Genomic DNA, 115,343 nt, shown 5'->3' with positions numbered 1-115,343 from the left:
TCCGATAGTTGTTACCCACGAGGGGCTGTGGGTAAACATTTAACAGCGGTTTGGGGCGAACGTCAATAAACGGAAATGCACAGTTTATTTCAGTGTATTCAATGCTTTATAGAGGCGCTTGGCGTTCATTTTCGTATGCCGCCATTTACGAAACCCTGACCGAAAGACAGAGGATCGCCTGGCTGCGCCTGATCCGCTCCGACAATGTCGGCCCAGCCACCTTTCGCGAGCTCATCAATCACTGCGGCACGGCCGAAACCGCGCTTGAGATGCTGCCCGAGCTTTCCCGCCGCGGCGGCTCAGCCCGCGCAATCCGCATCGCGACCGAATCCGACGCAGTCCGAGAACTGGAAGCAGCCGAGCGGTTTGGCGCCCGCTTCGTTGGTATCGGAGAGCCCGGCTATCCTTCGGCCCTTAGACAGATCGACGGCGCGCCGCCGCTCCTTGCCGCCAAGGGCGATCTATCCGCGGCGGCCCGTCCCGGCGTCGGCATCGTCGGCTCCCGCAACGCCTCGATCAGCGGCTGCAAGTTCGCGGCCATGATCGCGCGGGACTGCGGCAGGGCCGGCTATACCATCGTCTCCGGCCTTGCCCGCGGCATCGATACGGCAGCCCATCGCGCAAGCCTCGACACCGGCACGGTCGCGGCGATGGCAGGCGGGCTCGATCAGCCCTACCCTCCCGAAAACCTCGGACTGCTTTCCGAAATATGGAACGGCAACGGCCTTGCCGTCAGCGAGATGCCATTCGGCTGGGAACCGCGCGCCCGCGACTTTCCGCGGCGAAACCGCCTCATTGCCGGCATGGCCCTCGGCGTCGTGGTCGTGGAAGCGGCAACAAGGTCCGGTTCGCTCATCACCGCCCGACTTGCGGGTGAATTCGGAAGGCTTGTCTTTGCGGTGCCGGGCTCGCCGCTCGATCCGCGTTGTCAGGGCACCAACGGCCTGATCAGGGACGGCGCAACGATCGTCACCAGCCCACAGGATATTGCCGAGGCGCTGTCGCCCCTTTCCCAACTCGACCTCTTCTCCGCACCGATCGCGCAGGAGAGCGACGACGAGGATGGAAGGGCCAGCCTTGTGCCACCGGATGATTCAGACCGCGCTACGATCGCCGGCGCACTCGGCCCCACCGCGGTCGAGATCGACGACATCATCCGTCACACGGGCCTGCCTGCCCCGGTTGTCTATCTCGTTCTCCTGGAACTGGACATCGCCGGCCGCCTGCACCGTCACCCCGGTGGACTAGTTTCGCTTGCTATGGTTGATTGATATTGCCTTTTGACCCGATTGGATATCGCCCGCCTCGACATAGGCCATCTCGATCAGGTAGCAGAGGAGGTCTGCCTTCTGGCGCCTGGCGACATGCCGCAGTTCGCCCAGCATCTGCCGGACGTAGGCGATACTCTCTTTCATCTCGGAATCCGCATCGTCTGTTTCTGCAACCTTGGGCACCATGTGACGTCCCTGTCGAATCGCGGCCGGAAGCTCTCCCGGAGACTTCCTCTCTGCACCCTGAGAACGATAACGCAAATATCTTAAATTGCAATACGTATACAATCCCTCATTGGTTGCATCACGTTGCAGAGTGCAAAAATATGGTCGACCCCTTGACCGCAGCGATTTCACTGTCCATGTCGGAGGGCCGGGACCGAGCGAGTTCCGGGAAAACCTCGCCTGTCACTCCGGCGCGACCCTTGCTTAGAGAATCATTATGAATGTTGTAGTGGTGGAATCGCCTGCCAAGGCTAAGACGATCAACAAGTATCTGGGGCCCGGGTACAAGGTGCTCGCGTCGTTTGGCCATGTGCGCGATTTGCCCGCCAAGGATGGCTCGGTGCTTCCCGATCAGGACTTCGAGATGCTGTGGGAGGTGGATGGCGCCTCCTCAAAGCGCATGAAGGACATTGCCGACGCGGTGAAGTCCTCCGACGGCCTGTTTCTCGCAACCGACCCGGATCGCGAAGGCGAGGCCATTTCCTGGCACGTGCTCGACATGCTCAACAAGAAGCGTGTACTGGGCGGCAAGACGGTAAAGCGGGTTGTCTTCAACGCGATCACCAAGAAGGCCGTGCTCGACGCCATGGCCGATCCGCGTGATATCGACGTGCCGCTGGTCGACGCCTACCTCGCCCGCCGTGCGCTCGACTATCTTGTCGGTTTCAACCTCTCGCCGGTGCTGTGGCGCAAACTGCCGGGCGCCCGTTCCGCTGGGCGCGTGCAGTCGGTGGCCCTGCGGCTCGTCTGCGACCGCGAGACCGAAATCGAGCGCTTCGTCACCGAGGAATACTGGAATCTCTCGGCGCTCCTGAAGACGCCGCGCGGCGACGAGTTCGAGGCAAAGCTGGTTTCTGCGAACGGCAAGCGGCTGCAGCCGCGCTCGGTTGGAAACGGCGACGAGGCAGGCAGGCTCAAGGCGCTTCTCGAAGGCGCAAGCTATGTCGTGGACTCGGTCGAAGCCAAGCCGGTCAAGCGCAATCCCGGACCGCCCTTCACGACTTCGACGCTGCAGCAGGCCGCCTCCTCGAAGCTCGGCTTCTCAGCCTCGAGAACCATGCAGATCGCACAGAGGCTTTACGAGGGCGTCGATATCGGCGGAGAAACGGTCGGCCTCATCACCTATATGCGTACGGACGGCGTCCAGATGGCACCGGAAGCGATCGATGCCGCGCGCCTCGCTATCGGCGAACAGTTCGGCGCCCGCTACCTGCCCGAGAAGGCACGCTTCTATTCCACCAAGGCGAAGAACGCCCAGGAGGCCCACGAGGCGATCCGTCCTACCGACTTCAATCGTGTCCCCGACCAGGTACGCAAATTCCTCGATAACGACCAGCTACGCCTCTATGAGCTGATCTGGAAGCGCGGAATTGCCAGCCAGATGGCATCCGCCGAGATCGAGCGCACGACGGTCGAGATCCTCGCCGACGACGGCGGGCAGAAGGCAGGGCTGCGGGCCGTAGGCTCCGTGATCCGTTTCGACGGCTTCATCGCCGCCTATACGGACCAGAAGGAAGACGGCGAGCAGAGCGACGATGATGACGAGGATGGCCGCCTTCCCGAAATCAACGCGCGCGAAAACCTCGCGAAGCAGAAGATCAACGCGACGCAGCACTTCACCGAACCGCCGCCGCGCTATTCGGAAGCCTCGCTGATCAAGAAGATGGAAGAGCTCGGTATCGGCCGGCCATCCACCTATGCCGCGACGCTCGCGACGCTGCGCGACCGCGAATATGTGACGATCGACAAGCGCAAGCTCATCCCCGAGCCCAAGGGCCGGCTCGTGACCGCCTTCCTCGAGAGCTTCTTCACGAAGTACGTCGAGTATGACTTCACCGCCGATCTGGAAGAGAAGCTCGACCGCATCTCCGCCGGCGAGCTGAACTGGAAGGACGTACTGCGTGAATTCTGGACGGCCTTTTTCGCGCAGATCGAGGATACCAAGGAACTTCGTGTCACCAACGTTCTCGACGCGCTGAACGAGGCATTGGCCCCCCTTGTCTTCCCGAAGCGGGAGGATGGTGGCGACCCGCGAATATGCCAGGTGTGCGGCACCGGCCATCTCTCGTTGAAGCTCGGCAGGTACGGAGCTTTCGTCGGCTGCTCGAACTATCCCGAGTGCAACTACACCCGTCAGCTTTCGGCCGAAAACGGTGGCGAGGCGGAGGCTGCGGCGCTCAACGAGCCGAAGAACCTCGGAACCGACCCGGTGACGGGCGAGGATCTGACGCTGCGCAACGGTCGCTTTGGCCCCTATGTCCAGCGCGGCGAAGGCAAGGAGGCCAAGCGCGCCTCCCTGCCAAAGGGCTGGCGGGCGGAGGAAATCGATTACGAGAAGGCGATGGCGCTACTGTCGCTTCCCCGCGACATCGGCAAGCATCCTGAAACAGCCAAGATGATCTCGTCGGGCATCGGCCGCTACGGTCCGTTCCTGCTGCACGATGGCACCTATGCCAATCTCGAGAGCGTCGAGGACGTCTTCACCGTCGGCCTGAACCGCGCCGTGACGCTGCTTGCGGAAAGGCAGAGCAAGGCTTCCGGCGGCAGAAGCCGCGGAACTCCGGCCGCACTCAGGGATCTGGGCGAACATCCGGACGGCGGGTCGATGACCGTACGCGACGGCAAATATGGTCCCTATGTCAACTGGGGCAAGGTCAACGCCACATTGCCCAAGGGCAAGGATCCGCAGTCGGTAACCGTCGAGGAAGCGCTGGCGCTCATCGCGGCCAAAGCGGGCAGCGCCACCAAGAGCTCCGCCCGCGGCAAGTCCGGCGCAAAATCGAAAACTGCCGCGGCCGACGCCAAATCGACAAAGACGTCTGGCAAGACAAAGCCGAAGGCAAAGGCCCCTGCGAAGGCGAAGAAGAGTTCAGAGTGAAGAAAGACCCGCGTGACAGACTGGGCAGCCCGGACGGGCGTCACCGAAAGAGCGCCCACGCGGGAAAGGATCCGGTGGGCGTAGAGCCCCTGAATATCGTGCATGGCCTGCTGCCGCCGCGGGAAGTGATTTTGCGCTTCATCGCGGATCATCCGCAGAAGGCATCGAAGCGTGAACTTGCCAAGGCATTCGGACTGAAGGGCGAGCAGCGCGTCGAGCTCAAGAACCTGCTGCGTGACCTCGAACAAGACGGGATGCTGCAGAAGAACCGCAAGTCGCTGATCCGCCCGGGAGCATTGCCTCCGGTCACGGTCCTCGACATCACGACGCGCGACAAGGACGGCGAACTGATCGGACGACCGGCGGAATGGCCGGACGAGGCCGGCGTTGCGCCTGCAGTCGCCATACGCCAGTCATCCTCCGCTGCCGGCCGCAACGGCAAGGGCAAGGCACCCGTGGCCGGCCTCGGCGATCGCATTCTTGCCAAGATATTTCCGGCCGCGGACCGCGGCGGACCCGCATATACCGCCCGCATCATCAAGGTCATCGACAAGCGGCGCAATGCGCTGCTCGGCGTCTTCCGCGAGACGCCTGGCGGCGGCGGGCGACTGATGCCGATCGACCGTCGCGGCGAGGAGATGGTCGTCGATCCGGGCGATACCGGCGACGCAAGGGACGGCGATCTCATCGAGGTGGAAGTCGCAAGGACTGGACGCTTCGGGCTCCCCAAGTCGAAGGTGCTGTCCGTTATAGGATCCGTCGCCTCCGAGAAGGCGATCTCGATGATCGCGATCTATGCGCACGGCATCCCGCACATCTTCCCGCCCAGCGTGATTGCCGAGGCCGAGGCGGCCAGGCCCGCCACGATGTCGCATCGCGAAGACTGGCGCACGCTCCCGCTGGTCACCATCGACCCGCCCGACGCGAAGGATCACGACGATGCCGTCCACGCCGAGGCGGATCCGTCGCCGGACAATCCTGGCGGCGTGATCGTCACCGTGGCGATCGCCGACGTCTCCTGGTACGTCCGCCCGAACTCCACGCTCGACCGCGAGGCCCTCAAGCGCGGCAATTCGGTCTATTTTCCCGACCGCGTCGTGCCCATGCTTCCGGAGAAAATCTCCAACGATCTCTGCTCGCTGAGGGAAGGCGTCGACCGGCCCGCGCTCGCGGTTCGCATGGTCTTCTCGAAAGAGGGCCGTAAAGCCGGCCACACGTTCCATCGCATCATGATGAAGAGCGCGGCAAAGCTCTCCTATCAGCAGGCGCAGGCGGCAATCGATGGCAAGCCCGACGACAAGACGGGTCCATTGCTGGAACCGATCCTGAGGCCGCTCTGGGACGCCTACGAGAAAATGAAACGCGGCCGCGACCGGCGCCAGCCGCTCGAACTCGACATGCCCGAGCGCAAGATCCTGCTGAAGCCCGACGGTACCGTGGATCGCGTTGTCGTGCCGGCACGCCTCGATGCGCACAAGCTCATCGAGGAGATGATGATCCAGGCAAACGTTGCAGCCGCGGAGACGCTGGAGAAGAAGCGGCAGCCGCTGGTCTACCGCATTCACGACGGCCCGACGCTTGCCAAGCAGGAGATCCTGCGCGAATTCCTCGCCACGCTCGGCATTTCCCTGGCGAAGGGCGGAAACATGCGCGCCAACAATTTCAACGGCATCCTGGCCAAGGCTGAAGGCACGGCCCACCAGACCATGGTGAACGAGATGGTCCTGCGCTCGCAGAGCCAGGCGATCTACAGCCCCGAGAACATCGGACATTTCGGCCTGAACCTGATGAAGTACGCGCATTTCACGTCGCCGATCCGCCGCTATGCGGACCTCATCGTCCACCGCGCGCTGGTCGGCTCCCTCGGCTTCGGCGAGGGAGGAATCACGCCGGAGGAAGAGGCAGCGCTCGACGACGTCGCAGCGGAAATCTCCACCTTCGAGCGGCGCGCCATGGCCGCGGAGCGCGAGACGATCGACCGGCTGATCGCACACCATCTCAGCACCCGTGTCGGCGAGGAATTCGAGGGCCGCGTCTCGGGCGTCACCAAGTCGGGTCTTTTTGTCACCCTGCCGGACTATGGTGCGGACGGTTTCGTTCCTATATCTACGCTCGGCGCGGACTACTTCATCTACGACGAGGCCCACCAGGCCCTGACCGGAGAGAAGACCGGCCGCGGCTATCGTCTCGGAGACACCGTGACGGTCCGGCTGGTGGAAGCGGTGCCGCTCGCCGGCGCCCTGCGCTTCGAAGTCCTCAGCGAGGGACGCAACATGCCGGCCGCGACGCGCTCCTTCCACAAGTCGGGGCGCCGCGACCGCAGCCAGGCCCGCAAGAAGCCGGGCACGAGACCGCCGCGCGGACGCCACTGACAGGGCAGCCCCGGCAGGAAGGAAGCACGATGACGGGCAGTCGATCCGACCGGATCATCCAGTATGGACAGGCGGAGGGAGAACGGCCGATCGGGCGCTCGATCATGCGTGGTCTCGCCTGCAAGTGTCCGGCCTGCGGCGAGGGCCGCCTGTTCCGCGCTTTCCTGAAACCGGTTGACCACTGTGCCACCTGCGGCGAGGCGATGTTCCATCATCGCTCCGACGACCTGCCCCCATACCTCGTCATCCTCGTCCTCGGCCATGTGATCGTCGGCGGATATATGATGACCGACATGGTCTATCCGCTGCCGCTGTGGCTCACGCTCAGCATATGGGCGCCGATCACGGTCATCACCGCCCTTCTTTGCATCCAGCCTATAAAGGGCGGTGTCATCGGCCTGCAGTGGGCGATGCGGATGCACGGTTTCGGCGGACATGACGACAATCCCGAGGATTTCGACCACGGAAACGGCGCCGCGTGAGCGGAACGGTCTCCACCTCTCCCCGGCCGCAAGTCCAGGCAAGGCCACGGGATGCCGCGGCGCTGATCCTTGTCGACCGCTCCGGTAGCCACAACCGCGTCCTGCTCGGCCGCCGGGCCGCCGGTCATGTCTTCATGCCCGATCTCTATGTCTTCCCGGGAGGAAGGCGCGATCCGAGGGATCACGCCCTCGCCTTTTCGCGCGATCTTCACGCGAGCGTGGCCGGGAAGCTTGCAGCTTCGAGCCGCGCCGGCATCAACGTCCGCGCGCTCGCGCTCGCCGCCGTTCGGGAGCTCGAGGAGGAGACGAGCCTGGTCCTGGGCGGACAGGGGTGCAAGGGCGGCAACGCCGGGAATGCGGCAGACCTCAGCTGTCTGCGCTTCATTGCCCGGGCGATCACTCCACCCGGCCATGTCAGACGATACGACACTCGTTTTTTCCTCGCCTTCACCGACGAGGCGGGCGTCGATCCCTCCGATATCCGCGATTCAGAGGAACTCACCGACCTGCGATGGCTTGACATTGCCGACGTTTCTTGTCTGAACATCCCCGACATCACGCGGATCATACTGAACGACGTGGTCGGCCTGCTGGAGGTTGACCCGTCACTTAGATTTGACGTGCCCGTGCCCTTCTATGTTGTGCGCAACGGGCGATTCGTTCGCAATGTTCTCTAAGGATGAATGCATGACTCAGCCGAGCAACGGCACCACAGGCCACGTCGAGGAGATCCATTGGCCTTCGCTCGTTGCAGCCATATCCTCGATCTCGGCAGTGGGGATTGCCATTGGCCTTGGATTGCCGCTCCTCAGCATCATCCTGGAAAAGCGCGGCATCTCGTCGACGCTGATCGGCCTCAATACCGCGATGGCCGGCATTGCCGCCATGGCCGCGGCGCCGGTGACGACCTACCTCGCGCATAAATGGGGCGTCGCGCAGACGATGCTCTGGGCAGTGCTCATTTCCGCAGTGAGCGCATTGGGCTTTTATTATGCCGAGAATTTCTGGCTGTGGTTCCCGCTGCGCGTCGCCTTCCACGGCGCGACGACCACCCTCTTCATTCTCTCGGAATTCTGGATCAATGCCGCCTCGCCGCCATCCAAACGCGGCTTCGTGCTCGGCATCTATGCCACGGTGCTGTCGCTCGGCTTTGCGGCAGGCCCGTTGCTGTTCTCGATGCTCGGCAGCGACGGCATCTATCCGTTTCTGGTCGGTGCCGGGGCAATACTGATCGCGGCCGTCCCCATCTTCATTGCACGCGACGAAAGCCCGGTTCTCGACGAGAAGCCGGAGCTGCACTTCATGCGCTACGTCTTCCTAGTGCCGACGGCGACAGCCGCGGTGTTCATATTCGGCGCGGTGGAGGCCGGCGGACTTTCCCTCTTCCCGATCTATGCGACGCGCACCGGCTCGACCGAATCGCAGGCCGCCCTGCTCCTCACCGTGATGGGCATCGGCAACGTCGTCTTCCAGATACCGCTCGGCATGCTTTCCGACCGTCTCAAGGACAAGCGGCCATTGCTGACCATGATGGCGACCGTCGGCCTCATAGGATCGCTGATGCTGCCCTATCTCGCGGGCAACTGGGTCCTCATGGCCGCGGTCCTTCTCTTCTGGGGCGGCAGCGTTTCCGGGCTCTATACGGTCGGATTGAGCCATCTCGGCTCGCGGCTGACGGGCTCGGACCTTGCGGCCGCCAATGCCGCCTTCGTCTTCTGTTATGCGGTGGGAACGGTCGCGGGGCCGCAGGTCATCGGTGCGGCAATCGACGTCACCGGAAACAATGGTTTTGCCTGGGCAATTGCCTGTTTCTTCGGTGTTTATGTCGTTCTCTCGGGGATACGCCTGCTTTTCAGGCGAAATCGGGCTTGACTTTTCGGGCGCGATTTGTAGTTTCGCGCGAGAATTCGCCGTGGACCCGAACGGGCCGTCCACGGCTTCATTTTTCTTAAAGGCAGGACGACCATGGCCAAGGCTACAACAATCAAGATCAAGCTGCTGTCGACAGCCGACACCGGTTTCTTTTACGTCACGACGAAGAACAGCCGTACGATGACGGACAAGATGACGAAGACCAAGTACGACCCGATTGCCAAGAAGCATGTCGAGTTCAAGGAAACGAAGATCAAGTAATCTCGATCGATCCGTTTCACGGTAAAGCGCGCGCCTCGGCTGCGCGCTTTTTTGTTTTTGGGCATATTTGTTTTCGGGCATTGGAAAAGAAAAACGCCGCGTCTTCCCTTGGAAGAGCGGCGTTTCGATAAGGGGGTCGGCCAGCATGCAATGGCGGCACGAGGAGCCGCGTAGTTTGCCTACCAGCCGACCGACCCCACGACCCAGGAGATGCGGCGGACCTGAGCATCATGGGGTAGACCTGCCCTTACGGGACTTGTCTCTTTATGTGCCGATAATTTGCGCGAAACCGGAAGAAAATCAACAAATTCTTAATGATGAAAAATCCGATATCTCTCTATGGTTAAAATTCCCGCCTTGGCACAGAAATGGACGCGCTGAACTTCTTCAACAACAAAATTACGCCTAATCGATCCTGTTTTGCATGTAAAATAGAAAACAAACAACTCTCTGAGAAAAGCCTATATTGTTCACAGAATAAATCGGAATCTCCCTCACCTTGGGTGAGGGCATTCACGCAGCTAAACATAAATTTCACCCAGAAGTTGGCTGTTGTGCTGGAGAGTAATCAAAGTTTACACGATTGAAAGCGAAAATTTCTCTGATACGTTAAAATTCTCCAATGCACATACCGACGGTAGCGACGGACAAAGTATCCATGCGGAGCGGTTGCGGTCTACCCTCATCAAATAGGGGTAGGATGCGGTGAGCCTGTGGAAAATCGGGCCGGAAGGCGCGCACCACGGTATCGCGCGGGGTCAGGCGGCCGCGGCGACGACCCGGTTGCGACCCGTTTTCTTCGCCTCGTAGAGGGCGCGGTCGGCCTGCTTCATCAGTTGCTCCGGCGTCTCGATCGCGATCGCGCGCGAGGAAAGGCCGAAGGATGCGGTGAGATTGAGCGCCTGGCCCGAGCTGCGCAGCACGAAGGGCATGCTCTCCACTGAGCTTCTCAATCTCTCGGCAACGGATGCGGCGACGTCTTCCGGCGTATCGGGCATGACGATGACGAACTCCTCGCCGCCAAAGCGGCAGGCGAGATCGGCGCCGCGCACCGTCGAGCGGATGCGGCCGGCGAATTCGCGCAGCACTTCGTCGCCCGCATCGTGCCCGTAGGTATCGTTGACCAGCTTGAAGCGGTCGATATCCGTGATGAGGACGGAAAGCGGGCGGCCCCTGACCGTGGCGCGCTTGAACAGCGCCTTCAGGTGACTGTCCAGATAGCGACGGTTGTTGAGGCCGGTCAGCGCATCGGTTACCGCAAGCTCGATCGTTTCCTTGACGCTGGCCCGCAGGCGGTCGTTGTAGCGCTTGCGGCGGATCTGGGTGAGGCTGCGGGCAACGAGCTCGTTCGCATCGACCGGGCGGACGATATAGTCGTTCACGCCGAGGTCGAGCGCGCGCATGACCATCTCATCGGCCCCCTGCTCCGCGATCAGCAGGATCGGCAGGAAGCGCGTGCGGTCCAGTGAGCGCAGCTGCGAGCATAGGCGCAGCGGATCGTAGTCGTCGAAATTGGAATTTACGATGACGAGTTCGAAGGACCGTTCGGCCGCCTCGAACAGCGCGGCCTGTGGGTCTGACATGGCGGAGACCTCCGCGATCGGATTCAGTGCCCGGATGATCCGTTCCTGCGAGCTTGCACGCCCGTCGACCAGGAGAACCTTGCCCACATCGTCGCCCTTGCCCTCGGCGCGCAGGAGATCGTCCATGCCGATCGAATTCGCGGTCTCCATGCGCATGCGCAGTTCGTCGCTCAGCGTCTTCAGGCGCACGAGGCTCTTGACCCGCGAAATGAGCTGGAGGTCGTTGACGGGCTTCGTGAGGAAGTCGTCAGCGCCGGCCTTCAGGCCGCGCACGCGGTCGGTCGGCTGGTCGAGTGCCGTCACCATGACGACCGGGATGTGCGAGGTGCGCGGATTTTCCTTCAGCCGCTCGCAGACCTCGAAGCCATCCATGCCCGGCATCATGACGTCGAGCAGCACGATATCGACCTGATGGTGTTCGCAGACCGCAAGCGCCTCGAAGCCGTCTGCCGCCGACAGGACGTCGAAATACTCCGCCAGCAGCCTCGCCTCGAGAAGCTTCACGTTCGCGGGGACATCGTCCACCACCAGAATGCGTGCAGTCATAACCCCATTCCCGCCCGCCTGCCGTCCGGCATCAGGCATCCCCCAAATATGTCTTTATGGTCTCAATGAATTTTGGAACAGAAATCGGCTTCGACACATAAGCCTCGCAACCGCCCTGGCGGATGCGTTCCTCGTCGCCCTTCATCGCAAAAGCAGTCACCGCGATCACCGGAATGACATGGAGGTCACTGTCCTCCTTCAGCCACTTGGTGACCTCCAGGCCGGAAACCTCCGGAAGCTGGATGTCCATCAGGATCAGATCCGGGCGATGCTTGCGCGCAAGGTCCAGCGCCTCCATGCCGTTCCGCGTCTGGATGGTCGTGTAGCCCGATGCCTCGATCAGGTCACGAAAGAGCTTCATGTTGAGCTCGTTGTCCTCTACGATCATCACCTGTTTGGGCATGACATGCTGTCCCCGCGTCCGACCTTGCAACGGTGTATTAAATATATACATTCGCGAACAAGCCGGCTCCATGAATCCGAGAGCCTTACGCTACCGGTATTTGGTTGAAGAAAAGGTAATTTACCCAGCGAAATGCAAAGCAAATTCAAAACGGGAAAGGCATTTGCGGCCGACCCGCAGGAAACAGCGATCAAAGTTCTTGGATGGCTCGTGGGAGAGCCGGATCTATTCGGCCGTTTCCTTGCGCTTACCGGCGTTGAACCGGGCCAGGTGCGCGATGCGGTGAATGACCCGGGCTTCCTTGCCGGGATGCTCGATTTCCTGATGGGCCATGAGCCGACGCTGGTGGCCTTCTGCGAGGCAAGCGGAATTCCGCCCGAAACGGTCGTCAGCGCGTGGCAGCATTTTTCGCCGCAGGGACTGTCCTCCGGAGAGTATTGACCTTGACTGACGCCATCGAACTCGACGTCTCTCATGTCCGCCTTCAAGACCGACCGCTCGTCGTCTGCGATGTGGATGATGTGGTGCTGCAATTCATCGCCCCCTTCGAAGCCTTCCTGGAGAGCCAAGGTCATCAGTTCCTGCCCCGCTCCTTCCGGCTGCACGGCAACATCGTCTCGAGATCGAGCGGCATTGCGCTCGAGGACGCCGAGGTCACACGCCTGATCGGGGCCTTCTTCGAGGCGCAGGATCAATGGCAGACGCCGTTTGAACTGGTTACGCTAACGCTCGAGGCACTCTCCAAAGAGGCCGACATCATCTTCCTTACGGCCATGCCGCCGCGGTTCGTCGATCAGCGACGCCGACTGCTCGACCGGCTCGGGCTCACCTTCCCGCTGCTGGCGACCGAGCAACCCAAGGGTCCGGTCGTCCAAGCGCTTCACGGGGATCGATCCCTGCCGGTCGCATTCGTCGATGACATGGCCCGTAACCTGCATTCGGTCCGCGACCACGTCTCCGGCTGCCTGCTGCTGCATCTCATGCCCGACTCTGCCGTTCACCGCCTTGCGCCCGCCGCCGAAGCGGGAATCCAGCGGGCCGAAGACTGGCGCCACGCCGCCGCCCTGATCAGCGTCCACATCACACGCTGACGGCCAACCAGCCTTCAGAGCACCATTCGCATCAGCGGTCGGCCGTCTCTTCGCCTTGCAACCTCCGCAAAGCCTGCCGCCTTGAAGATGCGCAACGGCCCGACATAAAGCCCGACGGATTTCGACTGCTTGGTTCGCTCGATCGGACAGCCCTCCAGCAGCCGGGCGCCATTCCGCCTTGCAAAATCGATCGCCGCCGACAGCATCCCATGGCTATGGCCCTTTCCGCGAAATCTGGATGCCATGAAGAAGCAGCTTACCGCCCAGATGCCGGGATCTTCCGCGTCCCCCGCCTCGAGTGGTCTCGACGCGGTCCTCGGCGAATTCCAGCGCGGCAACTCCCCTCTCGGGCCCACCTGCACCCAGGCGAACGGTTCCTCCCCCATATAGCCGAGAAGACCCGGCGGCACCGTCCCGCGCGCGACGCGGGCCCTCATGGCGCCTTTGCGTGCCTCCCTGTCCAGGGCGCGGCGCTCCGGTGCGCTCATGCGAAAATAGGTGCACCAACAGTATTCGCAGCCGCCCTGCGGTCCGAAAAGCGTCTCGAAGTCACTCCACCTGTCCGGCGTCAACGGCCGGGCGTCAAAGTCGTTCGAGATCACCGGGAGACCCCTTCGCTACCTCTTGAGACTCAAAAGCATAGGACATAAAGTGGCGACGTTCAATCTTTGTTCCCATGATGACGAGCGCGCCCGACAAGACCTTAGGCTTCTGCCGAGACTGCCTCAGCGAGCAGCCGGGCGCCCGGCCGCGTTGTCGCGCCTGCGGAAGCCCGCGGCTCGTCTATCATAAGGAACTCTATGGGCTGACGCTCGCTCATATCGATTGCGACGCCTTCTACGCCTCTGTCGAGAAGCGTGACAATCCGGAACTTGCCGACAAGCCGGTCATCATCGGCGGCGGAAAACGCGGCGTGGTCTCGACCGCCTGCTATGTCGCGCGCATCCACGGCGTGCGCTCCGCAATGCCGATGTTCAAGGCGCTGGAGGCCTGCCCGCAGGCGATCGTCATCCGGCCGGACATGGAGAAATACGTGCGTGTCGGCCGCGAAGTCCGTGCCCTCATGCAGGAATTGACACCGCTGGTGCAGCCTCTCTCCATCGACGAGGCCTTCCTTGAGCTCGCCGGCACGGAGCGCCTGCATCATGATCCGCCAGCGCGGACCCTCGCCAAGTTCGCCAAGCGCGTCGAGAAGGAGATCGGCATCACGATCTCGATCGGCCTGTCATATTGCAAGTTCCTCGCCAAGGTCGCCTCCGACCTGCAGAAGCCACGCGGCTTCTCGGTGATCGGACGCGAGGAGGCTGTTTCCTTCCTCGCGCCACGCCCGGTCACGACCATATGGGGCGTCGGAAAGGCGCTGGCCGCAACCATGGAGGGGGATGGCATCCGCACGATCGGCCAGCTCCAGACCATGGAGGAAGGCGATCTCATGCGTCGCTACGGCGTCATGGGCCAGAGGCTCTACCGCCTGTCGCGCGGCGTCGACGACCGCGTGGTGCACCTCAACGACCCGGCCAAGAGCGTTTCCGCCGAGACTACATTCTTCGACGACATATCGCGCCATGATGATCTCGTGCCGATCCTGCGCAATCTCTCCGAAAAGGTGTCGTGGCGGCTGAAGAAGAGCGGCATTGCAGGGCAGACCGTGGTGTTGAAGCTGAAGACCGCCGACTTCAAGCTGCGCACGCGCAACCGGCGCCTCGAGGATCCCACCCAGCTCGCCGACCGGATATTCCGGACTGGTGTCGAACTGCTGGAGCGCGAAACGGGTGGCACGAAATTCCGCCTGATCGGCATCGGCGTCACGGACCTCAGCGACGCGGCCCGTGCCGATCCTCCTGACCTGATCGACCACCAGGCAACGCGCAGGGCGGCGGCCGAGGCGGCGATGGACAAGCTTCGGGACAAATTCGGCAAGGGGACGGTCGAGACCGGATACACATTCGAAGGCGGCAAGCGCGACAAGTAGCGCCGCGGGATCGGTTCACAAGGGCTAAGCCGGGGATGTCCGGGCCTGCTCCAGGATGGCCGCCCTCCCCTTCAAAGCCGCCTCGTAGTCCGGTCGCAGCGCGATGGCGCGTTCATAGCTCCCCAGCGCCTCGTCCAGTCGCCCGACGCGTCTCAGCGCATTGCCGCGATTGTGGAAGGCGATGGCATTGTCCGGCGCCAGCGCAACCGCCCGGTCGTAGCTTGAAATCGCGCGCACGAAGTCGCCGAGCCCGGCAAGCACGTTGCCGTAGTTGCAATGGGCCGATGCTGCGTCGGGCCTGATGCCGAGGGCATGGCGGATCTGTGTCTCCGCCGCCTTCGCATCGCCCTGCTGGAAGAGGACGACGCCCAGCTGGTGATTGGCCTCGAAGTGCCTCGGCTCGGCGGCGATCAGCGCACGATAGCCGGCCGCCGCCTTGGCGAGCTCGCCGGCGCGGTGATGCGCGAAGGTAGCCTCGAACGTGACGGCCTCGTGCAGAGGCGGAGGCGCTGTCTCGGCTGCGTTGATCCGGGCGGCAAGGCGCAGCGCGCCCGCGTGCGCCGGATCCGCCGCAAGGATCTGCCGGCATCCGCGTTGGGCATTCGCAAGTTCGCCGATTTCGAGGAAATGCTCGACCCTGCCCGCCGCGACCGATAGCGAGCGTGGGTCCAAGCGGTCGCCGATGTTGCGCCCCGTCGCGGTCGTTATCCGCATGCGTTCGACGCGGTGTTCCTCCGAGCCGAATATGTATTTGTAGGAATAGTCGCCCGTGCCGAGATCGTAGACGGAGAACCCGTTCTCGATCCCCCAGCGCATGTTGTAGGCGTGGAGCAGCAGCCCGGGCGACGGGTTCTTGAGCGCCGGGTCGCGGCTGCCGAGGAAGCAGATGATCGTTCTCCTTTGACGATCGAGGAGGTTGACGAAGACCGCGACCGGCGTATCGCCCTGCCACAGGATCGGCAGGAAAACGGAGCCGTCGCGAAAGCACCGCGCCAGCATGTGCCTTGAGCTATCGAGGATGGAATCGGCGTAGCGCCTGCTCTTGGCGCCCCATTGCGCCTCCCACATCCGGTAGAAGATCTCCAGGTCGCGTTCGATCGTCTCTTCGGTGGCGTGGGTCACGCGAAGCTCGTCGGCGCCGTCGAGCTTCCTGAGGTAGAGCCTGATGTTGCGCCTTGTCTTCGGCCCCACCTTCTCGGCGAGAAAGGTCTCAAAATCTGCAGGCAGGCGCACGTAGACATAGACGTCGTGATCGATGTCTTCGCCGCCGGAGGTCCTGTGGACCGGACGCGTCACCTTGCCGGTGACGAAATTGCCGGGCGGAAAGCGATCGAGGAAGAGGTCGAGGCGCTCCTGGGAAAGGTAGACGTCGTCGAGATGGAGGCTCGTCCAATTGAAGCCGCGAAGACAGTCCGCGAAGGCCGGGACGGCGCGATCCTCGCAGTCGGGCCTGCACAGCAAACCGGTATAGACGGCATAGTTCGAGGCGCCGGTCATGATCGTGTTGAAGAAACCGCGTTCGCCGTCGAACTCGGTACGCAGCCTCAGTGGAAAGAAGGCGACATACTTTTCGGCATCGGGCGTTTCCTTGGCAGCGAGCACGAACCAGCGTATCGGGCGTTCGAACCAGCTCGCTATCCAGATCCATGACAGGAAATAGTGCGCTTCGGGATCGGCCGCATAGACCTCATCCCAGTTCTCTTTCAGCTTTGCGAGATCCCCGGCCTTTTCAAGCACGTCAATATGCATTTCGGTCCCCCCAGACCGCAGCATATATAAGGATTGCATAAAGTATCGAGCTGAACAATAGTGGGAGGCAGAAGGAGAAGGCGGCCGTTCTCAAGCCTTCCTTAAACTTCGACTACTATTTTGCGGGCAAGTATTGCGTTTGGTTTGGCGTCATGATTTCGCGTTTCCTCTTCGGCCTGGGGCTGCTGTCGGCCACGGCACTGATGCATCCCGTGCTTGCCGCAGACGCACGCAAGCTGCAAATCGTCGTCTCAAAAAGCGAGCAGTCCGTCACGGTCTATGACGGCACCGAGGTTGTCGCCGCGTCCAAGGCTTCGACCGGCAAGCAGGGTCACTCGACGCCGAGCGGTATCTTCTCCGTGCTGGAGAAGGAGAAGTACCACGAATCCAACATCTATTCGAATTCGCCGATGCCCTACATGCAGCGCCTCACATGGTCCGGCATCGCGCTCCATGAATCGAGCTTCGTTCCCGGCTATCCTGCGTCGCATGGATGCGTGCGCCTGCCGAAGGCCTTTGCGCTCCAGCTCTACAAGATGACGAAGCGCGGCGTGCCGGTGATCATTGCCGACAAGGCGGTTGCACCCGAGCCCGTCGATCATCCATCACTCTTCCGTCCGGAAGCCGCTCAAGCGACGCTCGAATTGCTCTCCGACGCCGTGCTGCGGCCAAGCCTTCCGGACAAGGCCGGCCCGCCGGTACAGGTGGCGATGAACGAGCCGCCGAAAACACAGATAAGCGCCAGCACCACCATCGTACCGAGGGTCCAGAAGGAGGATGCTCCGATCCGCATCCTGATTACCCGGCGCGGGGCGCAGGAAACCGTGATCCACCTGCAGCGGATGCTCAATGCGTTGGGCTTTTCGGCCGGCGTCACCGACGGCATGCTCGGCCGCTCCACGATCCAGGCGATCAACACTTTCAAGCAGTTGCGTCCGCTGGAATTCGCGGGCGACCGCCAGCTCGTCTCGGATAAGCTCATCCACGCCGTCTACCAGGCTGCGGGCAGGGGCGAGCCGCCGAACGGGATCCTGATGGTCAGGCAGGACTTTGCGCCGCTGTTCGAGGCGCCGGTAACCATCACCGATCCCGAGGTCGCGCTCGGCACGCACTTCTACACCGTGCATTCCGTCGACCACGAGGAGGGCACGGCAGAATGGGTGGGCATGACGCTGGAGGACCGGCTGAGCAAGGCCGCAATGAAGCGTCTCGGCATCCGCTCCTACGAAAAGGCGGTCGTCTCCAACGTGCCGGTCGACGTGCTCGACCGCATCTCGATCCCGGAAGAGACGCGCCGCATGGTCGGCGACCTCCTGAGTTCCGGCTCGACGCTGACGATCACGGATTCAGGGCTCGGCACAGAGACCGGCAAGGGCACCGACTTCATCACCATCACCCGCGACGGCTCCGGCTGAAGCCTGCCGGGCGTCACACCAGTTCCACGTCGACCACGCCCGGCGCCGTGCGCAATGCGGCGGCAATTTCCGGCGTGATGCGGAACCTCTCCGAGAGAGCCACCTCGATTTCACGCCTCCCGTCCTCCTTGATCACGATGAAGGAGACGAGCCCATCGCCCTTGGCGTTGAGATGGGTGGCGACTGCCCTCAATGGCCCGGAATCGCGGACATAGACCCTCAGCGCCTTCTGCATCTGCAGCGACTTCTCTTCCAGCGACTGCGCCGTCTGCAGGCGCAGGCTGACGCCTTCCGGACGCTCGTCGGCCTGCGCGGTGATGACGAAGGATTTGCCGACTTCAAGCACATCCCGGTACTGGTTCAGCGTCTCCGAGAAGAGCACCGCCTCGAACTGCCCGGAAGAGTCCGAGAAGACGAAGATGCCCATCTTGTTGCCGGTACGGGTCTTGCGCTCCTGCTTCGAAATGACGGTGCCCGCGAGACGGGCGTTGGCTGCCCCCTGCTTCACGGCGATGGAGAAATCCGCAAAGGTCTGGACGCGCATCTTCTGCAGCATGGCGTTGTAGGTATCGAGCGGGTGGGCCGTGAGATAAAAGCCCAGCACCTGGAACTCCTTCAGAAGCCGCTCGGAGGCGAGCCAGGGCGTGAAGGTCGGGAAGGATATCCGCTCGGGTCCGGAGGCGCCTCCGCTGCCGAACATGTCGGACTGGCCACTGACCTTGTTTTCCTGGGCGCGCTGGGCATAGCCGGAGATGCGCTCGAGCCCTGCCACCAGTTGAGCACGGTCGATGCCGAAGCTATCGAACGCACCGGCATAGACAAGGCTTTCGAGAACACGGCGGTTGATCTGCTTCGGATCAATGCGCAGGCAGAAATCCTCGATGCTCGCAAAGGGCCGGTCGCCGCGCACCTCGACGACATGATCGACGGCAGATTCGCCGACGCCCTTGATCGCAGCGAGAGCATAATAGATGCGGTTGTCGCCGGTCTCGAAATGGCGGAACGAAGTCTGCACCGACGGCGCGATCACCTCGATGCCGAGCCGCTTGGCATCCTGGCGGAAGTCGTTGACCTTCTCGGTGTTCGACATGTCGAGGGTCATCGAGGCCGCCAGGAACTCCACCGGATAATGCGCCTTCATATAGGCTGTCTGGTAGGAGACGATCGCGTAGGCGGCGGCGTGGGACTTGTTGAAGCCGTAGTTCGCGAACTTGGCGAGGAGCTCGAAGATCGTATCGGCCTGCGGCTTCGACACGCCGTTCTTGACGGCGCCAACGACGAAGCGCTCGCGCTGCTGGTCCATCTCCGCCTTGATCTTCTTGCCCATGGCACGACGCAGCAGGTCGGCCTCGCCAAGCGAATAGCCGGAAAGGACCTGGGCGATCTGCATCACCTGTTCCTGATAGACGATGACGCCCTGCGTTTCCTTCAGGAGGTGGTCGATCATCGGGTGGATCGACGCGAGCTCCTCCTCGCCGTGCTTGCGAGCATTGTAGACCGGAATGTTCTCCATCGGCCCCGGTCGGTAGAGCGCAACCAGCGCGATGATATCCTCGATGCAGTCCGGCTTCATGCCGATCAGCGCCTTGCGCATGCCCGCACTTTCCACCTGGAACACGCCGACCGTCTCGCCGCGTGACAGCATGTCGTAGGTCTTCTTGTCATCCAGAGGGATGGAGGCAAGGTCGACGCTGATGCCGCGTTTCGCCACGAAATCGACGGCGACCTTCAGCACAGTCAACGTCTTCAGGCCGAGGAAGTCGAACTTGACGAGGCCCGCCTGCTCGACCCACTTCATGTTGAACTGCGTGACCGGCATGTCCGAGCGCGGATCGCGGTACATCGGCACGAGCTTGGAGAGCGGACGGTCGCCGATGACGATGCCGGCGGCGTGGGTCGAGGCGTGGCGATACAGGCCCTCGATCTTCTGGGCGATGTCGAGCAGACGCGCGACCACGGGCTCCTTCTCCGCCTCCTCCCTCAGCTTCGGCTCCTCCTCGATTGCCTTGGAGAGCGGCGTCGGATTGGCCGGGTTGTTCGGTACCAGCTTGCAGATCTTGTCGACCTGGCCATAGGGCATTTCCAGCACGCGGCCGACGTCGCGCAGCGCAGCACGCGCCTGCAGCGAACCGAAGGTTATGATCTGCGCCACCTGCTCGCGGCCGTATTTCTGCTGGACGTAGCGGATCACTTCTTCGCGGCGGTCCTGGCAGAAGTCGATGTCGAAGTCCGGCATCGACACGCGCTCGGGATTGAGGAAGCGTTCGAAGAGCAACGAAAAGCGCAGCGGATCGACATCGGTGATCGTCAATGCATAGGCGACGAGCGAGCCCGCGCCCGAGCCGCGGCCCGGGCCGACGGGAATGTCCTGCTGCTTGGCCCACTTGATGAAGTCGGCAACGATGAGGAAGTAGCCGGGAAACTTCATGCGCTCGATGACGCTGAGCTCGAATTCCAGCCGCTCGCGGTAATCCTTCTCCTCGTAGCCCGGCGACATGCCAAGCGTTGCGAGCCGCATGTCCAGGCCTTCGACGGCCTGGCGGCGCAGCTCGCCGGACTCGGCACGCTCTGCCTCCTCGGGATCGTCCGTGGCACCGGTAAAGCGCGGCAGGATCGGCTTGCGCGTCTGCAGCACGAAGGAGCAGCGTCGCGCGATCTCGACGGTATTTTCGAGAGCCTCCGGCAGATCGGCGAAGAGCTTGGCCATATCCGCCCTGCCCTTCAGATAGTGATCCTGCGTCAGGCGAAAGCGGCTGTCATCCGAGACGATGGCATTGTGCGCCACCGCCATCAGCGCGTCGTGCGCGTCGTAGTCTGCCCGTGTCGGGAAGAAGGCCTCGTTGGTGGCGACCAGCGGCAGCGCGTGCTGGTAGGCGAGCGCAACGATCCGGCGCTCATGGGCGCGGTCATAGGTGCCGTGACGCTGCAATTCGACATAGAGGCGGTCGCCGAACAGGCGCTTCAGTTCGAGGAGCCTTCTTTCCGCAGGCGCGCGATGACCATCCTTCAAGGCCGAATCGACCGGTCCGCCCAGAGCGCCCGTGAGAGCGATGAGGCCCTCCGTTCCGATTTCCGCGAGCCAGGACGCCCGTATGTGAGCCGCCTGGCTGCCCTCTCCCCCAAGATAGGCACGGCTGACGAGGTCCACGAGACGCTCATAGCCGGCGGCGGTCGCCGAGAGAAGGACGATCGAAGGCAGCTTCGCCAGCGCTTGCTGGCCCGCGCGCCTTTCTGTTTCCAGGCCGTCTTCCATGTCGATCGAGACCTGGCAGCCGATGATCGGCTGCAGCCCTTCGTCCATCGCCTTCTGCGCGAATTCGAGTGCGACGAAGAGGTTGTTGGTATCGGTAATGGCGATGGCCGGCTGATCGTCAGCAACGGCCTTCGCGAGCACCTTCTTGAGCGGCAAGGCGCCCTCGAGAAGCGAATAGGCGGAATGCACGCGCAGATGGACGAACTGGGGAGTATCCCCCACGTCCTTCGGTGCTGATTTCACATTCGCCGCATCTGCCATGTCCGCGCCCTATCCACTTCCTGAATCAGGTTATTTTCGGGCGCGGAGCAGTGAGAGTCCAGTTCGGATTTCCTCGTTCAACGGCTTTCGAACGAGCGGCCGGTCACATGGCCATGATGATGATGGAAAGGCTTGCCACGAAGGTGGCAATGGAAGCGAATGCGGCAATGTCACGAAAAATGTCAGTCATCGTTGTCTCCCGAATTCCTTTATGTTTTTATTTTGTTCACATTTCGTACCGGAGTCAACAGGAGAACAAAAAGAGAATCGTGGATTGGAGATTATGGTTAAGATCGGGCCTGTAACAAGACGGAGTGCGGCCTTGGCGATCGCGGTATTTTTCCTCGGGTGATCCTCGGGTCCAGCCAGAGGACGCTGATCGGCCGGGACACGTCGAGTGCCTCGTTTGCAATTTGATAGGTGACACGCGACGTGTCCCGTTCGGTGTTCTTTGCCACGCAATTCCGATCCCTCTGCGCGGATACCGGCACCTTTTCCAGGGAAGCGCTCGCGGCGATTTGCGCCGGACGCTCCGAAAGGTTCAAGCCTTCGGCAAGAACCAGTCGCCGGTCCAATCATGTGTGCGGCACACGCACGCCCCGCCATTTTTCAGGCGAGAGGGAGACCATTTTCTGCGCAGCCCCCAATGATCCGCCTGCATCACCAGCAGACCAGAAGGCACCGGCCCCGTCTCGCCGGCGATGCGTATCCGGTGCAGCCGAAACGGAACGAGGCGATTATAGGCACGAGTTGGAGGTGCGGGGATGAGACGTGTGCGAATTTGCGGAGTTATGGATCAAATGCCACCAACTGGCAGTGATGCAGGATTGACCGCTTTGCGCCAGTAGCGGACATTGCGGCAGTCGCAAAACTCCTTATTCTGGGACGTTGCAAAAGTCAGAAAAACAATTCTCGCTTTAATTGGGAATTCTGCGACAAAGAAAATTTTAGTCGCAAGAAACGGGTGGCCTATAGCTCCGTAGATCAGGCCATCTGTCCTCATGTATTGCACATGAGGACAAACGATGTTGAATTCCACCCAATCGGCTCCACTACCCCCCGCATTCAAACGCATAGGCTGGTCGAATCTCTTCGCACAGTTTTCCGAGCAGATAGCATTGGCAGCCGCTCCATTGGCGGCGGTTTTGTTGCTTGGTGCAGGGCCGGTTGAAACGGGATGGCTGCAAATGGCGCAAACCCTTCCGTTTTTGTTGCTGTCCATTCCCGCCGGACTTGCCGTTGATCGGGCCTCGCGCAAAACATTGATGGTGGGATCGGAGGTCCTACGCAGCTTTTCCCTTATCGTTATTGTATTGCTTTTAGTATCTGGACTGCTGAATGTGCCGCTACTCGCAGTTCTCGGCTTCATTGGAGCCGTCGGGACGGTTTGTTACAGCGTGGCCGCTCCTGCGATTATTCCCTCGATTGTACCCCGTGCACGACTTGGCGATGCGAACCGCTGGCTTGAATTGGTGCGCAGCGCCGCATTTGCCGCTGGCCCCGCTCTTGGTGGTGCATTGGTCGGTTGGACCGGCGCTTCTACTGCCTATGTCCTTGCAACCGTGCTTTCCATTCTGGCCGCGCTGTATCTAGCAAGCATTCCAAAAGACAATGTGACACCACGCCCCTTCAGCAACCCGCTACAAGACCTGAAGGCGGGAGCGACATTCGTTGCACATCATAAATTCCTGCTTCCGATCCTGTTCACCGCGATTTTCTTTAATACCGCGTGGGTGATTTTGATAGCAGTCTTTGTTGCCTACGCCGTCCAGAACCTCGGCATGAGTGCAACCCAGGTAGGCATTGCGTTGGGAGTTGATGGTGTCGGCATGATTGTAGGAGCCATGATCGTGCCCGTCCTCGCGCGGCGCTTTTCGGTTGGAACCATGATTGTTCTGGGGCCGCTCGGAGGATTTTGTGGAGCCTGCCTCATGTTGTTGACACTCTGGTTTCCTTCATTCTGGCTGGTATGCATCAGTTTCTTCGTGTTCGGCGTCGGGCCAATCCTTTGGAGCATCACGACGATGACGTTGCGTCAGGCGGTTACGCCAAACGTCATGCTTGGTCGAGTTTCGGCGCTGATAATGACCGCCACCTATGGTTCAAGGCCGCTCGGAGCTGCGCTCGGTGCTCTAGTCGCTGGCTATTTCGGCGTTGCAGCATGTCTATTCTTGGCAACAGGAGGATTCTTGGTCCAGTTTCTGATTATCCTCCTATCGCCTGTGCCGGGACTACGTGCCCTGCCGGTTGAACAAGAGACTGTCTTTGGGCAGGTTTAACGGCCAGTCGTCGCAAAAATCCTAGATTCCGCGACAGAAGCACTTAGATTGAACCTTCAGGGAAATCTTCGTCGCGAAACTCACTTGCAAAAGTCAGTGTCTTGCGACCGATATTTGCGACAACCAATGACCGGTTTGGGCCCAGAAGCGGTCGTTGGTGGCATTTGCTACACAGTTCCGCGAATTTGGCTGGGCCACGATCGTCGGAGGAGCGGCGGCACGGAAATCCGGAGCTGTTTCGCAAACGGCGCGAATGCGATTCGGCGTCACTGGAGTTCATGCGAGCGACGACTCCTGCCGTTCCTTCCATGAAGGAATTCAGTGCCCCTTGCTTGTGGCACTGAAACGCTTGTCGCAGGAGGCTGGCCGGTGTGGCGGCTCTGCCTAGAGCTGTGTCGGCCCGACCTTCACCGTCAGCTTGTCGAGCGTGCCGGTGAAGGGGAAAGGCACCTGGTAGTCCTTATCGTCAATCGGTAACCGGGTGTCGATACCGACGTCGAAAGATTCGTCGATTGTCGCAAGGAAGGGGATGGTATGCGGAATTGTCTGCTTGGCAATTTCGGCACCATCAACGCTCAAGACACCTGTCCCACCCTTGCCGAAACCGGGTCCATCATAGGTGAAATCGAAAACGACGGTGTGTTTGCCGGAGGCCAAGGCGTCCGCGCCCTCCCAGCGGAAGCGCTCCAGCCCCATCATGTTGTAGGTGAAGATCGGCTTGCCTTTCAGCAGGTAGAGACCATAGCCGCCGAAACGGCCGCCGAGCGTGTTGATCATGCCTTCGCCGCCGCCCTCGGGAACCTCGATTTCCGCGGTGATCGTGTAGGACCGGGTCAGTGGGCTGGGGGCAGAGGATGGCGGCAGGCCCGAGAGCGTGCCGGTATAAGTGAACGTGTCCCTGCCGGCGGTGGCGCTCGGCCGTGGCGCTATGAACCGCGTGGCGACCGAGTTGTCGAGCGGGAACACCTGGTACTTCGCGGCCTCTACCAGGAACAGCTCCTGCAGTTCCTTGAGCTTGGCCGGCTCCTTGGCGGCAACATCGTCGAACTGCGAGAAGTCCTTGGTAATATCGTAGAGTTCCCAGTTGTAGCCATCGAGTACATTGGGAAGCTTGCCGAGGCCGAGCAGCCAAGGCCCGGCGGGCGGCGTGGTCGAGGCGATCCAGCCGTCATGATAGATGGCGCGGTCGCCGAACATCTCGAAATACTGGGTCTGGCGGGCCGACGGCACGTCCTTTGCCCCCTTCGACCAGGTATAGGCCATGCTGACGCCCTCGATCGGCTTCTGGGCAATGCCATTCACCGTTTGTGGTGCCTGAATGCCGGTGGCCTCCAGAATCGTCGGCACGATATCGATCACATGGTGAAACTGGCTGCGAACGCCGCCGGTGTCGGTAATATGTCCCGGCCATGACATCGCGATGCCCTGACGCGTGCCGCCGAAATGCGACGCGATCTGCTTGGTCCATTTGAACGGCGTATCAAAGGCCCACGACCAGGCAACCGACATATGCGGCGTCGTCACGTCCGAACCCCAGGCGTCGTAATACTTCAGCTGATCCGCGACGGGCATGTTGATGCCCTGGATGGCTGCAAGGTCAAACGCGGTGCCGATGGTCGAGCCTTCGGCGCTGGTACCGTTATCGCCCTCGATGTAGATGATGAGCGTATTGTCGAGCTTGCCTTGTTTGCGAACCTCGTCGATCACCCGGCCGATCTCATTATCCGCATAGGCAACATAGGCAGCAAAAACCTCCGCCTGGCGGGCGAACATTTTCTTTTCATCCGCGCTCAGCGTATCCCACTGCGGCAGATCGTCGGGCCAGGGGGTGAGCTTGGCGTTCTCGGGGATCACGCCAAGCCGCTTCTGGTTGGCGAAGATCTGGTCGCGCATGGCATTCCAGCCCATGTCGAACTTGCCCTCGAATTTCTTGATCCATTCCTCGGTCGGATGGTGGGGTGCGTGGGTCGCGCCGGGCGCGTAGTAGAGGAAGAACGGCTTCTCCGGCGTCGCGGCATTGGTCTCGCGCAGGTAGTTGATGGCATCGTCGGCCATGCCGGTGATCAGGTTATATTTGGGATTTTCATTCCACGGAGAGATCTGGGTGTGGTTGCGGAACAGCCAGGGCACCCACTGGTTCGATTCTCCGCCCATGAAACCGTAGAAATAGTCGAAGCCCATGCCCGAGGGCCACTGATCGAACGGGCCCGAGGTCGAGTATGCGTTGGTAGGGGTATTGTGGTTCTTGCCAAACCACGAGGTGGCATAGCCATGGTTCTTGAGGATGTTGCCGATCGTGGCATTGTTCGGACCGATGATCGTATCGTAACCGGGAAAACCGGTGGCCTGTTCGGCGATCACGCCGAAGCCCGACGAATGGTGGTTCCGCCCGGTGATCAACGCGGCGCGCGTCGGCGAGCAGAGCGCGGTGGAGTGGAACTGGGTGTAGCGCAGCCCGGCCGCCGCCACGGCATCGAGCGTGGGCGTCGGGATGACGCCACCGAAGGTTCCCGAAACACCGTAGCCCGCATCGTCAGTGATGATCAGCAGGACGTTGGGCGCGCCCTTTGGCGGGACGACGCTGGGGGGCCACCAGGGCGTCGACTGCTGGGCGTCCAGGTTGATGGTCCCGCCGAACGCTGGCGGCGCGGCCGGCAGAGACTGGCCATCGATCGTCGAGGTGGCGCTGGGCGACCCTGGAGTGCCGGTGACTTGCTGGGCGGCAGCGGGAAAGACAGAAAAACAACTGGCGGCGAGCACCGCGAGGTAGAGACGCGTTTTCATCGTTCAATGCTCCCTGTTGGCTATTGCCAAGACGGGAAAGCGAGCGACACTTCCCGCTGTCAATGCACAGATGAAAGTCGATAATAGAACGACAGACGTATACAGCATGCGACGGCGGAAGTATTTTCGAGCGGAGGTAGGTTACGATAACATACAGTAACCTACCATGAGGGCTCTCCGGCTGGATTGCGGCGCAGGGCGCGAATGACTGGCAGCAAGGTTGGGCTATGTATGCAAGCCGGTCCAGCACCCGCGCCTCAACACGGGACACCATCGACCACCCGGCGCCTGATTTCAGAACTCGACGACCTTGCCGTCGTTGATCGTGACGCGGCGATCCATTCGCGCGGCAAGTTCATGGTTATGCGTCGCAATCAATGCGGCAAGCCCGGACTGGCGCACCAGCGCCTCCAGTGCATCGAAGACGTAGTGGGCCGTTTCGGGGTCGAGGTTGCCGGTCGGCTCGTCGGCCAAGAGCACCAGCGGAGCGTTGGCGACGGCGCGGGCAATCGCCACGCGCTGCTGCTCGCCGCCCGAGAGCTCGGCGGGGCGGTGGTCGCCGCGATGGCCGATGCGCATGTAGTCGAGGAGCTGGCTGGCGCGGGCGCGCGCTTCGGCCCAGGACAGGCCGGCTATGAGCTGCGGCATCATGATGTTCTCCAGCGCGGAGAATTCCGGCAGGAGGTGGTGGAACTGATAGACGAAGCCGATCTCGCTGCGGCGGATCGCGGTGCGCTTGTCGTCGGAAAGCCCATTGCTGGGGTGGCCGTTGACGCTCACCTCGCCGGCATCGGGATGTTCGAGCAGGCCCGCGATGTGGAGCAGCGTCGACTTGCCGGTACCGGACGGCGCCACCAGCGCGACGATCTCGCCGGTGTGCAGCGAAAAATCGGCGCCCCTGAGAATGGAGAGCAGCGTCTCGCCCTGCCCGTAGTGGCGCTCGACGCCCGAGAGCTCAAGTACGACCTTGCGTTTCATGGAAATTGCCATTCCTTACTCGTAGCGAAGCGCCTGGACGGGATCGAGGCGCGAGGCGCGCCAGGCCGGGATGATAGTCGCGATGAACGACAGGCCGAGCGCCATGACGACGACCGATAGCGTCTCGCCGAAATTCATCTCCGCCGGCAGCTGGCTGAGGAAATAGAGTTCGGGGTCGAAGAGCACCGTGCCCGACACCCAGGAGAAGAACTCGCGGATCGACTCGATGTTGACGCAGACCACGACGCCGAGCGCGACGCCTGCCAGGGTGCCGACGATGCCGATCGCGGCACCCGTCATGAAGAAGATGCGCATGATCGCGCCGGAGCTCGCGCCCATGGTACGCAGAATGGCGATGTCGCTGCCCTTGTCCTTCACCAGCATGATGAGGCCGGAGATGATGTTGAGCGCCGCGACGATGACGATCAGCGTCAGGATCATGAACATGACGTTGCGCTCGACCTGGAGGGCCGAGAAGAAGGTCTGGTTGCGCTGGCGCCAGTCGGTAAGGAAGATCTGGCGGCCTGCCGCCTCTTCGAGCTTCGGACGAAGATTGTCGATGTCGTCGGGGTTGTCGACGAAGAGCTCGATCGACTGCACGAGGCCGTCGGCATTGAAATAGAGTTGCGCTTCCTCGAGCGGCATATAGATGATCGACGCATCGTATTCCGACATGCCGATCTCGAAGATGCCCGAGACCTTGTAGGACTTGATGCGCGGATTGACGCCGAGGGGCGTGATGTCACCTTCCGGTGACGTGAGCGTAATCAGGTCGCCGACGCGCAGGCCAAGCTGTGCGGCCATGCGCGAGCCGATCAGCAGGCCGTCGCCGGCGGCAAAGCCGACCATGTCGCCGGACTTGATGTTGCCGGAAATGGTCTTGAGCTTCGTCAGATCCTCGGCGCGGGCGCCGCGCACCAACGCGCCGGTGTTGCCTCCCGCCTGCGACGAGGCAAGAACCTGGCCCTCCACCAGCGGCAGCGCCATCTTGATGCCGGGCACAGCCGAGAGCTTTTCGGTAAGCGCCGGGTAGTCGGTAAAGGGCCCGTCCACCGGCTGGACGATGATGTGACCGTTGATGCCGAGGATCCTGGAAACCAGCTCGGTGCGGAAGCCATTCATGACGGCCATGACGATGATGAGTGTCGCAACACCCAGCATGATGCCGATGAAGGAAAAGCCCGCAATGACGGAGATGAACGCTTCCTTGCGGCGGGCACGCAGATAGCGCCACGCCACAAGTCGTTCGAAGGTGGAAAACGGTCGAATAACCGGACCAGAGCCGGATGTCGCCTCCTGCTGGTCCACCGCTGTGCCCACCGCCATGCCGCCTCCGTTGTGTTTCAGCCCACGAACTTGTTGATCGCCGCCTCGATGCTCATCGTTTCGCGCGCACCGGTCTTGCGATCCTTCACTTCGACCTCGCCGCTCGCGACTGCGCGCGGGCCGGCAATGATCTGGACGGGTACGCCGATCAGATCGGCGGTTGCGAATTTCGTGCCCGCCCGCTCGTCGCGATCATCGTAAAGGACGTCCTTTCCGGCCTTAGTGAACGCCGAATAAAGCTTTTCGCAGGCAGCGTCACAGCCTTCATCGCCGGGCTTCATGTTAATCACAACTGCATCGAACGGCGCGACCGATGCCGGCCAGATGATGCCGTTTTCATCGTGCGAGGCCTCGATGATCGCCGGAACGAGACGCGTCGGGCCGATGCCGTAGGACCCCATGTGGACAAAGTGCTCCTTGCCGTCCGGACCCTGCACTTTCGCGCCCATCGGCTCGGAATACTTGGTGCCGAAATAGAAGATGTGGCCGACCTCGATGCCGCGCGCCGAAAGGCGGTCGCCTTCAGGAACCGCATTGAACGCCGCCTCGTCATGCATTTCCGAGGTCGCCGCATAGAGCGAGGTCCACTTGTCGAAGATCGCCTTCAGGCCTTCGACATCGTCGAAGTTCGTATCCTCGCCAGGAATGTCGAAATTGACGAAATCCTTGTGGCAGAAGACCTCCGACTCGCCGGTATCGGCAAGGATGATGAACTCGTGGCTGAGATTGCCGCCGATCGGGCCGGTGTCGGCGCGCATCGGAATGGCGCGGAGGCCGAGCCGCGAGAAGGTGCGCAGGTAGGCTGCGAACATCTTGTTGTAGGAGTGCTCGGCGCCCTCGCGCGTCAGGTCGAAGGAATAGGCATCCTTCATCAGGAATTCGCGCGAGCGCATGGTGCCGAAGCGCGGACGGATCTCGTCGCGGAACTTCAACTGGATATGATAGAGGTTGATCGGCAGGTCCTTGTAGGACTTGACGTAGGACCGGAAGATATCCGTGACCATTTCCTCGTTGGTCGGTCCGTAGAGCATCGGACGGTCCTGGCGGTCCTTGATGCGCAGCATCTCCTTGCCATAGGCATCGTAGCGGCCGCTTTCCTGCCAGAGCTCGGCGGACTGCAGCGTCGGCATCAGAAGCTCGATCGCGCCGGAACGGTTCTGCTCCTCGCGGATGATGTTGTTGACCTTGTCGAGCACGCGCTTGCCCAGCGGCAGCCAGGAATAGATCCCCTGCGACTGCTGGCGGATCATGCCGGCGCGCAGCATCAGCCGGTGGGAGACGATTTCCGCCTCCTTGGGGTTTTCCTTCAGGATGGGCATGAAATAGCGGGACAGACGCATGAGCGATTTCCAGAATGTTTTGACGTTCCGCCCGAAACGGAATCGAGGACGAATAATGTGCTGGAGGCGTTCATATCCGCTTCGCGGCCCGAAGGAAACCCGGCTCTGCAAGGGAGCTGGCCGACGGCGCTGGATGGAGCAAACGGAAGCCCGCTTTTCTCGATCTCAAAAAAATGGCTTATTTATAAGGGCTTGAACAAAAATGTTGTCAACAGAAATATTTTGCCTGAGTGTAGCAAAAATGCAAAAAAAGCTGATGACAAAGCACATTCTTTGAGCTAGTTTTGGCTCACAAAAGAGGCAGGAAGGTTAAATTCTTGCCGTTCTCGCGGTCAAGTCTTGGGAGGATCAGATCTTAGGCGCGTTTATTCGCTGCCCCGGCAACGGTTAAGGATCACGCGATACTTAAAACAAGGCTTTTAGCCTTGTTTTTTTTTGCTTTTTCTCAACGGCATCGACCCTGGCCGCACCGCGGACCGCTTTGTCGACGCCTGACCTCACCTAAGGTAATGCCATGTTGCGTTGGGGCAGTCTTTGCACGAATTCCGTGACAAGGGTGTGACGACCAACAAATTAATGCCGGCGAAATGCTCACGAATTGAGCAATTGCCCTAATAGAATCTCGGCCCGATCTGAGGCAGCGCGTCGAAGCCGAGGCCGAAATAGGTCGAACAGATATACCAGCCGCCATAGACCAGGCCGGACACCAGCGTCGTCAAGAAAAACACCAGCCGGGCGCGGAAGCGCGTCGGGGCGCTTTCTACCGTGCCGAGCACAACGTCGTTGTCTTCGGCCTGCGTGCGAAGACCGACCGGAAGCATGGCGAACAGCGTGATCCACCAGATGATGAAATAGACTGCAAAGCCCTGCAGGAATGCCTGAAGCATAAATTCCCCGTCTCTTTTGCGACCGCCCATGCTCCCACGGCAGGTGCCCGGAATGGGTTCGCACTTTCTCGCAGGCCTCCCCCGCGACATGCAATCCTTATAGGGCGTAACCGACGTCAACTCAAAGGATGAAAGCTCGGCCGCGACGATCTGCGCGAGGCGTCAGACCTCTTCCAGTTCGATGAGGGTCCCGAAGAAATCCTTCGGATGCAGGAAGAGGACGGGCTTGCCATGGGCACCGGTCCTGGGCGTCCCATCGCCAAGGACCCTCGCCCCCGCTTGGACGAGCCCGTCACGCGCGGCGGCGATGTCCGCCACCTCGTAGCAGATGTGGTGCATGCCGCCGGCCGGGTTCTTCGCGAGGAAGGCGGCAATCGGCGAACCTTCGCCAAGCGGCTCCAGTAGCTCGACCTTCGTGTTGGGCAGTTCCACGAAGACAACCGTGACGCCGTGCTCCGGAAGCGCCTGCGGCGCAGACACGACAGCTCCGAGCGTGTCGCGATAGGCTGCGGCCGCCGCTGCGAGGTCGGGCACTGCGATGGCTACATGATTGACGCGTCCGAGCATGGGCTTCCTGTCCGAGAGAGCTGGGAGTTTAAACCGAGACCTGCTCTCCCCGGCAAGTCAGACTTTCGTCAGGAACACGGTGACGAGGGGCTTCTTTCCCCAGGCCTGGTTGGTGGCAGCGCGCACCGCGCGGCGCACAGCCTCCTGCAGCATGGCGAGATCCTTGCGGCGCGCCCGCGGGATGCTCTCGATGGCGCCGACGATGGCGTCATAGAGCGTGTCCTCCATGTCGTCGCCCTCGTCGTCATACATCGGCAGCCCGATCGGCACGATGGTCGGATCACCCATGATGTCCAGGCGACTGTCGAGGATGACGTTGACGGCGACATGGCCGACATAGGACAGCTTCTTGCGCTCACCGATGCCCATCTCGTCGAAATCGCCGATGAGCGTGCCATCCTTGTAGATCCGGCCGTGCGGTGCCTCGTCGACGACCTCGACAGGGTCTGGCGCGAGCCGCAGCACGTCGCCATTGCGCACGCGCGGCACGATGCCGATGCCGGATTGCTCGGCAAGCTCCTTGTGCGCCGTCAGGTGCGCCGCTTCGCCATGCACCGGAACGACGATCTTCGGCCGCGTCCACTGGTACATCTTCTGCAGTTCGTTGCGGCGCGGATGGCCGGAGACATGAACGAGGGCCTCGCTGTCCGTGATGATGTGGACGCCCTGCTCCACCAGGCCGTTCTTGATGTCCTGGATCGCCTTCTCGTTGCCCGGAATGGCGCGCGAGGAGAACACCACGATGTCGCCGGCAGCAAAGGCGACATTGCGCATCTCGTCGCGGGAAAGCTTGGCCAGCGCGGCGCGCGGCTCACCCTGGCTGCCGGTCAGGATGACGACCATCTTGTCGCGCGGGATATAGCCGTACTCGTCCTCGTCGATGAAGGGCTTTATGCCCTCCATCAGCCCGACGTCGCGCGCGACATCGACCACGCGCTTCAGCGAGCTGCCAAGCAGGAGGACCTCGCGGCCGGCGGCTTCCGCCGCCTCGGCCACCGTTCGTATGCGCCCGACGTTGGAGGAGAAGGTGGTGATCGCCACGCGACCCTCGGCATTCTCGATGATCTTTCGCAGGCTTTCCGAAACGTCCTTCTCGGAGGGCGAGACACCATCGCGCAGGGCATTGGTGCTGTCGCACATCAGCGCAAGCACACCCTCATCGCCAAGCTGGCGAAAACGCGTCTCGTCGGTCAGGGGCCCGAGCGAGGGCTCGTGATCGATCTTCCAGTCACCGGTGTGGATGACGTTGCCGAGCGGCGTACGGATCATCAGTGACATCGGCTCAGGTATGGAGTGATTGACCGCCACGCCCTCGATGCTGAAGGGACCGACATTGATGCGGTCGCCTGCCGTGAACAGCGTGATCGGAATCTCACCTATCGCCCGCTCGTAGTCGCGCTTGGCCTCCAGCAGGCCGGCCGTGAAGGCCGACGCAAAGACCGGAACGTTCAGTCCGGGCCAGAGATCGTTGAGGGCGCCGTAGTGATCCTCATGTGCGTGGGTGATGATGATCGCCTTGAGATTCTTGCGTTCCTTGGCAAGAAAACGGATGTCCGGCAGCACCAGGTCTACGCCCGGCAGGTCCGGCCCGGGAAAGGTCACGCCGCAGTCGACCATGATCCACTGGCGGTGTTCCGGCGGCCCGTAGCCGTAGAGCGCGAGATTCATGCCGATCTCGCCCACTCCGCCGAGCGGTAGAAACACCAGTTCGTCTTGGTTCGCCATACTGTCGTTTAATCCATTATCCAAAGAAGACATCACCGGCAGCGATCGCGATGATCCCGCGCGCGCCGGTGTCGAGCATCAACAAGCCATTATCATCAATTCCCGCGAATTGCCCGGAAATCGAGCGATCCGGCAGATTTACTGTAATCCTCTCGCCGATGCCGCAGGCGACGCTCCTCCAGCGCGCCGTGACCTCCCGTATCCCGTTGCCGCGGTTCCACAGATCCAACGCCTCGGCCATCGCCGCATAGAGATGTGCGAAGAGCTCCTCCGGGGAAGCTGCACTTCCCTGATCGCGCAGGCATGTGACCGGATAGATCGGATTGTCCGGCATGACGGTCACGTTGATGCCGATGCCGACGACGAGCGCATGGCGCCCATCGGGCAGCGTTTCGCCCTCGATGAGAATGCCACAGGTCTTCTTGCGGCCGATCAGAATGTCGTTCGGCCATTTGACTTCCAGCGGCTCGGCTCCCGGCGGCAGCACCATGCGGACCGCCTGATGGACGGCCACGGCGACCGCAAGCGGCAGCGAGGCGAGTTGCTCCATCGGAGCGGGGTCGATCAGAAGCAGGGAAGCGTAGAGATTTCCGGGTTCCGAGACCCAGGGGCGTCCCCGGCGGCCGCGGCCGCCGGTCTGCCTTTGCGCGGTGATCCAGAGATTGCCCGCATCACCGGCTCGCGCGCGAGCCAGGCATTCGCTATTGGTCGAAGAGGTCTCCGACAGAGCCTCGTGCCGGAAATCGCCGAGCGATATCCGGCGCAGCCCATCGGAAGGCATCAGAATAGCGTCGCGGCAGCAAGCTCGGCCGCACCGCCGATCGGTCCGCCGAACAGCACATAGGCGACGACGAACAGGCCGGAAAGCCCGAAGACGAGACGAAGCTCGCCGGAGACGCGGGCGAACTCGCCCTTTGCCTCGTCGAACCACATCAGCTTGATGACGCGCAGATAGTAATAGGCGCCAACGACCGAGGCGAGAACGCCGATGATGGCGAGCGCATAGAGCTTCGCTTCGATGGCCGCGACGAAGACGAAGTACTTCGCGAAGAAGCCTGCGAGCGGCGGAATGCCGGCAAGCGAGAACATCAGCGCCGTCAGCATTGTCGCCATGAAGGGGTTGGTGGTCGAAAGGCCGGCGAGATCATCGACATTCTCGACATAGGTGCCGTCCGTCCGGCGCATCGACATGATGATGGCGAAGCTGCCGAGCGTCATGACCATGTAGATGACCATGTAGAGCATGACGCCGGAAACACCGGTCTGGTTGCCGGCCGCAAGACCGACGAGCGCATAGCCCATGTGACCGATCGAGGAATAGGCCATCAGGCGCTTGATGTTGCGCTGGCCGATCGCGGCAAAGGAACCGAGCACCATCGATGCGATCGATATGAAGACGATGATCTGCTGCCAGTCGGCAAGCACCGGCTGGAACGCGGTGATGACGATACGCGTCATCAGCGCCATGGCGGCGACCTTCGGGGCGGCGGCGAAGAAAGCCGTCACCGGTGTCGGGGCACCTTCATAGACGTCCGGCGTCCACATGTGGAACGGCACAGCGGAGATCTTGAACGCGAGGCCGGCCAGGACGAAGACGAGGCCGAAGATCAGGCCCAGCGAGCGAGCGCCCTCGGTGTTCAGGGCGGTTGCGATGGCGTCGAAGCTGGTGTGGCCGGTGAAGCCGTAGACCAGCGACATGCCGTAAAGCATCATGCCGGAGGAAAGCGCGCCGAGAACGAAGTACTTCAGGCCGGCTTCCGTCGAACGCAGGCTGTCGCGATTGATCGCGGCCACCACGTAGAGCGCAAGCGACTGCAGCTCGAGCGACAGGTAGAGCGAGATCAGGTCGTGCGCCGAGATCATCAGCAGGATGCCGAGCGTCGCCAGAAGCAGGAGGACCGGGAACTCGAAATGGTCGAGCTGCTGGCTGCGGGCCTGCCTGACGGACATCAGCATCGCAACGCCCGAGCCGACCAGCGCCACGATCTTCATGAAGCGGGAGAAGCCGTCCGCGAGATATGCGCCGCCATAGGCCAACCCCTCGCCCGGCACGAAAACCAGCCAGAGGCCGGAGACGACGAGGAGGAGGATTGCGAGTACCGTCACGATCGGGCCGGATCGTTCGCTCGTGAAAACGCCGACCATCAACAGGACAAGGGCACCCACTGCGAGGATCAACTCCGGCGCGGAGAGATACAGACTGGCTAGAATTGTTTCAGCGGTCATGTCGAAAAGGTCCCGTCATTTCATCGACAGCGCAACGTCATGCGCTGCCTGCACTGCGGCGGTATAATTGTTGACAAGCAGGTCCACGGAGGCGGCCGTCGCATCGAAGATCGGTGCCGGATAGACACCGAAGAAGATGGTCAGCGCAATCAGCGGATAGAGGATGAGCTGCTCGCGCGGCGAAAGGTCGAGGAGAGCCTTCAGCTTTTCCTTGTCCAGTGCGCCGAAGATCACGCGGCGATAGAGCCAGAGCGCATAGGCGGCCGAGAGGATCACGCCGGTTGCCGCGAAGAGAGCGACCCAGGTGTTGACCCGGAAGACGCCGATCAGCGTCAGGAATTCGCCGATGAAGCCCGAGGTGCCCGGAAGGCCGACATTGGCCATGGTGAAGATCATCATCGCGACCGCATATTTCGGCATGTTGTTGACGAGGCCGCCATAGGCCGCGATCTCGCGGGTATGGGTGCGGTCATAGACGACGCCGACGCAAAGGAAGAGCGCGCCGGAGACGATGCCGTGCGAGAGCATCTGGAAGATCGCGCCCTGCACGCCCTGCTGGTTGGCCGCGAAGACGCCCATGGTGACATAGCCCATGTGCGCGACCGAGGAATAGGCGATCAGCTTCTTGATGTCGTCCTGCATCATCGCCACCAGCGAGGTGTAGATGATGGCGATGACCGACAGCGAGAAGACGAGAGGCGCGAAGAATTCCGACGCGTTCGGGAACATTGCCAGCGAGAAGCGGATCAGACCGTAGCCGCCGAGCTTCAGGAGGACGCCGGCCAGGATGACGGAACCGGCCGTCGGGGCCTGGACGTGCGCATCCGGCAGCCAGGTATGGACCGGCCACATCGGCATCTTCACCGCGAACGAGGCGAAGAAGGCGAGCCATAGCCATATCTGCAGCTGCGGCGGGAACTTGTAGGCGAGCAGCTGCGTGATGTCCGTCGTGCCGGCCTGCCAGTACATCGCCATGATGGCGAGCAGCATCAGCACCGAGCCGAGCAGCGTATAGAGGAAGAACTTGTAGCTTGCGTAGACGCGGTCCTTGCCGCCCCAGACACCGATGATCAGGAACATCGGAATGAGGCCGCCTTCGAAGAAGACGTAGAAGAGAACGATATCCAGCGACACGAAGACGCCGGTCATCATCACCTCGAGCACCAGGAATGCGATCATGTATTCCTTGAGGCGCTTCTCGACCGAGAGCCAGCTCGCCAGCACGCAAAAGGGCATCAGGAAGGTCGTCAGGATGACGAACAGCATGGAGATGCCGTCGACGCCGAGGTGGTAGCCGATGCCGGTGCCGAGCCAGTCATGCTTCTCGACCATCTGGAAGCCGGGATTGGAATTATCGAATCCGGTCCAGATGAAGAGCGACAGGACGAAGGTCGCAACCGTCGTCAGTAGCGAGATGTTGAGGATGTTGCGGCGGCCGCTCGGGCCGTCCTCGCGCATCAGCAGCAGGAGGGCGACGCCCACCAGCGGCAGAAAGGTGACCGTTGAAAGAATGGGCCAATCGGTCATCAGAAGGAACTCCCGAACATCATCCAAGTAACGAGGGCCGCAATGCCGAGGAGCATCGCGAAGGCATAGTGGTAAAGGTAGCCGGTCTGCAGGCGGACCACGCGATTGGTCACATCGACCACGCGGGCGGCGACGCCGTTCGGGCCGTAAGTGTCGATCACGCCGATGTCACCCTTCTGCCAGAGGAAGCGGCCGAGCGCCTTGGCCGAGCGAACGAAGAGGAAATCGTAGAGCTCGTCGAAGTACCACTTGTTCAAGAGGAAGTGGTAGAGAACGCGGTGCTGCTTGGCGAGAACGCGCGGCGTCGACGGTGACCTGATGTACATGTACCAGGCGATGACGAAGCCGACCACCATCGCGACGAAGGGGCTGAGCCCAACCCAGGCCGGAACGTGATGGAACTCTTCGACCAGTTCGTTATGCGGCAGTGTGAACAGCGCGCCCTTCCAGAACTCCGCATACTCTTCGCCGTAGAAGCGGCCTTCGAAGGCCCCACCGGCGAACACGGCGCCGAGCGCCAGAATGTAGAGCGGGACCAGCATGACCTGCGGCGATTCATGGACGTGATGCATGACCTCGTGGGAGGCGCGGGGCTGGCCAAAGAACGTCATGAAAATCAGGCGCCATGAATAGAAGCTCGTGAACAGCGCCGCGATGACCAACATCCAGAAGGCGAAGCCCGCCAGCGGCGAATGCGATGCATAGGTCGCTTCGATGATGACGTCCTTGGAGAAGAAGCCCGCAAAGCCGATCGGCGTGAAGGGAATACCGGCGCCGGTAATCGCCAGTGTGCCGATGATCATCAGCCAGAAGGTAGCCTTGATGTGCGGACCCAAGCCGCCCATGAGACGCATGTCCTGCTCGCCATCGACGGCGTGGATGACCGAGCCGGCGCACAGGAAGAGCAGCGCCTTGAAGAAGGCGTGCGTGAAGAGGTGGAAAATCGCCGCGCCATAAGCGCCGACGCCAAGCGCCACGAACATGTAGCCGAGCTGCGAGCAGGTCGAATAGGCGATGACGCGCTTGATGTCGTTCTGGACGAGGCCGACGGTCGCGGCGAAGAAGGCGGTAATGGCACCGATCAGAGTGACCACCACAAGCGCGTCAGGCGACAGCTCGAAAAGCGGCGACATGCGGGCGACGAGGAAGACGCCGGCGGTAACCATGGTTGCGGCATGGATGAGGGCCGAGACCGGGGTCGGGCCTTCCATGGCGTCAGGCAGCCAGGTGTGCAGCAGGAACTGCGCGGACTTGCCCATCGCACCCATGAAGAGCAGCAGGCAGATGCCCGTCAGCGCATGCGCCTTGTCGAGCTGCATGCCGAAGAGGTTCATGATGACCTCGCTGCCGGCCTCCGCACCCTCGGCAGGCAGGAAGCTCTGCGCATTGGCGAAGATAACGTCGAAGTTGATCGCCCCGAAGAGGACGAAGACGCCCGCGATGCCGAGCACGAAGCCGAAGTCGCCGACGCGGTTGACGATGAAAGCCTTCATCGCAGCAGCGTTCGCCGACGGCTTCTTGTACCAGAAGCCGATGAGCAGGTAGGAGGCCAGACCGACGCCTTCCCAGCCGAAGAACATCTGGGCGAGGTTGTCGGAGGTCACCAGCATCAGCATGGCGAAGGTGAAGAGCGACAGATAGGCGAAGAAGCGCGGACGATGCGGATCGGTGTGCATGTAGCCGACCGAGTAGACGTGCACCAGCGTCGAGACCGTGTTGACGACGATCAGCATGACGGCGGTCAACGTATCGATGCGCAGCGACCACGACACATCGATCCCGCCGGACTGGATCCAGCGCAGCACCTCGACCTTGATCGGGCCGCCCTCGAAATGGCCGATGCCCACGGTGATGAAGACATACCAGGAGAGGACCGCGGCGACGATCATCAGGCCTGACGTGATGTATTCAGAAGCCTTGGCACCGATCTGGCGGCCGAGCAGCCCGGCGATCAGCGCGCCGATGAGGGGAAGAAAGACGATAGCCTTATAGAGGAACATGAGCCACTCAGCCCTTCATCATATTGACGTCTTCCACGGCGATGGAGCCGCGGTTGCGGTAGAAGACAACGAGAATTGCAAGACCGATCGCCGCTTCCGCCGCGGCAACCGTGAGAATGAACAGCGCGAAAACCTGGCCGACGATGTCGTTCAGGAAGGACGAGAAGGCCACCATGTTGATGTTGACGGCGAGCAGGATGAGTTCGACCGACATCAGGATGACGATGACGTTCTTTCGGTTCAGGAAGATGCCGAATACGCCGAGCGTGAAGAGGATGGCGCTGACCGTCAGGTAATGGGAAAGTCCGATGACCATTTTTCTGTTCCTTGTGCCTTGCGCCTCAGTTCACGCCCTGCCCGGGCTTGACCTTGACGACCTCGACGGCCGTCTTCGGCGTGCGGGCAACCTGCTGGGAAATGTTCTGGCGCTTGATGTTGGTGCGATGGCGCAGCGTCAGCACGATCGCGCCGATCATCGCCACCAGCAGCACCAGGCCGGCGATCTGGAAGAAGTAGACGTAGTTGGTGTAGAGCACGTCGCCGAGAGCCGCTGTGTTGGTACGCTCCGTCAGCGGCGGGATCGGCATCGCGATGGAGGCCGCGACATTCGGCGAAATCACGCTGCCGCCGATGACGACGATGAGCTCTGCCGCAAGGATGAGGCCGATCAGGGCCCCGATCGGCGCATACTGAAGCGCCCCGGCACGCAGCTCGGTAAAGTCGATATCCAGCATCATCACGACGAAAAGGAAGAGGACCGCGACGGCGCCGACATAGACCACCAGCAGGATCATCGCGAGGAATTCAGCGCCCAGCAGCAGGAAGAGACCGGCTGCATTGAAGAAGGTCAAGATCAGGAACAGAACCGAGTGAACCGGATTGCGTGCCGAAATGACCATGAACGCCGACGCGACCGCGATAAAGGCGAACAGATAGAAAAAAAGAGCCTGCAGACCCATGTTGGTGCCTTTTTCATCTTCCCCCGGGCAGCGGGGGTTCCGTGCCCGATGGAGCTCCGCGACCGACCAAGGGCCTGCGGCAGCTCCTGTGTATCTCGACCGTGACGGGCGCGACGCCCGCGTATCCGTCACGGCATGCTCTTCTCGCGATCAGCGATACGGCGAGTCGATCGCGATGTTGCGCGCGATTTCACGTTCCCAGCGGTCGCCGTTGTCGAGGAGACGCTGCTTGTCGAAGTACAGCTCCTCGCGGGTTTCCGTCGCGAATTCGAAATTCGGGCCCTCGACGATCGCGTCGACGGGGCAAGCCTCCTGGCAGAAGCCGCAATAGATGCACTTCACCATGTCGATGTCGTAGCGCACCGTGCGGCGGGTACCGTCGTTGCGGCGCGGGCCTGCCTCGATGGTAATGGCCTGGGCAGGACAGATCGCCTCGCACAGCTTGCAGGCGATGCAGCGTTCCTCGCCGTTCGGATAACGGCGCAGCGCATGCTCGCCGCGGAAACGCGGGCTGACCGGCCCCTTCTCGAACGGATAGTTGATCGTTGCCTTCTGCCGGAAGAAGTAACGCATCGACAGGAAGAAGGCGCCGACGAATTCCTTCAGGAACAGCGAATTGACGGCGTTGCTGAGACTGGCCATCTTCAAACTCCAATTTTGCCGGAGACGGTCGCGGGCATCAGCCTGCCCACCCCGTCAGCTTCAGCACGAATGCAACGATGACGACCATGGCGAGCGACAGCGGCAGGAACACCTTCCAGCCGAGGCGCATCAGTTGGTCGTAGCGGTAGCGCGGCACGAATGCCTTGACCATCGCGAACATGAAGAACACCAGGCACGCCTTGATCAGGAACCAGATGATGCCGGGGACCCAGTTCAGGAACCAGACGTCGACCGGCGGCAGCCAGCCCCCGAGGAACAGGATCGTCGTCAGCGAGCACATCAGGCAGACGGCCGCATATTCGCCGAGCATGAACATCATGTACGGAGAGGAGCCGTACTCGACCATGAAGCCGGCCACCAGCTCCGATTCCGCCTCCGGAAGGTCGAAGGGCGGGCGGTTCGTCTCGGCGAGCGCCGAAATGAAGAAGATGATGAACATCGGGAAAAGCGACAGCCAGTGCCAGTCGAGGAACGAGGCCGGCAGGCCGAGCATGGTGCCGAGGCCGGTATGCTGCGCGTTGACGATGTCCGTCAGGTTCAGCGAACCGACGCAGAGCAGAACGGTGACGATGACGAAGCCGATAGAAACTTCATAGGACACCATCTGCGCGGCCGAACGCAGCGCACCGAGGAACGGGTACTTCGAGTTCGAAGCCCAGCCACCCATGATGATGCCGTAGACCTCGAGCGAGGAGATCGCGAAGATGTAGAGCATGCCGACATTGATGTTCGCGATGACCCAGCCATCGGCGAGCGGCACTGCAGCCCAGGTCGCGAGCGCCAGCGTCACGGTGACGAGCGGAGCAAGCAGGAAGACGCCCTTGTTGGCGCCGGCCGGGATGATCGGCTCCTTGAAGACGAACTTCAGAAGGTCGGCGAAGGACTGGAACAGGCCGAAGGGACCGACGACGTTCGGGCCGCGACGCAGCTGCACCGCCGCCCAGATCTTGCGGTCGGCAAGCAGGATGTATGCGATGAAGATCAGCAAGCAAACGAGAAGCAGCAGGGACTGACCGATCATGACGATCGCCGGCCAGAGATAGGTCGAAAAGAATGAATCCATAGTCCCCTGCCCTTACTCTGCCGCGACTTTGAAGTTGTTGCGGGCCAATGCCGAACACTCGGCCATGACAGCCGAGGCACGCGCTATCGGGTTCGTCAAATAGAAGTCTTTGACCGGCGACGCAAACCCGGATTTGTTCATCTTGCCGGCTTTTTTCGCAAGTGCGACAATTTTGGCGCTGTCGCCTTCGGCAACCTCGTCGATGCCCGCGAAATGCGGGTACGCCGCGTAGAGCTTCGAGCGCAATTCGGAAAGCGAATCAAAGGGAAGCTTCTTGCCGAGTACGTCGGAAAGTGCCCTGATGATCGCCCAGTCCTCACGCGCATCACCCGGTGCGAAACCGGCGCGGGTGCCCATCTGAACGCGACCTTCGGTGTTGACCCAGGTGCCGGACTTTTCGGTGTATGCGGCGGCCGGCAGGATGACGTCGGCATTGTGCGCGCCGTTGTCGCCATGCGAACCGATATAGACCGTGAACTTCGCCGCCTTCGCGGTGAAGTCGAGCTCATCGGCGCCGAGCAGGAAGAGCACGTCCATCGCCTTCAGCATCTCGGCGGCATCGACGCCCTTTGCGCCGGGCACGAAGCCGAGATCGAGGCCGCCGACGCGCGATGCGGCGGTATGCAGGACGGCAAAGCCATTCCAGCCTTCGGCGATCGCGCCGACGGCAACAGCGAGCTTGGCAGCGCTTGCGAGCACGCCGGCGCCATCCGAGCGCGTCAGCGCGCCCTGGCCGATCAGGATCATCGGCTTCTTGGCGTTCTTCAGGACTTCGGCGAAGGCGTGGCCGCCGTCGACGACATCCTTCAGCGTATCCGGGCCGGAACCGAGATAGGTGTATTCGTAGCGCATCTCGCCGCCTTCACCGATCACGCCGATCGGGAAGTTGCCGCGGCGCCAGCGCTTGCGGATGCGGGCGTTGAGAACGGCCGCCTCATAGCGCGGATTGGCACCGACGATCAGCAGCGCGTCAGCCTGCTCGATGCCTTCGATGGTCGGGTTGAAGAGGTAGGTTTCGCGGCCGAGCGACGGATCGAGCGTGGTACCGTCCTGGCGGCAGTCGAGGTTTTCGGAGCCGAGCGACTTCACCAGCTCCGACAGGGCATACATCTCCTCGACCGAGGCAAGGTCGCCGGCGATCGCGCCGATCTTGTCTGCGGTCGTCGCAGCGACAGCGGACTTGATGGCCGCAAAGGCCTCGCCCCAGCTTGCCGGCTGCAGGCGTCCGTCGCGGCGAACGTAAGGCTTGTCGAGGCGCTGCGCCTTCAGACCATCCCAGATGAAGCGGGTCTTGTCCGAGATCCACTCCTCGTTGATCTGGTCGTTGACGCGGGGCAGGATGCGCATGACTTCGCGGCCGCGGGTGTCGACGCGGATTGCCGAGCCGACCGCGTCCATGACGTCGACGGATTCAGTCTTGTTGAGCTCCCACGGACGGGCCGTGAAGGCGAAAGGCTTGGAGGTGAGCGCACCGACCGGGCAAAGGTCGACGACGTTGCCCTGCAGCTCGGAGGTCATTGCCTGCTCGAGATAGGTGGTGATCTCGGCGTCCTCGCCGCGGCCGATAAGGCCGAGTTCGGAAATGCCGCCGACTTCCGTCGTGAAGCGAACGCAGCGCGTGCAGTGGATGCAGCGGTTCATGACCGTCTTGACCAGCGGTCCGATATACTTGTCCTCGACGGCGCGCTTGTCTTCCTGGTAGCGCGAGCTGTCGATGCCGAAGGCCATCGCCTGGTCCTGCAGGTCGCATTCGCCGCCCTGGTCGCAGATCGGGCAATCGAGCGGATGGTTGATGAGCAGGAACTCCATCACGCCTTCACGGGCCTTCTTGACCATCGGCGTGTTGGTGAAGACTTCCGGAAGCTCGCCGTTCGGGCCGCCACGGATATCGCGCACGCCCATGGCGCAGGATGCCTGCGGCTTCGGCGGGCCACCCTTCACCTCGACGAGACACATGCGGCAGTTGCCTGCAACCGACAGGCGCTCATGGAAACAGAAACGCGGGACTTCGGCACCGGCTTCCTCGCACGCCTGTATCAGCGTGAAGTGATCCGGGACTTCGATCTCTTTGCCGTCAATCTTCAGTTTTGCCATCGTCACTCAGTCCTGTTCTTCGCCTGCTGCACGGTCCGGCAGCCGACAACCTCATTCTCGCGACACCAGCCACCGCAACGACGGCATTTCTGCCGCGCCGTGATGGCTTCGCTCTCGATGCCCTGCCAAGCTCCCCTGCCCGGCCGGGCTGGTCCGCGCCGCATGAACGACGCCTTACCCGCGTTTCAGTCGCCGCCGTCGCCGGTCGGCGAAATTCCTTACTTCTTCGCCTTCGTCCCGGCGGCCAAGGTCTGCGCCTGCGCGACCCAGCCATCGCGACCGATACGGCCCTCGAAACCGAGCTCCGCATCGACACGTCCGGCCTCTTCCGCGCTCCACGCCGCAATATCGGCGAAGCGGCGGATGCCGCGGTCGTTGAGCACCTGCTCCAGCTTCGGCCCTATGCCCGAAATCAGCTTCAGGTCGTCGACCTTGCCGCCGCGCGTCGCCTTGGCGGGCGCAGGCTTTACCGCAACCGGTTCAGCCACTGCCGCAACGGACACTTTCTTCGCCGCGGGCTTCCTAGCCTGTGTCTCCTTCGCCGCCGGTGCTGCCTTGGCGACAGGCGCTTCCTTGGCCGCCGGCTTCACCGGCGCCTTTGCCTTTACCGACAGTATCTTCGCCGAAGGTTTCGGCTCTATGTCAGTCTTCGCCGCTGCGACGGCCGACTTCGAAACCACTGAAATGACAGGTTTTGCCTTTTCCGGGGCCGGCCGCTCGACCTTGCTGGCAGTCGCGGCGGCACCACCGAAGGGACCGGCCGAAGCGCTCTGTTCCTCAATGGCGGCCGCGAGTTTGTGCGTTGCCTCGACCGCACCCTGGAAGGCGCCCCAGAAGGCGCCCGCCATCTGCGTCGAAAAGCCGAAGCCGATCGCGGTCGCAGCCGCCATGGCGGCAGCCGGATGAGCCATCAGCGGATGCAGCGGCATTGCCGCGGAATGCTCGAGAATGTCGGCAGCCGCGCGACCGAAAACGGCCGATAGATCTGCCCTTTCCTGATGCCTGCTATCTGCCGTCATAGGTCCTTACTCCGCAGCTTCCAGCACTGCGCCATGGGCGAGTGCGTTGTGGGTGTACTGATCAATGCGCTTTTCGATTTCCGGACGGAAGTTCCGGATCAGTCCCTGGATCGGCCATGCCGCAGCATCGCCCAATGCACAGATCGTGTGACCCTCGATCTGCTTGGTGACCTGGAACAGCATGTCGATTTCGCGCTTCTGGGCGTTGCCCTTGGCCATGCGCTCCATCACGCGCCACATCCAGCCCGTGCCTTCGCGGCAGGGGGTGCACTGGCCACAGCTCTCGTGCTTGAAGAATGCCGAGATGCGGGCGATTGCCTTGATGACGTCGGTCGACTTGTCCATGACGATCGCAGCCGCCGTACCGAAGGATGAGCCGACTGCGCGCAGTCCGTCGAAGTCCATCGGGCAGTCGATGATGTCCTTGGCCGGAACGATCGGGCACGATGCGCCGCCGGGGATGACGGCAAGCAGGTTGTCCCAGCCGCCGCGGATACCGCCGGCATGGCGATCGACGAGCTCACGGAACGTGATGCCCATTTCTTCTTCGACCGTGCACGGCTTGTTGACGTGGCCGGACAGCATGAACAGCTTCGTGCCGACGTTGTTCGGGCGGCCGATCGACGAGAACCAGGTCGCGCCGCGACGAAGGATCGTCGGAGCGACCGCGATCGATTCAACGTTGTTGACCGTCGTCGGGCAGCCGTAGAGACCCATGTTCGCCGGGAACGGCGGCTTCAGGCGCGGCTGGCCCTTCTTGCCTTCGAGGCTTTCGAGCAGCGCGGTCTCCTCGCCACAGATATAGGCGCCGGCACCGTGATGAACGTAAATGTCCATATCCCAGCCGAGCTTGTTGTTTTTGCCCAACAAACCGTAATCGTAGCACTCGTCGATCGCCGCCTGCAGCGCTTCGCGTTCGCGGATGTATTCGCCGCGCACGTAAATATAGGCCGCATTGGCGCCCATCGCGAAGCTCGCGACCACGCAGCCTTCGATCAGCGTGTGCGGATCGTGGCGCATGATGTCGCGGTCCTTGCAGGTACCGGGCTCGGACTCGTCGGCGTTGACGACGAGGTAATGCGGACGGCCGTCGCTTTCCTTCGGCATGAAGGACCACTTGAGACCGGTCGGGAAGCCGGCGCCGCCACGGCCGCGAAGGCCGGAGGCCTTCATCTCGTTGATGATCCAGTCGCGACCCTTTTCGAGGATCTGCTTGGTACCATCCCAGTGGCCGCGTGCCATCGCACCCTTCAGGGACTTGTCCTTGAGGCCGTAGATGTTGGTAAAGATGCGGTCTTTATCTTGTAACATGCTTCACCTCTTACCGCGGCTTCTTACCGAAGACCTTGATATATTCCGCTTCGCCGCCCTTGGCGAGCGCCTTGGCCTGCTTGACCCAGTCGTCGCGCTCGATGCGGCCGCGGAAGTTCAGATAGGCATCAGCCCATTCGCGCTCGGCTTTCTTCCAGCCGGCGATCTGCGCGAAGGTGAAGATACCGAGTTCATTGAGCGTAGCCTCGATCTTGGGGCCAACGCCGGAAATCATCTTCAGGTCGTCGGGCGTCGACGGCTTTTCGATGCCAGCCGGACGGTTCTTGTCGGTCAGCGAAGGTTTCGCCTGGCCGACAGCCGTGTTCGCTGCCTTTGCGGGCTTGGCTTTCGGATCGTCGCTCGGCAGCGCCGTCTTGTTGTCCGCAGGGCTCTTCAGGGCCGGGTTCGTCTCGGCATCCGTGCTCTTCGGACGAGCAGCCTCCGAAGGCGGAACGCTGACAGCCTCGGCCGCCACGGGCTTGCTCGCGGCGCGGCTTCTCGTCTTCGGTGCTTCTTCGGTCAGCGACGTCAGGCCACCTTCAGGCGCCGAGTAGATGCGCTCGATCTGCGGGCCGACCGGGATTTCAGCACCCTTGCCGGCAGCGAAGACATCGACGATCTCTTCGAAGCGCTCGACGCTCAGATCCTCATAGGTGTCTTTGCCGATCATGACCATCGGCGCATTGACGCAGGCACCGAGACATTCGACTTCTTCCCAGGAAAGCGTACCTTCCGCGTTGCGATGGAAGGGCTGTGCATGGATCTTGCTCTTGCAGACCTTGATAAGGTCTTCGGCGCCACGCAGCATGCAGGGCGTGGTTCCGCACACTTGGACGTGCGCGCGCGTGCCGACCGGCCCGAGCTGGAACTGGGTATAGAACGTCGCGACTTCGAGCACGCGGATATAGGCCATGTCGAGCATGTCCGCGACCTTCTCGATCGCCGCCTTGGTGACCCATCCCTCCTGCTCCTGAGCCCGCATCAGCAGCGGGATGACTGCGGACTGCTGGCGCCCCTCGGGATATTTCTTGATCGTGCGATCAGCCCAGGCGCTGTTCTCCTCGCTGAAGGAGAAGGCGCCAGGCTGGAATTGATCTTCAGCAAGTCGACGAACGGACATTCTTTCAGCCTTATCAGTTTATGGCGCCACACCGCGAATTCACCAGGGACTGGAATTCGCAGGCATAGGCCGACTGGTCTTTCTGCATAAAAACAACGAACTTGCCGCCGTTCGGTACGGCGGCCCTGATCTCATAACCTTGCGAAAGGAGGCGCCCCATCGACTGCTCCCCTTCCTGCTGGACCTGACCGTTTTTGGTCGCGTCCTGCGCGAAGGCCGCGGAAGCGGCAAGAAGCACGACCATGGTCAGCGCCGGACCTTTCATCAACGGTCGACCTCGCCGAAGACGATGTCGAGCGAACCCAGCACGGCGGCGATGTCGGCGAGCTGGTGGCCGCGGCACATGAAGTCCATCGCCTGGAGATGGGCATAGCCCGGGGCACGGATCTTGCAGCGGTATGGCTTGTTGGTGCCGTCGGAGACGAGGTAGACGCCGAATTCGCCCTTCGGCGCCTCGACGGCCGCGTAAACCTCGCCGGCCGGCACGTGATAGCCTTCGGTATAGAGCTTGAAGTGGTGGATCAGCGCTTCCATCGAGCGCTTCATCTCGCCACGCTTCGGCGGCACGACCTTGCCGTCCAGAGCGGAGAAAGGACCGGTCTTGGCATCGCCGAGCAGGCGGTTGACGCACTGCTTCATGATGCGAACCGATTCACGCATCTCGATCATGCGGATCACGTAACGGTCGTAATTGTCGCCGTTCCTGCCGACCGGAATGTCGAACTCGAGATCCGAGTAGCATTCATAGGGCTGAGCGCGACGCAGATCCCATGCCGCACCCGAACCGCGTACCATCACGCCCGAGAAACCCCAGGCCCAGGCATCTGCCAGCGAAACGAAGCCGATATCGACGTTGCGCTGCTTGAAGATGCGGTTGCCGGTCAGGAGTTCGTCGATGTCGTCCAGCGTCTTCAGGAAGGGATCGCACCAGTCGCCGATATCCTGCACCAGCTTTTCGGGCAGGTCCTGATGGACGCCACCCGGGCGGACATAGGCGGCGTGCATGCGCGAGCCGGAAGCGCGCTCATAGAACACCATCAGCTTCTCGCGCTCCTCGAAGCCCCAGAGAGGCGGCGTAAGCGCACCGACGTCCATCGCCTGCGTCGTGACGTTCAGGAGATGCGACAGGATGCGGCCGATTTCGGAGTAGAGAACGCGGATCAGCTGGCCGCGGATCGGGATCTCGATCTCGAGCAGCTTTTCGACGGCCAGAGCGTAGGCGTGCTCCTGGTTCATCGGCGCCACGTAGTCGAGGCGGTCGAAATAGGGAACGGCCTGCAGGTAGGTCTTGGTCTCGATCAGCTTTTCGGTGCCGCGATGCAGCAGGCCGATATGCGGATCGACGCGCTCGACGATTTCGCCATCGAGCTCCAGCACGAGGCGCAGAACGCCGTGGGCGGCCGGATGCTGCGGACCGAAATTGATATTGAAGTTCCGGACGTTATGTTCTGTCATGGCGACGCGCTCGCGTTTCGTAATTCAGTGAACGGCGGGCGCAAGCCCGCCACACGCCATCATCCTACTGCTTCGCCTTCTCATCGCCCGGCAGCACGTATTCCGTGCCTTCCCAGGGAGAGAGGAAGTCGAAGCTGCGGAATTCCTGTTTCAGTTCCACAGGCTCGTACACGACCCGCTTCGCGGCATCGTCATAGCGGACCTCGACGAAGCCGGTCGTCGGAAAGTCCTTGCGGAGCGGATGCCCTTCGAAACCGTAGTCGGTCAGGATGCGGCGCAAGTCCGGATGGCCGGTGAAGAGAACGCCGTACATGTCCCAGGTTTCGCGCTCGAACCAGTCTGCACCGGGATAGACGCCGCAGACCGAAGGAACCGGCTCCTCCTCGCCCGTGGCGACCTTGACGCGAATGCGCAGGTTCTTCTTCGGCGACAGGAGATGATAGACCACGTCGAAGCGCTCGGCGCGCTGCGGCCAGTCGACGCCGCAGATGTCCGTGAAGTTGACGAAAGCGCAGTTGCCGTCGTCGCGCAGGAAGGTCAGCAGCTCGACGAGGTTCTCGCCGGTCGTCGTCACCGTCAGCTCGCCGAACTTCTGCTCGGACGCCACGATAAGGTTGCCGCGGGCCTCCGCCAGGTAGGACGCAAGCTCTTTAAGGGCTTCACTCATATTGCTCTGTCCTTACCCTCAGCGTTCGATCGTACCGGTGCGCCGGATTTTCTTCTGCAGCAGGAGCACGCCGTAGAGCAGCGCCTCCGCCGTGGGGGGACAGCCCGGCACATATATGTCGACCGGCACGACGCGATCGCAGCCGCGCACCACCGAATAGGAATAGTGATAGTAGCCGCCGCCATTGGCGCAGGAGCCCATGGAGATCACGTAACGCGGCTCGGGCATCTGGTCGTACACCTTGCGCAGCGCCGGAGCCATCTTGTTGGTCAGCGTGCCGGCGACGATCATGACGTCCGACTGGCGCGGCGAGGCGCGCGGCGCGAAGCCGAAGCGCTCGACGTCATAGCGCGGCATCGAAAGCTGCATCATCTCGACCGCGCAGCAAGCGAGGCCGAAGGTCATCCACATCAGCGAGCCGGTGCGGGCCCAGTTGATCAGCTCGTCGGTCGAGGTGACGAGAAAGCCCTTGTCGGCGAGTTCGTTGTTGATCTCGCCGAAGAACGGATCATTGCTGCCGATCGGCTTGCCGGTGGCGGGATCGATGATCCCCTTCGGCTTGGGCGCAACGACCGCGGTGCCGGATGCTAGTTCCATTCCAGCGCTCCCTTCTTCCATTCATATATAAAGCCGATGGTCAGCACTCCGAGGAACACCATCATCGACCAGAAACCGAACCAGCCCACCTCGCCGAAGGAAACCGCCCAGGGGAAGAGGAAGGCGACCTCGAGATCGAAGATGATGAAGAGGATCGACACCAGGTAGAACCGGATATCGAACTTCATGCGGGCGTCATCGAATGCATTGAAGCCGCACTCGTAGGCCGAGAGCTTTTCAGAATCGGGCGCCTTGAAGGCGACGGCGAAGGGAGCGATCAGAAGAGCAAGGCCAATCACCAGCGCAATGCCAATGAAGATCGCTATCGGAATGTACGAACTGAGCAGTTCAGTCATCATGTTCTTCCCTGCCTGCGGCGCGCGCCGGGCGGCGCGGTTGGGCAAATGCCCAGCAAGCGAACGTGCGTTGCAACATAGCCGTGACTAGCGCAGGCGGCGCGCGGGCGCAAGACATTTAGGCAGGCAATTCGATTAGCACAGACGAGACTTTGCCCTGCCGATGCGGCAAAACCGCCACGAATCGGCCCCGATGGCGACACAGCATGACAGGCGCGCAAAAATTGCATGGCTTGAAAGAGAAATGGCGCGAGTGACGGGGCTCGAACCCGCGACCTCCGGCGTGACAGGCCGGCACTCTAACCGACTGAGCTACACCCGCGCATAAATGGCCCGAGGGACCGGGACCCGACAGAAGCGTACGGACCGAAAGCACGAACACCGTGCTTGCCGCTTGAAGTGGCGCGAGTGACGGGGCTCGAACCCGCGACCTCCGGCGTGACAGGCCGGCACTCTAACCGACTGAGCTACACCCGCACTTATTTCAAGCAATCCGAATGCCCCTGGCATCCCCTCAAAACGGCCTTGCCGCTTCGATGAGCGGCTAACTAAGGGGTTCGTCTTTTAGTGTCAAGCAGCTTTGGAGACAAAACCATGACACCAGGCGAATTGTTTCCACAGCCGCGATCCCGGACCAGCAGAACAGCCGCAAATACCGCCCCCTTATATCATGAACGGCGGCCACGCGCGCGCCGGATATGCAAGCAACGCGCCGATGACGACGCCTGCGGCGTTCGGCCGGCTTTGGACCATAGCGCCCCCCCGCAGCCGATTGCGGCTCCGGGGGGGGGGGGTGGTCGCTACGCGGTTAACGGCTCGGCGGCCGCTATCCATATACCGGCAACGAATCCCCTTCCCTCCCATGGCGCGAGAATACAGGCGCCACGCCGGACGATCACATCGGGGCTGGAAAAAAATCAAAAAAACTTCACAAACACTCTTGCGGTTTCTCCACGATCCGCATAGATCACGGCCACCAAGCGCCGGACGCTTCGCTCCGCGCCGCAAGGGCGATTAGCTCAGTTGGTAGAGCGCCTCGTTTACACCGAGGATGTCGGGAGTTCGAGTCTCTCATCGCCCACCATTTTTCCTAGATACCAGGACTCTTTGGTGCTGCATATTGCAATTTCCGGGAAGCTGCGACTTCGCGTGGCAGGCGCTGCCCGGGAGCAGCGCTCTGCCCTTTTCAGAATTCCGCCTGTCGTCCATGACCTCGCATGTGCACAGCGCTGTAGCGCGGCGGCTCGTAGTGATTTTCGGCCGTGAATGGCGCTAAAAATCTCTCTTCGTTGCAGAGATCGTTGCGAACGAAATAGGCATTGACCCCAAAGATGTCACAGCCGACCAAACTGTAACCGGCTTCACGTCCGATCCGCTCCAGAGCCTTCAGGCTTGCTCCGAAGCGCGTGGTGCCCTGCCACATGGCCTCCGGATCGTAGAGCACTTCATGGTCGATGCTTGGGGGGAAGTGCGCATTGTACTCGACGCATACCACGCGCGGCCTGAGGGCCGTCAGCGCGGACCATATGTGTGACGTGTTATAGTCGATGTCGAGAGAGAGATAGTCGAGCTCGCTAGGCAAAGATTGCTGAAGCAGTTCAACAACGTTTTCTCGATCGACTCTGTTCTGGATAAACACGAGCCTTCCATCTGCGATCGGTTCAGACATCAACGTGCGGATCGACGCCGCCTGTGCGTCTCCTGCCTCAATCCAGATGCCGGACCAACCCAGATCGAGCAGGAGGCGAGTTGTATTTTCGACGCCATCTCCCGCCGCAATCTCTATAAATGTCTTGGCTGTGGTGCCGATTCGCCTGAAGATTTCGGCGATCACACCGTCTTCATTGTTCTGGCTGTAAACCTGCCCAGGCGCGCTTCCCACGCGTCGCGCGTCACGGTAACGGGGGTTGGTCTGGACCAAGAAATCCATCCCGAGATCCAGTTGCGCCTTGCGCATTTCGGCCAGTTGACTGGAGGCGCCCTCCACGATGGCGCGCATCTGCGCGCTTTGAGATGCCAATCTGCTCTCGATCTCCACCAAACGAGAGGGCCCCCCATCAATTGCGTCCACGATGCGCCGACTGAAATTTCGCAGTATCGAAATCGGGTTACGCATTTAAACAGTCCACCCACGCCCGGCGTGAGTTCTCCCCCGCTTTGTCTGGATCATGATAAATTTGCCCTTCTTGGCGGGTGCCTATGACCTACCCTCTTGCCAGCTTCGCCCCGCCACAGACCGTAAATAGTCTCTCGGGAAAGCTTCCCCTACCGTGTCACGCCATCTATTGGAAGTGGCAACCTGAGGCAATCTCGGTTAGCCGGCCAGGGACTTCAAACCTGTCGACAGCTGGCCCAACATCTCCGGACTGAATACCGCCAGCAGCAGCAGGATTGCGATTCCAAGCTGTCCAACCTTAGCGCTTGCCGAGGTCAGCCCTAGTATGCCGATCGTCAGCGCAATAAGTGCAGGGGAACGCAAATCATAGGCGGACGCGTATATCAGTATCGCAGATGCCACGAAGTAGCTTACGCTGCGCTGGACACGCCCCATCAATCCGGAGATTTGCCCTATTGCCATCTTGGCGTCATCGCTTTGTGAAAACTGAGCATCGACCATTTGCCGTCCTCCCGTGATCTATTGGTAAAGCTAGCGCGGCTAGTCAGACATACAACAACTCATGATGCGGTTTCTCCCCTTCGGGGCGGAGTTGCGCTTTGCAACTTCGGTCGGCGAGTGAGTATAGCCGCCCTTGGCGACGGGTCTTAAGGCGTGCCGGAAACCAACGCACCGTCACCGAAACTACAGGGAGACCCGAGGAGTGCTGCGGTGAAAACGCACCGTCTTCGACCTCGCATCTGGGTCGTTCTCGGCTCTCTCATCCATGGTCGCCAAGCAATCGAGTTGTGCCACTCCTGGCTCGTTGGCGCCAGATTTCGGTTGACTTTCTTGGTAACGGGTCCCAATCAGCGAGCCCAGCAAATGATGTGTTATCTAGCTCGACAATCGGGCTGAGCATAGCCGGACTTAATGAGGCCCACTTGGCGGCAAGACAAATAGCGAGAACGCAACTCGGGAGCGGCGAATGCTCAAGGCTGTGGCTGCATTCATTCAGCCGCACCGTCACACGCTGACCAAAAAATCGGAAACAGCGTGATGAGCCGCGTCTACCCTACTAGTCTGACCAGCATTCCGGCCACCATTCTGCATCATCGCGAATTGCTGTGGGAACTAATCAAGCGAGATTTCATCGGACGATACAAGGGCTCGTTCATGGGCGTCGCTTGGTCGCTCTTCAATCCGCTTCTCATGCTGGTCATATACACCTTTGTATTCAGCGTGGCTTTCAAGGCGCGCTGGGGGGTGGAGAGCGATAGCAAGCTTGGTTTCGCGATTGTGCTGTTTTCAGGGCTTATTGTTCATGCGCTCTTTGCTGAATGCCTGAACAGAGCACCAACGTTGATTACAAGCCATCCAAGCTACGTGAAAAGGGTTGTCTTTCCGCTGGAGATACTTCCTCTGATGGCACTTGGGTCCGCTCTCGGTCATTTTCTTGTCAGCCTCACCGTGCTGGTGTTTTTTTGCCTCGTCGCGGGTGCGCCCCTTCATTTCGCCGGCATTCTTCTTCCGGTCATACTGTTGCCAATGCTGTTGATCGTCCTCGGCCTAAGCTGGCTCCTTGCGTCGCTTGGCGTATATTTGAGGGATTTCGCGCAGGCCATCGGGATGATGACTACTGTTACGCTATTCCTGGCACCCGTCTTCTACCCCATTGAGGCCTTGCCGCCCGTCTATCAGGCGATACTCGTGTGGAACCCTATCACGCTGCCTATCATTCAGCTTCGAAGCGCACTGCTTTGGGGGGAACCGATCAACTGGCTGGCATGGGGCGCAAGCCTGGCAATCGGCATAGCCGTCCTCTATCTGGGCTTTGCCTGGTTCCAGAAAACGAGAAAGGGGTTTGCAGATGTCCTTTGACGCTGCCGTCATCGAGGTAAGCGGGGTCGGCAAGCGATATGAGATCTACAATCAACCCCGCGACCGCCTAAAACAACTCATCATCCCTCGCCTTCGCGGCATCGCCGCTAGAATGGGAGTTGCCGGTGAAGGTGGTCCCTCAGTCTACCACCGTGAGTTCTGGGCCCTGCGCGATATTTCCTTCCAGGTCAAGGCAGGCGAGACGCTAGGGATTATTGGGCGCAACGGCAGTGGGAAGAGCACGCTTCTTCAAATTATTGCCGGGACGCTTACTCCGACCTACGGCGAGGCGCGGGTCAGCGGTCGCGTGGCTGCGCTGCTCGAACTAGGCAGCGGATTCAATCCGGAATTTACCGGCCGAGAGAATGTCTTCCTCAACGCGAGAATTCTTGGCCTTACACAACAGGAAATTGAGGCTCGCTACGACCGGATTGTAGAGTTCGCCGACATTGGCGAGTTCATCGACCAGCCGGTAAAGAATTACTCAAGCGGAATGTTTGTACGTTTGGCTTTCGCCGTGCAGGCCCACATCGATGCCGCGATCGTCATCATCGACGAAGCGCTTGCGGTCGGCGACGTGTTTTTTCGGCAGAAGTGCTATGCCCGTCTTGAGGCACTCCGAGCCTCCGGGGCGGCTGTACTTCTCGTTTCACACGCGATGACCGACATTGAGCAATTCTGCGATCGCGCCATTCTTCTCGATCACGGCAAAGCGCTTTTTCTAGGGGAAGCGACAGAGGCGGCGAAGCGCTATTACCAGCTTCACCAGACAAGACGGCCTGAACATCTGGCGGGTGTACCAAGCACAGATGCAGCGGCGGCGCTTCCTTCGTCCACCAGAGTATCGCACGACTTTTGGCCCGAGGATTTCAAGTTCAACGACGCCGCAGCACTAACGCAGGTTCACAACGGTGCCGCGAAGTGTGTCCGGTACGCAGTCTGCGACACCCAAGGCAATCCCTGTGCTAGCTTCGCACAAGGCGAAACAGCAGTCTTCTACTACGAGTTTTTACTGTCAGAGCCAATCGCGGTTCCCCTCGCCGGCGTGGTCCTTCAAAACGAAAGAGGCATTAACGTTCACGGCAAGGGATCCCTGGAGTACAGCGCGGAAGCGCCGGGACACCTTCCAGCTGGAACGCTTGTTCGCTGTCGGCAGAGTATCGAACTAAAACTTGAGCTTGGTGAATATAGCTTTGAATTGGGATTGGCGACGATAGATGCGACAACTTACAAGGACATGGGGAATCTAAATCACGAGAGGATTTTCTCGCGCATTGCCCGAATATGCCATTTGCCGAAGGCGGGTGTTATAGCGGTGGGCTGGCGCACTGTTCACGACGGCTCCGCTTTGACGCATCATGGCATCGCTGATCTACCGGGCAGTTTTGACTACGCGTTCGTCCTTGATAGTAAAGAACATAAGCCAGAATAGCGCCAGAAGCGGCATTTTGATCGGGAACCTAAGCAATGAACAGGCGAATTTGCTGGTGTGGCAACCACGACCTTCTTTCTTTTAACGCTGAATATGGAAAATGCTCCAACTGCGGAACTCTTGTGTCGGTGGATGGCCTAACCGAGCAAGAGTTGCAGCCATCAGGCGACGAGGAAGGCTTCTACGGAAAGCGATACTGGCTCGACCACCAGAAAAAGGACCTGGGCTTTCCGGACATATTCGCACGATCTCGGAGTGATCTTGTCGATCGCAATCTCTATTGGCTGAAGATATTGCTCAAGTACCGACTCCCCTCAGCAAAGGTGCTTGAGTTGGGCTGTTCTCATGGCAGCTTTGTCCGGATGATGCGCCAGGCGGGATATGATGCGAGCGGCCTGGAACTGAGCCCTTGGGTCGTAGAGTTTGCCAGAAACACCTTCGACGTACCGGTTTCGATGGGCCCAATTGAGGATCTGGAACTAGAGCCAGCGACACTTGACGTCGTCGTGTTGATGGATGTGCTTGAGCATCTGCCTGATCCGGAGCGAACCATGGGGCACGCTCTGCGTTTATTGAAACCGGATGGGCTGCTTCTTGTCCAGACGCCTCAGTTCAATGGAGAGGGTGTTTACGAAGATCTCGTGAAGTCGGAAAGTGCATTCCAGGGGATGCTGAGGCCCGATGAGCACATCTATCTGTTCACCGAGGAGTCTGCTCGCCGTCTGTTCGCAGGCCTTGGTGCGAATCATGTAACTTTCGAACCCGCCGTGTTCTACCAGCACGACATGTTCTTCGTCGTAAGCAGACAGCCAATAGTCCCCGTCGAGAGTGAAAAGGCGACGGAGGCGCTAGCCTCAACACCGACGGGTCGGTTCGTTCAGGCGATGCTGGATCTCGACGAGAGAGTCAAAGCCCTCAGCGAACACGTCAAGGTAATTGATGCCGATCGCGCCGAGAGGCTGGAGCAGATTCATAAATTGACCGCAATGGTGCACGAGGCACAAGGCATTCGAGGAAGAATAATCGGACGATGATGCTCGCAAACCGCCTAACACCCAAGATCTCGATAGTGACTCCATCCCTGAATCAGGGGCGATTTCTCCAAGACTGCCTTGATTCTGTCGCGGCCCAGAATTGGCCCGACATTGAGCATTTTGTCATCGATGGCCGATCAAGCGACGACACGCTCGACATACTCGAACGCAACCGATCGCGGCTCACCGACTATGTTAGTGAGCCCGATAAGGGGGCAGCCGACGCAATAAACAAGGGGTTGGCCAGATGCACCGGCGACATCGTCGCCTGGCTGAATGCGGACGACTTCTATCTTCCGGGCGCATTCGAGAAGCTGGCCGAGGCCTGGCGGGAAAATCCGGACGCCGCCTTCTGGTTCGGCAACGGCGTGCGCGTCGACGAAGCGGGCAAGATCAAGTCGACCTTCAATGCTCGCAACGTGGTCTACAACCACCGCGCGCTCGTGGAGGGACTTGACTATATACTCCAACCCTCAACCTTCATGAATCCAAATGTGTTGCGGAAGGTCGGGTTGCTCAATACTGACCTTCGCTGGAGCTTTGACTGGGATCTTTGGCTTCGCCTAGCCAAGGAAGCCTCCCCTGCAACAATTGACGCGCAACTGTCCGCGACGCGTGAATGGGAAGCAACGCTGACAGCAAGTGGGGGCTTTCGACGAACCGAAGAACTGCGCCTGATGGCTGAACGCTACAGCGGCAAGCCAATGACCCACGGGGCCTTGTGCTATTGGCTTGATACTATGACGGGCCTGATGCGCAACAATCCAGGTGCGTTTCACAACAAGACCTTCAAGGCCGCGCGCCAATTGTGGTCGGCCGTCCAATCGGACATGCAGCGCCTTGGCGTCGATGCCTCGGGAATGCCTATCCGTGCTGAGGGAGCGTTCGATCTCGTCGTTGGCATCGATCTTTACCCTCTCACTCCTGGGGCGTCCGGAGGCATTGTCCCCTGGGTCCAAGGCGTTCTGCGGGAGATGGTGAGGCTCTACCCGAGCGACCGCTTCATCATGTTTCATCGTCCTGGGAAAGCGCCTCTCAAGGTGGCCGGCGACAACGTCGAATACGTTGCTCTAAATGAGCACCCGCAACGCTTCTACGAAGAAATGACCCGCCGTTGCGAGGATGCTGGCGTTGATGCCGTCATCCGATCTTACCCTCAGGAAAATCACCCGGACTTACCTTTCGAGCAGCAGATTTTCGTCATCCCGGACCTGCAGCACGAGTTCTTTCCCGAGTTCTTTACGAGTCCCGTTCTTGCGGCGCGGCGGCGCGCCTTTGCCTATGCTCTTTCAAAGGGCGGCGCGATCGCCACAATGACTGAGCATTCCCGCTCAACAGTCATCAACAATCCCTGGACGCTAAGCCAGGACGTTTTCTTAATGCCTGCGGCACTTCCAGAGGAATTGCGTGATGACCCCGCCGGCGGTGCGCTTCCCGAGAAGGTAAAGACCTTCGATCGCTTCTTCTACATGCCGGCCAATCTGTGGCCACACAAAAATCATCGCCGCCTTTTCGACGCCTTCCGGCGCGCCCTGCCCCACCTGCCGGCAAAGACTGGTCTCGTCTTGACCGGGAGCCCTGAGGGGCTTGAAGACGCCATCAAGGGCTATGAGGATCTGCCGATCCTGCATCTCGGGTTTGTCCCTCATGATCAGGTAGCGGCGTTGTTCCGCGACACGGTCGCCCTCGTTTATTTTTCATTGTTCGAAGGATTCGGTATCCCTCTCCTTGAGGCCTTCCGCTACGGGACCCCGGTTCTTTGCAGTAACGTGGCGTCCCTCCCGGAAGTAGGCGGAGATGCCGTTCTGGCATGCGATCCAACCGATGCAGACGCAATGGCTGATCTGATGCGCCGCATCGTTTCCGAACCCGGCTTGCGCGAGGACCTTTCGGCCAAGGCCGTTGAGCGGCTGGCGGCTTACAATTGGACGAATCCTGCCCACGAGTTGCACGCCGCGCTCAAGCGACGAGCAAGCTCGATCAATACGCCTACCAGAAAACCTCCTCTCGTCAGCATTGTCATGCCGACGCGGAACCACGCCCATTTTATCCGAGACTCGATAGATAGCGTTCTCAATCAGAGCTATCAAAATGTCGAACTCATCGTAATGGACGGCGCGTCGACCGATGAGACGGTGGACATCCTGAAGAGCTATGGCGACAAGATCCGATGGATATCGGAGCGCGATAACGGACAGGCCGACGCAATCAACAAGGGTATGGTCCTCGCCAAGGGAGAGGTTCTCGCCTACCTCAATTCGGATGACGTTTTCCTGCCGAGAGCGCTCGAAAGAGTTGTCAAGTACTTCGCGGAATACCCGGAATGTGATCTGGTCTATGGGAACGCTGACTACATCGACAAGGATGGCAACATCACTGGCGTCTATACGACGGCCGAGTTTTCTTTCGATCGGTTGATGCACGATTGCTGTATCTGCCAGCCTGCGGCATTCTGGCGTCGACGTATTGCCGAACGGACCGGGCCATTCAATGCTGAACTGCAGACTGCAATGGACTATGAATACTGGCTGCGCATCGCTAGTTCCGGCGGCATCATCCACCACACTGCCGAGAAGCTCGCCCAGTCGCGGCTGCACGAGGATGCGAAAACCTTGGCAATGCGCGGAAAGATATTTGAGGAGGTCTTTAAGATCTGCCAGCAACACGGTGGCTATGTAAGCTTCAACTACTATCAGGGTCTCTGGCACTATCGCCTCTGCGAGTCTTGGGCGGGAGGAACCAAGCTTGCCCAGATTGTGCCCGGTTTCTACGGCCTTCCGGCTCTCGCCCATTTTTCTGTGCAGCTATGGAGGCTTGGACGCAACCGCCAGTCTCGACAGTATGTTGCACGAACGGCCTTCAGCATTGTTGACCGGCGCGCGCACCTTCTTAGCACCGCCATACGCAAAGCCCGGCGCTATTCGTCTCGGCTTCGAAGAAGTTTTGGCTGAGGATCTCGGGATCCCAAGGCCGTTATCGAGGGTTCAAGTCAGATTATGAAACGCGCGCTTATTACCGGCATTACGGGGCAGGATGGATCCTATCTTGCGGAATTGCTGCTGGGAAAGGGATACGCCGTATACGGCTTCGCGAGACAGGACAGCTGGTACAGACCGAACTGCGCGAGCCACCTCACCGGCAAGGTGGAGATGATATTCGGGGACGTCACCGAGGGTGTCGACATTGCAGCCGCGGTGCAGGACGCAAAGCCCGACGAGATCTACAATCTGGCTTCGCAGTCGAGGCCCGGAGAATCCTGGGCACGCGCGCCGGAAACGCTCCTTGTGAACGGTCTGGCGGCAGTAAGGCTATTTGAAGCCGTGCGCCACAGTTGCCCCAAAGCTCGCATCTACCACGCATCGTCCTCAGAGATGTATGGCCAGACGGCGGTCGAATTCCACGACGAGGAGAGCCTTTTCAACCCGGTCAACCCGTACGCCGCCGCAAAGGTCTATGCCCATCAGATGGCCTCGATCTATCGGGACAGCTACGATATGTATATTGCGAGTGGGATCCTCTTCAACCACGAAAGCGAGAGGCGCCCGCTACACTTCCTGACGCAAAAGGTTGCCTACGGTGCTGCATGCGCGGCTCTGGGTATTGCCGACTCTCCGGATCGCAACGAACGCGGACGGCCGATCGTGGAGCAGGGCAAACTTGCGCTCGGCAATCTCCAAGTGTCGCGTGACTGGGGTTATGCGCCAGACTTCGTTCGCGCAATGTGGTTGATATTGCAGCAGCAGCATCCTGCAGATTTCATCATAGGTACGGGCTTGTCCCACACTCTTCGCGATTTGTGTAGGGTCGCTTATGAAAGTATTGGCCACGATTGGGAGAAATGTGTATTCAGCGACCCGGCTCTGGTGAGGCCGCTGGAGCCTGGTAAGGCGGTAGCCAATACATCCAAGGCAGAAAAGCTTCTTGGATGGCGCCCTAGTGTGACATTCGAGGAAATGGTGGCGCGCATGGTCGAGGCTCAGATACGCCGACTTGAGCGGTTTATTTAGGAAGGGTAGGCACATTGAAGAAGGCACTGATCACCGGCGTGACCGGTCAAGATGGGGCGTACTTGGCAGAGCTTCTGATCAAGAAGGGCTATGAGGTTCACGGCATAAAGCGGCGTGCCTCGCTTTTCAATACTGACCGCATCGACCATCTCTATCAGGATCCGCACGAGGCGCGGCGCCGGTTCGTCCTGCACTATGGCGACATGACGGATTCTTCGAGCCTTACCCGCATCATCCAGCAGGTCCAGCCTGACGAGATTTACAATCTTGCCGCTCAGTCGCATGTGGCGGTGTCCTTCGAGGAGCCCGAATATACGGCCAACTCCGACGCGCTTGGTGCCCTGCGCATTCTCGAGGCGATCCGTATTCTCGGCCTCGAGAAGAAGACCCGTTTCTATCAGGCCTCGACCTCGGAGCTCTATGGCCTCGTGCAGGAGATCCCCCAGAAGGAAACGACGCCCTTCTATCCGCGCTCGCCCTATGCGGTTGCCAAGCTTTACGCCTACTGGATCACCGTCAACTACCGCGAAGCTTATGGCATCTATGCTTGCAACGGCATTCTCTTCAATCACGAGAGCCCTGTTCGCGGAGAAACCTTTGTGACGCGCAAGATCACCCGAGCGCTCGCCCGCATAAAGCTCGGCCTGCAAGATTGCCTCTATCTCGGCAATCTCGACGCCAAGCGCGACTGGGGCCACGCGAAGGACTATGTCGAGATGCAGTGGCTGATGCTGCAGCAGCAACAGCCAGAGGATTTCGTCATCGCGACCGGCGTGCAGTACAGCGTCCGTGAATTCGTGGATGCGGCGGCCCACGAGATCGGCCTTTCGATCTCCTGGAAGGGCGAAGGTGTCGATGAAAAGGGTTATGATGCGGACGGCAGGTGCATCGTTGCGGTCGATCCACGCTATTTCCGCCCGACCGAAGTGGAGACGCTCCTGGGTGACGCGACGAAGGCCAAGCAAAAGCTTGGCTGGGTACCGAAGATCACCTTCAAGGAACTGGTCTCGGAAATGATGCGCGAAGACCTGAAATCGGCTGAGCGCGACGAACTCGTCAAGCGCCACGGCTTCTCCGCCTACGATTATCACGAGTGATTGCAATGAAAGACAAGGACGCGAAGATCTACGTGGCCGGCCACCGGGGCATGGTTGGCTCGGCCATTGTCCGCAGGCTGCAGGCCGGCGGCTACACCAATATAGCGATGAAGACCCATGCCGAGCTCGACCTTGTCGATCCCGGGGCAGTGTCTGAATTCATCAAGGCCGAGAAGCCGGACTATATCTTCATGGCCGCGGCAAAGGTTGGCGGGATCCATGCCAACAACGTCTACCGCGCAGAATTTCTCTATCAGAACCTGATGATCGAGACGAATGTGCTACATGCTGCGTGGGAAGCAGGTGTGCAACGCATGCTCTTTCTCGGATCGAGCTGCATCTATCCGCGTGACTGCCCCCAGCCCATTCGCGAGGAATATCTGCTGACTGGTCCTCTCGAGCAGACCAACGAGCCCTATGCGATCGCCAAGATTGCGGGCGTCAAGCTCTGCGAGAGCTATAACCGCCAGTACGGCACGCAGTATGTCTCGGCGATGCCGACCAATCTCTACGGGCCGAACGACAATTACGACCTGAACAACAGCCACGTCCTGCCGGCGTTGATCAGGAAGACCCATGAGGCGAAGATCCGCGGCGACCGGGAACTGGTCGTCTGGGGTTCTGGCCGACCGATGCGCGAGTTTCTATATATCGACGACATGGCTGATGCCTGCGTCTTCCTGATGGAGAACGACGTCACCGACGGACTGTTCAACATCGGAAAGGGCAAGGATGTGACGATCCGGGAACTTGCCGAGACCGTCATGAAGGTCGTGGGCTTCGAGGGCGAGATCGTCTTCGACCAGACGAAGCCGGACGGAACGCCGCGCAAGCTGATGAGCGTTGAGCGCATGTCGGCATTGGGCTGGAACGCCACAACGTCGCTTGCCGACGGCATTGCGCGGGCCTATGCCGACTTCAAGTCCCGCTTCGCTGCAGAAGGATGAAGGAGCCGCTCGTCACAATCGCGGTTCCCTCGTTCAACCAGGGGCGCTTTCTTGACGAGGCGCTTCGATCAATCTTCGAGCAGGATATTCCTGTTGAGGTCTTCGTGCTGGATGGCGGCTCTTCCGACGAGTCTGTCGAGGTCATCCACAAATGGGCGCCCAAGCTTTCCGGCTGGCGCAGCCGTAAGGACGAGGGCCAGGCGGCTGCCATCAACGAGGGCATCGCGCAAGGCGCCGCGCCCTTCGTTTGCTGGCTGAACAGCGACGACTGGCTATTGCCAGGAGGACTGAAATGCCTTGTCGAAGCCTTGGGAAGGCATCCGGAGGCACCGGTGGCCTATGGACGTGCCTGGAACTTCGTTGAGAATTCTGGCAAGCGTGCGCCGGTATGGGTCGAGCCCTTCGACGAGCGACGACTGGCCCTGCGCTGCATCATCTCCCAGCCCGCTACCCTGATAAGACGCACCGCCTGGGATGCCGTCGCCGGCGTCGATGCCAATCTTCATATGGTGATGGACTACGATTTGTGGTGGCGGCTTTACCGGCAGTCCGGCCCGCTCGCCTACGTCGATCAGTTCGTGGCGGTCAATCGCGAGCACGAATTGACCAAGACACGCACGCTACGCAGACGACATTACCGCGAGGCCATGGAGATCGTTCGAAGGCACTACGGCAGAGTGCCGCTGAAGTGGTGGATCGCCCAGCCCTATGCGGTCTGGTATAAATCAATCGTATATCGTCTATGCCCCACAACGGTTAGCGAGCAGTGATATATGAATCCTGCGTCCGAACGAAGATCCAATGTGTGCATGGGACCGGAACATGGCTCCCCATGGCCACACCCACTCTTCTTTGGCGTTGAATCTAATCAGAACTACGGAGGTAGTCAGTGAACGAGAGCGAGTTCGACCAGTTTGCCGATGAATACAGGGCGCTCCACGCCAACGCTATCGCGGCCTCTGGCGAAACACCGGAATTCTTCGCCGACTATAAGATTGCCGACATGGTCAGGCATGTCCGCAATCGCAATGTCTCCGCAGAGAAGATTCTGGACTTTGGGTGTGGCGTTGGAACATCGACACCGTACTTCCTGAAATATTTCCCGGACACGCAAGTTGTCGGAGTGGACGTTTCGCGGAAGAGTCTCGAGATCGCAGCCTCGCGCTTCGGCAGCAAAGCGCAGTATTCCCTACTTGAGAATGATGCAATTCGCTTTCCTGCCAATACTTTCGACGTCGCATTTGCAGCCTGCGTATTTCATCACATTTCATGGGACGAGCACGACCATTGGCTCAGGGAAATGTGGCGGGTAGTGAAGCCGAATGGCATTGTAACGATATTCGAGCACAATCCGTGGAATCCGCTAACTCTTCACGCCGTCAATACCTGCGAGTTCGATGCGAACGCAAAGCTTATGAACCCCTTTCGGCTGAGAGCCGTCCTCAAAGCAGCCGGTTTTCGCAGCATTACGCATGAGTACCGGATATTCTTTCCAAACATGCTGAAGTCCCTGCGTCCTCTGGAGCGCGGTATGGGCTGGCTGCCCCTCGGCGCCCAATATTCGGTAACGGCGCAGAAATGACAGGTATTGTTGGTCAATTCGTAAGGTATATCGCAGTCGGAGTCGTCAATACAGCCGTCGGACTTCTCATCATATTTGCCGCGATGAGGTTGGGGTTCGGTGATATCACCGCCAACCTAGTCGGGTATCTTGTCGGATTCCTTATCAGCTATTCCGTCAATAGCCTCTGGACGTTCAGAGCCCCGCTCGGTCGAAGCAAGGCCCTAAGGTACGCGGCCGTTATGGCCCTTTCCTATTTAATCAATCTCGCCGCAATGCTATTCGCCCGTGATTTGCTCGATACCGGAAGTCACCTCGCGCAGGTTGCGGGCATCCTTGCGTACTCCTTCGCGGGTTTTATCGGATCCCGATTTTTCGTATTCAGAATCTCTCGCGCCTCAGCCTAAGCCAAAGGCAGACAAGCATCACCTCTTAGGCTCTTCTTGCCCCGCTATATCATTCGACGGGCGTCTATCGTCCCGCCTCTGCTGCGTCTTGCGGCCGCAGCCTGATTGTTGCAAATAGATCCCCGTCTTCCGTTTCAAGAAATGGCAGTTGCTTTATCTGTTGCATCAGCGGTTGAAGTTCAGCTTTACGCCGGTCGGGACAGTAGAAACCGGGAAGCCGGTTCCAATCCTCTTTAGCGCTTTCCGTAAGTGTGGCACGCGTCTGGTCGACACATGGCCAAAGGTGAGGAGACCAAAGCATGTGGAAGTAGGGTATCACTACCACATCCGCATTCCGATCTCGAAGAATCTTCACAATGTGATGAATTTTGGTCGCTTCCAGATTATCGCTGAGCGCCAACATGGACAAGGGCCAATGCAACTGCGCCTCAGCAAGATTCTTGTCGCCGCCGATATTAAAGGTGCGAAATCCCACATTTGGCGCGAGGTAGTTTGCCATAAAATCGTTTCTCCACGGAGCAAACGCAACTACCTCGTTCGGATTTATACTCTGTCGAAGCTTCGCAAAAAGATCGTCGTCAATCTGGTGAAACTGCGCTCTGTTGTCGGTGTACATACGAAATCTTTGAGGAAGATTTGGAATATTCAGAACTACAATCAGTAGCAGTACGACAACGGGGGCTACGGAGTTTCTTCGCAACGAGCCCGACCAAACCGCAACCAACGCCCAAAGCGCGAATATCTCAAGCGCAGACCAGCGGTAAGTTGCTCGCATAGATTTAAAGCCCGGAATGTTTTCGGATATCCAGGCACTACCTGTTGGCCCCACTCCATATGCGACGGCCCCCGCCCCACCTTGTTGTTGCGATTGGGTTATTTCTACCTGTCCAGGTCTTGTTGAATTTATCTTTAGGGTCGGCCCTAGCGCCATGTAAAAACCGACGAGCGCGATAATTAACAAAGCGCTGACAACAGTTCGCTTACGCCTAACTCGAAACCACGCGAACAGTCCGGCCAAAATTATGGGCAGAGAGAACGTCGTTGTCCAAATCGAGGCATCACCATAGTATATTTCCTCGGTACGACGTGCACTTATTCCAATAATGTCGGCGAACCAATGAAATCCACTTGTCGGAATCACAACAAACGATAGATCAAGTCCCGCTTCGCGAAAGAAATCCAGGGAACTTGGCTCAAATTCACCCTTTCCAATATAGGTTTTATAGGCAAGATAGGCCAAGGCAAAGCTGATGATATGCGTGGGCAGCGCAGTCTTCAGCAGGTGCCGACGGCTCTCGACGCCAGTCAACAGAAAGTAACCGAGCAATATGCTCGATCCGGCTGCGAACATTACAAAGCTGTAGCCATCCATGAACACCGATACAAAGGTGGCCAATAAATAAAACGACACCTTCCAAGCTACGCTTGAAGCGGATTCGAGCTCAAACAAGCGCAATGCCGCTAGAAAGTAAAAGGGCAGCAGGCCGATGCCAAGTGAAACCATGGAATAGCCGGCATGGGCCCAGATGATCGGCATGCTCATCCACGTCATCGCAAGAAGCAGGGAGACCGATCGGGTCGCTCCAAATGATCGGGAGATCAGGAAGGCGGAACCGAATGCGACCGTCAGCCAAAAAGCAGCCATGCCGGCATAAGCATCGGAAGGGTGTAGTCCCAACCGGATCAGCCAGCTTACTGGCAGTGCGCCGGCGAGGCCAAACGGAATTGCTGACGGCACAGGAAGCCCAAAGTCATGCGTGTGGATGCTGTACAACGGACCATTGGCGAATGACTGCGCAAAACCAGACGTCCACACGGCCTGCCCTAGCGTTGGCGTCATAAAAAACGGGATAGCGCCGTGGAGCAAAAGCACCAAGCCCGCGGCCAAAATCGCCAAGGCACATTCCAGGGCAGTCCAACTGACGTTTCGAGGCGTACTTCCAGAATTCCTGCGCATGCCCTCGTTCACTTTCTGCACTCAAAAGCAACAACAATCACCGCAACCAGAGCATCGCCAATGGTCGTTGCAAAACGATATCCGAGCGCGACCGCAGTCGCCTCGGCCGTAGGTATGCCTGTAGTGGAAAGGCCAGCAATGAGGACCGTCTCTCGGACGCCGAATCCGCCAGGCGCTCCCGGAACAATGAATCCTAGGAGCCATGCGGCGGCTCCAATCCCGATAAGGTCGCCTATCCGACTGTCGCCCGAAAGGCTTCTGCTGATCATGACTATTAGCGATCCGCTTCCAATGAAAAACAAAAGGTAGAGGACGAACGCGATGGCGACCGCAACAAATGCACTGTGGTCTGCCCCGCCCATCTTAAGGTAGCCAAATACAGCAACGCCCAGGATCAGGACGGAGAGGCTGCCGAAAACCAGTGCGTTGACCAATGCTGGATTGGCAGAAGCATGACGAGCGAGTTCACCAACCAAGACCCCTCTCGCAAGCCACGCGGATACGCACGCCGCTGCCACAGCGATGATCGACAATTCGCCTATTTGCGCAAAGGCGAGAGCCTTGTTTGAAGCTCCCGCCCTTCTGGAGAGACCATAACGGCCGACCATGTGTAGCATGTTGCTCGGCAGATATTTGTAGATTTGTGCTTTTCCGCAAATGGCAAGAGCACGTCCAACGCTCAGCGACGGACCGTCGATCGCAGTCAGTAGCCTGTGCCAGGCCAGCGAGCAGAGCTGAACGATTAACGCGTATGCAACAACTGAGCCCCCGACGGCCGCCAGAAACAATGGCGAAGCAAACTGCTGCTGTAGGCCGTCAAACGATCGGTAGATGGCACGGCCGACAAAGGCAAACGCGGCCAGACTGACGACAATACCGATGATGCGGACAATAGGCCTCATCTTGCCTGCCCTGACAATCGTGCCTCCCTGCTTCGTGTCAGTCACAGCGGCAAAGAACCATCGTCCAGGGAAGCGGTTGCCGAACTTCGACGACTTTCACGGTTCTACGCAACAGGTCAAGAAAGGCCGCGGACGACCAATGCTGAATATGACCCGGCGTGTTGCCCAAGCTGCCGATATACTTTCCGCGTGCCATATTGAGTATGCGCCAAATGGGCTCGCGCGGTACGCTGACAAGGAGATAAGGATTCGCCAGCGACTTCAAAACGGCCAGTGCCCGTTCGGTTTGAGGAACGTGTTCAAGTACTTCGCAGCAGATCACCAGTTCGGCCGATGCTTCCTGCGGAGCCAAATCATAAAGCGATATGGTTTTAAATTTCGGCGAGATACCGCGCGTCGCGCACTGCCCGTTTGCTTCTGCGACGCTCGTTGCCTCGAGATCGCTTCCACGGACATCCCAGCCGCGGTCGTGGAGACGCATCGAGAGGTTGCCCTCGCCGCAGCCAACCTCATATGCACTGCGAATTCCAGTTTTCTCAGTGAGTTCGTCGAAGCTGTTCAGGAAGCCGTTCATCAAATAGCGGGCGATCGGATTCCCCGTATTGTATTTGTCGTAATAGTTTCCAGGGACATTGTCGTATACTGGTGGAGTCTCCGTCATTCTCTCTCTTCTTTCTCACGAGCTTGTGAGAGGCTCTGCCTTCGGTCGAGTTCGACCGCAAATAGCTGGTTTGCTCCCCATAGAAATCGCTCATATTTGATCGGCCTCAGCCCGCATTCTACAGCGAGGCGATGTAAACTTCCCTTGTCGAACATCTCCTCGTGCTCTTCGGCAGCACTCGAGCTGAAAACTCCCAGCATCGCACCGATGTCATGTATCTTGTGGAATGCTCGATGAGGGGTAGTAAGAACCAAGCGGCCCAGGGGCGCCAAACAGGATGCCCACCCACCAAGTTCCCTCTTGGGGTCTGGCAGATGCTCAATTACCGCTAGCGCTATTATCGTATCAAACTTTTCTGATGACGGGAGCTGCACAACAAACTTGTGGTCTGGCCACTTCCGGCGAGCAATCTCAACTGACGCCGCGTCTGGATCAAACCCGACATACGCTTCCTTGTCACACCATTCCGCCAACGCGCCTGATCCGCATCCGATGTCAAGAACTCGTCCTTGCAACCAAGGGCGGACCGCGCTCAATCTAGCGTTCCGAAGATAGGGGGATAGCAGCCCCGATACTTGATCAACCACGCGCCTTCACTTTCTCTATCGCCTCATCCGAGCACTCTGCAGAAGCCTGGTAACTCAACCCTACTCGCGGGAGCGTGCGCAATTCCTGGCGCAACTGCCGGATCCTGATCTCTTCAAGCAACTGTCGGTTGACCGCGATGAGCTCAGCAAGAATTCCGCCCACAGCGAGAATGCCCGCAAGAGCAAGCAGCGCACCGGAAAGGACCAACGACTGAATGTTGCCGCGGCCCTCTCCGATTGTGAAGTTATAAAGGAAGCGCACGATCATAAATGCACCTGGTATTGCGAAAATCGCGGCGCAGGCGGTGAAGAAACGCAATGGACTGTAGACGATGAATATCCTGACGATCGTGATCAACGAGCGGCGAACATAACTGGCAATGCTCTTGACGAGTCGGGACGGCCTCAGGTCGCCATTAACTCGTATGGGCACAGATGTGATGGGGATGTTCTTGCGCCCCGCCTGGATTATCGTTTCCAAGGTGTAGGTATACCGATTGAACACATTCAATTGCACTGCGGCGTCCCGGTGGATTGCGCGAAAACCACTCGGTGCATCGGCAACTGTTGTATCGCTCGCCAGTTTTACGGCCCAGCTTCCAAATCTCTGAAGAACCTTCTTGACAGGCGAGAAGTGATCAATTTCATCGATAGGCCGAGCGCCCACTACAATTTGTGCCCGCCTTTCTAAAATCGGACGAACCAAATCGGGGATACAAGATGCGTCGTATTGGTTGTCCGCGTCAGTGTTGACGATAACGTCAGCACCAAGACTGAGTGCCGCTTCGATTCCAACCATGAAGGCTTTGGCGAGACCCTGATTGTGCGGCAAAGAAATGATGTGGTTGACGCCGTGTTCAACCGCGACGCGAACGGTCCCATCAGTTGAACCGTCATCAATAACGAGCCATTCAACGCTGTCGAAACCTTCGACCTTTCGTGGGAGAGCCGCAAGCGCCACCGGCAGCGTTTCCTCCTCATTCAGGCAAGGTATTTGAATGATCAATTTCGACAATGCAGCTCCCTTTGGCAACGCGGAACAGACGCAAGACGAACGGATAGTTGAACTCCGAAAGTCTTGCCAAAGGCACCCGCGTCGATTTCGACAAATATGGCGGACCATAGTCAACGGCATCCGCACTGGCAACCGGAAATGATTGTCCTGCAAGATCTTGGCTTTGAAACAGTCGGCACTCTGGCTGAGTATCTTTTTGCAGAAAATGCCGAGCTTGATTCAAGGTACCATAGCGACCAGCTCGGAGCGAAAAGACAGCTGCGGGAAAGGGCAACATGGCGCCGTCTGACGCCAAGACGGCCCACATCATCATGCCGGATAGCTCGTGGGAAAACGGCTCATGAGTTCCCTGGCAAATGACCCGATCTGGCTATCGGGATGCACATGTCAATCAGCATGCATTTCGAACGAAGAGGATGGGGGGATCGGCGGCATTGATACGATGTTCCGTCCATCTCTTGTCACCCTGCAACGTCCTGTAGATACTATCGTTATACTTGACCCCTGGAAGATTTTGGTCGGTCCCCTCCTTCAAGCCTGCCTGATTGGGGATGAGCACGTAATTTGACGCGTTTATGATCTGCATCGCCTCATCCAGGCTTCGCGAGAAGTACGAATATCGGAACTCCATCTTAACCTGGTTCTTCTGCGCCTGATCGATCAGGACAGCCTCTGGCGTTATTGGGTACGGACTGACAGCGTTAAATATCGGAAGCGCGTTCCCGCAAAGCGCACCTTTCGCGATGCCGTCAGTTACGAGCTCCGTAATCTGTGTCAGCATCTCATTTGTCTCCGGCCGTTGCCTTCCGTCTTGGTAAGACGTTCCGGCCGGCAGGAAGATGATTGCAAAGAGCAGGAACACAGCCGATGCCAATGCCGATATCCGCTTGTCGCGCGTTCCGATACCTCTCGATATCGCGATCGTCATTGCAACGATGAACGGGAAGAAGAAGAAACTGCTCTGATACAGCGACTTGAACGCTGTGAGCGCCGTCCCAATGTATATGATAACGCACCAAATGTAGTATGCTATCGCGGAAAGGCCCGACTTGAAGGCCTCCCCCCGCCAAACGGTCAGGGAGATATCAGCGAGAATAATCAGGAGACCTATTGGCGCGAATATCCCAAGCCCAAGCTTGCTCGCCGCGCCCATGAAATTGTACGTCCAGTGAAACAGCATGCTACCGGGCGTATTCCAAATGTCGGCGTTCGTTACAATGGCGGCCTTTACATACGCGTAGGTCTGCGAACCCCATACATAGACCAGCGGCGCAAGAACAATGACTACGGTCAAGCACACTATTATTGCTGCAGGAAATGCGTCCCTAATCCTTGCCTTCCCCACCAGCGCGAGTCCCATCAAGCCCGCTATACCCAGCATGGGAACGGTAATGAGAAACGCGCTCGGCTTCCAACTTATGGCAAGCACGACAAAAAGTGCGAGAAAGACGGCAGATAGAAATTCTCGTTGGTCGTACCTGAAGTTGATCAGCCAATATGCCGCAAGAGCAAAAGCTGCCCCTGCTGCCATGTCTGGACGAAGTTCCGTAATTATTGCGCCAGCTACCGGCACAAACATCATGAGAGCGACAAGCAAAAGGCCGAATAACGGATCCATATTCCTCTTAGCAATGAGCCAAAGGCCCACGCCGTACATCGTCAGCGCAATGGCATTGGCGACATAGGGCCCAAAATTGTAGGGACCGAAGATCCAAAAGCCGACCATCGCCGTCATGGTCTCGAGCGGAGCGTGAGGCGGGTTCTCCAGGAAAGAAAAAATCACCCCTCCCGGGCCGCCAACGCCCTCAAATGCAATGCGCTGATAGGCGTCCAGCAAATAAGTGTTGTCGTCGTATATCGGCGGAATCGAGAGTGCGCCGTGGTCGATTGCGGTCCAGATATTAATCGCAGTAAAAACCGCGACCAAGCTTACGAGGCCCAGCCAAATTAACAACCCTCTGCTAAGCGTCATACCGCCAAACTCTCGTCCTCTTGAGTCATCGAAACAATTCCAAATGCGGCCGGTAAACAAAGATGAGGGTGTTTGTAGCAGATGCAAAACCTGTCAACTCAGACGAGCTCTGGGTTAAATGACATAGCACTCAACAGGTCGACGCCGGCGTCAAAGTCATCCGGTGCCCCGTAGGCATGTGCCGCAAACACACTATGACTTCCGCTCCGTTGTTGACCTTCCTTCGAATCCCACCTTCTCAGCTACCACGTATTGCGGCCTGGAGTTTATGGTCAGCAACACTCGCCCGAGATATTCGCCGAGCATGCCGAGCGCCAACAGCTGCACGCCTCCAATGATCAAAAGAGTGACAATCAACGACGACCATCCGACCGGCACAGTATCAAGCGTCAGCTTTCGGATGATCAGAATGAGGGCCAGTATGAATCCCAATCCTGAGACAATCAGACCCAAGATCGAAGTCAGACGGAGCGGGACGAGGGAAAAACTCGTGGCCATCTTCAACCAAAGCGACACAGATTTGCGCAGTCCATATCGGCTGCTGCCGGCGAAGCGCTCGTGGTGATCGACATCGACCGAGGCGATATCCCTTGTGAACGAAAGAATTAGGCCATCGACGTAAACATAAGGCCCACTATAGGTAAGAATATCGTCACGAATAGCCGACTTCATCGCGCGAAACGGCGAAAGATAAAGGTCTGCCGGCTTCCTCATAAGATATCCAGCAACGATGTTATTCAATCGGCTCCCCGCGATCTTCCATAGCGGATGGTTGCGACTTCTGAAGCGCGCATAGGCGACATCGAACCCCTGCTCAATCTTCTCAATCAGCTTTGGAATGTCCTCGGGTGAATGTTGAAGATCGTCGTCCATAGTTACGACAATTTCACCTCGGGCCTCCGCTAAGCCTGCCATTAGCGCATTGTGTTGACCCGCGTTCATACGAAGCAAGATGCCATAGACACGCGGCCGTTGCGCGGACAGTGCTCGAATTACACTCCACGTATTGTCAGGCGAACGATCGCATACGATAATTATCTCATAGTCCTTATATACGCCCTGCAACTCTCCGAACACGTCTTCGAGTTTATTTACCAACTCCGGAAGAATAAGCTCACTTCCGTACGCAGGAATGACAACGGAGATCTTGCACGAATGATCACTCCCCATAGTACTTCCTTACGACCCCCTCTATGTAAGCATCATTGAAATCAACGCCTGATGGCATTGCCACTTCGGCCGCCAACGCAGAGTCCACGACATAACTGCCTCCAGCTTCCACGAGCGAATATCTGGCTTTCTTTCCCAACACGAGCTCAAACACTTCGACGAGTTGCAGGACCGATGTAGAAAAAGGCGACGCAATATTTTGTGTCGTACCGTTGACGAGTGAAGTACGCACCAGATAGCTCGCGATGGCGGCGACGTCTTCGACGTCGATCAGATTCCGTTTCGCGTATTTCCAAACTTCGAAATGCTCGCCCAGCGTTATCTTTCGGAACAGGTAATTGGTCAGGAAGTTCGGGTTTGACGTTTTCCCAACGACCTGTGGCAGCCTGAAGATGACGTGGTCCTTCTGCGATCGAACAAGGCCCTCCATCTCCTCCTTGTGCAGCACGTAGGGCGAGTTTCGAAGCTGGGGGTCGCTGACACTGCATGTTCCGAAATAAAGGATGAGTTTGTCGAGGCTTAACGTCTCAAGCAGCATCTGCTTCTCACGCAGAAACTCTTCCGGTCGGCTTTCTCCAGAGTTGGACACACCGGAGGCGAAGACGACCACTCCTGGATCGTCCCCAAAATGCGAAACAAATGCGGAAGCTACGAGACCCCTGCCAACAATCAACTGAACTCACCCATGATTATCGCCTCGTTCAAGTTTGGCTCAGTCTGGCGATTTCCCCCAGGTATTGCCCATAGCTATTTTTGCTGAGAGCCTGGGCGCGCGACCTTAGCGCTTCAATGGTCATCCAACCATTCCGGAAGGCGATCTCTTCCAGGCAGGCTATCTTGAAACCCTGCCTTTTCTCGATGATCTCCACAAATTGAGCGGCCTGCAAGAGACTCTCGAACGTGCCCGTATCAAGCCACGCAAAACCGCGCCCCAACACCTGGACCGTGAGCGAACCCTGCGCCATGTAGGCCTGATTAACGCTTGTTATTTCCAGCTCCCCTCGGTGCGAAGGCATCACCGCCTTGGCGATCTCGACTACGTCGTTATCATAGAAATAGAGGCCGGTAATTGCATAGTGGCTTTTGGGGAGAGACGGCTTTTCCTCAATGGAAAGCGCGCGCATGTTGGCATCGAACTCAACCACACCAAAGCGCTCTGGATCCTTGACTTGATAGCCGAATATCGTGGCACCTTCTGCGCGGGCAGCGGCCTGTTGCAAAACCGGGCTAAAGCCCTGACCGTAAAAAATGTTGTCGCCCAGCGCCAGACACACGCTGTCGTTCCCGATAAATGACTCGCCGATGATAAACGCCTGCGCGAGACCGTCCGGGCTCGCCTGAATGGCATAACTCAAATTCACGCCGAATTGGCTTCCGTCCTTGAGGAGCCGCTGAAATGCCTGCTGGTCCTCGGGAGTCGTGATGATCAATATGTCTTGAACCCCCGCCAGCATAAGAACAGAGAGCGGGTAGTAGATCATCGGCTTGTCGTAGACGGGCAGAAGTTGCTTTGAGATGCCCTCTGTGATGGGATAGAGTCTGGTGCCAGAACCACCGGCGAGAATGATGCCCTTGCGCTTCATGCTATCTCATCGTTTCCGTATTGCTTGCCTATCCACTTGAGATAGGCGCCGCTGGTCACATTAGCTACCCATTTTTGGTTGTTCAGATACCAATTCACAGTCTTCCGTATGCCGGTATCGAAGGTTTCGACAGGCTCCCAACCTAGTTCATTCTTTAGCTTGGTGGCGTCAATGGCGTAGCGACGATCATGGCCGGGACGATCCGACACGAAGGCGATCTGACTCCTATAGGATTGACCGTCAACGCGCGGAGAAAGCTCGTCAAGGATAGAGCAAAGCGCCTTGACAACGTCGAGATTGGCTTTTTCGTTCCAGCCACCCACGTTGTAGGTTTCACCTGGCCTACCGGCTTCCAGTATCCGTTGGATCGCTGAACAATGGTCTCTCACGTAAAGCCAGTCGCGTATCTGCTGACCATCACCGTAAATCGGCAAGGCCTTGTTTGATAACGCATTATGGATGACCAGCGGGATAAGTTTTTCCGGGAAATGGTAGGGTCCATAGTTGTTGCTGCAATTGCTTGTCAAAACGGGAAGCGCATAGGTGTGAAAATATGCGCGGACCAAATGGTCGCTGGCGGCCTTGCTTGCGGAGTACGGACTGTTGGGCGCATATTGATTGGTTTCGCCGAAAGCCGGTTCATCTTTCGATAGCGAGCCGTAGACCTCATCAGTCGATACATGGAGGAAGCGGAAATCTGCTTTGCTATGATCGTCCAGTTCGGCCCAGTAAGCGCGCAGCGCCTCAAGCAAGCGAAACGTTCCGACGATGTTGGTCTCTATAAAGTCCGCCGGCCCTAGAATTGAACGATCAACATGGCTTTCGGCCGCAAAATGCACAACAGCTCTTGGTTTGTATTTGAAGAGCAGGCCGGACACCAGATTGGTGTCGTTAATGTCGCCACGAACGAAGTGGTGCCTCGCATCTCCCACCACGTCGGCTAAATTCTCCAAATTGCCGGCGTATGTAAGCTTGTCGAGGTTTACGATTGGCTCATCATATTTTTCGAACCAGTCGAGTACGAAGTTACTCCCAATAAACCCCGCACCACCCGTAACAAAGATCATTCTCGTTGACACCGCATAGTCACTCTTTCGACATATGCGCCAAAAGAGATCTCGTTTTATCGGAACAAGGCAAAAGTGAACTAGTGCCCGGACACATTCTCGGCCCTACAGCCGCCGATCAACTTCGGCGTCTATTACCACATTCACATTATTTGACAATAAAGCGAGCGGTCGAAAATTGTGCCTGGAGGCAACTGTCCAACCTTCCGTGAAGGCGATTAGCCTCGCGCCCAGTGTCCAGTATCGGTGTTGTTGCCGCACAACCACAATGTCATAAAGGCGCGATAGACATCACGCAGGAGTAGGTAACCTTTGCCGAAAGGTTAAATCACGAGTTCCATGAAACAGTTCCACTCCGCTGATATCGGTCCCAACTAGTGTTGCGGGATGCCTTTAATATCATGGCTCGCACGCTGTCAGGCCGTTTGGCGGAAGTCCCCGCGAGGACTGTCTAGCAGGCTGCGGTAAGTCTCCTCATAGGCCTTTGCCATCGACGCCGCGGTGAAATGCGCCTCATATCGCGCTCTAGCATTCGTGCCGAATTGAGAAGCGCGCTCGGGGCCATCTGACAAGGTCGACATCGCCGCCGCCAGGGCGGCCGGGTCGCTTGGTGGCACCACCAGACCCGTTTCGCCGTCGAGATTGACGTAGCTCGTACCCGTGCCGAGTTCGCAGGATATCATCGGCTTGCCGCGCATCGACGCTTCGACCAGGGACAGCCCGAACGCTTCCGAGCGCAGATGCGACGGAAAGACCAAGGCGCGGCTGAGGTCGAGAACGGCCATCTTGTCGCCGTCAGACAACGCACCGAGCAGATGGACATTCGTCAGCCGATCACGCGCGATCTGCTCTTCAAGTTCGGCCCGCATTGGTCCATCCCCGACGATGACGACGTCGAGACCGGTCTTTCTTGCCGCCTCGATCAGGACATGGATGCCCTTGTAGTAACGCAGCACCCCGACGAACAGGAAGAAGCGTGCGGGGAGCCTTGCCCGCCAGCCCGCCATTGTCTTCTCATCGACCTGAGGATAGTCCGCCTCGTCCAGCCCGAGAGGAACAATCTCCACCTTGGAGCGGAAGTGTTGCAGCACCTCGCTCGTCTCGACGTAGTTGGGAGATGTCGCGACAATGCGATCGACGCTTCCGAGGAAGCGATACATCAGCGGCCGATAGAGCCGCAGCAGCGTCTTCTGCTTGATGATGTCGGAATGGTAGGTAACGACTGTCGGCTTGCCGTGCCTTGAGAGGAGATGCACCGCGTCCATCAGCGGCCATGGAAAATGGAAGTGAATGATATCGGCAGCCGCACTCAGCTCCTTGAAGCGCCGGAAGGCTTCACGCGAGAAGCCGGTCGAGGCGAATTCGAAATCGAGCTTCGCCTTGTATGCCATATGACCGTCAAAGGATTTCGTGTTGATCTCCGGCTGATCGCTAAGGGACAGCACGTCACTCTCGAAGCCATATTGGCGAGTGCCCTTGGCGATCGCGTGGATCGTCCGCTCGATGCCGCCGAAGGTGTCCGGCCAGTAGGTCTTGAAGAAATGCAGAACTCTCATTCGCGCTTTCGGTGCGGGCCCCAGATGGCTCCAGCGATTTGGCGCAAGCCACCAGGGCGCGCCGATCCTTTCGGCTACCCGTAACGGATCGCGTGGCGCCTGCCAACAGTGGAGGCGCTCTATTGGGGGGATCAATCGATGTTTCCAATGGAAGCTGCAGAGAGCCGGACATTCGGCGGCCCTGCACAGCGGAGCGCGTCCGCTCGCCGCCTGCTTATCCGATCAATTCGGCGCGGCGGGTTCAGCGGAGCGCGGCGGGCCGAGGAGCAGGTTGACGAGCACGAGGAGGCCGATTGCGCCGAGCATGCCGACCACGCGGTCGATGGCGGGTAGCAGGCTTGTCGCAGGGGCCGCGCCCTGGACGAGGGTGAGGATCAGTGCGACCGAGGCCTGGACGCCGACGACGGAGATGCCGTGGCGGCCGTTCTGCAGCTGCATCGACAACCAGTTGCCCGCCATGAGCCCGAGCAACCACGGAAGAAAGATCTGGCTGGCTGGCGTGGCCAGGAACAGCACTCCCGCGCCGCCGCCGAGAACGCAGCCGACGATCCGGTGCAAGGTGCGCAACGCGATCGCGTCCTGATCGCGCTGTGACACGCCGGTGAGTGTCGGAACGGCCATGATGGCCCCGATGGAGATTGCCATCTGCGTGAGGTTCGGCAGCTCGAGCTGGCGCCAGACGAGCGGCACGGCGGCAACGGCAACGCCAGTGCGCGTCGCATGCGACAGGATGTGCCAGTTCCGGCCGAGCAGGCTGCGCCAGCCGGGAGCCACTGCCCCGGCGGCAGACGCCGGCGGCGCAAGGACAAGTGCCGTCAGCAGCGCCGTCACAGTGCCGAGGATGATTTCCGCGGCCCGATAGAATGCGACGTTGAGCGCCTGCGTCGGCTCGTCCAGTGCTCCCAACGTGACCATGATGATGGTGATGCCGCCAAGCAGCCAGGCATAGCCGTGGGGGCTCAGCAGCGATCCGAGAATTCCAAAGGTGCCGGCGAAGTAGAGAAGCAGCATCGTCGCCACGGGATCATAGGCAAACCACGGGGCAAAGACGAAGCCGATGGCCGCCCCGCCAAGGGTGCCGACAATGCGGAGTGCCCCTTTCTGCAGGGATTGCGGCTGGCTCGCCTGCGTGCACATGAAGGCGCTGATACCCGCCCACCACGGATCGTCGAGCTGCAAGAGAAGGGCGAGCACCACCGCCAGGCCGACGGAAATTGCCGCCATGTTCGCCTGCACGAAGCGCGGGCCGGAGAACGAGATCTCGGCCATCTCGGCCTGAAGCAGTTGCAGGAGCTCGGTTGCGCGGTTGGTCACGGGAAGATCACCGTCCTCGCATCCGCCCCCATGTAGAGGGTCAGGTCGGCGGGCGGATCGACGAGCGTGATGGTCACCGGAAAACGCCGGCTGAGCCTTATCCAGTCGGTCGTCGGCTCCACATAGGGCAGGATGTCTTGCGGACCCGGCTCCCGGCTGATTCCGCGGGCAACGCCGCGAACCTCCGCCCTGTAGACGCGCCAGGGACGAGCGTCCAGCCATACCCAGGCAGTCTGCCCCACCTTCATGTCGTGGATGTATCCCTCCTTGTAGTTGGCGATAATCCGCCAGTCGGCATCGTCGACCATGCCGATCAGCGGCTGGCCGGCGCTCGCCATGTCGCCCACGGTGAGATTGAGGTTGTTGATCGAGCCGTCGACAGGCGCTCGGATTTCCGTCTGCTCCAGCTGCCATTGGGCAAGGTCGAGATCGGCCTTGGCACGCGCGGCAACGGCCTCAAGGCGTGCGAGCGAGCGGGAAGCCCGGTCGATGGTGGCACGAGCTGCGGCCTGGCTCGCCGTCGCGCTCTGCAAGGCATCGTTTGCCCGATCCAGTTGTGCCTGGGAAATCGCCTGTCCACTCAGCATCGCGAGGCGCTGCTGCTCCTCGGTCGCGTATTTCAGCGTCGCGGCAGTCGTGCCGAGCTGATCGCGTGCGATCACAAGGTCATCCTGGCCGCCGTCACGCTCTGCCGTAGCCTCGTCAAGCGCCGCCTTCTTCGCTTCTACAGCGAGCTCGAAGGGTACCTTGTCTATAACCGCCAGCAGTTCACCGCGACGGACCTTCTGGTTGTCTGCTACCTCAACGCTCGCAAGCATCCCGGAAACCTGAGGAGCAATGGCGACGAGATCGGATCGGACATAGGCATCGTCGGTATAGGCAACGAACGCAGTCAGTACCTGCCAGGCGACGAGAACGCCGATCAGCGCGCCGATCCCGACGACGAGCCGCGTCAGGCGCCGCCGCTCCGGTCCAGCCGCCTCGCCCGATGGCGCCTTGTCGGTCTTGTCCTCACCCTTCGTATCGCCCATGCGGCTAACATGCCTGCGAAGCCACGGTTATGACAAGAGAATTAAGCGTCGACCGGCGCTCCTCCACCGTCAACCGGCCCCGCCGCAGAAGCGACGGAGCCAGCCCCTCGTATCCGGAACGCAAACGCACAGGCTATTGCAGCACTGACGCGAAGCGCATCCATTTGACGATCGAGTCGATCGGCGAGTTGTCAGGCATGCGCAGCGGGCTCTGGTCGGGCGTGAAGCCGCGCGAAAGGGCAGAGTCCGGATCGGCGAGCAACGTGCCGACGAAGGTCTGTGCCACGAGACAGCTTCCGACTTCTCCGAGCCTGTCGCCACCCCCCTTCTCTGCCTCCGCCAGTATGTAGAACCACAGAGGCGTCCTCTGATGGAACTTGGCGTTGGTATTGCGCAGGAAGTCGCGCAGGTTCGGCTTGGCATCGAAGAGCAGCGAGACATCCTCGATGACCGGCGAGGTGACGGCGCCATTGTTCTTCAGGTGCTTGTGCAGGGCCTGCCCTGTCGGGATGCGCAGGTTGTAGCCGCGGCGCAGATTGCGGCGCGCCAGGCTCTTGAAGAGAGCCTGCAGTTGCGGATCGGTCTGATCGTTGCCCTCCTTGACCATCCTGCGCAGCGGCGGTGCAAGCTCGGTATCGATCTTGCGTGCGAAGCGCGCCGGCTCGCCGTCCGAAGAATTGAGCGGCGCTGTGCCAAGGAAGCGGTTCCAGTCGATGATCCAGTTGCGCGGCAGTTTCTTGTTGCCGTCGAGCGCTCCGCCGCCGCCGGTGAAGCGGAAGAGAAGGTCGAGCGTGGCGTCCGGCAGCCCATCGCTGGCCGGGCGGCCGAAATGCTTGTTGTAGTCATAGGCAGCGCGGACCATCGAATGGCCGAAGCGAAATCCTGCCACGGAGAATTCGAGGGGAAGCGCATTGCCCAGCCGCGGGCCCTGATGCCGCCCGTCAAATTCCGAACGGAACTTGAAGAAGTGCGAGGCGCGCTCATTCACCGTCTTGACGACGACAGCCGGGTCGCAGACACCCTTGAGATAGCCTTCGACGATAAGCCACTGATAATGCAGTCGGGTCAGCGCCTGCGCCGAGCTGAAGTCGGGAATCCAGCCGGTGTGATGATTGGCGAGATAGTCGACCGCCTTGTTGTGGAAGCGAAGGAAGCTCAAGTGGAACTGCGCCACGACAAGGTTCTCATCGTTCCGGCTGTCGCCGATCAGGGCCCGCTGCGGCAGGCTGTCCGAGAATTTCGCGAACTCGTCGGGGGACATGGACGTTTCCGCAAGGTGAAGGGCGGCGTTGCGTACCGCGGACTGCACCTGAACGTAGCGCGGCAGATCCCTGTGCTCATCGAGCGTGTCGGGCAGGTCGGTGCCCGGGAAGGCAGTGCCGACCCTCATCTTGTTCGTCGCGGTCGGGTGGCGCATGCCCGCTATCACGGTGACGGCATCGGCCGTGATGCCTGGTCCGATGGGCGAGCCGCCATAGACGCTGTCGAGGTCGAAGCGCGGCGAACGGGCGTTCCTCAGCTGGCTTTCCACGGTCGATGAATCAACGGGAGGATGGGCATTGAGCATGCTGCTGATCTGGCTCTCGCGGTCGGTGCGCGCGGTAAGCTCATGGTCGAGGAACTGGCCCCAATAGGTCAGTACCGGCGGCATGGTCGAATCCGTCCCCGACGGTTCCGGGTTGGGAGCCGGCTGCGCATCGATCATCATGTCGCCGAGCTCATCCAGCTCACCGACCGTTTCTCCCGTATTCGGGAGGTAATTCTCCGGCGCGTCCAAGGGTGGCACGAAGTAGCCGAAATCGGCCTGTTCGTCGACGGAGACGTCCGTACCTGCGGGCGGCGCAGCCGCAGGCGCTAGCGCACTGGCGCCACTTTCCTTCTCTCTTCCCCCATGGGATTGAAACAGAACGGTCATTGAAAGTCCCTCCGTTTCCAGCCCCGCCGAATTCTTGCTCTAGTTGTCGAATTGTCAAATAGCCCATTTGGGCCATATTCTGCTTAGACAGCCAAATCGGAGCGCTGCCCGAGCGAAGCAGTGATCACTATTTAGGCAGGAATTAGCGCAGTTTCCGGTGCGTGCGGTGCTGAAGCCGCGCCGGGGCGTCACGCCGCGCGCGCTGCGCGCACCGCTCCTGCGGACGGGAAAGTGCCGCATAGTCAGCCTTCATTGACTCAATCAAAGGTAGCAATTCTATCAGGCAGACGCCAAAGTCGCACGAGCGTCTGCGCCTATGAGCCGCTATACTGCTCGTCGCTCACATGTTCCATCCAGTCGGCGGCCTTGCCGTCCCTGATTTCCTGGATCGCGATATGCGTCATCGCGGTATTGGGGCCGGCGCCGTGCCAGTGCTTTTCGCCGGGCGGGAACCAGACAGTATCCCCTGCCCTGATCTCGCGGATCTCGCCGCCCCAGCTCTGGGCGAGTCCGCGGCCAGCGGTGACGATCAGCGTCTGGCCGAGAGGGTGGGTGTGCCAGGCGGTGCGGGCGCCGGGCTCGAAGGTGACGCTCACGATTTGAACCCGGGCGGGATCCGGTGCCTGCATCAGGGGATCCTGACGGACGGCGCCGGTGAAATATTCGGCCGGCGGCTTGACGGACGGGTTCGATCCGGCTGGCTTGATATCCATGGCACGTCTCCTTCAACTGCTCCGAGGATAGATCAGATTCGCGAGGCCGGCCACGATCCAGCGGACCATGCACGGCCGTTTGCGATCACAACATGATGAGGTCCATGCCGTCGCCGAGTTCGCGCCGAGCGATCTCGACCACACTCGATTCATGCGTGAAGAGGATTGTCTGGAACATCTCCGACGTCCGCGAAAGCGCCAGCAGGCCGCAGGCGGCGCGCTCGTCGTCGAAGGTCTGGAAGATATCGTCGACGATCAGAGGCACCGGTTCGTTGCGCGCCGAATAGTCTTCCACGAAGGCAAGCCGCAGGGCGAGGTAGAGCTGATCGCCGGTGCCTTCGCTGAGGCCGTCGAGCGGAACGCGATCGCCGGTCGCCCTCTCGGCGAGGAGTTGCAGTTCATCATCGACGCCATAATCCTGCACGAGCCGGGCAAAGCGGCCGCCGGTCAGGACGGAAAACAGCTCGCCTGCTCTGCGGATCACCGGATCGGCCTGTGTTTCCCGATAGGCCTCCATGGAGGTCGTCAGCATGTGCGCTGCGAGCTTCAGCACCACCCACTGGCGAGCAAGCTCCACCGCCTCGCGCTCTGCCCCGAGCTTTTCGAACACGGCGAACTCAGCGCTCTTGCCCGTCTCCAGCTCGCGGCGCCGGCGCTGGCATTCGGCAAGCTCTGCCGTCAGGGTGCCGAAGCGCGCCACCTGTGCATTGTCCTCGGCCTGCAGTCTTTCTACATCGAGTTCCGCCTGTACCCGGTCGAAACCGGAAAGTGCCGCGCGTATCTCGTCTTCGCTCGCGCCATCCGCCTGGTCCTGGAAACGGCGACGGCCCGTGGCAAGGCGCACCTCCAGGTCTCTCCGCAGTTCCAGCCTCTCGAGCAGCAAGGCCGGCTCCCCTGCCTCCGGCAGAAACTCTGCAAGCACTGCAAGCTCGCCCGCCGCGGCTTCGTCCTCGGCGATCCTGCGCTGCCGCTGCAGTTCCGCCTTCTCGAGGGCTGCATGCAGTTCCGCTCGGCGCTTGTGATCGGCATTGGCGGCAATCGCCCTCTGGTGGAGGACATCGACGGCCGCGTCCGGCGAGAGCTTCGCGAGTTCGGGTGCGGCCTCGGAAACCAGCGCCCGGACGGCCTCTTCGAAGGACGCGATGTCGCGCTGCATTCCGCGCACGCGCTTGTCGCGGTTCTCCCGTTCGGCGAACGTCTGCGGCACGTCCTTCCAGACGTCGAGGGCGGCTTCCGCCATTTCGACCGTCGCCCCCTCCGGCAGTCCTATCGTCGCAACGGCATCGGCGAAAGCGGTTTCCCAGTTGCCGGCCTGCGCTTTCAGCGAGACTTCCCGCTCCTCGAACCGCGCGATCGCCTCGAGCGCGGAATGACGCTTTCCTTCGGCCGAGCGCCCACGCGTCCACTGTTCGGTAATCTCCGCGACGCGGCGGGAGAGCGCCCGTGCAAGTGCGAGGGCAGGCAAGGATGACGAGGCAGAGAGGCCCGTGGCATCGGCGAGCGCCGAGAGTGCCGGCGCAAGGCGCGCGCCCGCCAGCTGCAGGCCGGCAAGCTCGTCCTTCAGCGCATTCAGCGCATCTCGCTCCTTCGCGAGAGCTTCGATGGAGCGGCGCCACTCGATCATGCGATCCGGCGATAGCGGTATGATGCCCGCCGCCGCAAAGAGTTCGGCAAACTTCGCCTGCCGCTCGGCGAGCGCTCCGGCATTCGCCTCGGCAAGTTGGCCGGCGTTGGCAAGCATCCGCTCCACCTCGCCGAGCCGCAGTTTCAACTGCGCGTGCCGGGAGACACGCTCTGCATCGGCAAGGGCCGCATCCGCGAGGCGATCGGCCTCGCGCAGGGCACCCCTGATCTCGTCGATAGCGGGCGCGCCGATGGACGGGGCCGCGGCGAACGCCTGCCAAAGGGCGTCCCTGCGCCTACGGGCGGCGGCGATCTCATCGCGGGTCACGATCCCTATGCCCTGTTCAAGGGCCGTCAGGTCGCTTTCCAGCGCACTTCTTTCCGTCTCCAGCGCCGTGCGCTTCGACGTCGCCTCCCTCAATGCAGCCTCTGCCTCATCAAGCAGGCGACGGTGCTCCCCGAGCGTCGCGATATCGGGCAACGGCACTTCGAGCAGCCGGTCAAGGGTCTCGGTCCGAGGCGTGAGACGGGCGAAGGCCTCCGCCAGTTCGGTCTCGGCCCGTGAGACCCGCACCGCGAGGCCATCGAGCCTTGCGAGCTCCCCGATATCCGGCTGCAGCGCTTCCAGCTGCTCCGCATAGGGCTTGGGATCGATAAGCCGGCCGGGCGCCTCGTTGCTGTCGAGGTGGCGCAGGTAGTCGCGCTCCTCCTCGAGCCGCTTGCGAAGCTCGCTGTGGTTACGGCGCAGCTCGCGGCCTTCTTCCACCAGCTTGCGCAGCCGAGCGAGCTCGGCATCCGGCGGCTGGCGGCGCTCGATCTCGGAGCGCTCCGCGCCAAGGCCGAGCTTGCGTGCGAGCTGCACCAGCCTCAGGTCGAAATCCTCGACCTCCCCCCTCACCCGCGGGAGGTCCTCCCGAGCCTTCAGGTAGGAGCCCTTTTCGGCGTAGCACTCCATGATGGCGCCGGCGGCAGCGAATATCGCCTGATCCACATGTGCAGTGCTGATGTCGTCCTCGGTCCGCGCAACCTCGCTCTCGGCGGCATGGCGCGCCCCTGCCGCCGCCCGCTTCGCCTCGAGCGCCTGTGCGAGCCTTCCGGCGAAATCAGCCGGCACATCGGCAAGATCGGCAAATTCCATGAGAAGCGTGCGCTCGGCGTCGATCTCGCGCAGCAGCGGCTCCAGCTTTCTCAGCGTCCTCAGCTTTTCGAGCGCCCGCTTCGTCTCCTCGCGCTCTGCCTGCAGGCTCGCCAGATCGGATTCGATGCCGGCCGTGTCCGCGACGAGCTTCTTCCAATCCGTGGATTTCAGCTCGTTCTCCCGCTCGGCCCTGCGTGCATCGTCATATCGGTCGAGGGCCTGGTAGAAGAGACGGTCCTTGGCCCGCTTCGGCGCGAAGATGCCTGCCGCTTCGGTCTCCAAGGATTGCCTGAGCCTGGTAAGCCCGGTCATTCCGGACGCGGCCGAAAACAGCAGGCTGCCGATCTCGCCGCCGCTTTGCAGCATGGCTGCGGCACCCGTGCGCAGCCGTTGCGAGTCGAGCCCGAAAGCCCGCTCGAAGACCTCGCGGCTCAGGCCGCCGAGAAAGGGCGACAGAGCGTCATCGGCGAGCGCCTCTTCGCTCTCGTCATCGGCAAGCAGCGTATTCTTGCGGCCGCGGCGCCTGCGGAAGGCGAGCTTTGCACCGTCGCGCCCTGCAATCGTCGCGCCGACGCGCAGGCTCGACGGCTCGTGGAGGAAGCTCTGCTCGGCGGCTGTCGGAAACCCGAAGAGCAGGTCGGAAATTGCGCGCAGCGCCGACGATTTGCCTGCCTCGTTCGGGCCATAGACGATGTGCAGCTTCGCGCCCTCGCGCATTTCCAGCTCGCGACCCGTCAGGGCGCCGTAGCGAAGGATGCCGAGGCGGTCGAAGCGCATGGTCAGCCCGCCTTCCCGGCCCGGCCGAGCAGGAGTTGCCGTGCTTCCTCGACCAAGGCTTCGGCCGTATCGCCGAGCGGCAGTTCGCCAGCCCCCTGTCCTCCCGGCAGGCGCAGCGCTATGCCGAAAATCAGCTTCTCCGCTTCGATCGCGATCTCCTCGTCGCCGGAATGTCCCGAAAGCAGCCACGCCAGATCAACCGCCGTGCCGTTCGTCTCGTCCAGCGTGCGGGCGGCCGGCGCCTCCAGGTGGAGCTCCAGCTTTTCCAGCCATATGTCCTCGTGGCAGCGATGGCACGCAGCCTGCACCTCGTCGCGCAGCTGCTGGCGATTGGCCATCAGGTCGGCATGGATCGCACTTTCGCCGGCAAGCGCCAGCCGCAACGCGATGAGCCGACCATCCATCATGTCGACCACCGGCCGAACCGCCTGCTCGACCGCGTGCAGGATAGCCGCGAGATCATCGTCCGAACCGACCGTCACCCGTGCCTGCGCGAAGCGCGCATCGTCGACGATCAGCCGCTCGTGGCTTACCCGCCCGTCATCGACCGTCACGAGCACCGCGCCCTTCGCCCCGCATTCGCGGATGCTGCGGCCCTGCAGGTTGCCCGGGAAGATCACAAGCGGATCGGCGGAGACTTCTTCAAACTCGTGCACGTGGCCGAGCGCCCAATAATCATAGCCGCGCGAGCGCAGGTCCTCGATGGAACAGGGTGCATAGGGCGCGTGCGGCTCTCGCCCCGTCAGCGAGGTATGCAGCACGCCGATGTTGAACCATCCGCGCTCCGGCGCCGGATAGTTGATCGCAAGATTGTCGTTGGCGGAGCGTTCGGCAAAGCCCTGTCCATGCATCGCCACGCGCAGCGCCTCCAGGCGGAAGGTGCCGGGCCGGTTGGTTGGAAACTCGTGGACATTGGCCGGCAGGGTGATCGTCTTCGTGATGACGCTCTCGGCGTCATGATTGCCCCTCAGCAGGAAGACGGGAATGCCGGCCCGCTCGAGGCGCGCCATCTCGCGATTGAAGAAAAGACCGATCTTGTTGTCCTTCCAGTCGCCGTCATAGACGTCGCCGGCAATCAGGAAGAAATCCACGCGCCGTTCAACTGCCTCGTCTATCAGCCTGGAAAGGGCCTTCCGGCTCGCCTCGACGAAGACAGCGGCGATATCCGCGTCCTTCAGCGCCAGGCCCTGGAACGGGCTGCCGAGATGCAGGTCGGCGGAGTGGATGAAAGTGAAGGACGACATGCGGCTGGTCTTCGATCTCCGGCATCTGAAGCTCCCTTTCTAGGAAAGTCCCGCCGCGATTGATACCCGTCGGGCGCGCTCATCCAACGCTTTCGCATTCCGGATCGCTTGTCATATTTCCATGTCACGGGATTGCGATCTTCGCGGGGCGCAGTTTGCTTGCGGGGCGTCGGCAGGGCTGATACTGCCTTGGCATTTCATAACGAACGGAGGAACTCTCATGAGACACCATGCTTTCGGACGCATGCCTTTCACCGTCACGGATGTTGGCTTCGGCGCCTGGCAGATCGGCGGATCCTGGGGCGATGTCAGCGAGGCCGATGGCCGCGCCGCGCTGAATGCCGCCCTCGACGCCGGCATGACCTTCATCGATACCGCCGACGTCTATGGCGACGGCCGCTCGGAAAAGCTTATCGCCGAGGTTCTCAAGGCTCGCGGCGGCAAGCGCCCGATGGTCGCCACCAAGGCAGGACGCCGGCTCAGCCCGCACGTACCGGAGGGCTACACCAAGGCCAATCTCGAAAGCTTCATCGACCGCAGCCTGAAGAACCTGCAGGTCGACAGCCTGGACCTCGTGCAGCTTCACTGCCCTCCCCGCGAGGCGCTCTACATGCCCGAGGTGTTCAGCGCTCTCGACGAACTGCAGAAGGCCGGCAAGATCAAGGGCTATGGCGTCAGCGTCGAAAAGGTCGAAGACGGCCTGAAGGCGATCGAATATCCGGGTGTCGTCAGCATCCAGATCATCTACAACATCTTCCGCCAGCGCCCCGACCACCTGTTCTTCAAGGAAGCGCACCGCAAGAATGTCGCGATCATCGCCCGCGTGCCGCTCGCAAGCGGCCTGCTCTCTGGCAAGATCAGCCGCGACACCAAGTTCGCGAGCGACGACCACCGCAACTATAACCGCCACGGCGAAGCCTTCGATGTCGGCGAGACCTTTGCGGGCGTGCCCTTCGAGGTCGGTCTGCAGGCGGTCGAGGACGTGCGCAAACTCGTTCCGGCGGGCGCCAGCATGGCGGCCTTCGCACTGCGCTGGATCCTGATGAACGAGGCCGTCACCGTCGTCATCCCCGGCGCCCGCAACGCCGAGCAAGCCAAGGCCAATGCCGCCGCCGCCGATCTTGCACCGCTTTCGGCCGACGTGATGGCCGCGACCCGCGAGATTTACGCGCGGCTGATTGCCCCGCACGTGCATCAGCGCTGGTAGGACAAAACGAGGCTGGGGCCGTCGGCGACGAAAGCATCAAGGGCAGCTTTTCTCGTCCGTTGCCCATCCTGCCGCCGCCCCATCCTGCCGTCATTCCGGCCCTGAGCCGGAATCCAGCCGGCGAGCGTCCGCGAGCCGAAGAGACTCCTGGTGAGAGTCTTGCGCCGCAGACGCGGCGCTGCTGGACCCCGGATCAAGTCCGGGGTGACGATGGGGAGACTGTCCCGCGATTGTAATCTTCGTCAAAGAGTGAGGCCGGGCGATTAAGCCCGGCCTCTTTCTTTCTCCGTGCGAGGCAGCCCTAGTTCGTGGCTCAGGGCCGAGGATGATCTGAGCGCGGGGTGGGCCAAGAAAACGTCTGGTTTTTTGCCCCCAAAGCTTAACCGAAAACTGGACTTTCAGTTGCAGTCTTCAAAAGCCTCTTTAGTCAACGACGGATTGGGGCTCTATCCGGCCTGGACAATTCGAGGAAGGTGAAGAACTGCACCCGCTCAGCCTGCATTCGTCGGTCCACCAAAGAGAAGACCTATGCGACGACTCCTAGTCATCGGTTTGTTGGTGACCTGCGCGGGTTATGCCGCCTGGGAAGTCGCAATGAGCCGTGCGACGACCGTCCGATTGGGAACGAGCGGGTATGATCTGACCTACACGATGTCCTGGGGCTTGGGCATGGAAGAGGAACTCCGTCTCACCCGCGTCGGGGCGTTCATGTCCGGACCGTCGAGCGGATCAATCGACATATGGAAAAGGCCCTACAATTCGGGACTCGCCCTCTACCGGTCCCGCGACGGCGGAATCTACTATTTTGGCCTCGGCTACGAGTTGTTTACGTTTGTGCCATCGCGGGGAGTTCTAAGAGCGTCCTGCCGCGTTCGTTTCAAACCGTCCCTCACGCCCTTTGGCTTGCACCTTTCGAAATTGACGGTAGCCGAAGACATCGAGGCGCAAGACGCCGAAGCATCCGAGCTTTTCAACTATGTCGAGTCGGGTCAGCCAAGCGTGCTCCCGTCATCTCCTCCCGCTTCGAAATATTACGCTGACCTTGTCTATCTGGGCAAATTTGGGGTGGTTAGATCAGGGGGACGTGGCAATGATGTCGAGTTTGCTCCCGCAGACACCACCCCCGAACCGCGTTTCGGCCTGGCGTTCAACTGCTATTAGAAGCAGCCTTGGCCGATGCCTCCGCCGCCGATCTCGCGCCGCTTTCGGCCGACGTGATGGCAGCAACCCGCGAGATTTACGAGCGGCTGATCGCACCGCACGTGCATCAGCGCTGGTAGGGTGAGAAGAGGCTGGGGCCGTCGGCGACGAAGGCATCAGGACCAGCTTCTCGTCCGTCGTCTCGCCCTGCCGTCGCCCCATCCTGCCCGCCATTCCGGCCCTGAGCCGGAATCCAGCCGGCGAGCGTCGGTGAGCCGAAAGGACCACCACGGCTAAGCGTCTTGCGCGCCGCAGACGCGGCGCTGCTGGACCCCGGATCAAGTCCGGGGTGACGGGGGAGAGGTCGCTGCTGTGGTAATCTTCGTCAAAAGACTGAGGCCGGGCGATCAAGCCCGGCCTCTTTTTTCTCTGCGCGAGGCAGCCTTAGTTCGTGGCGGTCAGGTCGACCGGGAAGAACAGCGTCTCGCCGGAGGAGTCGCTGACGCCGTCGTTGTCGGTGACGGCAAAGGGCTTGCCGGCGGCGTCGAAGGCGAAGCCTTCGAGCTTGTCGAGGACGTAGCCGTTCGTGGCGCTCTTCAGGTCGCCGATGAAGTCATGGGCTTCCGTCTTCGTCACGACAGGCAGCTTTTCGCCGAGCTTGGCAGGCTTCAGGTCGGCGATCGCCACCTTGTAGAGCTTCTTCAGCTTCGCCTGGTCGCCGACGAGGTTGTCGCGCTCGATGATGTAGAGGCTGTCGCCGTTGGCAGTGACTTCCGAAAGGCCGACCCAGCCGCTCTCCGACTTGTCGAGCGGATAGTGCACGGCACCCCATTCCTTCTTCTTCGGATTATAGGAGACGAGCTTTACGAAGCCCTTCTCGTCGTCGTTCCATTCGCGCTGAACGGCCATCCACAGCGTCGCGTCGTCGCCGGAGCCGACGACCGTGACGCCCTCGAAGCCGTAGCGGATTTCGTTGGCGAGCAGTTCCTTCGGCAGGGCGATCTCGGCCTTGATGTCGCCCTTGGCATTGACGTTATAGAGGGCGTGCGGAACCAGCCGGTCCGTATAGCCTTCCGACGCCAGCCAGAACGAACCGTCTTCGGCAACCGCGATGCCTTCGATGTCGAGCTTCTGGGCCGGAGCGCCGTCACGCTTGACGACGAGCGCATCGGTGATGATGGCAGGCTTCTTCGTCGCGTCGATCGTGTAGATCGTCGGCTGCGAGCCGAGGACGCTGTCGCTGACGGCATAGAGCATGCCCGGCTGGCCGGGAACGGCGGCAAGGCCTGAAAGGGCCGCGAAGCCGATCGGGTTGCCGTCCTTCTCCGCCGAAACGATCTGCGGATAGGCCTTCTCGCCTTCGCCGCGCTCGTAGATCATGACGTGCGAACGCGGGCCGCCATCTTCGCCGAGATCGACCTCGTTGGCTGTGGCGAAGAGATTGCGCTGCGGAATGGCGATTGCGCCTTCCGGCGAAACGCCCGACGGCAGGATCTGCAGCAGTTCCGGCTCGGCACCGGTGTCCTTGTAGACGCCGACCACCGAGGCGCGCTCGGCGAGCAGGAAGAAGAGGTTGTCGTCGCCGAACCTGGCGGCTTCCAGGCCTTCCGGCTCGACGCCCTTGGCGGAGGAACGGCCCTCCGGATAGTGGCCGAGATGAGCAACGGCGCGCTCGAAGGCGCTGCCGGACTCGTAGACCACCTTGCCTGTCTTGTCGAAGATGGTGAAGCCGCGCGAGCCGCCTTCGTAGTCGCCTTCGTTGGCAACGACGAGACGGTTGTCGTCAAGCCACTTCACGGCGTCGGGCTCGCGCAACACGCCCTTCTTCTCGCCGGTGAACTTCAGCGCGCCGTCCTTCTTCGTGTCGATGCCGGAGAGGTCGACGCTGCCGGCCGAGAAATGCGTCTTCACGGCGCCGGTCGCACCGTCGAGGATGATGATCTCGTTGTTTTCTTGCAGCGTCAGCGCGATCTCGTTCTGGCTGTTGAAGGAAACGAATTCGGGCTCCGGATCTTCGGCGGCAACGCCGGAAAGACCGGTCAGGGCGATGTGCTTGATGGTGCCGCAATCGACGCTGCCGTCGGTCTTGACCTGGAAGATCACGAGGTCGCCGGCGGGCATCTGCGGAATCTTGCCGTCATTGACGTCTTCGTCGCGCTCGTTCTCGATCGCGATGGTGCCGAGCGTCTTGTCCTTGTTGAGGGCGATCGAATCCGGCTGGCCGCCGAGATCGCAGGTCGCGTCGATCTTCTTCGTCGCAATGTCGACGATCGCGAGGCGGCCCGAGGGGTTCTGCTTGCTCTCGCCGGTGTTGACGGCGACGAGCGCCTTGCCGGCAGCGGTCGTGACCGAGGTCGGCTCGCCATCCATCATCAGCGCGCCGCCGGCCTTCGGGGCCTTGGCATCGGTGATGTCGACGAAGCCGATCGCGCCGAGCGGGCTGTCGCTGTAGATCAGCGTGTTGCCGTCTTCGCTGGCAGTGATGATTTCGGCCGAAGTGGTCGAGAGCTTGTCCTTGTCGGCCGGCAGGTTGGTTGCGACCGGGAAGGAAGCGATGCGATTGAAGACGGGTTCGGCAGCCGCCGGAAAAGCAACGGATGCGAGAAGCACTGCAGCGAGCGCCGCCTTGCGCGATGAAATGGTCATGAAATCCCCCATGTGTCGAACAGTCGAAACATGGGGGTTTTGAGGCAATGCGATGACAGGCAAATGACAGGCAGCGCGTTTTTCGTATCAGCCTGGCCTAGGCGGGAGAACGCTCCCGCCGCATCTCGTTTCGCATGATGAAGAGCGACGCCATGAGGATCAGTGCGGCGCCGAGCCAGAGATAACCCGACGGCGCATAGCCGAAGACCAGCCAGCCGGCCAGGACGTTCAGGGGCAGCTTGAGATCGTCGAAGGGCTGCACATAGGCAGCGTCCGCCGAGCTGTATGCAAGCGTCAGGAAATACTGAGCAACGACGGTGATCAGGCCGGCGGCGACGAAGACGCCGAGCGTGATCCCTTGCGGTACTTCGAACCCTGCGGCAAGCGCCAGCCCGCCATTGATGGGCGTCAGCAGCACAAGGAGCCACACCGTGATGGTCTCCGGCCTTTCGATGTCGGTAAGGCTCTTCGTGATCAGCGAAGACGCACCCCAGAAGAGCGCCGAGAGGATCGGCAGTAACGCCGCCGAGGTGAATGCGTCCGACCACGGCTGCAGAATGATCATGGCGCCCGCGAAGCCCATGGCTGTCGCCGCCCATCGCGCCGGGCCGACGCGCTCTCCGAGGAACAGGCGGGCGCCGAGAATGATAAAGAACGGCGAGGTCATCACGAGCGCGATCGCCTGCCAGATCGGCACGGATGCCAGACCCGCCACCCAGGCTTCGACGCCGAGGGCGGCAAGTGCCACGCGCACGACATGGCGCCAGGGGTAGTCCGTCCGCATGGCCGATAGTCCGACCTTCCTCAGGAAGGGCAGCGAGAAGACGAACGCGAAGGCATATTGCCAGAAGGCGGCCGAAGCGGCGGGGAAGCCGAGCTTCATCGTCACCCATTGCGTGACGATGTTGAGAGCGGAAAAGGCGATGCCGGCAAGCACCATCCAGGCGGCACCCGCCATGGCGCGCGACGAGGAAATACGAAGGGAAGTCTGATTCATGTCATTCATCCGAAACAAAGGACCAACACAAATCAGGACGCATGAGCGCAAAGCATTGCCGGGCAGTATCCTGCCCCGCGTGCCACGCGATCATTCTCTTTCATCCGGACTATACCGTCGGCTCCGGAGTTGCACCGGATCTGCTGACCCTTCCGCCGCTATGGCGAAAGGCGCTCGCGGGCTTGGGCAATGCCCTTACCGCCGGTGGGGACTTTCACCCCGCCCTGAGAACGGAAAAATCCGTAAATCAAAGACGGCGCCCCTGCAAGGCCGCCCGAAATGCAAAAAGGGTCCGGCAAAGCCGGACCCCCAAAAGCCGCGCCACCCTCGCCGACGGATTGCCGTCGCGATGGGCGCCGAACGAGAAGGCGATCAGCCGTTGACCGAGTCCTTCAGGCCCTTGCCAGGCGTGAACTTCGGCACGTTGCGAGCCGGAATATCAACTTCGGCGCCAGTCGACGGGTTGCGACCCTTCGTGGCTGCACGATGAGAAACGGTGAAGCTGCCAAAGCCGGCGAGACGGATGTCGCCACCCTTCTTCAACTCAGCCTGGACGGTGTCGAAGAGTGCGTCGACAGCCGACGTCGCGTCTGCCTTGGTCAGGCCCGACTTCTCCGCCACTGCGGCAACGAGTTCATTCTTGTTCATGTTTCCACCCCTTTCTAAACGGTATGAAACGACTCAATCTAAAAGCTAGGCGCAGGATGCACGTGATCAGGCCCGCCGCAAACCCAAAAGCCCTGCAAATCAAGGAAAATCAAGCGTCTCGAAGAGGTTTTCACAAAAAAGGCTGGCGTTTCCGCCAGCCTTTCCAGAGGTTTTGCGCGTTTTAGGCACAAATGTGGCAAACACAGCTCAGTGAGCTATGGTTGCACCGGTTTCGTCGAGACCTTCAACGGTCGCAATGACCGGCGTTTCCACCGTGCCATCCCACTCGATCGGCTCGGGCCGGCGAACGAGCGCGTGCTTGATCACCTCGCCCATCCGCGAGACCGGGATGATCTCCATGTTGTTCTTCACGTTGTCCGGAATCTCCGCCAGATCCTTGGCGTTCTCTTCCGGGATCAGCACCTTCTTGATGCCACCGCGAAGCGCTGCGAGCAGCTTTTCCTTCAGGCCACCGATCGGCAGGACACGGCCGCGAAGGGTGATTTCACCGGTCATGGCGACATCCTTGGAAACAGGGATACCGGTCATGATCGACACCATTGCAGTCGCCATCGCCACGCCGGCCGAAGGACCGTCCTTCGGCGTTGCGGCCTCGGGCACGTGGACATGGATGTCACTCTTGTCGAAGAGCGGCGGCTGGATGCCGAAATCGACGGCGCGCGAGCGGACATAGGATGCCGCAGCCGAAATCGATTCCTTCATCACTTCCTTCAGGTTGCCGGTGACCGTCATGCGGCCCTTGCCCGGCATCATCACGCCTTCGATCGTCAGCAGCTCGCCGCCGACTTCCGTCCAGGCAAGACCGGTAACCACACCGACCTGGTCTTCACGCTCGGCTTCGCCGTGGCGGAAGCGCGGAACGCCCAGATATTCGTCGATGTTGGCCGCAGTCACGTGAACGGACTTCGTCTTGCCCTTGATGATCTCGGTGACCGCCTTGCGGGCGAGCTTCATCAATTCGCGTTCGAAGCTACGAACACCTGCCTCGCGGGTGTATTGCTGGCTGATCGCCATCAGGGCATCGTCGCTGACCGAGAATTCGTCCGGCTGCAACGCATGTTCCTTGATGGCCTTCGGCAGCAGATGCCGCTTGGCGATCTCGCGCTTTTCATCTTCGGTGTAGCCGGCGATACGGATGATTTCCATGCGGTCCATCAGGGGCGCCGGGATGTTCAGCGTATTCGCCGTCGTGATGAACATCACGTCCGACAGGTCGTATTCGACTTCAAGGTAGTGATCCATGAAGGTCGAGTTCTGCGCCGGATCGAGAACTTCCAGCAGGGCCGAAGACGGATCGCCGCGATAGTCCTGGCCCAGCTTGTCGATCTCGTCGAGCAGGAAGAGCGGATTGGACTTCTTCGCCTTCTTCATCGACTGGATGACCTTGCCGGGCATCGAGCCGATATAGGTGCGGCGGTGACCGCGGATCTCGGCTTCGTCACGAACGCCGCCGAGCGCCATGCGGATGTACTCGCGGCCGGTCGCCTTGGCGATCGACTGGGCGAGCGAGGTCTTGCCGACGCCCGGAGGACCGACGAGGCACAGGATCGGCCCCTTCAGCTTGGTCGAACGCGCCTGCACGGCCAGATACTCGACGATGCGCTCCTTGACCTTGTCGAGGCCGAAGTGATCCGCTTCGAGGATCTTCTCGGCATTGTTGAGGTCGGCCTTGATCTTGGACTTCTTGCCCCACGGAATGCCGAGCAGCCAGTCGAGATAGTTGCGCACGACGGTGGCTTCCGCCGACATCGGGCTCATCTGGCGCAGCTTCTTCAGCTCGGCTTCCGCCTTTTCGCGGGCCTCCTTGGAGAGCTTCGTCTTGGAGATGCGCTCCTCCAGTTCGGCCATCTCGTCGCGGCCTTCCTCGCCGTCGCCGAGCTCCTTCTGGATCGCCTTCATCTGTTCGTTCAGGTAGTACTCGCGCTGGGTCTTCTCCATCTGGCGCTTGACGCGCGAGCGGATGCGCTTTTCGACCTGCAGTACCGAGATCTCGCCTTCCATGAAGCCGAGAGCCTTTTCAAGGCGGCCCTTGACGCTGGTGGTTTCCAGCATCTCCTGCTTCTCGGTGATCTTGATCGACAGATGCGAGGCAACCGTATCGGCGAGCTTGGAATAGTCGTCGATCTGGCTGGCGGCGCCCACCACTTCGGGAGAAATCTTCTTGTTGAGCTTCACATAGCTTTCGAATTCCGAAACTACCGACCGGCTCAAGGCTTCGAGTTCGACCGGATCGTCCTCGGGCTCCTCCAGCACGTGGCCGAGCGCCTCGTAGAAATCCTCGCGGTCGGTGTACTGGTCGATCTCGGCGCGAGCGCGACCTTCGACCAATACCTTGACGGTGCCGTCGGGCAGCTTCAGAAGCTGCAGAACGTTGGCCACGGTGCCGACCTTGTGAATTGCGGAAGGTGCCGGGTCATCATCACTGGCGTTGATCTGGGTCACGAGCATGATTTGCTTCTCGGACCCCATGACTTCTTCCAGCGCGCGGATCGACTTTTCCCGTCCTACGAACAGCGGCACGATCATGTGGGGGAAAACCACGATGTCGCGCAACGGCAAAACCGGATAGGCAATGCTGCTCGCAACAGACGTTTTCTTCGTCATATCATTTCCTTTCCATCCCGTTACCGGGTTCTTCTGCCCGGCACGCTTGGGACCGACCGAGCTTCTCACTTGCATAAGAAGTGGAGCTTCGGACTATCTATTTCAAGCCAACCCAATCGCCGCCTTCCGCGAACGTGACGATTGCGTGACAAATGTATACTCTCGCAAAATGCCCCGCCTGCCTGTATCCACGCTTACCCTCCTGAACGGGCTACACAAACACAACTGATCATGGCCACAGGTCATTTTGTGGTCGCCCGCATGCGACAATTCGTACCGGCGAACCGGTCGCTTCGAACCCCACCCGCAGACCTTAACAGCATGGCAAGACCTTTTTCAAATGGAAAGGGGCCTGCCAACGGCAAGCCCCCACCAATTGCTGAAACCGTACCCATTCAGGCCGATGCGTTGGCCTTCTCTTCGGCGCGATCTGCGTAGATGTAGAGCGGACGGGCGGAGCCGCGGACGACCTCCTCCGAGATGACCACCTCGCGCACGCCTTCGAGCGCCGGAAGTTCGAACATCGTATCGAGCAGGATCTTCTCCATGATCGAACGCAGGCCGCGGGCGCCGGTCTTGCGAGTGATCGCCTTGCGGGCGATTTCGCGCAGTGCGTCCTCGTGGAAGTTCAGCTCGATGTCCTCCATCTCGAACAGCCGCTGATACTGCTTGACCAGCGCGTTCTTCGGTTCGGACAGGATCTGGATCAGTGCGTCCTCGTCGAGGTCCTCGAGCGTCGCCAGAACCGGCAGACGACCGATGAATTCCGGAATGAGGCCGAACTTCACCAGATCTTCCGGCTCCAGTTCGCGCAGCACTTCGCCGACGCGGCGCTCGTCCTGTGCCCTGACCGTCGCACCGAAGCCGATCGACGTCTTTTCGCCGCGGGCCGAGATGATCTTGTCGAGGCCGGCGAATGCGCCGCCGCAGATGAACAGGATGTTCGTCGTGTCGACCTGCAGGAATTCCTGCTGCGGATGCTTGCGGCCGCCCTGCGGCGGTACGGAAGCTACCGTGCCCTCCATGATCTTGAGCAGGGCCTGCTGGACGCCCTCGCCCGAAACGTCACGGGTGATCGACGGGTTGTCGGACTTGCGGGAGATCTTGTCCACTTCATCGATGTAGACGATGCCGCGCTGGGCGCGCTCGACATTGTAGTCGGCAGCCTGCAGCAGCTTCAGGATGATGTTTTCGACGTCCTCGCCGACATAGCCGGCTTCGGTGAGCGTCGTTGCATCAGCCATCGTGAAGGGCACGTCGATGATGCGGGCGAGCGTCTGGGCGAGATAGGTCTTGCCGCAGCCGGTCGGACCGACGAGGAGGATGTTCGACTTCGCCAACTCCACGTCGCCGTTCTTGGAGGCGTGGGCAAGGCGCTTGTAGTGGTTGTGGACTGCAACGGAAAGGATCTTCTTCGCCTGCCGCTGGCCGATGACGTATTCGTCGAGGACCTTGATGATGTCCTGGGGCGTGGGAACGCCATCACGGGACTTGACCATCGAGGACTTGTTCTCCTCGCGGATGATGTCCATGCACAGCTCGACGCACTCATCGCAGATGAAGACTGTCGGTCCGGCGATAAGCTTCCGGACCTCGTGCTGGCTCTTTCCGCAGAACGAACAATAGAGGGTGTTCTTGGAGTCACCGCCGTTGCTGCCGCTGACTTTGCTCATATCACTTTCCTTCCAGCACGCCGCATTTCAGCTGAAATAGCGGCCAACTCAACGTGCCCGCCGGACATCGCTCCCATGGCAGGAGCTACCGCCGACCAAGCTCCCAGGGTACTAACCGAGCCCCAACCAACCATGACCGGGCACCTGGTGGCAACGACTTCCCCTTGTAATGCCGAATGCCATGTCACAAAAACTCAACATAGCATTAATACTTACTATTAGCGCGTTCCTCACCAGATTAAACCCCTTGTTCGATCACAATTGGGATAGAACTGTGGCGAGGAAAACACCATTACACACAACCTCAGGCTTCTGCGCCTTCGATCTCCGCACGCGACGTCAGCACTTTGTCGACGAGGCCCCATTCCTTCGCCTCATCGGCGGACATGAAGTGGTCTCGGTCGAGCGTCTGCTCTACTTCCTCGTAGGTACGGCCGCAGTGCTTCACATATACCTCGTTCAGGCGGCGCTTCATCTTAATGATGTCGCGGGCATGACGTTCGATATCTGACGCCTGGCCCTGGAAGCCGCCGGACGGCTGGTGGACCATGATGCGGGAATTCGGCGTCGCAAAACGCATGTCCTTGTCGCCGGCGGCGAGAAGCAGCGAACCCATGGAGGCAGCCTGGCCGATGCAGAGGGTGGATACAGCCGGCTTGATGAACTGCATCGTATCGTAGATGGCCATGCCCGCCGTGACGACGCCGCCGGGCGAATTGATGTAAAGCGCGATTTCCTTCTTCGGGTTTTCCGCCTCGAGGAAGAGAAGCTGAGCGCAAACGAGCGTCGCCATATGATCCTCGACGGGACCCGTCAGGAAAATGATGCGTTCCTTCAGAAGCCGCGAATAGATGTCGTAGGAGCGTTCACCTCGGTTGGTCTGCTCTACAACCATTGGCACCAGGGCCATAGCGGTATCGACTGGATTTCTCATGTGCGTCCTTTGCCAAACTCTCCCCGGCCCTTGACGCGCCGGGAATCAGATAAAAATGCCTTACCCCTACATAGAGTGTCACGGCCCTGCACTTCAAGACGCGCATAAGGATATCATTAAGGCGCGGCCCGGATCGGCAGACGGTTTAGGCGCGATTCTTCATGTCGACTGTCTAATTTGTTCCTCAAATATGTATTGCGGACACCTTCTTCCACAGGTTTCGATCTTGGCAGGATGAAGGAAGGGTGAAATTCCGCCCTCGCGCACGGACATGTGCCCGCGGGGCAATATCCTCCCCCCGGCAGCAATCAAATCTTTACCATTCCCATAAGAGATACTTCGCGACATGACCGGTCATCATGGCCAGCCAATCGAGGAGTCGATACTGCCATGTTCAACGTTCCCACGGGGCTGGCCATCTGGTGTTCGGAGGCGCTGACGCTGGCGCTCATTCTCCTCATGGTCTGGCGTCATGACCGCAAGACGTCCGCCTACCTCGCCTGGTGCGTCGGCTTTGCCTTGAGCGGCATCGGCTTCGGGCTGGTTGCGGCCCGCGGCATGATCCCCAACCTGCTCTCGATCGAGATCGCCAACGCCATCGCGCTGCTCGGCCAGTCCGGCTGGATCCTCGGCTTCCTTCTCCTCAGCGGCCGGAAATTCGCATGGTGGACCCTGTTGCCGGTCGCGATCTGGCTTGCGGGTGTTTTCCTGCCGTGGATCAACGACAGCTATCCGAACCGTGTCGCTCTTTATAATCTTGCCTCGACGGCGGGCGCTTCCGCGCTGGCGTTTGCCGCCCTGCCGATCACCGGCCGTCCCGGCAAGACGAGGCTGCAGCTTGCGACGATCTTCTCGATCCAAGCCTGCGTTTGCTTCACCGCGGCGCTCGCGATCGCCGTCACTCAGCCGAGCGTCCGCGACGCCGTCAATTATGGCGCAGCGGCAGCGCTCGCCTCGGCCTTCCTTCTCATCCTCGCCTTCGCGCTCAGCAGCCGGCTGATCATGGAGCGATCCGAGCGTCACCTGCGTGCGCTGATCGTGACCGATCCGCTGACAGGCATCCTCAACCGGCGCGGTCTTTTCGACTACTTCGGCCATGTCAGGGCACGCGCGCGACAATCGGAGGGGCAGGTCGCAGCCCTCCTCTTCGATCTCGACCATTTCAAGCGCATCAACGATCTGCATGGGCATCAGGTCGGTGACGCCGTGCTCGTCGAGTTCGCGCGCATCGTGGCACAGTTCATGCCGAAGGGCGGCAGCTTCGGACGACTTGGCGGCGAGGAATTCGCCGCCTTCGTTGTAATTCGCGACCAGGTCGAGGCCGAAGCAATTGCAGAACTTGTGAGAACCGAATTCACCCGGCTCCCGACGAAGGCGGGCGCTGTTCTCGTGCCCGCGACGGTCAGCGTCGGCGTGGCGATCGCGCCGGCCGACGGCGCCGATTGCGACAGGCTGGTCTCGGCCGCCGACCGCGCGCTCTATGCTGCAAAGGCGGCGGGCCGTAACTGCACTATCGTCTTCGGTGAGGCGGAGGCGGCCGCATCTGTCCCCTCGCCCGATCCGACAGGCGGTGACCTGGTGCCGACGCTGGAAGACCAGATCCACGCGCTGCGCCGCATCGGCAACCTGTCGCGGATGTAGTGCGCCATCGCTCCGTTCCGGACGAGATCCCCGCTTGGCGGCCCTGACCGAATATGTAGCCCGTAAAGCCCTTGGTCTCTTTTCCTGCCCCGCGACTTGGGCTAATCCTGCCCGCGATGACGATACCTCCGATGCTTTCCATAGATCCGCCCACGCGCCGCGTCTCCCTCGACGGTCGAGACCCGGCCTTCTACGGCGATCCGAATGCCGTCTACGCGGCGCTGCACGCCCATTGTCCCACCTTTTACTGGGAGGAGCAGAGGCAGTGGTTCGTCACCGGCTATGACATCGTGAACGGGCTGCTCCGCGACCGCCGCTTCGGTCGGCAGATCCTCCATATAGCCACCCGCGAGGAACTCGGCCTTGCCGAGCCGCTGCCGCATCTTGAAAACTTCGATCTCGCCGAACGCCATTCCCTGCTGGAGATCGAGCCGCCCGAGCACACGCGCCTGCGCACGCTCGTCTATCGCGCCTTCGTCTCGCGCCACGTAGAGCGGATGAAGCCGGAGCTCGAGGAGCTCGCCAACAGGCTGATCGACGGCTTCGAGGAAAAGGGCGAGGTGGAGCTGCTTTCCGCCTTTGCCGACGTCATCCCCGTCACCATGATCGCCCGCATGATCGGCATACCGGAGGAGATGGGGCCGCAGCTCCTGAAATGGTCGCATGCCTATGTGCGCATGTACATGTTCGGCCGCACCCGTGCCGACGAGGACGCAGCCGACCAGGCCGCCAAGGAATTCGCCGATTACGTCAAGAACGTCATCGCCGAGCGCCGGGCAAACCCGAGCGACGACCTCCTCAGCCACATGATCCATACGGAGCACAAGGGCCAGTTCCTCACCGAAGACGAACTCGTTTCCACGACCATCGTGCTCCTGAATGCCGGCCACGAGGCGACGGTCCACCAGATCGGCAATTCGGTGCGCGTCATCCTAGAAAGCGGACTTGATCCCGCAATGCTCTTCAAGGACGAGGCGACGACCGAACGCACCGTCGAGGAAACGCTGCGCATCGGTGCCCCAGTTCACATCTTCCAGCGCTGGTGCCTCGAAGCCTGCGAGATCGACGGCGTCGCCTTCAAGCGCGGCGACAAGGTCAGCATGATCCTCGCCGCCGCCAATCTCGATCCGGCGAAATTCACCGATCCGCTGACCTTCAGGCCGGACCGCAACGAGGCGCCGAACCTCTCGTTCGGCGCAGGCATCCATTTCTGCATCGGCGCACCGCTCGCCCGGCTGGAGCTCAACGTCGTCCTGCCGATCCTGTTTCAACGCCTTCCGCATCTCCGGCTCGCGCGAAAGCCGCAGGTCAAGGACGTCTACCATTTCCATGGTCTGGAGCGGCTGGACCTCGCCTGGCCGCGATAGTTATTTTTCGAGGCTCGGCAAAGGGTTCGCGTGCACTGTCCGATCGAGCGCAGCCGTGTAGCCCTCGCCGGTGATTTCGCGCAGCAACTTGCGGGCGATCGCCGCCGAATAGTCCGCGGGCGTCGCTATCGGCTCGATGAACGCGCCGGCCCCGCCGATCACCTCCTTGCGGAAATAGGATTGCAGGGCCTCCGGCGATGCCGTCTCATCCGGATCATACAATATGCTCTCCGCCAGCTTCCTGTAGACGATCGGCATGCCGTTGATGGTGACTCCCTGGGCAACCAGATTGTCGCGCATTGCCTGGAGGGGCGGCCCGCCATTGTTGATGCCGTCGCTGGAAATGTTGATGACACGGCGCTCGGCGACACTGCCGCTCCCGTAGAAGAGATGGGAGGCGAAGGCGAGCACGCCGCTTATCGACGTCCCACGGCGAAGCTTCGAAGGAAAGTTCTGCTCCAGGGCGATTGAAAACCGCCAGGCATCCTCCTCCGTCGCTATGACGGTCCAGGGCACGACAAGCCTCTGTTGCCGCTCGCCGCCCCATTCCACATAGGTAACCGCAATCCTGCCATGCCGGCCGCGGCGGATTGCCTCCACGACCTCGGGACGACGGAAGGCCTCCGCGAAGCCCTGCTGCTGCAGCGCCTTTTCCTCGGCATCCATCGAGGTGGAGACATCGGCGGCAATGACAAGCGAAACATCGAGGCTCTGGTCGCTTTCGGCGACGCGCGGGCAGGCCCCCGCGAGAAGAGCACATACGAGCAACAACGAGGCATGCCTCAACAGGGCGCTCTTTCCCTCCAACATGTCATCCCCCCACAGGAAAATCTGTTTCGGCTCATTACGCCGGCCCGGCGTTACTGCCGGGCGACGGCGTGTGATCTTCAATGCCAAGTATAGGAAAGTATCGCCCTTGTATTTTAGGACTTGTGAATATGAAAATGCCGCTCCCTGCGCCGGGCGTCAACCACCCCGCCGATCAACTCTGCAGCAAAATGCGAAAGCGGTCACCTTCGGATCCCGCCGGGAGCTCGCGTAGCGGCAGGCTCAGCCGTAGCGGCCGGTAATATAGTCCTCGGTGCGCTTGTTCTTCGGCGCCTGGAATATCTGCCCGGTCGCACCGTATTCGACGAGTTCTCCGAGATACATGAACGCCGTCATGTCGGAGATGCGGCTTGCCTGCTGCATGTTGTGGGTCACGATGACAATCGTGAAGTCCGCCTTCAACTGGGCGATCAGCTCCTCCACCTTGGCGGTCGAGATCGGGTCGAGCGCCGAGGTCGGCTCGTCGAGAAGCAGGACTTCCGGGCGAAGCGCCACTGCGCGCGCGATGCAGAGGCGCTGCTGCTGGCCGCCGGAAAGTCCGAGACCGCTGCCTTTCAGCTTGTCCTTCACTTCATCCCAGAGCGCCGCCTGGCGCAGCGCCAGCTCCACGCGCACGTCCATCTCCGGCTTGGAGAGGCGCTCGTGATGGCGGATGCCATAGGCGATGTTGTCGTAGATCGACATCGGGAACGGTACCGGCTTCTGGAAAACCATGCCGACGCGGGCGCGCAGATCGTTCATCGGATAGCGATCATCGAGAATGTCGTCGCCGTCGAGTATCACCCGGCCCGTCGCGCGCTGCTTCGGATAGAGCATGTAGATGCGGTTCAGGATGCGCAGCAGCGTGGACTTGCCGCAGCCCGAGGGTCCGATCAGGGCCGAAACCTTCTTCTCCGGAAAGGCTAGGCTCACATCCTTGAGCGCCCGCGCGTCGCCGTAGAAGAAGTCCACATTCTCCAGCACCAGCTTCTGGTCCGGGGATAGAGGAGACGGCGGGCGGCTGTCGATTGTACTGGCGAGTTCAGGCTTCATCTTGCATTCCTGCGGTTGATCAGTGCGCGCGAGCCGATGCTGAGAAGGAGGACGAAGATCGTCATGACGAAGGCTCCGGCCCATGCGAGCGCATGCCATTCGTCATAGGGGCTCATGGCGTATTGGAAGATGACGACGGGAATGTTGGCCATCGGCTCGGCAAGGTCCGTCGTCCAGTACTGGTTGTTGAGCGCGGTGAAGAGCAGCGGCGCGGTCTCGCCGGAAATGCGAGCGACGGCGAGCAGGACGCCCGTTAGGATGCCGGTCGCGGCAGACTTGTAGAGCACGTTGACCGTCACCTTCCATCGCGGGATCCCAAGCGAAAGTGCCGCCTCGCGCATGACGTCGGGCACGAGGCGCAGCATCTCGTCGGTCGTGCGCACCACGACCGGCAGGAAGATGAAGGCGAGCGCGATCCCCCCGGCATAGCCCGAGAAATGACCGGTCTGGCGCACCACCAGTTCATAGACGAAGAGGCCAATGATGATCGAGGGCGCCGAGAGCAGGATGTCGTTGACGAAGCGGATGACCTCGCCGATCAGCTTGCCGCGGCTGTATTCGGCGAGATAGGTCCCGGCGAAAATGCCGATCGGTGCGCCGAGGCCGACGGCGAGCACCACCATGAGGAGGCTGCCGACGAAGGCGTTGGCAAGCCCGCCGTCCTCGCCCGGCGGCGGCGTCATCTCCGTGAAGAGCTTGACACTCAGCGCCTCGAAGCCGTTGAGAAGCGTCGACCCGAGGATCCAGGCAAGGAAGACGAGGCCGAGGCCGGTCGCGAGCGTCGCCAGCGTGAGCGCGATGATGCTCTTGATCTGGCGATATCGATAAAGGGAGCTGGACCTTGCCATGCCTATTCCCCCCGCTGCCGCGCTATGCGCAGCAGCATGACCTTGGCTGCCGCGAGCACGATGAAGGTGACGACGAAGAGGATGAAGCCGAGCGCGATCAGCGATGAAAGATAGACGTCCGTGTCGGCCTCGGTGAACTCGTTGGCGATCGCCGCGGCAATCGAGTTGCCCGGCTCCATCAGCGAGATCGCGATGTTGTGGGTATTGCCTAGAACGAAGGTGACGGCCATCGTCTCACCCAACGCGCGTCCGAGGCCGAGGAAGATGCCGCCCACGACCGCCGTGCGCGTATGCGGAATGACGATGTCGCGCACCACCTCCCATCTCGTAGAGCCGAGCGCGTAGGCCGATTCCTTGAGCTGCGGCGGTACGACGAGGAAGACGTCACGCATGACGGACGAGATATAGGGGATGATCATGATCGCGAGCACGGTCCCGGAGGTCAGCATGCCGATGCCGAGCGGCGCGCCACTGAAGAGCGCACCGATGAACGGCAACGGCCCCAGCCAGTCGATCAGAAAGGGCTGGACGTAATCCGACATGACCGGTGCGAAGGAGAAGAGCCCCCACATGCCGTAGATGATGCTCGGTACGCCGGCGAGAAGCTCGATCGCGCCGCCGATCGGCCCGCGCAGCCAGCGCGGCGCAACCTCGGTCACGAAGACCGCAACCCCGAGGCTGATCGGCACGCCGATGAGCATCGCCAGTGCCGACGTGACCAGCGTGCCGTAGATCGGCACGAGAGCGGCAAACACGCCGGCGACCGGATCCCACTCCGTGCCGTAGACGAAGCCAAGCCCGAAGGTGCGAAAGGCGAGCATACCGCCCCAGGCCATCGAGAGGGCCGCAGCCAGCAACGCCGCGAGCACGAAGAGCCCGCAGACAAGGACGATCCAATGGAAGATGCGGTCTCCGAAGGCGGTCGTCGACCGCCTCCTGCCCGCCCCCCGCGCCTGCGGGGAGTTTGGCGCAAGGGCCTCGCTCATGGTGATGCGCTCACTTTCGGTCGCTGTCGATCCTGCCTCAAGGCGAAAGGGCGGGATTGTGCCATCCCGCCCTTTCAGCCGTTCAGCTCTTGAACTGCGCCGACCAGTAGGTCTCGATCTGCTTCACGAGCGTGGCGGGTAGCGGAACGTAGTCCAGCGCAGAAGCTTCCTTCTGGCCGTTCTCCAGCGCCCACTTGAAGAAGGCGAAGGCGGCCTTTGAGCGCTCGGCGTCCTTCGGTTCCTTGTACATGATCGCCCACGTGGTCGCGGTCACCGGCCAGGCTTTCTCGCCCGGTGCGTTGGTCATGATGAGGTAGAAGTCCTGGGCCTTTTCCCACTCGGCGCTAGCGGCAGCGGCAGAGAAGCTTTCCGCGTTCGGCTTCGGGAACTTGCCGGCGGCGTTCTCGATCAGGGCGTAGGGCAGCTTGTTCTGCAGCGCATAGGCATATTCGACATAGCCGATCGAATCCTTGACGCGCGTGACATAGGCAGCGACGCCTTCGTTGCCCTTGCCGCCGATGCCGACCGGCCAGTTGACGGCCGTGCCCTCGCCCACCTTGGACTTCCAGTCCGCGTTGGTCTTGGAGAGGTAGTTGGTCCAGTTGAAGCTGGTGCCGGAGCCATCAGAGCGGTGAACGACGGCGATCTGCGAGTCGGGCAGCTTGAGGCCCGGGTTCAGGTCTGCGATCGCCTTGTCGTTCCACTTGGTGATGTTGCCGAGGAAAATGTCGCCGAGAACCTTGCCCGAGAGCTTCAATTCGCCGGACTTGATGCCCTTGACGTTGATGACCGGAACGATGCCGCCGACCACCACAGGAAACTGGCCGAAGCCGCCCGCCGCCAGATCTTCCGGCTTGAGCGGCGCATCGGAGGCGCCGAAATCGACGGTCGCAGCCTTGATCTGCGCGATGCCGCCGCCCGAACCGATCGACTGGTAGTTCAGCTTGTCGCCGGTTGCCTTGTTGTAGTCGGCCGACCACTTCGAAAGTACCGGATAGACGAAGGTCGAGCCAGCGCCGGTGATGTCGGCGGCCGAAGCCGTAGCCGCCGTGACGGCTGCGATGCCGGCGGAGAGAAAGAGTGCGAGGATTCTCTTGTTCATTTGCGTCCCACTTCCGTGAAAGGATCAAAGGTGACGAGCCGGGGACGCGCGCTAAGGAGGGGGATTCCTTGGGGGATTGCCGCGTCGGATACCGGCCACGGGCAAGGGGCTACAGAGCGTTTGTTTCAGTTTGATGACAGTTCAGCGAGAGCAACAGGCGCAAGGCAAGGCTCGCCAAGCACTTGAAATGGCTCTTACTTTAGGGCGCGTGCGGTCCATTGACCTTACCTATCAGCAACTTGCGTCGCCTGGCGGTCCGGCGCCGCGCCCGTTTGCCGCAGGCCGCGGCAATCACGTCATCGTTACTCCCCGCGACCGGCCGCGATCGGGTTGGCCGGCTCCTAGATGCGGATCACGTAGTTCTTGAGAGTCGTTTCAACGACTTCCCAGGTTCCCTTGAACCCAGGTCTCAGGATCATGCGGTCGCCGGCACGCAGGTGCATCGGCTCGCCACCGTCCTCCGTAACGATCGAATGGCCGGAGAGGACGCTGAAATATTCCCATTCCTCGTAGGCAATGCGCCACTTGCCGGGCGTCGCCTCCCAGATGCCGGCATAGAGGCCGCCCTCGGCCTCCTCGATATTCCATGTCCGAAACGTGGGTTCGCCCGCAATGATCCGGTCCGAAGGCGGCGCGCCGGACTCGGGCTCGATGTTCTCGATATCGAAGGTGAGGAAGCTCGCCATCATCAGCGCGCCGAGGTCAGGAGCTTGAAGCCGAAGCCCATGAAGATCGCACCGGCAGCGGCATCGATGACCCTGCGGCCGCGCAAATAGGCTCCGGCAACGGCCGGATTGCGCAGAACGATCAGCACGAAGGTGTACCAGAGCGACGACACCAGCACCATCGTCGCGACCGCTGCCGCCCCCTGCAGCCAGCTATGCTGCGCCGGCAGCGTCGCGGCAAAGAGACTGGCGACGAAGAACGCCGACTTCGGATTGGCGAGGTTGGTCGCAAGCCCCGAAAGAAAAGCCTGCCTTGCGGTCAGGCCCGGCTGGGCAACGTCCGGCCCTGCCCCCGTTGCACCCTGCCATGTCCTCCAGAGCAGCTTCGCTCCGAGCCACAGGAGATAGGCTCCGCCGGCGATCTTCAGGAACAGATAGGCAAAGGGCGCGGCGGCAAACAGCGCGCTGATCCCGAGCCATCCCGCCACTCCCCAGCCGAGCGTGCCGAGGACGACCCCTGCGATCACCGCAAGGGCGGCGTTGCGCGATCCCTCGAGCGCGGTGCGCACCACGATGAAGAAATTCGGCCCCGGGGTGATGGCGGCCACCGCCCAGATGGTGGCGACGGAAACAAGAAACATGGAGTTTCATCCTTGCGTATGGAATTGCGCAATGCGGACGTCGACGATGCCGGCGATTGCCGCCAGCCGTCCGGGCATCGGCCATACCACAGCCCGAGCAATCATCATAGCGACCACGCTGCCGAGCGTTGCGCGTAAACGAGGGTTGGGATCAGCGGGCTTCACCAAGGAGCGAGACTACGCCGGTTGCTATATCGTAGCGACCGGCGACAACCTTGAGCTTGCCCTCCTGGATGGCCTGCGCGATAACGGTCGAGGTTCGGCTGAGCAACGTCGCCTGAATCTTCGCGTTCTCATCTATGGCAGTCTCAAGGTTATTACCTGCGGCATTCACCGCTGGCCAAAGCGGCGCATAGAGCGCGCCGATCTGACCGGGCACCGGTTTGGCTTCCATGGCCGCCTTGACTGCACCGCAATTGCTGTGGCCGAGAACCATAAGAACCTTCGCGCCTAGAACAGCAATGCCGTATTCGAGGCTGGCGGTGATCTCCGGCGTCGCGATATTTCCTGCGACGCGCACAACGAAGAGCTGGCCGATGCTCTGGTCAAAGACATATTCCACCGGCACACGTGAATCGGCGCAGGACAGCACGGCCGCGAAAGGCTCCTGCTTCTCTGCCGTCTTGGCCTTCAGAATCGAAAGGTCTTCATTGAGAGACTGGAGCTGCCCGGCAATGAAGCGCTTGTTTCCATCCATCATTGCCTCGAGCGCCTCGTCGGGCGTCAGCGTGCTTTGTGCGAATGCTGGCCCGCCGGATGAGGCGGCAACGCCAGCCAGCATTGTTGCGGTTCCCAATGTGGTGCAGAGAAAGCGGCGGCGCGAGAAAGCCGCCTCGCTCGCCGCGGCCGCCTGACTTGTCGAACAGCCAATACAGCCGCAATCTGCGGCAGGGTGTTGCGCGAAACCATTCATCTTCGCCTCCCAAGATTGACGATGTCGAAACCGGCAAGCCGGCCCTGCATGGCAACGCCGGAGCCTTCCTTGCGCAAGTAGTCAAAACAGGTGAGCGCGAGGCTACCCTCAGGTGAATTCTCGTCGGCTTCTGTCTCCAGGTTCGACTATCGCCCCATTGGGAACCTCGCCGAGGCCAAGAAGATGCGCCGACGATCGCCAGGCGTGATGGACAATCTGGTCGAGCAGGCGGGCGGTCTCGATCCGTGAGAAGGCATCTGCCGCTGTCAGATCTCCGCGTGCAGCAGACGCAAGTGTCGCAGCGCGATAGTCGCGCTGCAGGGCGTCGAGCTCCGATGCTGCGCCTTCCATTACCGTCAGCGCCTTGGCGATCTCTGCCGAGACGTTCCAGCCGATCGGCGGCGCCTGCAGGCTAAGGGCGGCTTCCGATGTGATCGAGTCATCAATTTCCTGCGCCGCGCGCATTGCCTTCACGCACAGTTCGGCGAGACGAGAGTCATGGCCCGCACCCGCTGGCGATCCCGGGAGAGTGCCATCCGACAGGAGCTCGACCAAGCGTGAGGCATGATCGAGGGCGTGCAAGGTGCTCGTCATGCGCAGCCGTTCGCCCTCCGTCTCCGGAGGCTCCTTCAGCTCCGACAAGAAGTCTCGCACCTGTTCGAGCGTGGCGCCCGCTGCCGCGCTCTGCGCCGAAGGGCTGGCGCCACCCAAAAGCGCGGTACAAACCGAAGCCGAGGTTGTTCTGAGGACATCAGCGACAACACGGCGGGCGGTCTCGATGGCGATCACCGGGTTGGCGAGCGCGCTCGGATCGAGCGCACGTTGAAGCGCTGTTTGCTTCGAGGGCAGAAGGCGCTCCACCAAGCGAGTGAACCATTGCGTGGCGGGGAGCAGCACCGCGACGCCCACGACGTTATAGGCCGTGTGGTAGGCGGCCAGGAGCGTCACTCCGCCAATCGACGAAGACAATGATTTCATCAGCGCCGCGGTAAACGGAAAGGCGGCGATGGCGATGAGCGCCGCGATCAGTTTGAAGAGCACGTAGGCAAGCGCGAGGCGTTTAGCCGTCGTGCTGGCGCCGATTGCAGCCAATGCGGAACTGGTTGCCGTCCCGATATTCTGGCCGATGATGAGTGCGGCACCCTGTTCGAGGTTCACGGCTCCTGCATAGAAAGCTGAAATCGTTACTGCGATGGAAGCCGTCGAGGATTGCATGACTGCGGTCATGGCAAGGCCGGCGACGATCAGGGTCAGGAGCCCCATTGTTCCCTCGCCCCAACCAACGCCCGGCGTGCCGAGCACCGCAGGCAGGTCGGACGGATGCAGTGACTCGGCAAGACCGCCCATACCCTGTTGAAGGGTCGTCAGACCGTAGAGTACGAGTGCGAAGCCCGCGAGCGCGCCGCCCGCTGCCGCGATCCGGCCGCTTCCGATGAGCTTGGCCAACGCCCCGATGAATATCAGCGGCAGCGCATAGGCCGAAAGCGAGACCCGCACGCCAATCAGCGCCACCAGCCAACCCGTTCCCGTCGTGCCGATATTGGCGCCGAACACAAGGCCGAGCCCCTGCGGAAATGTCAGAAGGCCAGCGCTTACGAGACCGATCGTCGTCATCGTCACGGCACTCGACGATTGAACGAGGAGCGTGACAAGCGCACCCCAGAAGGCGCCGGAGAGCGGCGTGGCGGCTGCCTTGCCAAGAATGACGCGAAGAGCGGAGCCGGCCATCGCCTTCAGGCCGCCAGTCATGACGGTCATGCCGAGAAGGAACAACCCAACCCCGCCAAGAACGGCAATCGCTGTCGGCATGAAAGTCTCCCCAGCCTGTGCGGTTCGGCTACAAACTGGTCATAGCCTAACTTATGCGCGTGCTGCTTGCATCACAAAGCTGGGCAACAGGATTTAGACTCTCGAAAGCGACTGCTCCAGGTCGGCGATGATGTCCTTGGCGTCCTCGATGCCGATCGAGAGGCGCACGACGTCGGGGCCGGCACCGGCGGAGATCTTCTGTTCGTCCGTCAGCTGCCGGTGTGTCGTCGAGGCCGGATGGATGACCAGCGAGCGCGTGTCGCCGATATTGGCGAGGTGCGAAAAGAGTTCCAGCCCTTCGACGAAATTCTTGCCGGCCTCGTAGCCGCCCCTCAGGCCGAAGGTAAAGACCGCACCCGCGCCTTTCGGCGAGTAGTGCTGCTGCAGGGCGTGATTGGCATCGTCCTCGAGCCCGGCATAATTGACCCAGGCAACCTTGGAATGGCTCTTCAGCCACTTGGCGACAGCCAACGCATTGTCGCAGTGGCGCTGCATGCGCAGCGGCAGCGTCTCTATGCCGGTAAGGATCAAGAAGGCGTTGAAGGGGGAGATCGACGGCCCGAGATCGCGCAGGCCGAGCACGCGCGCGGCGATCGCGAAGGCGACATTCCCGAACGCCTTGTGCAGCACCGTGCCGTTATATTCCGGCCGCGGCCTGGAAAGCATGGGATAGTTGCCGGATCTCGACCAGTCGAAGGTTCCGCCGTCGACGATGATGCCGCCCATGGAATTTCCATGGCCGCCCAGAAATTTCGTCATCGAATGCACGACGATATCTGCGCCGTGCTCCAGCGGGCGGATGAGGTAGGGGCTCGCCATGGTGTTGTCGACGATCAGCGGCACGCCATGCCTGTGCGCCACCTCGGCGATCGCCGCGATATCGACGAAGGTGCCGCCCGGATTGGCGAGGCTCTCGATGAAGATCGCCCGCGTCAATCCGTCGATCTGGGCCTCGAAGGCGGCGGGGTCGGCCGGGTCGGCCCAGCGCACCTGCCAGCCGAAATTCTCGAAGGCATGGCCAAACTGGTTGATCGAGCCGCCATAGAGCCGGCGGGCGGCGACGAAATTGTCGCCCGGGCGCATCAGCGTGTGGAAGGTGATGAGCTGCGCAGCATGCCCGGTTGCCACCGCCACCGCGGCCGTACCGCCCTCGAGGGCTGCGACGCGCTCCTCCAGTACCGCCTGCGTCGGGTTCATGATGCGCGTGTAGATGTTGCCCGGCTGCTCGAGCCCGAAGAGCGCCGCGGCATGGTCGGCATCTTTGAAGACATAGGCCGTGGTCTGGTAGATCGGCGTCGCGCGGGCACCGGTCGTAGGGTCCGGCTGCGCGCCCGCATGGACTGCCAGAGTATCGAAACCGGGTTCATTCTTCGCCATCGTGTCTCCTCCGATTGGTCATGCCGAACGACCGGATCATAACTTCCGGCATTTGAAAGTTAACCGCAATCCCTTGCTAAAGTTGCATATTTCCGAGAAAAATCCGCTGCCTCGGCGCTGCGCCTCAAAAGCATTACGCCGCGAGACGCGGAAGCTCTATCGCCGGGCAGCGGTTCATCACCACCTTGATGCCGGCGGCCTCGGCCCGTGCTGCGGCAGCATCGTCGCGCACGCCGAGCTGCGACCAGATCACCTTCGGCAGGATCTCCAGTGCCAGCACTTCGTCGACCACCTGCGGCAGATATTCCGAGGCCCGGAAGACGTCGACCATGTCGACCGGCCCGGGAATGTCGGCAAGCCGGGCATAGACCGTCTGGCCGTGGATCTGCTTGCCGGCCTGGCCGGGATTGACGGGGATCACCTCGTAGCCGCGCGAGAGCAGGTATCCCATCACACCGTTGCTCGGACGCGCCGGGTTCGGCGAGGCGCCGGTCAGTGCTATTCTCCTGACGGAGGTCAATATCCCCGCCAGATAGGCATCGTCATAGCTGTCGTGGTTCATTCGATCGTCCTTCGGATCTTCGTTTTCTAACGGTTTCAACCCTGGCTCGCAATCATCCGCCGGTCTTCGGCCTCGAGGCAAAGCCGATGACCGAAACTTCCTGCAACTGAATGGCCCTTTCAGACGTATATAGGCATGGAAACCGAAAAGGCGCACGCCATGAAGAGAATAGCCCTCGTCCTTGCGCTCGTCGCAGCCGCCTCGCCGGCGCTTGCAATCTCGCGCTACAACTCCCTGTCGATGACCTGCGAGCAGGCCCGCAACGCCGTCCGCCGAGAAGGCGCGGTCATCTTCCGCTATCCGTCGAAGCGGGCGAAGGGCATGACCCTCTATGACCGCTATGTGGTGGACGGCAACTTCTGCGATATAGAAAGATATGCCGAATGGGTGAATATTCCGACCCGCAACGACCCCACCTGCCCGGTCCTGAACTGCCAGCTGAAGAACAACCTTGATGGTATGCAGTTCATTCCAGACAACCATCTTTGAGTGCGCTGCGCGGAGGCGGGAGTTCGCAGCCCGGAATGGAATTGAACATATTTTCGGCAGGGGCCGCGAAATAACGGCGCGCCCCGAATCATGCGCGGCGGAGGCACATCGAGCAAAAAAGGAAACGAAACGGCTCCACTTTCGGCTTTGCCTATCGGGTCATTCGGTAGAATAGTGCAATGTGCCCATTTATTCGCTTTATGTTTACTTTCTGTTCACCCGTGAATTAGAAACATCTCATAGTTGAAGTCAAGGACCGCTGAACGTAAATCGTGCAGGTTAACTTTCTGCCTCGATTTTATTCAATATCTGAACGAAGTTTGCCCTTAATTTAACCCCCGCGAATCGAACCCAGAGGCCCTTCTTGTCGCTTGATGTCGTCCTGCTCGTCCTCCTCGGCGCCCTGCTTCATGCGACCTGGAACGCCATCATCAAGGCCGGCCGCGACAAGTCGCTGGACGCGACGCTGATCTCTGCGGGAGCCGCGGTCGCCGCCCTTCCCTTCCTGCCGATTCTGCCCTACCCGCAGCCGGCCGCTTGGCCCTTCATCGGCGCCTCGGCGGTTTTGCAGTTCATCTATTTCCAGTTGGTGGCCGGGGCCTATCGCGCCGGCGATATCGGCGTCGTCTATCCACTCATGCGAGGCGTGGCTCCACTGCTCGTCGTTGCGACCAGCAGTTTCATTCTCGGCGAGGCGCTGTCCGGTGCGGCACTCATCGGGACGCTGACGATTTGCGCCGGCATCATGACGCTGGCCTTCGAAGCGCGGCGAGGCGGCCGGCATGCGATCATCCTCGCGCTCTGCAATGCCGTCGTCATCGCCACCTATACCTACGTCGACGGCATCGGCGCCCGGAGCTCAGGAAATGCGGTCTCCTACACGCTTTGGATGTCCCTGTTGCCGCCCGTGCTCCTCTTCATCTGGGCGATCTGGCGGCGGGGTCTGCCCGCGGTCGCCCTTCATGTCCGCGGCAACTGGTGGCGCGGCCTCATCGGCGGCGCGGGCTCGATCGCCTCCTACGGCCTGGCCCTCTGGGCGATGACCAAGGCACCCGTCGCTTCGGTCGCCGCGCTTCGGGAGACATCCATCCTTTTCGCGCTGCTGATCTCGGTACTGGTGCTGAAGGAAAAAGCCAGCCCGTGGCGCTATCTCGCGGGCGCGATCATCGCCGGCGGCGTTCTGGTCATGCGGCTCGGATAGTGCGCTAGATAGCCAGCATCTCCGCGGCGAAGGCGATGATCATCCCTCCCGAGAGGACGTTGATCGCTCTCAGCCAAAACTTGTCCGTGACGAAGCGCCCGAGCGTTCGCCCGCCGCTCGCATAAACGACGAGCGACACAAACTCGACCACCAGCAGCAGGATGATGATCAGCAGGAATTGCGGAGCAACGGCACGCGTCGGCTCGATGAAGGGCGGCAGAAGCGATGCATAGAGGATCCAGGCCTTGGGGTTCGTCACCGCCGACAGGAACCCGGTCCGCGCCAGTTGCCAGCGCGACATGCCGCCCACCGCATCCGCTTCGCCATCGGCGGCGTGAGCGGGCCTTGTAAGCGCGATCCTGACCCCGAGATAGAAGAGATAGGCAGCGCACAGAACGGTGATCACCTTCGCGGTTTCCGGCACCGCGAACATGAGGGCAGAGACCCCGCTGAGCGCTAGCCCGGCGACGACGCCGATACCCGTGAGTTCACCGATCATCATCCAGAGGGTGCGCAGCACCCCGACCTGCATTCCGAGGTTAAGAGCGAGCATCATGCAAAGGCCGGGCATGAAGGAAACGGAAGCGAGAAGCGGCAGCGCCTGCATCGGCATGTGGCGAGTATCCGAACCGAGAACGGGCTTCCCTTTTCGCGGAGCACCGTTTCAAGGCCGTGTCAGCGGCGGGGAAAGAAAATTACAGATGTAACGGACCTTGCGGGCGGCATGACCGACCAAGGTGCGAGAGGAG

General features: G+C 60.7%; 96 protein-coding genes, 3 tRNA genes, 1 pseudogene and 1 riboswitch. Of the genes and pseudogenes, 30 read left to right on the top strand and 70 right to left on the bottom strand.

Annotated features, from left to right (window positions below):
- Positions 1-101 precede the first annotated feature (101 nt).
- Positions 102-1,271, top strand: coding sequence for a DNA-processing protein DprA (dprA, locus tag EV286_RS19600; protein ID WP_132958835.1), 1,170 nt, complete (start codon positions 102-104; stop codon positions 1,269-1,271).
- Here dprA and EV286_RS19595 read toward each other — a convergent pair.
- Positions 1,245-1,415, bottom strand: coding sequence for a hypothetical protein (locus EV286_RS19595; RefSeq protein ID WP_348633566.1), 171 nt, complete (start codon positions 1,413-1,415; stop codon positions 1,245-1,247). The genes dprA and EV286_RS19595 overlap by 27 nt on opposite strands.
- A gap of 298 nt (positions 1,416-1,713) precedes the next feature.
- On the opposite strand from EV286_RS19595, the gene topA reads away from it, so the two are divergent.
- The 6 genes from topA to rpmG all read left to right on the top strand — a co-directional run bounded on the left by topA (position 1,714) and on the right by rpmG (position 9,361).
- On the top strand, positions 1,714-4,374 hold the full coding sequence (topA, locus tag EV286_RS19590; protein ID WP_132958833.1) for a type I DNA topoisomerase: 2,661 nt from the start codon (positions 1,714-1,716) through the stop codon (positions 4,372-4,374).
- 20 nt (positions 4,375-4,394) lie between these two features.
- Positions 4,395-6,746: a ribonuclease R gene (gene rnr / locus EV286_RS19585; RefSeq protein WP_245500775.1), complete on the top strand. Its 2,352-nt coding sequence runs from the start codon at positions 4,395-4,397 to the stop codon at positions 6,744-6,746.
- Positions 6,747-6,775: 29 nt separating this feature from the next.
- Positions 6,776-7,228 (top strand): DUF983 domain-containing protein, encoded by a 453-nt coding sequence (locus EV286_RS19580; RefSeq protein WP_132958831.1) that lies wholly within the window; start codon positions 6,776-6,778, stop codon positions 7,226-7,228.
- Positions 7,225-7,905 (top strand): NUDIX hydrolase, encoded by a 681-nt coding sequence (locus EV286_RS19575; RefSeq protein ID WP_132958830.1) that lies wholly within the window; start codon positions 7,225-7,227, stop codon positions 7,903-7,905. The genes EV286_RS19580 and EV286_RS19575 overlap by 4 nt, the downstream gene beginning before the upstream one ends.
- A gap of 10 nt (positions 7,906-7,915) precedes the next feature.
- Entirely contained in the window at positions 7,916-9,100 is a 1,185-nt protein-coding gene (locus tag EV286_RS19570) for an MFS transporter (protein ID WP_132958829.1), read from the top strand.
- Positions 9,101-9,193: 93 nt separating this feature from the next.
- Positions 9,194-9,361, top strand: coding sequence for a 50S ribosomal protein L33 (gene rpmG / locus EV286_RS19565; RefSeq protein ID WP_003587245.1), 168 nt, complete (start codon positions 9,194-9,196; stop codon positions 9,359-9,361).
- Between the two features lie 758 nt (positions 9,362-10,119).
- On the opposite strand, the gene EV286_RS19560 is transcribed toward rpmG, so the two are convergent.
- Together EV286_RS19560 and EV286_RS19555 are read right to left on the bottom strand one after the other, a co-directional pair.
- The gene (locus EV286_RS19560) at positions 10,120-11,490 is read right to left on the bottom strand and encodes a PleD family two-component system response regulator (protein WP_132958828.1); all 1,371 of its coding nucleotides are present in this window, start codon (positions 11,488-11,490) and stop codon (positions 10,120-10,122) included.
- Between the two features lie 31 nt (positions 11,491-11,521).
- Positions 11,522-11,893, bottom strand: a complete 372-nt coding sequence (locus EV286_RS19555) for a response regulator (RefSeq protein WP_132958827.1) — start codon at positions 11,891-11,893, stop codon at positions 11,522-11,524.
- Between the two features lie 132 nt (positions 11,894-12,025).
- Between EV286_RS19555 and EV286_RS19550 the strand changes: the two genes are divergently transcribed.
- Together EV286_RS19550 and EV286_RS19545 are read left to right on the top strand one after the other, a co-directional pair.
- Positions 12,026-12,334 (top strand): DUF3572 domain-containing protein, encoded by a 309-nt coding sequence (locus tag EV286_RS19550; protein WP_132958826.1) that lies wholly within the window; start codon positions 12,026-12,028, stop codon positions 12,332-12,334.
- Positions 12,335-12,336: 2 nt separating this feature from the next.
- Positions 12,337-12,984 (top strand): hypothetical protein, encoded by a 648-nt coding sequence (locus EV286_RS19545; RefSeq protein ID WP_132958825.1) that lies wholly within the window; start codon positions 12,337-12,339, stop codon positions 12,982-12,984.
- A gap of 14 nt (positions 12,985-12,998) precedes the next feature.
- On the opposite strand, the gene EV286_RS19540 is transcribed toward EV286_RS19545, so the two are convergent.
- The gene (locus EV286_RS19540; RefSeq protein ID WP_207909891.1) at positions 12,999-13,586 is read right to left on the bottom strand and encodes a GNAT family N-acetyltransferase; all 588 of its coding nucleotides are present in this window, start codon (positions 13,584-13,586) and stop codon (positions 12,999-13,001) included.
- Between the two features lie 77 nt (positions 13,587-13,663).
- Here EV286_RS19540 and EV286_RS19535 point away from each other — a divergent pair, with 77 nt between their 5' ends.
- Positions 13,664-14,956: a DNA polymerase IV gene (locus tag EV286_RS19535; protein WP_132959046.1), complete on the top strand. Its 1,293-nt coding sequence runs from the start codon at positions 13,664-13,666 to the stop codon at positions 14,954-14,956.
- Between the two features lie 24 nt (positions 14,957-14,980).
- Here the strand turns inward: EV286_RS19535 and EV286_RS19530 are convergent, their stop codons facing one another.
- On the bottom strand, positions 14,981-16,705 hold the full coding sequence (locus tag EV286_RS19530; RefSeq protein ID WP_165932887.1) for a GNAT family N-acetyltransferase: 1,725 nt from the start codon (positions 16,703-16,705) through the stop codon (positions 14,981-14,983).
- Between the two features lie 152 nt (positions 16,706-16,857).
- Between EV286_RS19530 and EV286_RS19525 the strand changes: the two genes are divergently transcribed.
- Positions 16,858-18,120, top strand: a complete 1,263-nt coding sequence (locus EV286_RS19525) for a L,D-transpeptidase family protein (RefSeq protein WP_132958823.1) — start codon at positions 16,858-16,860, stop codon at positions 18,118-18,120.
- A gap of 13 nt (positions 18,121-18,133) precedes the next feature.
- Here the strand turns inward: EV286_RS19525 and dnaE are convergent, their stop codons facing one another.
- A complete protein-coding gene (gene dnaE / locus EV286_RS19520; RefSeq protein WP_132958822.1) occupies positions 18,134-21,634 on the bottom strand; it encodes a DNA polymerase III subunit alpha in 3,501 nt (1,166 codons plus the stop codon).
- Positions 21,635-22,430: 796 nt separating this feature from the next.
- Complete coding sequence (locus EV286_RS19515; protein ID WP_132958821.1) at positions 22,431-22,673, bottom strand: hypothetical protein; 243 nt, start codon at positions 22,671-22,673, stop codon at positions 22,431-22,433.
- On the opposite strand from EV286_RS19515, the gene EV286_RS19510 reads away from it, so the two are divergent.
- Positions 22,660-23,913: an MFS transporter gene (locus tag EV286_RS19510; RefSeq protein WP_132958820.1), complete on the top strand. Its 1,254-nt coding sequence runs from the start codon at positions 22,660-22,662 to the stop codon at positions 23,911-23,913. The two genes, EV286_RS19515 and EV286_RS19510, sit on opposite strands and share 14 nt — an antisense overlap.
- Positions 23,914-24,297: 384 nt before the next feature.
- Here the strand turns inward: EV286_RS19510 and EV286_RS19505 are convergent, their stop codons facing one another.
- The 4 genes from EV286_RS19505 to proS form a co-directional block, all read right to left on the bottom strand.
- Positions 24,298-26,697: an arylsulfatase gene (locus EV286_RS19505; protein WP_132958819.1), complete on the bottom strand. Its 2,400-nt coding sequence runs from the start codon at positions 26,695-26,697 to the stop codon at positions 24,298-24,300.
- Between the two features lie 294 nt (positions 26,698-26,991).
- Complete coding sequence (locus tag EV286_RS19500; RefSeq protein ID WP_132958818.1) at positions 26,992-27,675, bottom strand: ABC transporter ATP-binding protein; 684 nt, start codon at positions 27,673-27,675, stop codon at positions 26,992-26,994.
- A gap of 15 nt (positions 27,676-27,690) precedes the next feature.
- On the bottom strand, positions 27,691-29,001 hold the full coding sequence (locus EV286_RS19495) for a lipoprotein-releasing ABC transporter permease subunit (protein ID WP_132958817.1): 1,311 nt from the start codon (positions 28,999-29,001) through the stop codon (positions 27,691-27,693).
- 17 nt (positions 29,002-29,018) lie between these two features.
- A complete protein-coding gene (gene proS / locus EV286_RS19490) occupies positions 29,019-30,341 on the bottom strand; it encodes a proline--tRNA ligase (protein ID WP_132958816.1) in 1,323 nt (440 codons plus the stop codon).
- 57 nt (positions 30,342-30,398) lie between these two features.
- Here proS and EV286_RS19485 point away from each other — a divergent pair, with 57 nt between their 5' ends.
- Positions 30,399-30,623, top strand: coding sequence for a hypothetical protein (locus EV286_RS19485; protein ID WP_132958815.1), 225 nt, complete (start codon positions 30,399-30,401; stop codon positions 30,621-30,623).
- Positions 30,624-30,952: 329 nt separating this feature from the next.
- Here EV286_RS19485 and EV286_RS19480 read toward each other — a convergent pair whose 3' ends face one another.
- From EV286_RS19480 to EV286_RS19375, 22 genes are all read right to left on the bottom strand, one after another.
- Positions 30,953-31,228, bottom strand: coding sequence for a DUF1467 family protein (locus tag EV286_RS19480; protein ID WP_132958814.1), 276 nt, complete (start codon positions 31,226-31,228; stop codon positions 30,953-30,955).
- A 162-nt stretch (positions 31,229-31,390) separates the two neighbouring features.
- Positions 31,391-31,795, bottom strand: a complete 405-nt coding sequence (gene mce, locus EV286_RS19475; RefSeq protein ID WP_132958813.1) for a methylmalonyl-CoA epimerase — start codon at positions 31,793-31,795, stop codon at positions 31,391-31,393.
- A 57-nt stretch (positions 31,796-31,852) separates the two neighbouring features.
- Positions 31,853-33,520: a ribonuclease J gene (locus tag EV286_RS19470; protein ID WP_132958812.1), complete on the bottom strand. Its 1,668-nt coding sequence runs from the start codon at positions 33,518-33,520 to the stop codon at positions 31,853-31,855.
- 16 nt (positions 33,521-33,536) lie between these two features.
- Positions 33,537-34,301 (bottom strand): biotin--[acetyl-CoA-carboxylase] ligase, encoded by a 765-nt coding sequence (locus EV286_RS19465; RefSeq protein ID WP_132958811.1) that lies wholly within the window; start codon positions 34,299-34,301, stop codon positions 33,537-33,539.
- Positions 34,301-35,746 (bottom strand): NADH-quinone oxidoreductase subunit NuoN, encoded by a 1,446-nt coding sequence (nuoN, locus tag EV286_RS19460; RefSeq protein WP_132958810.1) that lies wholly within the window; start codon positions 35,744-35,746, stop codon positions 34,301-34,303. Before nuoN ends, EV286_RS19465 begins: the two co-directional genes overlap by 1 nt.
- 15 nt (positions 35,747-35,761) lie before the next feature.
- Positions 35,762-37,273 (bottom strand): NADH-quinone oxidoreductase subunit M, encoded by a 1,512-nt coding sequence (locus EV286_RS19455; protein WP_132958809.1) that lies wholly within the window; start codon positions 37,271-37,273, stop codon positions 35,762-35,764.
- Positions 37,273-39,273 carry an NADH-quinone oxidoreductase subunit L gene (gene nuoL / locus EV286_RS19450; RefSeq protein ID WP_132958808.1) on the bottom strand — a complete coding sequence of 667 codons (2,001 nt, stop codon included), beginning with the start codon at positions 39,271-39,273 and terminating at the stop codon, positions 37,273-37,275. The genes EV286_RS19455 and nuoL overlap by 1 nt, the downstream gene beginning before the upstream one ends.
- A gap of 7 nt (positions 39,274-39,280) precedes the next feature.
- A complete protein-coding gene (gene nuoK / locus EV286_RS19445) occupies positions 39,281-39,589 on the bottom strand; it encodes an NADH-quinone oxidoreductase subunit NuoK (RefSeq protein WP_003587269.1) in 309 nt (102 codons plus the stop codon).
- Positions 39,590-39,614: 25 nt separating this feature from the next.
- The gene (locus EV286_RS19440; RefSeq protein ID WP_132958807.1) at positions 39,615-40,232 is read right to left on the bottom strand and encodes an NADH-quinone oxidoreductase subunit J; all 618 of its coding nucleotides are present in this window, start codon (positions 40,230-40,232) and stop codon (positions 39,615-39,617) included.
- Between the two features lie 150 nt (positions 40,233-40,382).
- Positions 40,383-40,874, bottom strand: a complete 492-nt coding sequence (nuoI, locus tag EV286_RS19435; protein ID WP_132958806.1) for an NADH-quinone oxidoreductase subunit NuoI — start codon at positions 40,872-40,874, stop codon at positions 40,383-40,385.
- A gap of 37 nt (positions 40,875-40,911) precedes the next feature.
- Positions 40,912-41,958, bottom strand: a complete 1,047-nt coding sequence (gene nuoH, locus EV286_RS19430; protein ID WP_132958805.1) for an NADH-quinone oxidoreductase subunit NuoH — start codon at positions 41,956-41,958, stop codon at positions 40,912-40,914.
- Positions 41,959-41,970: 12 nt separating this feature from the next.
- Positions 41,971-44,052, bottom strand: a complete 2,082-nt coding sequence (nuoG, locus tag EV286_RS19425) for an NADH-quinone oxidoreductase subunit NuoG (RefSeq protein WP_132958804.1) — start codon at positions 44,050-44,052, stop codon at positions 41,971-41,973.
- A gap of 218 nt (positions 44,053-44,270) precedes the next feature.
- On the bottom strand, positions 44,271-45,071 hold the full coding sequence (locus EV286_RS19420) for a 5' DNA nuclease (protein WP_132958803.1): 801 nt from the start codon (positions 45,069-45,071) through the stop codon (positions 44,271-44,273).
- 6 nt (positions 45,072-45,077) lie between these two features.
- Entirely contained in the window at positions 45,078-46,382 is a 1,305-nt protein-coding gene (gene nuoF / locus EV286_RS19415) for an NADH-quinone oxidoreductase subunit NuoF (RefSeq protein ID WP_132958802.1), read from the bottom strand.
- 10 nt (positions 46,383-46,392) lie between these two features.
- Positions 46,393-47,502 carry an NADH-quinone oxidoreductase subunit E gene (locus tag EV286_RS19410; protein ID WP_132958801.1) on the bottom strand — a complete coding sequence of 370 codons (1,110 nt, stop codon included), beginning with the start codon at positions 47,500-47,502 and terminating at the stop codon, positions 46,393-46,395.
- Between the two features lie 13 nt (positions 47,503-47,515).
- Positions 47,516-47,767 carry a hypothetical protein gene (locus EV286_RS19405; RefSeq protein ID WP_132958800.1) on the bottom strand — a complete coding sequence of 84 codons (252 nt, stop codon included), beginning with the start codon at positions 47,765-47,767 and terminating at the stop codon, positions 47,516-47,518.
- A complete protein-coding gene (locus tag EV286_RS19400) occupies positions 47,767-48,957 on the bottom strand; it encodes an NADH-quinone oxidoreductase subunit D (RefSeq protein WP_132958799.1) in 1,191 nt (396 codons plus the stop codon). Before EV286_RS19400 ends, EV286_RS19405 begins: the two co-directional genes overlap by 1 nt.
- Positions 48,958-49,021: 64 nt before the next feature.
- Positions 49,022-49,624 (bottom strand): NADH-quinone oxidoreductase subunit C, encoded by a 603-nt coding sequence (locus tag EV286_RS19395; protein WP_132958798.1) that lies wholly within the window; start codon positions 49,622-49,624, stop codon positions 49,022-49,024.
- Positions 49,625-49,642: 18 nt separating this feature from the next.
- Complete coding sequence (locus EV286_RS19390) at positions 49,643-50,221, bottom strand: NADH-quinone oxidoreductase subunit B (RefSeq protein ID WP_132958797.1); 579 nt, start codon at positions 50,219-50,221, stop codon at positions 49,643-49,645.
- A complete protein-coding gene (locus EV286_RS19385) occupies positions 50,212-50,577 on the bottom strand; it encodes an NADH-quinone oxidoreductase subunit A (RefSeq protein ID WP_132959045.1) in 366 nt (121 codons plus the stop codon). The genes EV286_RS19390 and EV286_RS19385 overlap by 10 nt, the downstream gene beginning before the upstream one ends.
- A gap of 245 nt (positions 50,578-50,822) precedes the next feature.
- Positions 50,823-50,899 (bottom strand) — tRNA-Asp (locus EV286_RS19380).
- 78 nt (positions 50,900-50,977) lie between these two features.
- Positions 50,978-51,054: transfer RNA gene (locus EV286_RS19375), tRNA-Asp, on the bottom strand.
- A gap of 531 nt (positions 51,055-51,585) precedes the next feature.
- Between EV286_RS19375 and EV286_RS19370 the strand changes: the two genes are divergently transcribed.
- Positions 51,586-51,661 (top strand) — tRNA-Val (locus tag EV286_RS19370).
- Positions 51,662-51,763: 102 nt separating this feature from the next.
- Here EV286_RS19370 and EV286_RS19365 read toward each other — a convergent pair.
- Both EV286_RS19365 and EV286_RS19360 read right to left on the bottom strand, forming a co-directional pair.
- Entirely contained in the window at positions 51,764-52,693 is a 930-nt protein-coding gene (locus EV286_RS19365) for a hypothetical protein (protein WP_132958796.1), read from the bottom strand.
- Between the two features lie 198 nt (positions 52,694-52,891).
- Complete coding sequence (locus tag EV286_RS19360) at positions 52,892-53,194, bottom strand: hypothetical protein (protein WP_132958795.1); 303 nt, start codon at positions 53,192-53,194, stop codon at positions 52,892-52,894.
- A 537-nt stretch (positions 53,195-53,731) separates the two neighbouring features.
- Between EV286_RS19360 and EV286_RS19355 the strand changes: the two genes are divergently transcribed.
- The 9 genes from EV286_RS19355 (at position 53,732) to EV286_RS19315 (ending at position 64,652) form a co-directional block, all read left to right on the top strand.
- A complete protein-coding gene (locus EV286_RS19355; protein ID WP_132958794.1) occupies positions 53,732-54,553 on the top strand; it encodes an ABC transporter permease in 822 nt (273 codons plus the stop codon).
- Positions 54,543-55,985, top strand: coding sequence for an ABC transporter ATP-binding protein (locus EV286_RS19350; protein WP_132958793.1), 1,443 nt, complete (start codon positions 54,543-54,545; stop codon positions 55,983-55,985). The genes EV286_RS19355 and EV286_RS19350 overlap by 11 nt, the downstream gene beginning before the upstream one ends.
- 35 nt (positions 55,986-56,020) lie before the next feature.
- Complete coding sequence (locus tag EV286_RS19345) at positions 56,021-57,019, top strand: class I SAM-dependent methyltransferase (protein WP_132958792.1); 999 nt, start codon at positions 56,021-56,023, stop codon at positions 57,017-57,019.
- The gene (locus EV286_RS19340; protein ID WP_132958791.1) at positions 57,016-59,970 is read left to right on the top strand and encodes a glycosyltransferase; all 2,955 of its coding nucleotides are present in this window, start codon (positions 57,016-57,018) and stop codon (positions 59,968-59,970) included. Before EV286_RS19345 ends, EV286_RS19340 begins: the two co-directional genes overlap by 4 nt.
- 45 nt (positions 59,971-60,015) lie before the next feature.
- Positions 60,016-61,026: a GDP-mannose 4,6-dehydratase gene (locus tag EV286_RS19335; protein ID WP_132958790.1), complete on the top strand. Its 1,011-nt coding sequence runs from the start codon at positions 60,016-60,018 to the stop codon at positions 61,024-61,026.
- A gap of 14 nt (positions 61,027-61,040) precedes the next feature.
- Positions 61,041-62,123 carry a GDP-mannose 4,6-dehydratase gene (gene gmd / locus EV286_RS19330; protein ID WP_132958789.1) on the top strand — a complete coding sequence of 361 codons (1,083 nt, stop codon included), beginning with the start codon at positions 61,041-61,043 and terminating at the stop codon, positions 62,121-62,123.
- A gap of 5 nt (positions 62,124-62,128) precedes the next feature.
- Positions 62,129-63,070 (top strand): GDP-L-fucose synthase, encoded by a 942-nt coding sequence (locus EV286_RS19325; RefSeq protein WP_132958788.1) that lies wholly within the window; start codon positions 62,129-62,131, stop codon positions 63,068-63,070.
- On the top strand, positions 63,067-63,840 hold the full coding sequence (locus EV286_RS19320; protein WP_132958787.1) for a glycosyltransferase family 2 protein: 774 nt from the start codon (positions 63,067-63,069) through the stop codon (positions 63,838-63,840). The genes EV286_RS19325 and EV286_RS19320 overlap by 4 nt, the downstream gene beginning before the upstream one ends.
- 119 nt (positions 63,841-63,959) lie before the next feature.
- Entirely contained in the window at positions 63,960-64,652 is a 693-nt protein-coding gene (locus EV286_RS19315; protein ID WP_132958786.1) for a class I SAM-dependent methyltransferase, read from the top strand.
- A 450-nt stretch (positions 64,653-65,102) separates the two neighbouring features.
- Here EV286_RS19315 and EV286_RS19305 read toward each other — a convergent pair whose 3' ends face one another.
- The 17 genes from EV286_RS19305 to EV286_RS19225 all read right to left on the bottom strand — a co-directional run bounded on the left by EV286_RS19305 (position 65,103) and on the right by EV286_RS19225 (position 87,263).
- Complete coding sequence (locus EV286_RS19305) at positions 65,103-66,935, bottom strand: hypothetical protein (protein ID WP_132958784.1); 1,833 nt, start codon at positions 66,933-66,935, stop codon at positions 65,103-65,105.
- Positions 66,936-67,003: 68 nt separating this feature from the next.
- Positions 67,004-67,897, bottom strand: a complete 894-nt coding sequence (locus EV286_RS19300; protein ID WP_132958783.1) for a lysylphosphatidylglycerol synthase domain-containing protein — start codon at positions 67,895-67,897, stop codon at positions 67,004-67,006.
- Positions 67,898-67,934: 37 nt separating this feature from the next.
- A complete protein-coding gene (locus EV286_RS19295; protein ID WP_132958782.1) occupies positions 67,935-68,558 on the bottom strand; it encodes a class I SAM-dependent methyltransferase in 624 nt (207 codons plus the stop codon).
- A gap of 579 nt (positions 68,559-69,137) precedes the next feature.
- Positions 69,138-70,160, bottom strand: coding sequence for a glycosyltransferase family 2 protein (locus EV286_RS19285; RefSeq protein ID WP_245500762.1), 1,023 nt, complete (start codon positions 70,158-70,160; stop codon positions 69,138-69,140).
- Positions 70,123-70,473, bottom strand: a complete 351-nt coding sequence (locus tag EV286_RS32510; RefSeq protein ID WP_245500761.1) for a hypothetical protein — start codon at positions 70,471-70,473, stop codon at positions 70,123-70,125. The genes EV286_RS19285 and EV286_RS32510 overlap by 38 nt, the downstream gene beginning before the upstream one ends.
- A 78-nt stretch (positions 70,474-70,551) precedes the next feature.
- Positions 70,552-72,132 carry a glycosyltransferase family 39 protein gene (locus tag EV286_RS19280; protein ID WP_132958779.1) on the bottom strand — a complete coding sequence of 527 codons (1,581 nt, stop codon included), beginning with the start codon at positions 72,130-72,132 and terminating at the stop codon, positions 70,552-70,554.
- 192 nt (positions 72,133-72,324) lie between these two features.
- Positions 72,325-73,302 carry a glycosyltransferase family 2 protein gene (locus EV286_RS19275; protein ID WP_132958778.1) on the bottom strand — a complete coding sequence of 326 codons (978 nt, stop codon included), beginning with the start codon at positions 73,300-73,302 and terminating at the stop codon, positions 72,325-72,327.
- Positions 73,292-73,912, bottom strand: coding sequence for an NAD-dependent epimerase/dehydratase family protein (locus EV286_RS19270; RefSeq protein WP_132958777.1), 621 nt, complete (start codon positions 73,910-73,912; stop codon positions 73,292-73,294). Before EV286_RS19270 ends, EV286_RS19275 begins: the two co-directional genes overlap by 11 nt.
- A 91-nt stretch (positions 73,913-74,003) precedes the next feature.
- Complete coding sequence (gene rfbA, locus EV286_RS19265; protein ID WP_132958776.1) at positions 74,004-74,885, bottom strand: glucose-1-phosphate thymidylyltransferase RfbA; 882 nt, start codon at positions 74,883-74,885, stop codon at positions 74,004-74,006.
- A complete protein-coding gene (gene rfbB / locus EV286_RS19260) occupies positions 74,882-75,952 on the bottom strand; it encodes a dTDP-glucose 4,6-dehydratase (protein WP_132958775.1) in 1,071 nt (356 codons plus the stop codon). The genes rfbA and rfbB overlap by 4 nt, the downstream gene beginning before the upstream one ends.
- A gap of 416 nt (positions 75,953-76,368) precedes the next feature.
- Entirely contained in the window at positions 76,369-77,508 is a 1,140-nt protein-coding gene (locus EV286_RS19255) for a glycosyltransferase family 4 protein (protein WP_132958774.1), read from the bottom strand.
- Between the two features lie 222 nt (positions 77,509-77,730).
- Positions 77,731-78,822 carry an FUSC family protein gene (locus tag EV286_RS19250; protein ID WP_132958773.1) on the bottom strand — a complete coding sequence of 364 codons (1,092 nt, stop codon included), beginning with the start codon at positions 78,820-78,822 and terminating at the stop codon, positions 77,731-77,733.
- Positions 78,819-79,853 carry an HlyD family secretion protein gene (locus EV286_RS19245; RefSeq protein WP_245500760.1) on the bottom strand — a complete coding sequence of 345 codons (1,035 nt, stop codon included), beginning with the start codon at positions 79,851-79,853 and terminating at the stop codon, positions 78,819-78,821. The genes EV286_RS19250 and EV286_RS19245 overlap by 4 nt, the downstream gene beginning before the upstream one ends.
- 133 nt (positions 79,854-79,986) lie before the next feature.
- Entirely contained in the window at positions 79,987-81,768 is a 1,782-nt protein-coding gene (locus EV286_RS19240) for a heme peroxidase family protein (protein WP_132958772.1), read from the bottom strand.
- A 314-nt stretch (positions 81,769-82,082) separates the two neighbouring features.
- Entirely contained in the window at positions 82,083-82,481 is a 399-nt protein-coding gene (locus EV286_RS19235) for a cupin domain-containing protein (RefSeq protein ID WP_132958771.1), read from the bottom strand.
- Positions 82,482-82,566: 85 nt separating this feature from the next.
- Positions 82,567-86,019 (bottom strand): YhaN family protein, encoded by a 3,453-nt coding sequence (locus EV286_RS19230; protein WP_132958770.1) that lies wholly within the window; start codon positions 86,017-86,019, stop codon positions 82,567-82,569.
- Between the two features lie 2 nt (positions 86,020-86,021).
- Positions 86,022-87,263 (bottom strand): DNA repair exonuclease, encoded by a 1,242-nt coding sequence (locus EV286_RS19225; RefSeq protein ID WP_132958769.1) that lies wholly within the window; start codon positions 87,261-87,263, stop codon positions 86,022-86,024.
- A gap of 220 nt (positions 87,264-87,483) precedes the next feature.
- Here EV286_RS19225 and EV286_RS19220 point away from each other — a divergent pair, with 220 nt between their 5' ends.
- The 3 genes and pseudogenes from EV286_RS19220 to EV286_RS19210 form a co-directional block, all read left to right on the top strand.
- A complete protein-coding gene (locus EV286_RS19220) occupies positions 87,484-88,470 on the top strand; it encodes an aldo/keto reductase (protein ID WP_132958768.1) in 987 nt (328 codons plus the stop codon).
- A gap of 594 nt (positions 88,471-89,064) precedes the next feature.
- Positions 89,065-89,631, top strand: coding sequence for a hypothetical protein (locus tag EV286_RS19215; protein ID WP_132958767.1), 567 nt, complete (start codon positions 89,065-89,067; stop codon positions 89,629-89,631).
- A pseudogene (locus tag EV286_RS19210) lies at positions 89,631-89,750 on the top strand (aldo/keto reductase); the annotation flags it as partial. The gene EV286_RS19215 and the pseudogene EV286_RS19210, both read left to right, overlap by 1 nt.
- 304 nt (positions 89,751-90,054) lie before the next feature.
- On the opposite strand, the gene EV286_RS19205 reads toward EV286_RS19210, so the two are convergent.
- From EV286_RS19205 to clpP, 6 genes are all read right to left on the bottom strand, one after another.
- Complete coding sequence (locus EV286_RS19205) at positions 90,055-92,268, bottom strand: esterase-like activity of phytase family protein (RefSeq protein WP_132958766.1); 2,214 nt, start codon at positions 92,266-92,268, stop codon at positions 90,055-90,057.
- 85 nt (positions 92,269-92,353) lie between these two features.
- Positions 92,354-93,253: a DMT family transporter gene (locus EV286_RS19200; RefSeq protein ID WP_132958765.1), complete on the bottom strand. Its 900-nt coding sequence runs from the start codon at positions 93,251-93,253 to the stop codon at positions 92,354-92,356.
- 88 nt (positions 93,254-93,341) lie between these two features.
- Positions 93,342-93,489, bottom strand: a riboswitch (FMN riboswitch).
- A gap of 136 nt (positions 93,490-93,625) precedes the next feature.
- Positions 93,626-93,901, bottom strand: a complete 276-nt coding sequence (gene hupB, locus EV286_RS19195; protein WP_132958764.1) for a DNA-binding protein HupB — start codon at positions 93,899-93,901, stop codon at positions 93,626-93,628.
- A 207-nt stretch (positions 93,902-94,108) separates the two neighbouring features.
- Entirely contained in the window at positions 94,109-96,526 is a 2,418-nt protein-coding gene (gene lon / locus EV286_RS19190) for an endopeptidase La (protein ID WP_132958763.1), read from the bottom strand.
- A gap of 395 nt (positions 96,527-96,921) precedes the next feature.
- Entirely contained in the window at positions 96,922-98,199 is a 1,278-nt protein-coding gene (clpX, locus tag EV286_RS19185) for an ATP-dependent Clp protease ATP-binding subunit ClpX (protein ID WP_132958762.1), read from the bottom strand.
- A 304-nt stretch (positions 98,200-98,503) separates the two neighbouring features.
- Entirely contained in the window at positions 98,504-99,133 is a 630-nt protein-coding gene (gene clpP / locus EV286_RS19180) for an ATP-dependent Clp endopeptidase proteolytic subunit ClpP (RefSeq protein ID WP_132958761.1), read from the bottom strand.
- Between the two features lie 390 nt (positions 99,134-99,523).
- Between clpP and EV286_RS19175 the strand changes: the two genes are divergently transcribed.
- The gene (locus EV286_RS19175; RefSeq protein WP_132958760.1) at positions 99,524-100,774 is read left to right on the top strand and encodes a GGDEF domain-containing protein; all 1,251 of its coding nucleotides are present in this window, start codon (positions 99,524-99,526) and stop codon (positions 100,772-100,774) included.
- Between the two features lie 116 nt (positions 100,775-100,890).
- Positions 100,891-102,141 (top strand): cytochrome P450, encoded by a 1,251-nt coding sequence (locus EV286_RS19170; protein ID WP_132958759.1) that lies wholly within the window; start codon positions 100,891-100,893, stop codon positions 102,139-102,141.
- Here EV286_RS19170 and EV286_RS19165 read toward each other — a convergent pair whose 3' ends face one another.
- From EV286_RS19165 to EV286_RS19115, 11 genes are all read right to left on the bottom strand, one after another.
- Positions 102,142-102,951 (bottom strand): DUF1194 domain-containing protein, encoded by an 810-nt coding sequence (locus tag EV286_RS19165; protein ID WP_132958758.1) that lies wholly within the window; start codon positions 102,949-102,951, stop codon positions 102,142-102,144.
- A 240-nt stretch (positions 102,952-103,191) separates the two neighbouring features.
- Positions 103,192-104,001: a phosphate ABC transporter ATP-binding protein PstB gene (gene pstB / locus EV286_RS19160; protein ID WP_132958757.1), complete on the bottom strand. Its 810-nt coding sequence runs from the start codon at positions 103,999-104,001 to the stop codon at positions 103,192-103,194.
- Positions 103,998-104,849 (bottom strand): phosphate ABC transporter permease PstA, encoded by an 852-nt coding sequence (gene pstA / locus EV286_RS19155; protein ID WP_132958756.1) that lies wholly within the window; start codon positions 104,847-104,849, stop codon positions 103,998-104,000. The genes pstB and pstA overlap by 4 nt, the downstream gene beginning before the upstream one ends.
- A gap of 2 nt (positions 104,850-104,851) precedes the next feature.
- Entirely contained in the window at positions 104,852-105,835 is a 984-nt protein-coding gene (gene pstC, locus EV286_RS19150) for a phosphate ABC transporter permease subunit PstC (protein ID WP_132958755.1), read from the bottom strand.
- A gap of 82 nt (positions 105,836-105,917) precedes the next feature.
- Positions 105,918-106,937 (bottom strand): phosphate ABC transporter substrate-binding protein PstS, encoded by a 1,020-nt coding sequence (gene pstS, locus EV286_RS19145; protein ID WP_132958754.1) that lies wholly within the window; start codon positions 106,935-106,937, stop codon positions 105,918-105,920.
- Positions 106,938-107,278: 341 nt separating this feature from the next.
- A complete protein-coding gene (locus tag EV286_RS19140) occupies positions 107,279-107,623 on the bottom strand; it encodes a cupin domain-containing protein (RefSeq protein WP_132959043.1) in 345 nt (114 codons plus the stop codon).
- Positions 107,624-107,625: 2 nt separating this feature from the next.
- A complete protein-coding gene (locus tag EV286_RS19135) occupies positions 107,626-108,243 on the bottom strand; it encodes a LysE family transporter (RefSeq protein ID WP_132958753.1) in 618 nt (205 codons plus the stop codon).
- A gap of 151 nt (positions 108,244-108,394) precedes the next feature.
- Positions 108,395-109,024, bottom strand: coding sequence for a carbonic anhydrase (locus EV286_RS19130; RefSeq protein WP_245500759.1), 630 nt, complete (start codon positions 109,022-109,024; stop codon positions 108,395-108,397).
- Between the two features lie 240 nt (positions 109,025-109,264).
- Entirely contained in the window at positions 109,265-110,965 is a 1,701-nt protein-coding gene (locus EV286_RS19125) for a Na/Pi symporter (RefSeq protein WP_132958751.1), read from the bottom strand.
- Positions 110,966-111,058: 93 nt separating this feature from the next.
- Positions 111,059-112,342: an O-acetylhomoserine aminocarboxypropyltransferase gene (locus tag EV286_RS19120; protein ID WP_132958750.1), complete on the bottom strand. Its 1,284-nt coding sequence runs from the start codon at positions 112,340-112,342 to the stop codon at positions 111,059-111,061.
- A 133-nt stretch (positions 112,343-112,475) separates the two neighbouring features.
- Complete coding sequence (locus tag EV286_RS19115) at positions 112,476-112,904, bottom strand: CoA-binding protein (protein WP_132958749.1); 429 nt, start codon at positions 112,902-112,904, stop codon at positions 112,476-112,478.
- Positions 112,905-113,063: 159 nt separating this feature from the next.
- Between EV286_RS19115 and EV286_RS19110 the strand changes: the two genes are divergently transcribed.
- Entirely contained in the window at positions 113,064-113,393 is a 330-nt protein-coding gene (locus tag EV286_RS19110; protein WP_132958748.1) for a hypothetical protein, read from the top strand.
- 364 nt (positions 113,394-113,757) lie between these two features.
- Positions 113,758-114,594, top strand: a complete 837-nt coding sequence (locus tag EV286_RS19105; protein WP_132958747.1) for an EamA family transporter — start codon at positions 113,758-113,760, stop codon at positions 114,592-114,594.
- 4 nt (positions 114,595-114,598) lie between these two features.
- Here the strand turns inward: EV286_RS19105 and EV286_RS19100 are convergent, their stop codons facing one another.
- Positions 114,599-115,207: a LysE family translocator gene (locus EV286_RS19100; RefSeq protein ID WP_132958746.1), complete on the bottom strand. Its 609-nt coding sequence runs from the start codon at positions 115,205-115,207 to the stop codon at positions 114,599-114,601.
- Positions 115,208-115,343 lie beyond the last annotated feature (136 nt).

It is taken from the genome of Rhizobium sp. BK251 (genome assembly GCF_004345245.1).
GTDB lineage: Bacteria > Pseudomonadota > Alphaproteobacteria > Rhizobiales > Rhizobiaceae > Rhizobium.
This window is presented reverse-complemented; position numbering and strand designations above follow the sequence as displayed.

Excerpts from the sequence above, each read along its gene's own strand:
- EV286_RS19165 (WP_132958758.1), bottom strand. The coding sequence starts at position 102,951 with ATGTTGGAGGGAAAGAGCGCCCTGTTGAGGCATGCCTCGTTGTTGCTC.
- EV286_RS19470 (WP_132958812.1), bottom strand. The coding sequence starts at position 33,520 with ATGGCGAACCAAGACGAACTGGTGTTTCTACCGCTCGGCGGAGTGGGC.
- EV286_RS19225 (WP_132958769.1), bottom strand. The coding sequence starts at position 87,263 with ATGTCGTCCTTCACTTTCATCCACTCCGCCGACCTGCATCTCGGCAGC.
- EV286_RS19220 (WP_132958768.1), top strand. The coding sequence starts at position 87,484 with ATGAGACACCATGCTTTCGGACGCATGCCTTTCACCGTCACGGATGTT.
- EV286_RS19140 (WP_132959043.1), bottom strand. The coding sequence starts at position 107,623 with ATGGCGAGCTTCCTCACCTTCGATATCGAGAACATCGAGCCCGAGTCC.
- pstB (WP_132958757.1), bottom strand. The coding sequence starts at position 104,001 with ATGAAGCCTGAACTCGCCAGTACAATCGACAGCCGCCCGCCGTCTCCT.
- EV286_RS19340 (WP_132958791.1), top strand. The coding sequence starts at position 57,016 with ATGATGCTCGCAAACCGCCTAACACCCAAGATCTCGATAGTGACTCCA.
- pstS (WP_132958754.1), bottom strand. The coding sequence starts at position 106,937 with ATGAACAAGAGAATCCTCGCACTCTTTCTCTCCGCCGGCATCGCAGCC.
- clpP (WP_132958761.1), bottom strand. The coding sequence starts at position 99,133 with ATGAGAAATCCAGTCGATACCGCTATGGCCCTGGTGCCAATGGTTGTA.
- EV286_RS19390 (WP_132958797.1), bottom strand. The coding sequence starts at position 50,221 with ATGGAACTAGCATCCGGCACCGCGGTCGTTGCGCCCAAGCCGAAGGGG.
- EV286_RS19440 (WP_132958807.1), bottom strand. The coding sequence starts at position 40,232 with ATGGGTCTGCAGGCTCTTTTTTTCTATCTGTTCGCCTTTATCGCGGTC.
- EV286_RS19230 (WP_132958770.1), bottom strand. The coding sequence starts at position 86,019 with ATGCGCTTCGACCGCCTCGGCATCCTTCGCTACGGCGCCCTGACGGGT.
- EV286_RS19560 (WP_132958828.1), bottom strand. The coding sequence starts at position 11,490 with ATGACTGCACGCATTCTGGTGGTGGACGATGTCCCCGCGAACGTGAAG.
- EV286_RS19385 (WP_132959045.1), bottom strand. The coding sequence starts at position 50,577 with ATGACTGAACTGCTCAGTTCGTACATTCCGATAGCGATCTTCATTGGC.
- nuoH (WP_132958805.1), bottom strand. The coding sequence starts at position 41,958 with ATGGATTCATTCTTTTCGACCTATCTCTGGCCGGCGATCGTCATGATC.
- pstA (WP_132958756.1), bottom strand. The coding sequence starts at position 104,849 with ATGGCAAGGTCCAGCTCCCTTTATCGATATCGCCAGATCAAGAGCATC.
- EV286_RS19100 (WP_132958746.1), bottom strand. The coding sequence starts at position 115,207 with ATGCCGATGCAGGCGCTGCCGCTTCTCGCTTCCGTTTCCTTCATGCCC.
- EV286_RS19120 (WP_132958750.1), bottom strand. The coding sequence starts at position 112,342 with ATGGCGAAGAATGAACCCGGTTTCGATACTCTGGCAGTCCATGCGGGC.
- hupB (WP_132958764.1), bottom strand. The coding sequence starts at position 93,901 with ATGAACAAGAATGAACTCGTTGCCGCAGTGGCGGAGAAGTCGGGCCTG.
- EV286_RS19280 (WP_132958779.1), bottom strand. The coding sequence starts at position 72,132 with ATGACGCTTAGCAGAGGGTTGTTAATTTGGCTGGGCCTCGTAAGCTTG.
- pstC (WP_132958755.1), bottom strand. The coding sequence starts at position 105,835 with ATGAGCGAGGCCCTTGCGCCAAACTCCCCGCAGGCGCGGGGGGCGGGC.
- rpmG (WP_003587245.1), top strand. The coding sequence starts at position 9,194 with ATGGCCAAGGCTACAACAATCAAGATCAAGCTGCTGTCGACAGCCGAC.
- EV286_RS19400 (WP_132958799.1), bottom strand. The coding sequence starts at position 48,957 with ATGACAGAACATAACGTCCGGAACTTCAATATCAATTTCGGTCCGCAG.
- nuoF (WP_132958802.1), bottom strand. The coding sequence starts at position 46,382 with ATGTTACAAGATAAAGACCGCATCTTTACCAACATCTACGGCCTCAAG.
- EV286_RS19115 (WP_132958749.1), bottom strand. The coding sequence starts at position 112,904 with ATGAACCACGACAGCTATGACGATGCCTATCTGGCGGGGATATTGACC.
- EV286_RS19405 (WP_132958800.1), bottom strand. The coding sequence starts at position 47,767 with ATGAAAGGTCCGGCGCTGACCATGGTCGTGCTTCTTGCCGCTTCCGCG.
- EV286_RS19580 (WP_132958831.1), top strand. The coding sequence starts at position 6,776 with ATGACGGGCAGTCGATCCGACCGGATCATCCAGTATGGACAGGCGGAG.
- EV286_RS19365 (WP_132958796.1), bottom strand. The coding sequence starts at position 52,693 with ATGCGTAACCCGATTTCGATACTGCGAAATTTCAGTCGGCGCATCGTG.
- EV286_RS19125 (WP_132958751.1), bottom strand. The coding sequence starts at position 110,965 with ATGCCGACAGCGATTGCCGTTCTTGGCGGGGTTGGGTTGTTCCTTCTC.
- EV286_RS19275 (WP_132958778.1), bottom strand. The coding sequence starts at position 73,302 with ATGGGGAGTGATCATTCGTGCAAGATCTCCGTTGTCATTCCTGCGTAC.
- EV286_RS19555 (WP_132958827.1), bottom strand. The coding sequence starts at position 11,893 with ATGCCCAAACAGGTGATGATCGTAGAGGACAACGAGCTCAACATGAAG.
- EV286_RS19420 (WP_132958803.1), bottom strand. The coding sequence starts at position 45,071 with ATGACGGCAGATAGCAGGCATCAGGAAAGGGCAGATCTATCGGCCGTT.
- EV286_RS19170 (WP_132958759.1), top strand. The coding sequence starts at position 100,891 with ATGACGATACCTCCGATGCTTTCCATAGATCCGCCCACGCGCCGCGTC.
- EV286_RS19300 (WP_132958783.1), bottom strand. The coding sequence starts at position 67,897 with ATGAGGCCTATTGTCCGCATCATCGGTATTGTCGTCAGTCTGGCCGCG.
- EV286_RS19510 (WP_132958820.1), top strand. The coding sequence starts at position 22,660 with ATGTTGAATTCCACCCAATCGGCTCCACTACCCCCCGCATTCAAACGC.
- EV286_RS19530 (WP_165932887.1), bottom strand. The coding sequence starts at position 16,705 with ATGCATATTGACGTGCTTGAAAAGGCCGGGGATCTCGCAAAGCTGAAA.
- EV286_RS19455 (WP_132958809.1), bottom strand. The coding sequence starts at position 37,273 with ATGACCGATTGGCCCATTCTTTCAACGGTCACCTTTCTGCCGCTGGTG.
- EV286_RS19595 (WP_348633566.1), bottom strand. The coding sequence starts at position 1,415 with ATGAAAGAGAGTATCGCCTACGTCCGGCAGATGCTGGGCGAACTGCGG.
- EV286_RS19175 (WP_132958760.1), top strand. The coding sequence starts at position 99,524 with ATGTTCAACGTTCCCACGGGGCTGGCCATCTGGTGTTCGGAGGCGCTG.
- EV286_RS19360 (WP_132958795.1), bottom strand. The coding sequence starts at position 53,194 with ATGGTCGATGCTCAGTTTTCACAAAGCGATGACGCCAAGATGGCAATA.
- clpX (WP_132958762.1), bottom strand. The coding sequence starts at position 98,199 with ATGAGCAAAGTCAGCGGCAGCAACGGCGGTGACTCCAAGAACACCCTC.
- EV286_RS19495 (WP_132958817.1), bottom strand. The coding sequence starts at position 29,001 with ATGGCGGTGGGCACAGCGGTGGACCAGCAGGAGGCGACATCCGGCTCT.
- EV286_RS19245 (WP_245500760.1), bottom strand. The coding sequence starts at position 79,853 with ATGGGCGATACGAAGGGTGAGGACAAGACCGACAAGGCGCCATCGGGC.
- EV286_RS19215 (WP_132958767.1), top strand. The coding sequence starts at position 89,065 with ATGAGCCGTGCGACGACCGTCCGATTGGGAACGAGCGGGTATGATCTG.
- EV286_RS19355 (WP_132958794.1), top strand. The coding sequence starts at position 53,732 with ATGAGCCGCGTCTACCCTACTAGTCTGACCAGCATTCCGGCCACCATT.
- EV286_RS19505 (WP_132958819.1), bottom strand. The coding sequence starts at position 26,697 with ATGAAAACGCGTCTCTACCTCGCGGTGCTCGCCGCCAGTTGTTTTTCT.
- EV286_RS19480 (WP_132958814.1), bottom strand. The coding sequence starts at position 31,228 with ATGCTTCAGGCATTCCTGCAGGGCTTTGCAGTCTATTTCATCATCTGG.
- EV286_RS19240 (WP_132958772.1), bottom strand. The coding sequence starts at position 81,768 with ATGACCGTTCTGTTTCAATCCCATGGGGGAAGAGAGAAGGAAAGTGGC.
- EV286_RS19335 (WP_132958790.1), top strand. The coding sequence starts at position 60,016 with ATGAAACGCGCGCTTATTACCGGCATTACGGGGCAGGATGGATCCTAT.
- topA (WP_132958833.1), top strand. The coding sequence starts at position 1,714 with ATGAATGTTGTAGTGGTGGAATCGCCTGCCAAGGCTAAGACGATCAAC.
- EV286_RS19550 (WP_132958826.1), top strand. The coding sequence starts at position 12,026 with ATGCAAAGCAAATTCAAAACGGGAAAGGCATTTGCGGCCGACCCGCAG.
- EV286_RS19465 (WP_132958811.1), bottom strand. The coding sequence starts at position 34,301 with ATGCCTTCCGATGGGCTGCGCCGGATATCGCTCGGCGATTTCCGGCAC.
- EV286_RS19320 (WP_132958787.1), top strand. The coding sequence starts at position 63,067 with ATGAAGGAGCCGCTCGTCACAATCGCGGTTCCCTCGTTCAACCAGGGG.
- EV286_RS19345 (WP_132958792.1), top strand. The coding sequence starts at position 56,021 with ATGAACAGGCGAATTTGCTGGTGTGGCAACCACGACCTTCTTTCTTTT.
- EV286_RS19255 (WP_132958774.1), bottom strand. The coding sequence starts at position 77,508 with ATGAGAGTTCTGCATTTCTTCAAGACCTACTGGCCGGACACCTTCGGC.
- EV286_RS19395 (WP_132958798.1), bottom strand. The coding sequence starts at position 49,624 with ATGAGTGAAGCCCTTAAAGAGCTTGCGTCCTACCTGGCGGAGGCCCGC.
- EV286_RS19500 (WP_132958818.1), bottom strand. The coding sequence starts at position 27,675 with ATGAAACGCAAGGTCGTACTTGAGCTCTCGGGCGTCGAGCGCCACTAC.
- lon (WP_132958763.1), bottom strand. The coding sequence starts at position 96,526 with ATGACGAAGAAAACGTCTGTTGCGAGCAGCATTGCCTATCCGGTTTTG.
- EV286_RS19205 (WP_132958766.1), bottom strand. The coding sequence starts at position 92,268 with ATGGGGGATTTCATGACCATTTCATCGCGCAAGGCGGCGCTCGCTGCA.
- EV286_RS19110 (WP_132958748.1), top strand. The coding sequence starts at position 113,064 with ATGAAGAGAATAGCCCTCGTCCTTGCGCTCGTCGCAGCCGCCTCGCCG.
- EV286_RS19570 (WP_132958829.1), top strand. The coding sequence starts at position 7,916 with ATGACTCAGCCGAGCAACGGCACCACAGGCCACGTCGAGGAGATCCAT.
- nuoL (WP_132958808.1), bottom strand. The coding sequence starts at position 39,273 with ATGTTCCTCTATAAGGCTATCGTCTTTCTTCCCCTCATCGGCGCGCTG.
- rfbA (WP_132958776.1), bottom strand. The coding sequence starts at position 74,885 with ATGAAGCGCAAGGGCATCATTCTCGCCGGTGGTTCTGGCACCAGACTC.
- rfbB (WP_132958775.1), bottom strand. The coding sequence starts at position 75,952 with ATGATCTTTGTTACGGGTGGTGCGGGGTTTATTGGGAGTAACTTCGTA.
- EV286_RS19295 (WP_132958782.1), bottom strand. The coding sequence starts at position 68,558 with ATGACGGAGACTCCACCAGTATACGACAATGTCCCTGGAAACTATTAC.
- EV286_RS19350 (WP_132958793.1), top strand. The coding sequence starts at position 54,543 with ATGTCCTTTGACGCTGCCGTCATCGAGGTAAGCGGGGTCGGCAAGCGA.
- EV286_RS19525 (WP_132958823.1), top strand. The coding sequence starts at position 16,858 with ATGATTTCGCGTTTCCTCTTCGGCCTGGGGCTGCTGTCGGCCACGGCA.
- EV286_RS19130 (WP_245500759.1), bottom strand. The coding sequence starts at position 109,024 with ATGCTGGCTGGCGTTGCCGCCTCATCCGGCGGGCCAGCATTCGCACAA.
- EV286_RS19535 (WP_132959046.1), top strand. The coding sequence starts at position 13,664 with ATGACGAGCGCGCCCGACAAGACCTTAGGCTTCTGCCGAGACTGCCTC.
- dprA (WP_132958835.1), top strand. The coding sequence starts at position 102 with ATGCTTTATAGAGGCGCTTGGCGTTCATTTTCGTATGCCGCCATTTAC.
- EV286_RS19325 (WP_132958788.1), top strand. The coding sequence starts at position 62,129 with ATGAAAGACAAGGACGCGAAGATCTACGTGGCCGGCCACCGGGGCATG.
- dnaE (WP_132958822.1), bottom strand. The coding sequence starts at position 21,634 with ATGGCAGATGCGGCGAATGTGAAATCAGCACCGAAGGACGTGGGGGAT.
- EV286_RS32510 (WP_245500761.1), bottom strand. The coding sequence starts at position 70,473 with ATGATGATGTGGGCCGTCTTGGCGTCAGACGGCGCCATGTTGCCCTTT.
- nuoI (WP_132958806.1), bottom strand. The coding sequence starts at position 40,874 with ATGGCCAGTCTCAGCAACGCCGTCAATTCGCTGTTCCTGAAGGAATTC.
- mce (WP_132958813.1), bottom strand. The coding sequence starts at position 31,795 with ATGCTCGGACGCGTCAATCATGTAGCCATCGCAGTGCCCGACCTCGCA.
- EV286_RS19200 (WP_132958765.1), bottom strand. The coding sequence starts at position 93,253 with ATGAATCAGACTTCCCTTCGTATTTCCTCGTCGCGCGCCATGGCGGGT.
- nuoN (WP_132958810.1), bottom strand. The coding sequence starts at position 35,746 with ATGACCGCTGAAACAATTCTAGCCAGTCTGTATCTCTCCGCGCCGGAG.
- EV286_RS19135 (WP_132958753.1), bottom strand. The coding sequence starts at position 108,243 with ATGTTTCTTGTTTCCGTCGCCACCATCTGGGCGGTGGCCGCCATCACC.
- nuoG (WP_132958804.1), bottom strand. The coding sequence starts at position 44,052 with ATGGCAAAACTGAAGATTGACGGCAAAGAGATCGAAGTCCCGGATCAC.
- EV286_RS19235 (WP_132958771.1), bottom strand. The coding sequence starts at position 82,481 with ATGGATATCAAGCCAGCCGGATCGAACCCGTCCGTCAAGCCGCCGGCC.
- proS (WP_132958816.1), bottom strand. The coding sequence starts at position 30,341 with ATGCGTCTGTCCCGCTATTTCATGCCCATCCTGAAGGAAAACCCCAAG.
- nuoK (WP_003587269.1), bottom strand. The coding sequence starts at position 39,589 with ATGGTCATCGGACTTTCCCATTACCTGACGGTCAGCGCCATCCTCTTC.
- EV286_RS19410 (WP_132958801.1), bottom strand. The coding sequence starts at position 47,502 with ATGTCCGTTCGTCGACTTGCTGAAGATCAATTCCAGCCTGGCGCCTTC.